This is a genomic window from Pseudomonas sp. R9.37 (genome assembly GCF_963878885.1).
In the GTDB taxonomy this organism is placed as follows: Bacteria; Pseudomonadota; Gammaproteobacteria; order Pseudomonadales; family Pseudomonadaceae; genus Aquipseudomonas.
On record NZ_CAWNZA010000004.1, the window covers coordinates 57672 to 173014 of the forward strand.

General features: G+C 60.4%; 99 protein-coding genes, 1 tRNA gene and 4 pseudogenes (2 of these 104 cut by a window edge). 51 read left to right on the plus strand and 53 right to left on the minus strand.

All coding sequences use genetic code 11. The features are described 5' to 3' along the window. Window positions 1-56, minus strand: the beginning of a protein-coding gene (locus AACU78_RS03300) for a hypothetical protein (RefSeq protein ID WP_106579818.1). The gene continues 142 nt to the left of window position 1, outside the view; 56 of the gene's 198 nt are visible here — the first part of the coding sequence; it begins with the start codon at window positions 54-56; its stop codon lies off the left edge, out of view. A gap of 353 nt (window positions 57-409) precedes the next feature. Between AACU78_RS03300 and AACU78_RS03305 the strand changes: the two genes are divergently transcribed. Further along, on the plus strand, window positions 410-793 hold the full coding sequence (locus tag AACU78_RS03305; protein ID WP_106579819.1) for a DUF1090 family protein: 384 nt from the start codon (window positions 410-412) through the stop codon (window positions 791-793). Window positions 794-1639: 846 nt separating this feature from the next. On the opposite strand, the gene AACU78_RS03310 is transcribed toward AACU78_RS03305, so the two are convergent. Both AACU78_RS03310 and AACU78_RS03315 read right to left on the minus strand, forming a co-directional pair. Next, window positions 1640-2119, minus strand: coding sequence for a hypothetical protein (locus AACU78_RS03310; RefSeq protein WP_106579820.1), 480 nt, complete (start codon window positions 2117-2119; stop codon window positions 1640-1642). 1040 nt (window positions 2120-3159) lie between these two features. Beyond that, window positions 3160-3651 carry a GNAT family N-acetyltransferase gene (locus AACU78_RS03315; RefSeq protein ID WP_106579821.1) on the minus strand — a complete coding sequence of 164 codons (492 nt, stop codon included), beginning with the start codon at window positions 3649-3651 and terminating at the stop codon, window positions 3160-3162. Window positions 3652-3940: 289 nt separating this feature from the next. Here AACU78_RS03315 and AACU78_RS03320 point away from each other — a divergent pair, with 289 nt between their 5' ends. Next, window positions 3941-4501 (plus strand): fasciclin domain-containing protein, encoded by a 561-nt coding sequence (locus tag AACU78_RS03320; protein ID WP_106579822.1) that lies wholly within the window; start codon window positions 3941-3943, stop codon window positions 4499-4501. Window positions 4502-4714: 213 nt separating this feature from the next. On the opposite strand, the gene AACU78_RS03325 is transcribed toward AACU78_RS03320, so the two are convergent. The 5 genes and pseudogenes from AACU78_RS03325 to AACU78_RS03345 all read right to left on the minus strand — a co-directional run. Beyond that, window positions 4715-5734, minus strand: a complete 1020-nt coding sequence (locus AACU78_RS03325; RefSeq protein ID WP_106579823.1) for an alpha/beta fold hydrolase — start codon at window positions 5732-5734, stop codon at window positions 4715-4717. A gap of 325 nt (window positions 5735-6059) precedes the next feature. Beyond that, window positions 6060-6542 carry a DUF2846 domain-containing protein gene (locus tag AACU78_RS03330; protein ID WP_106579824.1) on the minus strand — a complete coding sequence of 161 codons (483 nt, stop codon included), beginning with the start codon at window positions 6540-6542 and terminating at the stop codon, window positions 6060-6062. 614 nt (window positions 6543-7156) lie between these two features. Then, on the minus strand, window positions 7157-9064 hold the full coding sequence (locus AACU78_RS03335; RefSeq protein ID WP_146151462.1) for a hypothetical protein: 1908 nt from the start codon (window positions 9062-9064) through the stop codon (window positions 7157-7159). 563 nt (window positions 9065-9627) lie between these two features. Then, window positions 9628-9810 (minus strand): annotated as a pseudogene (locus tag AACU78_RS03340) (glycoside hydrolase family 19 protein); the annotation flags it as partial. A 391-nt stretch (window positions 9811-10201) separates the two neighbouring features. Continuing rightward, window positions 10202-10599, minus strand: a pseudogene (locus tag AACU78_RS03345) (tail fiber domain-containing protein); the annotation flags it as partial. 727 nt (window positions 10600-11326) lie between these two features. Here AACU78_RS03345 and AACU78_RS03350 point away from each other — a divergent pair. Then, window positions 11327-11530, plus strand: coding sequence for a hypothetical protein (locus AACU78_RS03350; protein ID WP_256587039.1), 204 nt, complete (start codon window positions 11327-11329; stop codon window positions 11528-11530). Between the two features lie 115 nt (window positions 11531-11645). Here the strand turns inward: AACU78_RS03350 and AACU78_RS03355 are convergent. Beyond that, a tRNA-Ser gene (locus AACU78_RS03355) sits at window positions 11646-11736 on the minus strand. Between the two features lie 152 nt (window positions 11737-11888). Between AACU78_RS03355 and AACU78_RS03360 the strand changes: the two genes are divergently transcribed. Next, window positions 11889-12560, plus strand: a complete 672-nt coding sequence (locus AACU78_RS03360) for a Bax inhibitor-1/YccA family protein (protein WP_106579826.1) — start codon at window positions 11889-11891, stop codon at window positions 12558-12560. Window positions 12561-12622: 62 nt separating this feature from the next. Here the strand turns inward: AACU78_RS03360 and murB are convergent, their stop codons facing one another. The 8 genes from murB to AACU78_RS03400 form a co-directional block, all read right to left on the minus strand. Beyond that, window positions 12623-13642, minus strand: coding sequence for a UDP-N-acetylmuramate dehydrogenase (murB, locus tag AACU78_RS03365; protein WP_106579827.1), 1020 nt, complete (start codon window positions 13640-13642; stop codon window positions 12623-12625). Continuing rightward, a complete protein-coding gene (locus tag AACU78_RS03370; protein ID WP_106579828.1) occupies window positions 13639-14103 on the minus strand; it encodes a low molecular weight protein-tyrosine-phosphatase in 465 nt (154 codons plus the stop codon). Before AACU78_RS03370 ends, murB begins: the two co-directional genes overlap by 4 nt. Beyond that, entirely contained in the window at window positions 14103-14867 is a 765-nt protein-coding gene (gene kdsB / locus AACU78_RS03375; protein ID WP_106579829.1) for a 3-deoxy-manno-octulosonate cytidylyltransferase, read from the minus strand. The genes AACU78_RS03370 and kdsB overlap by 1 nt, the downstream gene beginning before the upstream one ends. Beyond that, the gene (locus AACU78_RS03380) at window positions 14864-15049 is read right to left on the minus strand and encodes a Trm112 family protein (RefSeq protein WP_003174668.1); all 186 of its coding nucleotides are present in this window, start codon (window positions 15047-15049) and stop codon (window positions 14864-14866) included. Before AACU78_RS03380 ends, kdsB begins: the two co-directional genes overlap by 4 nt. A gap of 24 nt (window positions 15050-15073) precedes the next feature. Further along, complete coding sequence (gene lpxK, locus AACU78_RS03385; protein ID WP_106579830.1) at window positions 15074-16084, minus strand: tetraacyldisaccharide 4'-kinase; 1011 nt, start codon at window positions 16082-16084, stop codon at window positions 15074-15076. Further along, the gene (locus AACU78_RS03390) at window positions 16084-16512 is read right to left on the minus strand and encodes an ExbD/TolR family protein (protein WP_106579831.1); all 429 of its coding nucleotides are present in this window, start codon (window positions 16510-16512) and stop codon (window positions 16084-16086) included. The genes lpxK and AACU78_RS03390 overlap by 1 nt, the downstream gene beginning before the upstream one ends. Further along, complete coding sequence (locus AACU78_RS03395; protein ID WP_106579832.1) at window positions 16509-17144, minus strand: MotA/TolQ/ExbB proton channel family protein; 636 nt, start codon at window positions 17142-17144, stop codon at window positions 16509-16511. Before AACU78_RS03395 ends, AACU78_RS03390 begins: the two co-directional genes overlap by 4 nt. A gap of 109 nt (window positions 17145-17253) precedes the next feature. After that, complete coding sequence (locus AACU78_RS03400; protein WP_106579833.1) at window positions 17254-19479, minus strand: DNA internalization-related competence protein ComEC/Rec2; 2226 nt, start codon at window positions 19477-19479, stop codon at window positions 17254-17256. Between the two features lie 135 nt (window positions 19480-19614). Between AACU78_RS03400 and AACU78_RS03405 the strand changes: the two genes are divergently transcribed. Continuing rightward, entirely contained in the window at window positions 19615-20130 is a 516-nt protein-coding gene (locus AACU78_RS03405) for a DUF2062 domain-containing protein (RefSeq protein ID WP_106579834.1), read from the plus strand. A 7-nt stretch (window positions 20131-20137) separates the two neighbouring features. Here the strand turns inward: AACU78_RS03405 and AACU78_RS03410 are convergent, their stop codons facing one another. Continuing rightward, window positions 20138-21496 (minus strand): sensor histidine kinase, encoded by a 1359-nt coding sequence (locus AACU78_RS03410; RefSeq protein WP_106579835.1) that lies wholly within the window; start codon window positions 21494-21496, stop codon window positions 20138-20140. Further along, a complete protein-coding gene (locus tag AACU78_RS03415) occupies window positions 21483-22208 on the minus strand; it encodes a response regulator transcription factor (protein WP_106579836.1) in 726 nt (241 codons plus the stop codon). The genes AACU78_RS03410 and AACU78_RS03415 overlap by 14 nt, the downstream gene beginning before the upstream one ends. A 205-nt stretch (window positions 22209-22413) precedes the next feature. Between AACU78_RS03415 and AACU78_RS03420 the strand changes: the two are divergent. The 4 genes and pseudogenes from AACU78_RS03420 to AACU78_RS03435 all read left to right on the plus strand — a co-directional run bounded on the left by AACU78_RS03420 (window position 22414) and on the right by AACU78_RS03435 (window position 27161). Next, a pseudogene (locus tag AACU78_RS03420) lies at window positions 22414-25166 on the plus strand (response regulator). 92 nt (window positions 25167-25258) lie between these two features. Next, entirely contained in the window at window positions 25259-26248 is a 990-nt protein-coding gene (locus AACU78_RS03425) for a 2-hydroxyacid dehydrogenase (RefSeq protein WP_106579837.1), read from the plus strand. A gap of 71 nt (window positions 26249-26319) precedes the next feature. Next, entirely contained in the window at window positions 26320-26760 is a 441-nt protein-coding gene (locus tag AACU78_RS03430) for a hypothetical protein (RefSeq protein WP_106579838.1), read from the plus strand. Continuing rightward, window positions 26757-27161, plus strand: coding sequence for an META domain-containing protein (locus AACU78_RS03435; protein WP_106579839.1), 405 nt, complete (start codon window positions 26757-26759; stop codon window positions 27159-27161). The genes AACU78_RS03430 and AACU78_RS03435 overlap by 4 nt, the downstream gene beginning before the upstream one ends. A 116-nt stretch (window positions 27162-27277) precedes the next feature. On the opposite strand, the gene AACU78_RS03440 is transcribed toward AACU78_RS03435, so the two are convergent. Then, a complete protein-coding gene (locus AACU78_RS03440) occupies window positions 27278-27739 on the minus strand; it encodes a TlpA disulfide reductase family protein (protein ID WP_106579840.1) in 462 nt (153 codons plus the stop codon). 117 nt (window positions 27740-27856) lie between these two features. Between AACU78_RS03440 and arsC the strand changes: the two genes are divergently transcribed. Genes arsC through AACU78_RS03455 form a run of 3 tightly spaced genes read left to right on the plus strand, consistent with a single transcriptional unit; the run spans window position 27857 to window position 29224 of the window. Then, window positions 27857-28210 carry an arsenate reductase (glutaredoxin) gene (arsC, locus tag AACU78_RS03445; RefSeq protein WP_106579841.1) on the plus strand — a complete coding sequence of 118 codons (354 nt, stop codon included), beginning with the start codon at window positions 27857-27859 and terminating at the stop codon, window positions 28208-28210. Then, a complete protein-coding gene (gene wrbA / locus AACU78_RS03450; protein WP_106579842.1) occupies window positions 28207-28821 on the plus strand; it encodes an NAD(P)H:quinone oxidoreductase in 615 nt (204 codons plus the stop codon). Before arsC ends, wrbA begins: the two co-directional genes overlap by 4 nt. After that, window positions 28805-29224, plus strand: a complete 420-nt coding sequence (locus tag AACU78_RS03455) for a DUF2069 domain-containing protein (protein WP_106579843.1) — start codon at window positions 28805-28807, stop codon at window positions 29222-29224. Before wrbA ends, AACU78_RS03455 begins: the two co-directional genes overlap by 17 nt. Window positions 29225-29267: 43 nt before the next feature. Here the strand turns inward: AACU78_RS03455 and AACU78_RS03460 are convergent, their stop codons facing one another. Both AACU78_RS03460 and ttcA read right to left on the minus strand, forming a co-directional pair. Then, window positions 29268-29939: a DNA-3-methyladenine glycosylase I gene (locus tag AACU78_RS03460; protein WP_106579844.1), complete on the minus strand. Its 672-nt coding sequence runs from the start codon at window positions 29937-29939 to the stop codon at window positions 29268-29270. A 67-nt stretch (window positions 29940-30006) separates the two neighbouring features. Next, window positions 30007-30831 (minus strand): tRNA 2-thiocytidine(32) synthetase TtcA, encoded by an 825-nt coding sequence (ttcA, locus tag AACU78_RS03465; protein ID WP_106579845.1) that lies wholly within the window; start codon window positions 30829-30831, stop codon window positions 30007-30009. Window positions 30832-31192: 361 nt separating this feature from the next. On the opposite strand from ttcA, the gene AACU78_RS03470 reads away from it, so the two are divergent. Together AACU78_RS03470 and AACU78_RS03475 are read left to right on the plus strand one after the other, a co-directional pair. Further along, window positions 31193-31795: a Yip1 family protein gene (locus tag AACU78_RS03470; RefSeq protein WP_106579846.1), complete on the plus strand. Its 603-nt coding sequence runs from the start codon at window positions 31193-31195 to the stop codon at window positions 31793-31795. Window positions 31796-31923: 128 nt separating this feature from the next. Beyond that, entirely contained in the window at window positions 31924-32418 is a 495-nt protein-coding gene (locus AACU78_RS03475; protein ID WP_064454959.1) for a SprT family zinc-dependent metalloprotease, read from the plus strand. A 91-nt stretch (window positions 32419-32509) separates the two neighbouring features. On the opposite strand, the gene AACU78_RS03480 is transcribed toward AACU78_RS03475, so the two are convergent. Next, entirely contained in the window at window positions 32510-33691 is a 1182-nt protein-coding gene (locus tag AACU78_RS03480) for a CaiB/BaiF CoA transferase family protein (RefSeq protein ID WP_106579847.1), read from the minus strand. Window positions 33692-33848: 157 nt separating this feature from the next. Between AACU78_RS03480 and tusD the strand changes: the two genes are divergently transcribed. The 6 genes from tusD to AACU78_RS03510 all read left to right on the plus strand — a co-directional run bounded on the left by tusD (window position 33849) and on the right by AACU78_RS03510 (window position 37285). Further along, window positions 33849-34241 (plus strand): sulfurtransferase complex subunit TusD, encoded by a 393-nt coding sequence (tusD, locus tag AACU78_RS03485; protein ID WP_106579848.1) that lies wholly within the window; start codon window positions 33849-33851, stop codon window positions 34239-34241. A gap of 1 nt (window position 34242) precedes the next feature. Beyond that, window positions 34243-34593, plus strand: coding sequence for a sulfurtransferase complex subunit TusC (gene tusC, locus AACU78_RS03490; protein ID WP_106579849.1), 351 nt, complete (start codon window positions 34243-34245; stop codon window positions 34591-34593). Further along, entirely contained in the window at window positions 34593-34871 is a 279-nt protein-coding gene (tusB, locus tag AACU78_RS03495; protein ID WP_106579850.1) for a sulfurtransferase complex subunit TusB, read from the plus strand. The genes tusC and tusB overlap by 1 nt, the downstream gene beginning before the upstream one ends. After that, window positions 34868-35203 (plus strand): TusE/DsrC/DsvC family sulfur relay protein, encoded by a 336-nt coding sequence (locus AACU78_RS03500; protein WP_106579851.1) that lies wholly within the window; start codon window positions 34868-34870, stop codon window positions 35201-35203. Before tusB ends, AACU78_RS03500 begins: the two co-directional genes overlap by 4 nt. Further along, window positions 35200-36201, plus strand: coding sequence for a glycosyl transferase family protein (locus AACU78_RS03505; protein ID WP_106579852.1), 1002 nt, complete (start codon window positions 35200-35202; stop codon window positions 36199-36201). Before AACU78_RS03500 ends, AACU78_RS03505 begins: the two co-directional genes overlap by 4 nt. Window positions 36202-36289: 88 nt before the next feature. Beyond that, on the plus strand, window positions 36290-37285 hold the full coding sequence (locus tag AACU78_RS03510) for a glutathione S-transferase family protein (protein WP_106579853.1): 996 nt from the start codon (window positions 36290-36292) through the stop codon (window positions 37283-37285). 190 nt (window positions 37286-37475) lie between these two features. Here the strand turns inward: AACU78_RS03510 and cysG are convergent, their stop codons facing one another. The 6 genes from cysG to AACU78_RS03540 are packed head-to-tail and all read right to left on the minus strand — an operon-like array spanning window position 37476 to window position 44977. Beyond that, a complete protein-coding gene (cysG, locus tag AACU78_RS03515) occupies window positions 37476-38870 on the minus strand; it encodes a siroheme synthase CysG (RefSeq protein ID WP_106579854.1) in 1395 nt (464 codons plus the stop codon). Beyond that, a complete protein-coding gene (serS, locus tag AACU78_RS03520) occupies window positions 38871-40151 on the minus strand; it encodes a serine--tRNA ligase (RefSeq protein ID WP_106579855.1) in 1281 nt (426 codons plus the stop codon). A gap of 15 nt (window positions 40152-40166) precedes the next feature. Further along, complete coding sequence (crcB, locus tag AACU78_RS03525) at window positions 40167-40541, minus strand: fluoride efflux transporter CrcB (protein ID WP_034098661.1); 375 nt, start codon at window positions 40539-40541, stop codon at window positions 40167-40169. Beyond that, window positions 40541-41863, minus strand: coding sequence for a replication-associated recombination protein A (locus AACU78_RS03530; protein ID WP_106579856.1), 1323 nt, complete (start codon window positions 41861-41863; stop codon window positions 40541-40543). The genes crcB and AACU78_RS03530 overlap by 1 nt, the downstream gene beginning before the upstream one ends. A gap of 27 nt (window positions 41864-41890) precedes the next feature. Then, window positions 41891-42514: an outer membrane lipoprotein chaperone LolA gene (gene lolA / locus AACU78_RS03535; protein ID WP_106579857.1), complete on the minus strand. Its 624-nt coding sequence runs from the start codon at window positions 42512-42514 to the stop codon at window positions 41891-41893. A 54-nt stretch (window positions 42515-42568) separates the two neighbouring features. Then, a complete protein-coding gene (locus AACU78_RS03540; protein ID WP_106579858.1) occupies window positions 42569-44977 on the minus strand; it encodes a DNA translocase FtsK in 2409 nt (802 codons plus the stop codon). A gap of 498 nt (window positions 44978-45475) precedes the next feature. On the opposite strand from AACU78_RS03540, the gene aat reads away from it, so the two are divergent. The 3 genes from aat to infA all read left to right on the plus strand — a co-directional run bounded on the left by aat (window position 45476) and on the right by infA (window position 47239). Continuing rightward, window positions 45476-46156: a leucyl/phenylalanyl-tRNA--protein transferase gene (gene aat, locus AACU78_RS03545; protein ID WP_106579859.1), complete on the plus strand. Its 681-nt coding sequence runs from the start codon at window positions 45476-45478 to the stop codon at window positions 46154-46156. A 56-nt stretch (window positions 46157-46212) separates the two neighbouring features. Further along, window positions 46213-46920 carry an arginyltransferase gene (locus AACU78_RS03550; protein ID WP_106579860.1) on the plus strand — a complete coding sequence of 236 codons (708 nt, stop codon included), beginning with the start codon at window positions 46213-46215 and terminating at the stop codon, window positions 46918-46920. A 100-nt stretch (window positions 46921-47020) separates the two neighbouring features. After that, window positions 47021-47239, plus strand: coding sequence for a translation initiation factor IF-1 (gene infA / locus AACU78_RS03555; RefSeq protein WP_002553999.1), 219 nt, complete (start codon window positions 47021-47023; stop codon window positions 47237-47239). A gap of 238 nt (window positions 47240-47477) precedes the next feature. On the opposite strand, the gene clpA is transcribed toward infA, so the two are convergent. Next, on the minus strand, window positions 47478-49748 hold the full coding sequence (gene clpA, locus AACU78_RS03560; RefSeq protein WP_106579861.1) for an ATP-dependent Clp protease ATP-binding subunit ClpA: 2271 nt from the start codon (window positions 49746-49748) through the stop codon (window positions 47478-47480). A gap of 29 nt (window positions 49749-49777) precedes the next feature. Next, complete coding sequence (gene clpS, locus AACU78_RS03565) at window positions 49778-50146, minus strand: ATP-dependent Clp protease adapter ClpS (protein WP_005789091.1); 369 nt, start codon at window positions 50144-50146, stop codon at window positions 49778-49780. Between the two features lie 223 nt (window positions 50147-50369). On the opposite strand from clpS, the gene cspD reads away from it, so the two are divergent. Then, entirely contained in the window at window positions 50370-50681 is a 312-nt protein-coding gene (gene cspD / locus AACU78_RS03570; RefSeq protein WP_106579862.1) for a cold shock domain-containing protein CspD, read from the plus strand. Window positions 50682-50758: 77 nt separating this feature from the next. Here cspD and icd read toward each other — a convergent pair whose 3' ends face one another. Next, window positions 50759-52015, minus strand: coding sequence for an NADP-dependent isocitrate dehydrogenase (gene icd / locus AACU78_RS03575; RefSeq protein ID WP_106579863.1), 1257 nt, complete (start codon window positions 52013-52015; stop codon window positions 50759-50761). Between the two features lie 493 nt (window positions 52016-52508). Between icd and AACU78_RS03580 the strand changes: the two genes are divergently transcribed. The 23 genes and pseudogenes from AACU78_RS03580 to AACU78_RS03690 all read left to right on the plus strand — a co-directional run. Continuing rightward, window positions 52509-54734 carry an NADP-dependent isocitrate dehydrogenase gene (locus tag AACU78_RS03580; RefSeq protein WP_106579864.1) on the plus strand — a complete coding sequence of 742 codons (2226 nt, stop codon included), beginning with the start codon at window positions 52509-52511 and terminating at the stop codon, window positions 54732-54734. Between the two features lie 220 nt (window positions 54735-54954). Further along, window positions 54955-55401: an NUDIX hydrolase gene (locus AACU78_RS03585; protein ID WP_106579865.1), complete on the plus strand. Its 447-nt coding sequence runs from the start codon at window positions 54955-54957 to the stop codon at window positions 55399-55401. A gap of 59 nt (window positions 55402-55460) precedes the next feature. Continuing rightward, a complete protein-coding gene (gene mnmA, locus AACU78_RS03590) occupies window positions 55461-56585 on the plus strand; it encodes a tRNA 2-thiouridine(34) synthase MnmA (RefSeq protein WP_106579866.1) in 1125 nt (374 codons plus the stop codon). Beyond that, window positions 56582-57205 carry a high frequency lysogenization protein HflD gene (hflD, locus tag AACU78_RS03595; protein WP_046068637.1) on the plus strand — a complete coding sequence of 208 codons (624 nt, stop codon included), beginning with the start codon at window positions 56582-56584 and terminating at the stop codon, window positions 57203-57205. Before mnmA ends, hflD begins: the two co-directional genes overlap by 4 nt. A gap of 124 nt (window positions 57206-57329) precedes the next feature. Beyond that, window positions 57330-58700 carry an adenylosuccinate lyase gene (gene purB, locus AACU78_RS03600; protein ID WP_106579867.1) on the plus strand — a complete coding sequence of 457 codons (1371 nt, stop codon included), beginning with the start codon at window positions 57330-57332 and terminating at the stop codon, window positions 58698-58700. Between the two features lie 84 nt (window positions 58701-58784). Next, on the plus strand, window positions 58785-59951 hold the full coding sequence (locus tag AACU78_RS03605; protein ID WP_106579868.1) for a ribosomal protein uL16 3-hydroxylase: 1167 nt from the start codon (window positions 58785-58787) through the stop codon (window positions 59949-59951). Continuing rightward, window positions 59944-60366, plus strand: coding sequence for a GNAT family N-acetyltransferase (locus tag AACU78_RS03610; protein WP_106579869.1), 423 nt, complete (start codon window positions 59944-59946; stop codon window positions 60364-60366). The genes AACU78_RS03605 and AACU78_RS03610 overlap by 8 nt, the downstream gene beginning before the upstream one ends. Window positions 60367-60596: 230 nt before the next feature. Next, window positions 60597-61334: a secretin N-terminal domain-containing protein gene (locus AACU78_RS03615; RefSeq protein ID WP_106579870.1), complete on the plus strand. Its 738-nt coding sequence runs from the start codon at window positions 60597-60599 to the stop codon at window positions 61332-61334. 493 nt (window positions 61335-61827) lie between these two features. After that, window positions 61828-63153 carry an isocitrate lyase gene (gene aceA / locus AACU78_RS03620; protein WP_003219577.1) on the plus strand — a complete coding sequence of 442 codons (1326 nt, stop codon included), beginning with the start codon at window positions 61828-61830 and terminating at the stop codon, window positions 63151-63153. 656 nt (window positions 63154-63809) lie between these two features. Then, complete coding sequence (locus AACU78_RS03625) at window positions 63810-64223, plus strand: NADH-quinone oxidoreductase subunit A (RefSeq protein WP_003219575.1); 414 nt, start codon at window positions 63810-63812, stop codon at window positions 64221-64223. Between the two features lie 10 nt (window positions 64224-64233). Then, a complete protein-coding gene (locus AACU78_RS03630; protein WP_003174719.1) occupies window positions 64234-64908 on the plus strand; it encodes a NuoB/complex I 20 kDa subunit family protein in 675 nt (224 codons plus the stop codon). Window positions 64909-64980: 72 nt separating this feature from the next. Further along, window positions 64981-66765 carry an NADH-quinone oxidoreductase subunit C/D gene (nuoC, locus tag AACU78_RS03635; protein WP_106579871.1) on the plus strand — a complete coding sequence of 595 codons (1785 nt, stop codon included), beginning with the start codon at window positions 64981-64983 and terminating at the stop codon, window positions 66763-66765. Between the two features lie 2 nt (window positions 66766-66767). Beyond that, on the plus strand, window positions 66768-67265 hold the full coding sequence (gene nuoE, locus AACU78_RS03640) for an NADH-quinone oxidoreductase subunit NuoE (RefSeq protein WP_056861694.1): 498 nt from the start codon (window positions 66768-66770) through the stop codon (window positions 67263-67265). Continuing rightward, on the plus strand, window positions 67262-68620 hold the full coding sequence (gene nuoF, locus AACU78_RS03645) for an NADH-quinone oxidoreductase subunit NuoF (RefSeq protein WP_106579872.1): 1359 nt from the start codon (window positions 67262-67264) through the stop codon (window positions 68618-68620). The genes nuoE and nuoF overlap by 4 nt, the downstream gene beginning before the upstream one ends. A gap of 135 nt (window positions 68621-68755) precedes the next feature. Then, on the plus strand, window positions 68756-71470 hold the full coding sequence (gene nuoG, locus AACU78_RS03650) for an NADH-quinone oxidoreductase subunit NuoG (RefSeq protein ID WP_106579873.1): 2715 nt from the start codon (window positions 68756-68758) through the stop codon (window positions 71468-71470). Next, a complete protein-coding gene (nuoH, locus tag AACU78_RS03655) occupies window positions 71467-72474 on the plus strand; it encodes an NADH-quinone oxidoreductase subunit NuoH (protein ID WP_053256843.1) in 1008 nt (335 codons plus the stop codon). Before nuoG ends, nuoH begins: the two co-directional genes overlap by 4 nt. An 11-nt stretch (window positions 72475-72485) precedes the next feature. After that, the gene (gene nuoI / locus AACU78_RS03660) at window positions 72486-73034 is read left to right on the plus strand and encodes an NADH-quinone oxidoreductase subunit NuoI (protein WP_003174725.1); all 549 of its coding nucleotides are present in this window, start codon (window positions 72486-72488) and stop codon (window positions 73032-73034) included. Between the two features lie 9 nt (window positions 73035-73043). Further along, window positions 73044-73547, plus strand: a complete 504-nt coding sequence (gene nuoJ, locus AACU78_RS03665; protein ID WP_017137519.1) for an NADH-quinone oxidoreductase subunit J — start codon at window positions 73044-73046, stop codon at window positions 73545-73547. Window positions 73548-73549: 2 nt separating this feature from the next. Continuing rightward, the gene (gene nuoK, locus AACU78_RS03670; RefSeq protein WP_003219560.1) at window positions 73550-73858 is read left to right on the plus strand and encodes an NADH-quinone oxidoreductase subunit NuoK; all 309 of its coding nucleotides are present in this window, start codon (window positions 73550-73552) and stop codon (window positions 73856-73858) included. Then, the gene (gene nuoL, locus AACU78_RS03675) at window positions 73855-75708 is read left to right on the plus strand and encodes an NADH-quinone oxidoreductase subunit L (protein ID WP_106579874.1); all 1854 of its coding nucleotides are present in this window, start codon (window positions 73855-73857) and stop codon (window positions 75706-75708) included. Before nuoK ends, nuoL begins: the two co-directional genes overlap by 4 nt. A 49-nt stretch (window positions 75709-75757) precedes the next feature. After that, window positions 75758-77290 carry an NADH-quinone oxidoreductase subunit M gene (gene nuoM / locus AACU78_RS03680; RefSeq protein ID WP_106579875.1) on the plus strand — a complete coding sequence of 511 codons (1533 nt, stop codon included), beginning with the start codon at window positions 75758-75760 and terminating at the stop codon, window positions 77288-77290. Between the two features lie 7 nt (window positions 77291-77297). Continuing rightward, entirely contained in the window at window positions 77298-78761 is a 1464-nt protein-coding gene (nuoN, locus tag AACU78_RS03685; protein WP_106579876.1) for an NADH-quinone oxidoreductase subunit NuoN, read from the plus strand. Window positions 78762-79823: 1062 nt separating this feature from the next. Beyond that, window positions 79824-79941: pseudogene (locus AACU78_RS03690) on the plus strand (transcriptional regulator); the annotation flags it as partial. 40 nt (window positions 79942-79981) lie between these two features. Here the strand turns inward: AACU78_RS03690 and tagF are convergent. The 16 genes from tagF to AACU78_RS03770 all read right to left on the minus strand — a co-directional run bounded on the left by tagF (window position 79982) and on the right by AACU78_RS03770 (window position 102326). Continuing rightward, window positions 79982-80641: a type VI secretion system-associated protein TagF gene (tagF, locus tag AACU78_RS03695; protein ID WP_106579877.1), complete on the minus strand. Its 660-nt coding sequence runs from the start codon at window positions 80639-80641 to the stop codon at window positions 79982-79984. A gap of 9 nt (window positions 80642-80650) precedes the next feature. Further along, complete coding sequence (gene tssM, locus AACU78_RS03700; protein WP_106579878.1) at window positions 80651-84214, minus strand: type VI secretion system membrane subunit TssM; 3564 nt, start codon at window positions 84212-84214, stop codon at window positions 80651-80653. 2 nt (window positions 84215-84216) lie between these two features. Beyond that, a complete protein-coding gene (gene icmH, locus AACU78_RS03705) occupies window positions 84217-85503 on the minus strand; it encodes a type IVB secretion system protein IcmH/DotU (RefSeq protein WP_106579879.1) in 1287 nt (428 codons plus the stop codon). Window positions 85504-85518: 15 nt separating this feature from the next. Beyond that, on the minus strand, window positions 85519-86850 hold the full coding sequence (gene tssK, locus AACU78_RS03710; protein ID WP_106579880.1) for a type VI secretion system baseplate subunit TssK: 1332 nt from the start codon (window positions 86848-86850) through the stop codon (window positions 85519-85521). 92 nt (window positions 86851-86942) lie between these two features. Further along, window positions 86943-88367 carry a type VI secretion system-associated FHA domain protein TagH gene (gene tagH, locus AACU78_RS03715; protein ID WP_106579881.1) on the minus strand — a complete coding sequence of 475 codons (1425 nt, stop codon included), beginning with the start codon at window positions 88365-88367 and terminating at the stop codon, window positions 86943-86945. 18 nt (window positions 88368-88385) lie between these two features. Continuing rightward, window positions 88386-90347, minus strand: coding sequence for a type VI secretion system Vgr family protein (locus AACU78_RS03720; protein ID WP_106579882.1), 1962 nt, complete (start codon window positions 90345-90347; stop codon window positions 88386-88388). Between the two features lie 5 nt (window positions 90348-90352). Beyond that, window positions 90353-92986 (minus strand): type VI secretion system ATPase TssH, encoded by a 2634-nt coding sequence (tssH, locus tag AACU78_RS03725; protein WP_106579883.1) that lies wholly within the window; start codon window positions 92984-92986, stop codon window positions 90353-90355. Further along, window positions 92979-93992 (minus strand): type VI secretion system baseplate subunit TssG, encoded by a 1014-nt coding sequence (gene tssG, locus AACU78_RS03730; RefSeq protein WP_256587041.1) that lies wholly within the window; start codon window positions 93990-93992, stop codon window positions 92979-92981. Before tssG ends, tssH begins: the two co-directional genes overlap by 8 nt. Beyond that, window positions 93977-95854 (minus strand): type VI secretion system baseplate subunit TssF, encoded by a 1878-nt coding sequence (gene tssF / locus AACU78_RS03735; RefSeq protein ID WP_106579885.1) that lies wholly within the window; start codon window positions 95852-95854, stop codon window positions 93977-93979. The genes tssG and tssF overlap by 16 nt, the downstream gene beginning before the upstream one ends. After that, a complete protein-coding gene (tssE, locus tag AACU78_RS03740) occupies window positions 95851-96369 on the minus strand; it encodes a type VI secretion system baseplate subunit TssE (RefSeq protein ID WP_106579886.1) in 519 nt (172 codons plus the stop codon). The genes tssF and tssE overlap by 4 nt, the downstream gene beginning before the upstream one ends. A 243-nt stretch (window positions 96370-96612) precedes the next feature. After that, on the minus strand, window positions 96613-97095 hold the full coding sequence (locus AACU78_RS03745) for an Hcp family type VI secretion system effector (RefSeq protein ID WP_078743332.1): 483 nt from the start codon (window positions 97093-97095) through the stop codon (window positions 96613-96615). Between the two features lie 21 nt (window positions 97096-97116). After that, window positions 97117-98616, minus strand: a complete 1500-nt coding sequence (gene tssC, locus AACU78_RS03750) for a type VI secretion system contractile sheath large subunit (RefSeq protein WP_106579887.1) — start codon at window positions 98614-98616, stop codon at window positions 97117-97119. A 78-nt stretch (window positions 98617-98694) separates the two neighbouring features. Further along, a complete protein-coding gene (gene tssB, locus AACU78_RS03755) occupies window positions 98695-99195 on the minus strand; it encodes a type VI secretion system contractile sheath small subunit (RefSeq protein ID WP_106579888.1) in 501 nt (166 codons plus the stop codon). Between the two features lie 38 nt (window positions 99196-99233). After that, window positions 99234-100262, minus strand: coding sequence for a type VI secretion system protein TssA (gene tssA / locus AACU78_RS03760; protein ID WP_106579889.1), 1029 nt, complete (start codon window positions 100260-100262; stop codon window positions 99234-99236). A gap of 78 nt (window positions 100263-100340) precedes the next feature. After that, window positions 100341-101375, minus strand: a complete 1035-nt coding sequence (locus AACU78_RS03765) for a catalase family peroxidase (RefSeq protein WP_177410127.1) — start codon at window positions 101373-101375, stop codon at window positions 100341-100343. A gap of 51 nt (window positions 101376-101426) precedes the next feature. Beyond that, the gene (locus AACU78_RS03770) at window positions 101427-102326 is read right to left on the minus strand and encodes an anti-sigma factor family protein (RefSeq protein WP_250212335.1); all 900 of its coding nucleotides are present in this window, start codon (window positions 102324-102326) and stop codon (window positions 101427-101429) included. Window positions 102327-102833: 507 nt separating this feature from the next. Here AACU78_RS03770 and AACU78_RS03775 point away from each other — a divergent pair. Then, window positions 102834-103385, plus strand: a complete 552-nt coding sequence (locus AACU78_RS03775) for an RNA polymerase sigma factor (RefSeq protein WP_106579891.1) — start codon at window positions 102834-102836, stop codon at window positions 103383-103385. A gap of 41 nt (window positions 103386-103426) precedes the next feature. On the opposite strand, the gene AACU78_RS03780 is transcribed toward AACU78_RS03775, so the two are convergent. Then, on the minus strand, window positions 103427-104464 hold the full coding sequence (locus tag AACU78_RS03780; RefSeq protein ID WP_106579892.1) for an AraC family transcriptional regulator: 1038 nt from the start codon (window positions 104462-104464) through the stop codon (window positions 103427-103429). A 204-nt stretch (window positions 104465-104668) separates the two neighbouring features. Between AACU78_RS03780 and AACU78_RS03785 the strand changes: the two genes are divergently transcribed. Beyond that, window positions 104669-105610 carry a SphA family protein gene (locus tag AACU78_RS03785; protein ID WP_106579893.1) on the plus strand — a complete coding sequence of 314 codons (942 nt, stop codon included), beginning with the start codon at window positions 104669-104671 and terminating at the stop codon, window positions 105608-105610. A gap of 127 nt (window positions 105611-105737) precedes the next feature. Here AACU78_RS03785 and AACU78_RS03790 read toward each other — a convergent pair whose 3' ends face one another. Together AACU78_RS03790 and AACU78_RS03795 are read right to left on the minus strand one after the other, a co-directional pair. Next, complete coding sequence (locus AACU78_RS03790; protein WP_106579894.1) at window positions 105738-108371, minus strand: MGH1-like glycoside hydrolase domain-containing protein; 2634 nt, start codon at window positions 108369-108371, stop codon at window positions 105738-105740. Between the two features lie 147 nt (window positions 108372-108518). Then, window positions 108519-109928, minus strand: coding sequence for an OprD family outer membrane porin (locus AACU78_RS03795; protein WP_106579895.1), 1410 nt, complete (start codon window positions 109926-109928; stop codon window positions 108519-108521). Window positions 109929-110218: 290 nt separating this feature from the next. Here AACU78_RS03795 and hglS point away from each other — a divergent pair, with 290 nt between their 5' ends. Then, on the plus strand, window positions 110219-111595 hold the full coding sequence (gene hglS / locus AACU78_RS03800; protein ID WP_106579896.1) for a 2-oxoadipate dioxygenase/decarboxylase HglS: 1377 nt from the start codon (window positions 110219-110221) through the stop codon (window positions 111593-111595). Window positions 111596-111751: 156 nt separating this feature from the next. Here hglS and AACU78_RS03805 read toward each other — a convergent pair whose 3' ends face one another. Continuing rightward, window positions 111752-111976, minus strand: coding sequence for a DUF465 domain-containing protein (locus tag AACU78_RS03805; protein WP_106579897.1), 225 nt, complete (start codon window positions 111974-111976; stop codon window positions 111752-111754). Between the two features lie 175 nt (window positions 111977-112151). On the opposite strand from AACU78_RS03805, the gene tkt reads away from it, so the two are divergent. Next, entirely contained in the window at window positions 112152-114209 is a 2058-nt protein-coding gene (gene tkt / locus AACU78_RS03810; RefSeq protein WP_106579898.1) for a transketolase, read from the plus strand. 54 nt (window positions 114210-114263) lie between these two features. Here the strand turns inward: tkt and uvrA are convergent, their stop codons facing one another. Continuing rightward, window positions 114264-115343, minus strand: partial view of an excinuclease ABC subunit UvrA gene (gene uvrA / locus AACU78_RS03815; protein WP_106579899.1) — the final stretch only. Its footprint extends 1440 nt past the window's final position; the window shows 1080 of its 2520 coding nt (coding positions 1441-2520); its start codon lies beyond the right edge, outside the window; the stop codon is at window positions 114264-114266.

The window sequence follows — 115343 nt, forward strand, 5'->3', positions numbered from 1 at the left end:
CCACGCGTCACGGCTTGCTGGGAAAGGTTTCCTGGCGCCTTCTCATTGATTTCCATGTTGACTCTCCGCTTCGGCGCACGGGAAATGCGCACTTAAACTTGAGAGACGGCGCAGCATTCAGAGTGCAAAGCATTAGACGAATGGTGCCAATCAATGCTTGGCATTGAGGCTCTAAGCTTGGGATGTTTACTGCCGAACGCTGGCAGAAACGCAAAAAAACCTGATGGGCCGCCGGCGATGGCCGACGCACAACGTGAAACAACTCACATTTATGCAACGCCGATATTGAAGGTCAATAATTGACCAACCTATATTTCGCTCCACCCGAGCGCTCACCTCTATACGGATATTGTTCTGCGCCAGCTCGGGTCCCCACCTGAGCGCAGGCAATCAAACAGTGAGGTTTGCCATGCGTCTTTCCAAACTCGCGCCAACCGCCGCCCTGCTCAGCCTGTTTACCCTGCCCACCCACGCTGCCGACCTGAGCGCCCTGACGGGCGCCCTGTCATCTGCCTTGGGCGGCGCCAGCAACAGCAATAGCAACACCCTCAACACGAATAACGCCTCCTGCCAGCAACAGATCCGCGACCTGCAGGCCAACATAAACGCGGCCAATGCCAAGGGTGACAGCTTGCGCGCGACAGCCTTCCAGGCGGCGCTGACGCAAACCAACAAAAGCTGCAGTAATTCCAACTACAACGCTCAGGCACAAGTGGACACCCATCCTCAACGCCAGCAAAACATGAACAAGGCCGCGGATGCCATCAATGCCATCGGTGGTTTGTTCAAGTAAGAAGAAACAATCGGAGGCTCCGGCGTCGAGCGTCTTTAAGCCCAGAAATGCAGAAGCCCCGCCTGAACGGGGCTTCTGTGTGAATCAAGCAAGAGCCTTTCTCATGCGCTTTGAAACCGCAGCAAAAGCCTTACCGGGGCTACTTGCAGCTTTGCTAAACACTTGCGACTGATCAAGTTATCGAGCACTAATTAGCGCTGAACTGTGCTCCATCACCGTCTGGCGCTCTCACTTGCGCGATATTAGCGAGCGGCAGAACCACCCGAAGTTGAAGAATTACTTCTCGGACTTGAATGATAAGTGCAGCCCTCATCCAGCTGCACCTACAGCCGCAAGCGACCTTCTTTTTATAACGTGGCACTTGCATCGACTAAGCTTCGTAGCCTTCTACCACGAAGCGTGTGGCGAATGCTTCAGCACCTAAACACACAGGCTCTTGGGCGTTGATCTTCGCGGTTTTGATTAGACTCGAATCCACGACCTGCGCTGAGGCTTTTGGCCACGCAGTCGCTAGCCCGAACGCAGGCAGATGCAAGCTTTAAATTCAGGCAAATACGTCACGGGGCAGCCCACTGTAACAGCTGCATTCAATACTATTTTTACGAATGGTGAAGGCTGTAGGCCGGTGTAATCGGGACGTTTTTGAATCACCGTTCGAAGCGGGATTGTAGGGTTGCTGCGCTTAAGTGAGCAATATTAGGCATTTTTTCTGTGGTGCTGAATTTTGCTTTTTCAATCGACTGGGGACTTTTTAAATCAAGCGCTGCGAGCCTCAACGCTCATACTCGCGACTTCATTTGAATGGCTTCGTTTGAAGTGGCTTCGAGGCTGGCAGCGAATGTTGGGTTATTCGATTACAAGTAAGACATTGGATTGGCATAGAAGAGACGAGTTCTCTCCAGGGATCTCAATGGAGATGCTGTAGCCACCTGGCTCCAACGAAGACAAATCTGCGCTGAAGGAGAACCCTGACTTCAAGAGCTTCTGATTGTTGAATGCTTTTGCCACGTCCGGGCGATCAACAACAGTATGATCCTTGAATGCGACAGGATTGCCCTTATAACCGTTCAGGCGAAGTTTGATTTCCTTCGAAGCACTTTGGTTAACGCTATCGAAAGCCCAGCCGTTGAATTGTACAACGCTGCGCGGAACGTAAATACTTGCACCGGTCTTTCCGGCGATGTTGTCAATGGCGCATTTATCAGACGGGCTATAGGTGGTTTTGGCGGCTGCCGCGTTTTCCTTGCTTCCTTCCTTTTCATTGCATCCAGTCATTGTCGCTGAAGTTATAGCGAGAAAGCTCAGTGCCGCAATCATCTTGTACATGTTTATTCCTGAGGGGCGTCAATGTGTGTAGCGTTGATTTCTTCAATATATAAATGCTTGGCAGTGCAATCGGCGCAGCTCGAAAAATGCACGACTCATAAGTGGCACAGTCTTCGTCCTTGCTGCTAAAGACATCAACCTCAGCGGTGGGATTATGTAGCGGTTGGCAGCACAGTACAAGAGTGCGGGAACGGCCTGGTGGCCGTTCTCACACTTTTTCATGGAGCCGTTGGATGGGCGGGCACTGAGAGAGAACGCGTCTATCGGGTATGACCTGCGCAGGGTGGCAACGGGGTTTTCGCTCCCTCAAGGCCCCTTGCGTTCTTGATACACGGCATCGTGATAAACAGAATGCGGGGTGCCAATGCGATGGGTGTTCGAGAGTGATGATGACAAATCTATGTTTCCCTGGAATTCCCGGATGCTATTAATCATTCATTGATCACGTTTTATACACTGTTAGTAAAATGCGGGGTTGGAGACTTAGCCCACCCTCTCTATGACGTGCGGTGCACGCCCCAGCATTCAGCGCCAGTGACGCTGGCTCGATATGGGGGTTTTCCGAGGCAGATGGTGACGGTGAATGCACGCAGGGAACTGCTAGGTACAACGCCCAACGAGTCGACACGCCGCAGACGCCCCCGCCCAACCCAACTGACTCGACGGGGTGCGCCCCCCTAAACTAAATGGGCGAGCGCCGCTAAGGGAAAGTCAATTACTGAGCGTGTTTTACTCCCAATCAAGGTCCTTATAGGAAACCTTGTCCTGTTCAGGAAAGTCGGTTTTTTAATCTGTACGAATAGCACTTACTCATCGCTTCAAAATGGTTTGAGGCTTCGACCCGCCAAGTAAGTACTGCCTCGTTATGTAAAAGCTTACGTGCATCTTCGCCCTGAGGGCCGGCGAGACAAAATGTCTGCTCACCGTCAGGCTCCAGCCAGAGTTCATCATTCATTGAAAATTTTTTTGCGCTCTAAGTTGACTGGAATGTAGCGCTGTGAGGCTTACGCCGGTGAAAAAGTCTAGGCATGGCAATCGAGCTAGGACAGTAACTTTGCCATTTCAGACGTACCGGCCCAGCCGATTTGCTCATAAATAGGCCGTCCCATCCGGGTAGCATGCAGTACGGCAAATGTGATCTCTCGTCGAGAAAACTCCGCTTCAGCTGCCTGCATCAGCGCTGATGCCAAGCCTCGCCGCCGATATTGCGGCGCAACGTAGACGTTCAGCACATAACCTCGCTGGTCCGACGTAGGATGTGATGGGTGCGGCGGCCATTCGATGGACATCAGCCCAATACCGGCAACCGGCCGCCCGGCGTCAAGCAGCAAGAACCCAAAGTAGCGGCCATCACTTAAACGTTGCGCCAGCCATGGTCGAAAATGTTGGGTCATCACCTGTAACTTATCCAGATCGCCACCCGCGTCGAGGAACATGCTTTGCCGGTGCATGCAGATGGTTTCGAGATCATTGACCTCAAGCGTGCGGCAAGTCAGCCCTGAAAAATCGATACGTCCTTGTGCTGGGTTCATGACAGGGTCCCGGTGCGAATGAAGAATTATCATGAAGCCGAGCCGCCACGCCCGTAAAGAGACCGATGCAAAACACACGCTCTTGGCGAGGGTTGTATTGCAGCGGAAAAGATTCGTTCGGCATTCAAACCTTGAAGTCTTTGGCCATTAGCTGCTGCATCAGAAAGAACATGAGCGAACACGCGAGACGCTCACACAATTATTTTATGAACGGGTGCATCCACTTTGTTCGCTGGTTCGTAGATTCAATACCCTCACTCGGAGGGCATACGAGCCAAGGAGATACACCATGCACGCCTTTTACAAAAAAATTGCTGCAGCAGCCTGCTTCGCTATTCTCTCCGTAACCGCAACCGTCAGCTTCGCCGCCGACTCTGTGATGGTCGGAGGCGCAGCGATGTACCCGAGTAAAACCATCGTGGAAAACGCGGTCAATTCAAAGGACCACACGACGCTGGTTGCAGCCGTCAAGGCTGCCGGGTTGGTTGATACGCTCAATAGCAAAGGCCCATTCACCGTATTCGCACCGACAAACGAAGCCTTTGCCAAGCTGCCTGCAGGCACCGTCGATACGCTGGTCAAGCCTGAACACAAAGCCGACCTGACTAAAATCCTGACCTACCATGTCGTACCCGGCACTCACACATCGGCACAACTGATGGCCGACGCCAAAAAGAACGGCGGCACCGTTGTGTTGAAAACAGTTCAAGGTGAGTCGCTGAATATCAAGCTGCACGACGGCAAGCTCTGGGTGGTAGATGCCAAAGGCGGTAAGGCAAGTATCAGCATCGCAGACGTGATGCAGTCCAACGGCGTGATCCACGTTGTTGACTCGGTCTTGATGCCTTAAATGCTCCTCAAGCCCGGCAGACGCGCAGTTTGCCGGGTAGCGGGGTTTGCCAATAGCCGGTCACGGTCAGTTCAACGACGCGCGATGTGGCGAACGGCGATGATCATCGCATCCGAACCAAGAAACCCTTGGGCGAGCTCATCAGCCCCTTCTCTACCCGCCAAAACTTTCACGAGCCTTAGCAGGCGCACCGCAACATCAAAGTCTCGATACTCATCGTAAGTTTCTGCGATGAAGCCAGGTACTGATTGCCTCGACGAGTTCGGCCTTGCACTCCACCGGCAACCAATGCCCGCCAGATAAACTCGTTACGGTGAGGTCTGCGCAGGCGGCACGCATTGGCTCGCCCAACTGGTTACCCTTGATGGTATTCATCGGGTCATAGTCACCGTTTACAAACAGTACGGGCAAGGACAGGCGGCCGCCATTGGGCGCTCGATCGGCGTACTCGATGTTGGCGTCGTCGTTCAAATACCATGCGCAGGGCGCGCGAAAACCATGCTGCTCAAAACTGCGCACCAGTGCCGCGAAGTCCGTCTGCGGCCAAAGCGCGGGGTCGGGCTGGGTGGGCGGTGCTCGGTGTGCTTCACCAAACCGCCCTCCTTTGCTGGTGACTTGGGCGTTTGATGCGACTTTGGTGATGCTCGCAGGGTCGCCTCGTCGATAGATCGAAGCCAGTGATGCGGCTTTATCGGCATCAAGGTCAGCGACGGCGGACGCGAAGTGCGCGTTGTAATAGCGGTAGTAGTCCCATTGACCGTCTGGATACTCGTCTGCCGGATAGATCGTTCGGTCGACCAGCGGGACGAGCGTCGGCAGCGCATTCGTGGTGGGGAAGTACGGGACCGAAATCAGCACAACGCCGCGGCTGCGCTGGGGTTCATGGGCGACCAATTCACCCGCAACAACGCTGCCCCAATCGTGGCCCACCCAAATGGCGGGCATTCCACCGAGGTGGTCATGAAGCTCTGCCATGTCTGCCACGATGTTTTCAAGGGTATACGCGTGGGTGTCCGCCGGCACAGAAGAGCCGCCATAGCCGCGCATGTCGGGTGCAACGCAGTACCAGCCCTGGGCAGCGAACGCTTGCATCTGCGGGCGCCAGATCAGACTGAGCTGCGGCCAGCCGTGCAGGAACATCATCAATGGCCCCTCGGCAGGTCCCGACGTCACATAGTGGGTCGTATGACGGGGCGTGCTGAAGATGTGCGAGGTCAGCGTGGAAGTGGACACAGGATCTCCTGGTGCAACACCGGCGGATAGGAGCGAAGCGGCGGCGCCAGGTTGCGGCGCCTGTTCCAAGAGTAACGCCTTTATGTCATCACGGCGCATTGTTGCACTGTAGCCCGCCTCAAGCCCTTGGCATGGCTGCCTGGACGCCATTGGCCTTATATCGCACTCCAGACAGTGACCTCGCCCGGCGCTCACAAACTTTTCACAGTCAAGCGCCTATTGGTGAACCCAAGCTCCTGGTGAACATCCCTTTAAGCCCGCTGATCCCCATCGCGGGCTTTTCTTTGCGCGCAATTTGGCTGTTGGTATTGCGACCCGATGGGAACTAGAGCGCCTCAACCTTTCTACATTGAGAAATCTCGGGCAATGCCTGATCGGCAGAGACTTTATTGAGCTGCCAATGCAGCTTGACAGCGTTTGATTGGTTTACACGCACTCTGGCGCTGCTGGACGTGAGGCTGATATACGAGGCATCTGAACTTTTAACGTCGATGACAACGGCGGTGGTGTCGCCCTCAAGATCAGCATTCCCCAGAATTCCAGCTTTCCATTTCTGAGTGACCGTGTGCTCACCTGGCGTAACAGGTACGGCTACATAACCACCGTTCTCCAGAGACGCTACTGGCTTGCCATCCAAAGAAATCAAGGCAGACATTAAACCCATGTCGTAGTTACTGGGCCTGTAGACATAGATGACACCCCGTTGGGAACCCACGTTTTCAAGAGGGGTAAATGTTGGCCCTGTGATCGTGCAGGCGCTGAGTAGCCCGAACCGGACAAGTGCTGAGATCTTCCATACCCTAGTCATAACCGCTCCATTCGGATTCAGCGCTTGATGATCAACACTGCAAGACTGCTAATCAAACGGTTTGTGTTGATTTTGCACGCCCCCCACTCTCCCCCCAAATGTTGGCGGTAAACCATGAATGGTCAGCGAGGGCTTCAGTTCCTGCCTAGAATCGCCATGCGCTCGAAGATCAGCGACAACCCACAGCGTCGTGAACGCCGCGCGTCGAACAGCCGAGTGGCTGAGGTGCAACAGGTACGCCGGGCTGAGAGCGCTGAATTGACAGCTTGGAACAGATGCGCTGCATCAGCGAGAAGCGTCGGATGTCTTCGAATGGTTCTAAGTGGACACAGCTATGGGGAAGTGAGGAACAAGCGGCCAGAACTGATTCTGGCCTTTAGACTAATTGCCGTAGAAGTACCACATCAGTCGCCACTGTGACGACTCACCGAAGGTCAGCAGTATTGACACACCCGCATGCCGCTTGTCCATAGTGACCTTCAGTTAGACCATCTACTCATGGCAGCATAATACCTATCCACTTAGCTGGTGGGTGTAACTCTTTCAAGTTACCCCACATCACAGTCAACTCCTCCCGCACATGGATACTTAATAAATATGCGATAACCCTTACCTCAATGCATCTTCGTTCCCGATCTATGGTCCATTGTGCATCGGACCTCAAGCTGCATAAGGCGAATTTTTGTAGCTCCCACGGTCGGATCAAAGCGTAGCAGGCTCGAAAATCCAGTGCTGCTTCTCGCAGAGAGTGAGAACGTACCCTTACCGGCCTGTAGCGAAACTCTGCTTGATAATTCTTCAGAGAATGCAGTTACACCAGACGGAAGATAAAATAGCTGGGCCAAGTCTTGATGACCGATATCATATGAACCGTTCACTTCAATTTCAGAGCAATTCCTCATCAGCTCATCGTGACCTATAGAAATTATCAGCATTGGATCATTTTGCGAATCTATAAAAACACCGTCACCCCCCGAAGACAAAATATGTGAATTTTTGAATTCGACCAAGCCATTATCACTTGTTAGTCGAAAGATAGGAGGCGGTGTATTAGATCCAATAGGAACAGGCCTAGCATTTATGAGACGCGTATAAGAGGCACCCGCCTCCCTACTTATGTAAAACACCTTTTGCATGTTGAGGCCGGGGTGGAGATCGCTGCATTCAAAAGGCGCTCTATTGTCCAATCCATTCTGGAGACACTTGAATATAGACTCACGCACCACCATTGTTTTTTTGTAGAAATCGGCATGCGACATTATTGTAGTGCACAAGACCAACGCCATCAAAGCAATCAAAGAAACGGCGCCAGCCGAAAGCTGAAAGCATCTAGACTTTAGCTCTAACTTAAAATTCATCAACCCAAGCATCACAAGCCAAGGCCACAATATTGTAAGCCAAAAAAAATGAAATCTCCCGTAACCATAAACAAACACATCAATTGGCGCACTAATGAAATCAGGACGTAGATTCGCTCTTCCTGCTGATACAATCATTAGATATGAAATGCACACCCCATATAAGCACAGGTAAATAAAAGCAACCCTAAGAACTTTATTATTTCCCTTATTGAAAATAAAGTCAAAAAGTGAACGCGCAGCAAAAAAGGTAGCGATCACCATCATCATTACTGACAGCGTCAATGATAGCTTAGGGTATTGGCTAGGGAGCATAAGTGAACGTGCTACCTTGCCAAGCATGAAAAGCCAGAAATCAGGCTCCCATGGGTAGGCCAAAGGCGCGTCTGGTCGATGCGTTCCGTGCTGGATTGCTAAAATCACCCAAAGCTGTGCAAATACTGTTATAACAGTGGGCAACAACAAATATGCCGCGCACACCTTAATACGGTCGGACAATTTATTTTTTGCTATTACAAAAAAAATGACAAACCCGATAAAAATGGAAAGATTGGCAAATGCTCCACTTGTATATGAAAAACCAGACAGCAAAGCCATTACAGCAATAAGGCAACCAGACACCCATTTATCAAGTCGAGAGAGTGCGACACTGAGAATACCTAAAGAGCAGACTAATGGTAGAGCCTGATGGTAAGCCATATTTTGCCAACCCCAGTATGAATCTGGCTGGAGCATAAATATGGTAGTTGAGAATGCAATAGCTTTTACAGTTCGATTTTCGACCACTCGACCTAACAAATTCCACTGCATAAGTAGAATTGAACCTAAAACAAAAAACAACGATATTGCTTGGTAAGCAATACTATTTCCAGCAAGAACTCTAAATGCCAAGCTATCGAGAAATAGACCAACCGAATAATAGGTATCATTAGCCGGCTGACTTATATAGTCGAAATCCATGCGACCTGCACTGCCGGTTTCGTACTGTCGCATATCGTCCAGAAATGGAAGATCGATGCCAAACGAGAGCCAGCCCACTATGCTCATGAGAAAGCTTATGATGGGTAACGCCACAATTACCATGCATATCGCGCGACTTGCTAAGCGATAGAGCTTTTCCCTGTTAAATTTTTCAGCATTACCATAATTATATTCCTGACGCACAGTCTGTGATCCTTAATTCTATTCTACCGAACACTATATTTTTTTTGGATGCGCCGGCGATCATACACATCCTAATTCGATAGTCCACCATATGCCTTCTCACAGGTCTCTCCTGGGGCGTGGCTTTGATCAGCATGTCCTGCCAGATCTCCCGATCTCTTTTCAGCGCGCTTGAAGACGTGGGCAAACCAAGACGGCACGGGTGGCTGGCGCGCTTGAGGCGGCAGTGCAGGAATGGCTGCTGGCTTTAAGTGCTGTGAATCGAGTGGCAAGGCTATCTGCCGTTCGCTGCACGCTGATACGAGAAGCGCGCTCATTAGCAATATCAGCGGTGATTTGGCCATCTTGTACCGCCTGTCGATTGAGCGTTGATAAGACTGCTCAAGAGCCCGTGTAGACGCATCGTTGGCTGCTTTTGCCTGGGCGTCCGCATCGCGCGGCGTTCCATTCGGTCTCACATGTTGCGTCTGCCGTAGTTACGCCATGGTTGTAGGCGCCAAATAACGTCGCAAGTGCGAGTAGAAGCGCCGCAAAGTAGGAAAGGATCTGCATCCGCACAGAGATCATGAAAGCACGCCCGGTGCCTTTTCATACAGTGCCTTGCGGTCATCCTGGCAAGTGAGTCTACCGTTGATGCGCCGGGTGATCTTCGCGAAGTCTCCGGCATCAGCCAGAGTATTGAGTCCGCGTGTAGACCAGAACTATGCTGCTGATATTGCGGCGTATTTCGGCTGCTCCAGCAATTTTTTCTCCAGACAAAAAAAGCCTGCGCCTTGTCGGGCGAGACTCTTTCGATATACTCCGATTAATTATCGGAGCGAACAGGGATGGATCCCATGAAATACGGAATACTTCTCTTAGCCGTCCTTACTTTTAGCGGCTGTAAAACTTATAGCGGTGGCCAAGATGGCCCTGACATTAAGGCTGGCGGACTTCAGGTCAGTTGCAATGCAACCCCAGCCAATCAGCCCGGATGCTACACCCCGCCCCCCTCTTGGTGGACCAAGCTCCCTGACCATTTTTTCATTCGTGGTAGCGGCTTTTAAAGTTCGAAGCGCTGAGCTGATCCTTCCTCCAGGCGAAAAAAAACCGCTCAAGGCGGTATCGGCGTGCTTGTTTGCCGCGGTTGAGCGCTGCTTAGGCCTGTGCAGCCTTCAACGCAGCGAGCTCTGCGCGCAATTCTTTGACAGCTCCCATCAAGTCCGTGATCAATGCCATCGGTCGAGTTGCTGAACGCGGGGTTGGCCATCGTCGCCAACCCCATCTTTTTCGCCGGTAACGGCAAGCGTATTGATCCCTGCGCCTCGTGCGCGATCAGACCTTGATAAACGACGTCATCCCCTCTGAACACATCGCCAAACGCTTTGCGCTGGTAGGTGACGATCCGGTAAGCGTCGATACGCTCCAAGTAAGATGCCTCGGGCGCGTCCTTGATGTATTTCTTGAAGCGGTAGTCAGCGCCGAACAGTGTCATGGTGCCCACGTACGTTGCGCCGATACACGTCAACGTTTGAGCCGGTCAAGTTGAGGTTATAAGCGTTCGCCGTGTGAGCCCCGCCCGCACCCGATGTCACCGGCAAGGACTTGGACAAAGCTCGACTCAAATGGGCAAAACGGGAGGCCAAAGATAAACCGGGCGACCTGACGATCATGAAGGACATTTTTGAACGCTGTGATCGGGACGTCATCCCGAAAAGGGCAATCGGACTCAGACCAATACCTGGCAGAGCTCAAACAATTCAGGCGGACGTTCGATAGCGCGCCCATCGACTCGATCACGCCAGCCAACATCGCCGGCTATCGCGATGCCCGAACGGCCAAGGTTCGCGCCAACAGGGAAATCGCCCTTCTTTTGCATGTGTTCAATATAGCTCGCGAATGGGGACTTACCGAGCGAGAGAACCCCTGCCAAGGCGTTAGGAAGAATATAAGGAGCTGGCATGCGACTACTACGCACACGCAGTGGTCTGGGATGCGGTATACGGGATGGCGAGCCTGAACGGAAGGAAGCCATGGATCTGAGTTATTAACCGGCCAGCGGGCAGCTGATGTGATCATCATGCGCAGCGACGATACTGAGGGTGATTACTTTCTGGTCACGCAAGGGAAAACCGGGCTGGAGCTGAGGATCCTGATACGCACAGAACCGGGGGAAAACAGTCTTGGGAAATTAGTCAGGGAGATAACTGAACGGAATGTCGGCCATCCAGGTACCTGCTGATCAACAGGCATGCAAAACGGGTGACGAAAAGGATGTTGAGCTTGGCTCGACTGAAGGCGATCGACCAGGGCAACCCACTGCTTGCAGCCAAGATCGCCGGGGTTCAGTTTCGGGACATTCGCCCTGAAGCGCCGCCGGAAATCCTCGATATTGGGGATGCGAGCCCGCTGCTGGGGCATGGCAAGCAGGAAATCACGCAGAGGGTTTACAGGAGGGTCGGAGCGACCGCGAAGCCGTCAAAGTAAAAAAGTTATGAAACATTCCAATATTAGTTACGGAACACCTGCGGAAACCGGTGACAGAATCACCTTGCTCCAGAAACGCAAAAGCCCCGCTTTCGCGAGGCTTTTGTGTAAATCTTGGCGGGAAACCAGGGATTCGAACCCTGGGAACGCTATTAACGTTCGCCGGTTTTCAAGACCGGTGCATTCAACCACTCTGCCAATTTCCCTTTTGCATCACAGGATTATAGTAGCCCTTCCCGTGTCAGCGGGCGCCATAATACCCGAATGAAACACACTGTCAAACTCTCGGCATCGCTTGTTACAGAGCGTCTGTTATGATCTTTGCGACTGAACGTTTCAAAACTGAAGGAGTGTCGCCATGCGCGAACAGAATTACGCAGTGAATGGTAACGCGCAGGCTGAGCAGCTTGAAGTCAGCCGCGTGTTGCGCAATACGTACGGCTTGCTCGCCCTTACCCTCGCATTCAGCGGCGTAATGGCGTATGTAGCGCAGCAAATGCGCGTTGGCTACCCGAATATCTTTGTCGTATTGATCGGTTTCTACGGTCTGTTTTTCCTGACCAACAAGCTGCGTGACTCGGCCTGGGGTCTGGTGTCGGCGTTTGCCTTGACGGGTTTCATGGGCTTTATCCTCGGCCCGATCCTCAACCGCTACCTCGGCATGGCCGGCGGCGCGGAAGTAGTCAGCTCGGCGTTTGCCATGACGGCCCTGGTCTTCGGTGGTCTGTCGGCCTACGTGCTGATCAGCCGCAAGGACATGAGCTTCCTGGGCGGTTTCATCACCGCTGGCTTCTTCGTGTTGCTGGCAGCAGTGGTCGCAGGCATGTTCTTCCAGATCAGCGGCCTGCAGTTGGCTATCAGCGCAGGGTTTGTGCTGTTCTCCTCTGCTTGCATCCTGTTCCAGACCAGCGCCATCATCCACGGCGGTGAGCGCAACTACATCATGGCGACCATCAGCCTGTATGTATCGATCTACAACCTGTTCATCAGCCTGTTGCAGATCTTCGGCATCATGGGCCGTGATGACTGATTGCTAGCGCCATAAAAAATGCCCCGCATCGAAAGATGCGGGGCATTTTTGTTTCTAACGGTTCAATACCGATTAGGTTCCATTTCCAGCTCAACCTTGAAGCGTTCAGCAATGTCCTGCTGGATACGCAGCGCCAGGTCGGCAATATCGTGCCCTGTCGCCGCACCATAGTTGACCAGCACCAGTGCTTGCATCTTATGCACGCCCGCATCGCCATCACGAAAGCCCTTCCAGCCGGCCTTATCGATCAGCCAGCCGGCCGCGAGTTTCATCTGCCCGTCCGCCTGCGGGTAAGCCACCAGGTCCGGATACAGCGCCTGTAGCTCTGCGGCAAGCGCTTGAGACACCAGCGGGTTCTTGAAAAAGCTCCCGGCATTACCCAGCTCCGCCGGGTCCGGCAGTTTTTCGCGGCGGATGCTGCAGATTGCGCGGCTGACGTCGCTGGGCGTCGCCTCGGTGATCCCCTGCCCGGCCAGGCGCTGCTGCACCGGGCCGTAGTCGAGCTTCAGGTGACTGGTGCGACTCAAGGCAAAACGCACGCGCAGAATCAACCAGCGCCCGGTTTCGTGTTTGAACAGGCTGTCGCGGTAAGCGAAGTTGCACTCTTGCAGGCTGAAGTCGCGCAGCTCGCCCGTTTGGCGGTCCAGAGCAGTCAGGCCGGCAAACACATCCTTGATCTCTACACCATAGGCACCAATGTTCTGCATCGGCGCGGCACCGACAGTGCCGGGGATCAGGCTGAGGTTTTCCAGACCGCAGAAACCGTGCTCCAGGGTCCACAGTACAAACGGGTGCCACGCTTCGCCCGCTTCGGCCTCGACCACCACCTGCTGCCCATCATCCTGCAACACGCGAATGCCTTGGGTCGCCATGCGCAACACCAACGCTTGAATGTCCCGGGTCAGCAGTAAGTTGCTGCCGCCACCGATCACCAGCAGCGGCACTGCGTGCGCAGCCGCATAAGCCAGGGCCTCGCGGACATCGGCGTCACTATGGGCCTCGGCAAACAATTGGGCGCGTACGTCGATGCCAAAGCTGTTGAATGGCTTGAGCGATACCTGCGCAAGCACGTGCAAGGTCATAACCGCCCCTTCAATTCGATCACCAATAAATCACAGGCGCGCTCGATCAGGTCAAGAACCCGTTCAAAGCCTTGTTCACCTTCGTAGTAAGGGTCTGGCACCTCGTCCACTTCAGACTCAAAACGGCGCAGGAACAAGTCCAGCTCTGCTTTACCCTGCCCGGGGTGCAGCGCCTTGAGGTTGCGCAGGTTGCTGTGGTCCATGGCCAGAATCAGGTCATAACGCGCGAAGTCGGCACGCGAGACCTGTTGGGCACGCTGAGCCGACAGATCATACCCGCGCACCAACGCCGCACGCTGGCTACGCTGGTCCGGCGGGTTGCCGACATGCCATTCACCGGTGCCCGCAGACGCCACTTCGACCTGGCCTGCCAAGCCCGCTTCGCGCAGTTTATGGCGCAATACGCCCTCGGCGGTGGGCGAACGACAGATGTTGCCCAGGCAGACAAACAGAACCTCCATCAGGCCCCCAGCAGGCGACGGACGCGCTCAAGGTCTTCGTGGGTATCGACACCGGCCGGCGGTGCTTCCAGCGCGTCGCCTACATGGATACGCACGCCATGCCACAAGGCACGCAGTTGCTCCAGAGATTCGGTGTTTTCCAACCAGCACGGGCCCCAGCTGACAAAGTCATGCAGGAAACCTGCGCGATAGGCATAGATACCGATGTGGCGGCGGTAAGGCACGCCCTCCGGCAAGACGTCGCGGCGCTTGGCAAACGCATCGCGCGCCCAGGGCAGGGTCGAGCGGCTGAAGGTCAGCGCCAGTCCATTGATGTCGCTGACCACCTTGACCACGTTCGGGTTGAACAGGGTGTCGATGTCTTCAATAGGCTCGGCCAGGGTCGCCATGCGCGCTTCGCCATGGGCAGCCAGGTTGGCGGCGACCTGATCGATCACACTCGGCGGGATCAATGGCTCGTCGCCCTGCACGTTGACTACAATTGCATCCGCCGCCAAGCCGAGCTGTGTGGCGACTTCGGCCAGGCGGTCGGTGCCGGAATTGTGGTCTTCTCGGGTCAACACCGCTTCAGCGCCAAAACCTTTGCAGGCCTCGATGATGCGCGGGTCATCGGTGGCCACCACGACCCGTTCGGCGCTGCTTTTGCAGGCCTGCTCCCACACCAGCTGGATCATCGGCTTGTTGCCGATCAATTGCAGCGGCTTACCCGGCAAGCGGGTCGATGCGTAGCGCGAAGGAATGACAACGGTAAAGGCGGTGGTCATTTATCCAGACGCTCATCGGTGGTCAGGGTACGGGCTTCACTCTCCAGCATCACCGGGATGCCATCGCGGATCGGGTAAGCCAGGCCGGCGCCTTTGCTGATCAGCTCGGTTTTGTCGGCGCTTAGCTTGAGCGGGCCTTTGCAGATCGGGCAAGCGAGGATGTCGAGCAGTTTGGTGTCCATGAGCGTTTCCTGGGTAAAAGCGATTTAAGGCAAGAGTCGGGCGGGCAGCAAGCGCATCAGTTGCGTGTCGAACCAGGCGACAAACGCCGGTGACGGCAGCGCATCCACTGCAAGGTACCACCAGTCGGGACGGGCGAAGGCGCGGCACTTCACCGCGTCCTTTTCGGTCATGACCAGCGGCAATGCCGGCGTAAAATTCAAGACATCGGCGCTGTAGGGCGCGTGGTCGGCAAACGCATGCGGTATCGGCAGCCAGTGTAGCGTTTCAAGGGTAGTGAAGAAACGCTGCGGGTTGCCAATACCCGCGACCGCATGGACCTGCTGGCCCACCGGAAAATAATCGGCGGGCTGGCGCTCACCGGTTTTCAAATTGATCAGCGCCGTGGGTTGCAGACGGAAGGCGAAGCCATCCTCGCGATCGGACGCGGCACCGTTATAGAGCAGCGCATCGACACTCTGCAGACGCTCGACCGGCTCACGCAAGGGCCCGGCCGGCAAGCAACGGCGGTTGCCGAGGCCACGGGCGGCATCGATCAACACCAGTTCAAGGTCTCGGGCCAGGCGGTAATGCTGCAGGCCGTCGTCGGAAAGAATCAGGTCAAGGGGCTCGCTGGCCAGCAGCGCTTTCACCGCGCGACTGCGGTCTGGGTCAATCATCAGCGGGACGCCGCTGCGCTGCACGATCAGCAACGGCTCGTCACCGGCCACTTCAGGGCTTTGGCTCGCCTCGACCCGCCACGGCAACTGCGGCGGTTTGGCCCCGTAACCGCGACTGACCACCCCTACCCGCAAACCACTGCGCCGGCAGTGATCGATAAGCCACAGAATCAGCGGCGTTTTACCCGTGCCGCCCACAGTGATATTACCGACCACCACCACCGGTACCGGCGATTGATAGATCGCGCCCTCGCCCGCCAGAAAACGCGCACGTTTGCGCTGCACCACGCGGCGATACAAAGACTCCAGCGGCCGCAGCAGCGTGAGTGCCGGGTGGCCTTCGTACCAGGCCTTGAGCAAACGATCGGACATGGCCATCAGGGTTGGGCCGCCGCCTCTACGGTGGTCATGCGCAGATGGGTGAAGCCGAGCTTGCCGGCAGCATCCATCGCGGTGATCACGGCTTGGTGTTGGGTTTTGCCGTCTGCACTGATCGAAAGTGGCATGTTGGTATCGCCGCCGGATTCTTTCTGCAAGGCGTCCATCAGGCTGGTGAGGTCATTTTTCTCAAGCAATTGGTTATTCACCGAAAACACCCCGTCGGCGCTGATGGCAATATCCAATTGCTTGGCATCCTGGTCCTCGGCCGGCGAGCCGCTCACCGCTTCCGGCAAGTCGACACGCAGCTGGGTTTGCCGGGTGAACGTGGTGGTGACGACGAAGAACAGCAGCAGGATGAACACCACGTCAATCAGCGACGCGAGGTTGATATCAACGTTTTCCCGTTGCTTGCGGCGAAATTTCACACCCGGCCCTCGACGAAATCAACATCACGATCGCCCTGCACCACTTCCACCAGTTTGATCGCTTCCTGCTCCATACCGACGACGAGTTCATCGATGCGGCGTTGCAGGAAACGGTGGAAAAACACCGAAGGAATACCGACCATCAGGCCCGCAGCCGTGGTAATCAAGGCCTTGGAGATACCGCCTGCCAATACCGCGGCATTGGTGGTCATGCCTGAGCCCATGAACGAGCTGAAAATATCAATCATGCCCAGCACCGTACCCAGCAGGCCAAGCAATGGCGCCATGGCCGCGATGGTGCCGAGCGCATTGATATAGCGCTCCATCTCGTGGATGACCCGGGCGGCGGCTTCCTCAATGCACTCTTTCATGATCTCGCGACCATGTTTGGAGTTGGCAAGGCCGGCAGCTAGGATTTCACCCAGAGGGGAGTTGGCGCGCAATTCCTTGAGTTTGTCTTTATCCAGTTGCTTGTTTTTGATCCAGCCCCACACCTGCCCCAGCAAATGCTCGGGCGTGATGCGGCTGGCACGCAGGGTCCACAGGCGTTCGGCGACGATGCCGAGTGCGGCGATGGAGCTCAAGATGATCGGCAACATCATCCAGCCGCCGGATTTGACCAATTCCCACACAGTGAATGTCCCCTCGAAAAAGTGCGCCACTTTACCATATAGGTTCGTCAGCGGGGCTCGTCAGCCACCGGCCCGCCCGTCGCGGGCCTGGGCCCTGGGCGATGTTGGTTTAGGGTAACGCGTCACGCCAGAAGCGGCGTTGACTGCGAGCAACATCAGGTGGTTGAAAGGCGCCCAATTGCACCCGCACGGCGCCTTGCTCGGCGCTGTCGTACACGCGACTGCCCAACGCCTGATAACGCGCCAGCACTTGCGGGTGCGGATGACCGAACGCGTTGCCACGCCCCCGTGAGATCAGGACCGATTTGGGCGCAAGTTGTTCCAGCAAGGGCCAGGATGAAGAACTGCGACTGCCATGATGCGGCGCCTGCAGCCAATCGGTCCGTACCGCCAGGGGGGACGCGAGGAAGGCCCGTTCGGCAGCGCGGTCAATATCGCCGGTCAACAGCAGGCGTTCGCCGTTGGCGCTTACACCCAATACACAGGATTTCGGATTGCTGGTAGTGGCGCCAGGCCACTGCCACAGTTCAAACGCCACACCGTCCCACTCCCATTGCTCGCCACTGACACAGGGTTGGGCATCGAGCAATGCCGCCAAGCCTTGGGTTTCTCCTCCGATTACCCGCTGGACTGCAAGCCCTTGGGCAACTGCTGCCGCACCGCCCGCGTGGTCCGCGTGAGCATGGCTGATCACCAACAGGTCCAAGGTCTCGACCCCGAGCTTTTTCAACGCGGGCAGCACCACACGCGCGCCAAGATCAAACTCGCCGGAACGCGGCCCCGCATCGTAAAGCAAGGTGTGATGACGCGTGCGCAGGACCAGCGCCTGTCCCTGGCCGACATCCAACTGCACCACTTCAACCTGCCCAACAGGCACGGGCTGTCTGGGTGGAAAGACCGCCAGCAGCAGCATTGGCCAGCCCAGCAGCCGAAACGGCAGGCCTTGAGGCAGCAGCAACAACACCGCGCCCGCCAGGCTTACACACCAATACACCAGGGGCACCTCGGCCGGTATCCAGGCCGGCTGCTGGCTCGCCAGCAGCGTCAGGGCCCTGAAAAGCCCATCAAGTGCGCCGCCGGCCAGCCACAGCAAGCTTTCACCCACAAACGGAATCGCCAGCAGCGCAGTCCCCAGCAGCGCCAATGGCAATACCACCAGGCTGATCCATGGCACGGCAAACAGATTCGCCACTGGCGCGCTCAGGCTTACAGGCAAGCCCAGCACCAGCAGTAACGGAAATAAACCGATGGCAATCAACCACTGTGGACGCGTCCATGCATGCCACAGACTCCATGGACCCAAGCGCCCGCTGAAGGCCAGTACCAGTACCGCGACGGCCGCGAACGACAACCAGAACCCCGGCTGCAAACTCGCCAACGGTTCCAGCACCAGCACGGCGTCGAGCGCCAACAACAGTGGCCACCAGATCCCCAAATGCCGAAAGCGCAAACGCCACAGCAATACCAGGCCAACCATCACACAGGCCCGTTGTACCGGCACACCAGACCCAGCCAACAGGCCGTATCCCAGCGCGGCGGCAAAGGCCAGGCCACACGCCCATGGCAGCCACGGCAAGGCTCGAGGCCAACAGCCGTGGCGGGCGAGCCCGGCCACCAGGCCGTAGATCAACCCCGCCAGTAAGCCGATGTGCTGGCCGGAAATCACCAGCAGGTGCACGGTTCCGGTGTCCTGCAATACCTGCCAGTCGCTGGCAGCCAGCCCAGAGCCATCGCCCAATACCAACGCCGCCAAACCCGCCTCGCGCCCTTGGGCGTCCACCGCCGCCAAGCGTTGCCGGACAGCATCGCGCCAGGCATTGCGGGCTGGCGCCAGGCGCTGGCCGTCCTTGACCGATCCCGTGGCCCCGATACGTTGGGCCAGGAGCCAGGCTTCGTGGTCAAAACCGTGAAAGTTGAGCAGCCCCGTGGGCCGCTTCAACGTGATCGCCAGGCGCCAACGCTCACCGCTGTTGACTGGCGGGCCACCGTGCCAGGACACCCGAATGCGCTTGGGTAAGCGGGCTGTGCGTGACCGACTGTCGGTCAGTTCAAACCGTACGCCGGTGCTCGTCTGCTGCGCCAACCCGGTCACGCGGCCTTCTACCCAGCGCGTCTGGCCATCCAGCGCCGGCTTCAGACGGTCGTCCAACGCCCACTGCGCGCTCAGGCACGCCCAGCCCAATCCGAACAGGAAAAAGGCCACCGGGTAGGTGCGAAAAGGCAACAACATCAATGCAATCACCCAAATGGCCAGTAACCATCCGGTAGGCGGCAGTGCGGGCAAAAGTCGCAACGAAAGCAGGCCAAGTCCGAGCGCAAACATGCCGATTTTCATGAATCATCCTTTGCAAGTGATCCACTCAGTCTTAGTCGCTCGCCCAGCGCTGCCGATGATGTTTTGTCACAAAGTCTGAATTTTCTGTTTATAGAATGCGGGCATACTTGCCCCTCGAACTGACCTGGACCCCTTATGCCCCGGCGCTTATTCAAACGGTACATGCCCGATCCCACGAGTATCCGGGAACACAAGTCTTTACGATTTCTCGGCACGTTGCTGCATGACCCCAACCTCTGGCACCTGAACCGGCACTCCGTCGCGCGTGCCATGGCGGTGGGCCTGTTCGCGGCATTCATCCCGATTCCGCTGCAGATGTTGCTGGCCGCGATCCTGGCGATTGTGGTGCGCGGCAATATGCCTATCGCCGTCAGCCTGGTGTGGCTGACCAACCCGATCACCATGCCGGTGGTGTTTATCTGCACTTACCTGACCGGTGCCTGGCTGATGAACGTGCCGCCGCGCAGCCTGCCGGACAACCTCACCTGGGAGTGGATCAGCGGCCAGTTGAGCACGCTGTGGCAGCCATTCCTGTTGGGGTCGGTGGTCTTGGGGCTGGTGTTGGGCGCGTTGGCCTACTGCCTGACCATGGGCTATTGGCGTTGGTGGGTCGCGCACCAGTGGAAGAAGCGCAAGCAGCGTCGCGCGTGAAAAAAAGCTAACGCGCCAACAGACGCAAATGGACCCGCAGGCCTTGCCCGGTATTTTCCGCCCACAAACGCCCGCCCTGACGCTGTACGGCATTACGGGCGATGCTCAGGCCCAGGCCGAAACCGCCATCACCGGGCCGTGACCCTTCCAAGCGTGTGAAAGGCGCGAAAATTCGCTCCAGGTCACGCTCATCAATGCCGGCGCCCTGATCCTCCAGCCAGATATGCCAGTAATCAGCGTCTCGACAGCCATCAAGCTGCACCCGCCCGTGCGGGGGCGAATGCCGAATGGCGTTACGCAGGATATTTTCCAGGGCCTGAGCCAGCGCGTTCAGGTTGCCCTGTACCCAGCAGTCTGCGGGCAACCGGCAAGGTAAACGCGACGCCGGCCAGTCACTTTCAAAGCAGGCGTTTTCCCTCAGCATGTCCCACAGGGCCGGAAGTTGAATATCTTCATTGGGCAATGGCGTGCGTTCGCTGTCCAGCCAGGCCAGTTGCAGGCTGTCTTCCACCAGGCGCTGCATGGCATCGATTTCCCGGCCCAGGCGCTCACGCAACTGCGTCAAATCCTGTTCGCTGTCGCAGGCCACGCGCAAACGGCTCAACGGTGTGCGCAGCTCATGAGACATGTCCCGCAACAGTTGTTGCTGCAACACCACCGTGCCCTGCAAGCGCTCGGACATATGGTCAAAGGCCCGGCCCAGTTCACCCAGCTCGTCCTGACGGCTGGTAGCCTCGCGCGACATGCGCGTATTCAATTGATCGGCGCGCCAGGCATTGGCCTGCTCACGCAATTGATTGAGGGGCATGATCAAAAGCCGGTAAAGCCCAATACACAGCAACAGCGTAAACAGGCCTGGAATCACGCCATTGGTCACCACGCGCCAAAACAACTGGTAGCGCCCAGGCATGAAACGCTGGGGCAGTTCGATCACCAGTGAACCCGCACCTGGGTCGACTGGAAACGGGATTTTCATCCACGGCAGGCCTTTGACATGCCGGCTGACGGGCCACTCCAACCCGCGCAGAAAGGTCAGGCGCTGGCTTTCCTTGTCACTCAGTGGCGTGCTGCTCAAAGACTGCAAGTCGTTGCCGATCACACCGATCCACGTGGACTCACGCTTGGCCATAAGCGCTAACCAGGCATCCACGCCTGCCCTGCCCTGGGTATTCCAGGCCAGTTCGGCGCCCGCGGCATAACCCCGCAGAATCTCGCGCGACTCCTCGGCCACGTAGGCATTCTGCTCTTCCATGTAGCGGCCCCAGGACCAACTGAGCCAAATCATCAGCAAACAGAAAGCGATCAGCAGGCAGGCCAGTTTCCAGAATAACGAATGCTTGCCCGGCAACCGCTCAAAGCCCTTCATCATGGCCGCTCAGTACGTAACCCTTGCCCCATACCGTGCGCACTTCACACTCGCTGTAGCCGATGGCCTTGAGCTTGCGGCGAATCTGGCTGACGTGCATGTCCAGACTGCGGTCGTGGGGCGCATAACCGCGCTGCAACACATGCTGATAGAGGAAGGCTTTGCTGAGCACTTCGTCAGCATTGCGGTGCAGGGTTTCCAACAGACGGTATTCGCTGCGGGTCAGCCCGGCCCAGTGCGCCTGATAAAAGACATCGCACAGCTGGTCGTCAAAGCGCAGCGTGCGAGTGTCGTCGCGCACCGCCCGACGCGTGGGCAGCGGGCGCCGATCCAGGGCCACACGGCGCAAGATGGCTTCAATGCGCACCCGCAGCTCGATCATGCTGAACGGCTTGGGCAGATAGTCGTCCGCACCGAGGCGAAAGCCACTGATACGGTCGGCTTCTGCGCCCAGCGCCGACATCAGGATCACCGGGATCGCATGGCTCTGGCGCAGGTGGGTGAGGATCGACAACCCGTCCATCCCGGGCAGCAGGATATCCATCAACACCACGTCGAACGCCTGGTCGCGGGCCATTTGCAGACCTTGCTGGCCGTTCTGGCACCAGGTCACCTGGAAGCCACAGCGGCCCAGATGCTCATGCACATAAGCACCCAGCACGGGATCGTCTTCGATTGTCAGGATACTGGGTGAGCCAGCTGCGGGAGTCATTAGCGTCTGCAAGTCATTCTCAATCGCTGATTATTCAAGATTAACCGGCCCCAGGCAATCGCCACCCGGCTCTCAATGGCCCGAAGATTGCGGTATGTCATTAATTTGCGAGATTCCAGACCGCGCAAATGGCTACACTGCGCAGGTGGCGTGGGCCGGATGCCCGCGCAGATAATCGAAAACAATGTGGTAGCAGGAGAGTGGCGTGCTTAGAAGAATGGGGATAAAAGGCCGCGTACTGTTGCTGACCTTATTACCGACCAGCCTGATGGCCCTGTTGTTGGGGGGTTATTTCACCTGGATGCAGCTCTCGGAGTTGCAAACCCAATTGCTGCAGCGTGGCGAAATGATTGCCGAGCAGTTGGCGCCGCTGGTAGCCCCTGCCCTGAGTAGCAAGAACACCGACCTGCTGGAACGCATCGCCACCCAGTCGCTGGAACAACCCGACGTGCGTGCCGTGTCGTTTCTGGCGCCGGACCGCTCGCCCCTGGCGCACGCCGGCCCAACCATGCTCAACCAGCCGCCCGTCGGTAACAGCTCCCACCTGCTGCAGCGCACCGGCAATGACGCCACGCGCTACCTGCTGCCGGTATTTGGCCGCCACCGCAACCTCGCAGGCGAGCTGATCCCCGATGAAGCCGATCGTTTGCTGGGCTGGGTCGAGGTAGAGCTGTCGCACAATGGCATGTTGTTGCGCGGCTATCGCAGCCTGTTCGCCAGCTTGCTGTTGATCGCCATCGGCCTGATCTGCACCGCCGCGCTTGCGCTGCGGATCAGCCGCACGATCAACTCGCCGATTGGCCAGATCAAGCTGGCCGTGGCCCAACTCAAGGACGGCAACCTGGAAACCCGCTTGCCACCCTTGGGCAGCCAGGAACTGGACCAGTTGGCCTCGGGCATCAATCGCATGGCCGAAACCCTGCAAAATGCCCAGGAAGAGTTGCAGCACAGCATCGATCAGGCCACCGAAGACGTGCGCCAAACCTGGAAACCATTGAAATCCAGAACATCGAGCTGGACCTGGCGCGCAAAGAGGCCCTGGAGGCCAGCCGTATCAAGTCGGAGTTCCTGGCCAACATGAGCCATGAAATCCGCACCCCGCTCAATGGCATTCTCGGTTTCACTCACTTGTTGCAAAAAAGCGAACTGTCACCGCGCCAACTGGACTACCTGGGCACCATCGAAAAGTCCGCCGACAACCTGCTGGGCATCATCAACGAAATTCTCGACTTCTCGAAAATCGAGGCCGGCAAGCTGGTACTCGACAGCGTGCCTTTCAACCTGCGCGACTTGCTGCAAGACACCCTGACCATCCTCGCGCCCGCCGCCCATGCCAAGCAGTTGGAACTGGTCAGCCTGGTATACCGCGACACCCCGTTGGCGCTGGTCGGCGACCCGTTGCGACTCAAGCAGATCCTCACCAACCTGATCAGCAATGCGATCAAGTTCACCCGCGAAGGCACTATCGTGGCCCGCGCGATGGTCGAGGACGAACAGGAGGACAGCGTACAGCTGCGCATCAGTGTGCAAGACACCGGCATCGGCTTGTCCAACCAGGACGTGCGCGCACTGTTCCAGGCGTTCAGCCAGGCCGACAATTCCCTGTCACGGCAACCGGGCGGTACCGGCTTGGGCCTGGTGATCTCGAAACGACTGATCGAGCAGATGGGCGGTGAGATCGGTGTCGACAGCACGCCGGGAGAAGGCTCTGAATTCTGGATCAGCCTCAACCTGCCGAAAACCCGCGATGACGTCGACGACCTGCCCTCTGCACCACTGCTGGGGCGTCGCGTGGCGGTGCTGGAAAACCACGAGCTGGCGCGTCAGGCCCTGCAACACCAACTGGAAGATTGCGGCCTGGAAGTGACGCCGTTCAACACCCTGGAAAGCCTCACCAACGGCATCACCAGCGCGCATCAGACCGAGCAGGCCATCGACCTTGCCGTACTCGGCGTCACGGCCAATGATATTCCGCCCGAACGCCTCAACCAGCATTTGTGGGACCTGGAACACCTGGGCTGCAAAGTGCTGGTGCTGTGCCCGACCACCGAGCAGATGCTGTTCAACCAGTCGGTGCCCAACCCCAACAGCCAGTTGCAGGCCAAACCGGCCTGCACGCGCAAATTGCGCCGCGCACTGGCCGACCTGATCAACCCGCGCCCCTTGCGCAGCGAACCCGGCGAGCCGCTGTCCAGCCGCGCGCCGCGCGTGCTCTGCGTGGATGACAACCCGGCAAACCTGTTGCTGGTACAAACTCTGCTCGAAGACATGGGCGCCAAGGTGCAGGCGGTAGAAAGCGGCTATGCCGCCATTGACGCGGTGAAACAGGAAACATTCGACCTGGTGCTGATGGACGTACAAATGCCCGGCATGGACGGCCGCCAAAGCACCGAGGCTATCCGCCAATGGGAAAGCGAGCGCCACGGCACGCCGTTGCCGGTGGTAGCCCTCACCGCCCATGCCATGGCCAACGAAAAACGCGCGCTGCTGCAAAGCGGCATGGACGACTACCTGACCAAACCCATCAGCGAACGCCAACTGGCCCAAGTGGTGCTGAAGTGGACCGGCCTGGCCCTGCGCAACCAAGGCCCGGAACGCACCAACGACAGTTCGGGCACAGGCGTGAAACTGTTGGTACTGGACCATGAGGAAGGCCTGCGTCTGGCGGCCAACAAATCCGATCTGGCCGCCGACATGCTCGCCATGCTGCTGGCCTCTCTGGAAGCCGACCGCCTTGCGATCACCGTCGCCCGCGAAGCCAAAGACAACAATGCCCTGATCGAGCGCGTCCACCGGCTGCACGGCGCCACCCGTTACTGCGGTGTGCCGCAATTGCGCGCCGCCTGCCAACGCGCCGAGACCTTGCTCAAGCAGGACGACGCCAAGGCCATGGCGGCCCTGGATGAACTGGACATGGCGATTGCCCGCCTGGCCAGTGAGGCGCGCGTCAGCGCCTGAGTTTATTTATAAGCGCGGGCACTTGCGGCGCGGGTTTGCTCCTGTCTTCAAGGGTCTGCGCTTGCAACTCGCAACTTGCAGGGAGCTTTTTAATGCGCGTCATTCTTTTCAGCAGCCAGACCTACGACCGCGACAGCTTTCTTGGCGAGCCACTGCCGGCCGGCCTTGAGCTGCAATTTCAGCCTGCGCGGCTCAATCTCGACACCGTGGCCCTGGCCGAACACCACGAAGTGGTTTGCGCGTTTATCAATGACGACCTCAGCGCTCCGGTGCTGGAGCAACTGGCCGCAGGCGGCACGCGTCTGATTGCCCTGCGCTCGGCCGGTTACAACCATGTCGACCTGCCCGCCGCCCAGCGCCTGGGCCTGACCATCGTGCGGGTGCCGGCCTACTCGCCTCACGCGGTGGCCGAGCATGCCGTGGCGCTGATTCTTGCCCTTAACCGCCGCCTGCATCGCGCCTACAACCGCACCCGCGATGGCGATTTCAGCTTGCACGGGCTGACCGGTTTCGACCTGGTGGGCAAGACCGTCGGCGTGGTCGGCACCGGGCAGATCGGCGCCACGTTCGCCAAGATAATGGCCGGCTTCGGCTGCCAATTGCTGGCCTACGACCCTTTCCCCAACCCGCAGGTGCAGGCCCTCGGTGCACGTTACGTGAGCCTGCCCGAGCTGCTGGCGCACGCGCAGATCATCAGCCTGCATTGCCCGCTGACCGCCGACAGCAAACACCTGATCAACGCCCGCGCCCTGGCGCAGATGCAGCGCGGCGCAATGCTGATCAACACCGGCCGTGGAGGCCTGGTGGACACGCCGGCGCTGATCGAAGCCCTCAAGGACGGCCAACTCGGCTACCTCGGGCTGGATGTGTATGAAGAAGAGGCCCAGCTGTTTTTCGAAGACCGCTCCGACCTGCCGCTGCAAGACGACGTGCTCGCACGCCTGTTGACGTTCCCCAACGTGATCATCACCGCCCACCAGGCATTTCTCACCCGCGAGGCCCTGGCGGCCATCGCCAGCACCACGTTGGGCAATATTGCCGCGTGGGCCAAAGGCCAGCCGCAGAACCTGGTCGAAGGATGATCGGCGGTCACATACCAGGCTCATGATAGGCCGGCACCCGTGATAGGATGCCGCGCCTATTTGGAGGATCCATGGCCGAACACGATTTCCGCTTCAGCTTGCTGAGCCCGCAACACACCCTGATCGAATGCCGCGCCCTGGTGCCGGGCCGTTATCAAGTCACCGGCAACGGTGGTTCGATCAAACACGGCGACGTGCTGATCGTCACCCTGCGTGGCAGTAAAACCCTGTCGATGCGCCTGACCGTCGAAGGTGATGCGCGCTACTCCATTCGCCCGGCAGGCCAATGGGTCGCCATGGCCCAGGGGCCGAAATTCGGCGAGCTGGAAATTCATACCTGGAAGGTCAACTGCGACAGCTGCGACACCGTGCTGGAATTTGAATTCGCGGTAGAAACCAAACTGACCAAAGAGCCGCTGCAACCTGCCGCCAACGCGCGCATCAAGGCATTGGGCTGGGCCAGCGAAGGCGACAAGCATCGCTGCCCTAAATGCCAGCAGGCCGCGCAATGAAAGGCCCGCTGCTGCTCGCCGCCGTCGGCATAGGCCTGACCGGCTGCGCCGGCGATGCGGTGAAGCTCAAGCAGGATCACAGCTACGTGGTGGAATGGATTGGTGAGCGGCCGCTGATGGATTACGCGCACCTGACCGTCACCCTTGGCGCCGATGGTCGCGCCTACGGCAATGGCGGTTGCAACCACTGGTTTGCGCCGTACACCGTAGAGGGTGACAAGCTGAACTTCGGCAAGATCGGCAGCACGCGCAAACTCTGCGCCGAAGCCTTGATGGAGCAGGAGCACCGCTTCTTCCAGGCCCTGCAAGGCGTCGAGCGTTGGGACATCTCGCCGATCGAGCAGACGCGTTTCTGGCCGGCTGAAGGCAAGCCTATTCGGCTGTGGCTTGAAGAAGGCTGATCGACATCATTGCAAACGGGCTTTGCTGTGGAAGCTGGCCTGCCTGCGACAGCATCGACTCGGTATCACAGACGTACCGGGTCGCCCGCATCGCAGGCTAGCCGCCTCCCGCACAGTTAACCGCGTAGGGCTTTGAGTTTGGCGAGCACCCCTTGCGCCGTCTGCTCGCCCATCAACTGCTCGCGCACCTTGCCCTTGTCATCAATGATGTAGGTCACCGGCAACGCCTCGCTGCGCGGGATATCGAAAATCTCTTCCGGGTTCTGCGCCAGTACGGTGAACTTGATCCCCAGCTTCTCGCTGGCGGCCTTGAGTTCTTCACCCTGCACATTGTCAAAGTTGACCCCGAAAACCCCAACGTTCTGCCCTTTCAGCTGCTCGGCCAAGGCATTGAGTTCCGGGATCTCCGTGCGGCACGGGCCACACCATTCCGCCCAGTAGTTGACCACCACCCAGTGTTTGTCCAAGCGCTCTGACGCGACCTTGTTACCGTATTGGTCAACGCCGTAGTCGTTACCGCAGCCGCTGAGCAGCAGGGTTGTGATGATCGCCAATGCACCGATCAGTCGCCTTGTCATGGGGTAATCCTTCGCAAAAAAATGAACGTTGGCTGCGACCTATCGCCTCTTACGGTTTAAGGACAGGACGCTGCGCAGGTAGAATACCCGCCACCTTACGCAAGATGCGACCCGCACATGACCGATCTGACGCTTTATCACAACCCGCGCTGCTCGAAATCCCGCGGAGCGCTCGAACTGCTGGAAGCCCGCGGCCTCACGCCCACCGTCGTGCGCTACCTCGAAACCCCGCTGAACGCCGCGCAATTAAAGGCGCTGCTGGGCAAGCTGGGCATCAGCGCACGCCAATTGCTGCGCACCGGCGAAGACGAATACAAAGCCCTCAACCTGGCCGACGCCAGCCTCAGCGAAACGCAACTGATTGCCGCGATTGCCGAACACCCGAAGCTGATGGAACGTCCGATCCTGGAAACCGCCGATAAAGCCGTGATTGGCCGCCCGCCGGAAAACCTGCTGGAGTTGCTGCCGTGACCGCGCCGTATGTGCTGGTGTTGTATTACAGCCGCAATGGCTCGGTGAGCGAAATGGCCCGGCAAATTGCCCGCGGTATCGAGCAAGGCGGGATGGAAGCAAGATTGCGCACCGTGCCGGCGATCTCCACCGAGTGCGAAGCGGTGGCGCCGAGCATTCCCGACGAAGGTGCGCTGTATGCCAGCCTCGATGACCTGAAAAACTGCTCGGGCCTGGCCCTTGGCAGCCCGACCCGCTTTGGCAACATGGCCGCGCCGCTCAAGTATTTCCTCGACGGCACCAGCAACCTGTGGCTGACCGGCGCCCTCGTCGGCAAGCCAGCCGGCGTGTTCACTTCCACGGCCAGCCTGCACGGCGGGCAGGAAACCACGCTGATGTCGATGCTGCTGCCCTTGCTGCACCATGGCATGTTGATTACCGGCCTGCCCTACAGCGAACAAGCACTGCTCGACACCCAGGGCGGCGGCACGCCGTACGGCGCCAGCCATCACTCGGGGCCCGACGGCAAGCGCATGCTCGACCAACACGAAATCACCCTGTGCCGCGCCCTCGGCCTGCGCCTGGCCACCACCGCCATGTTGCTGGAGAACGGCCGTGGCCAGAAAGCCTAAGGTCCTGCCGCCCCAGGCGTGGCTGGAACCCCGGGTCAACGTCGCACGCGCGCTCAGCCTACTGGCGTTTTTTGGGCTAGTGGGTTTGCTGTGCGGGTATTACCTGTTCGTCGCCGACCTGCACGGCGCGCGCCCGTGGGTGATCCTGCTGATCGAATTGGTGCCGCTGCTGGTGCTGGCGCCCGGCATGCTGCTCGGCAGCGCACGCGGGCATTCGTGGATGTGCTTTGTGGTGAATTTGTATTTCATCAAGGGCGCGCTGGCGGCCTATGACCCGAACCGGCAGTGGTTCGGGGTGCTGGAAATGCTCGCGAGCCTGGCGGTGTTTTGTACCGCACTGTTATATGTGCGGTGGCGGCATCAGTTGAATCGGCGGCTGGCGGCAGATGTGCAGCCGGCCTGAAGACCGCTGTCGCAGGCAAGCCAGCGATAGCCTCACCTCGGTCTCAATGATTCACTGTGTAAGCCAGCATCATCGACAACTGACACATCGGCCGCCCACTCTCGGCGTGCCATTGGTTGAATGCGCCCTGCACCGTTGCCAGATCGCGCAGGCTGGTCGGTACTTTGTCGACGATCTTCTGCGCATTCAACGCCGCCACCACGTCATAGCTCGGTACAAACGTGTCCTTGCCCACCATGCGCAAAAAACGCGGCGCCGACAGCCCGCCCAACTGGTGGCCGTGCTTGCTCAGGTACTTCCACAAGCCGACGATATCGGTCACCGGCCAGTCCGCGACAAAGGCGCCGAAGCTGCCCTTTTCCTGCTCGATGTCCAAAATCATCTGCGCATTGCGCGGCACGCTCCTGAGCTTGCCCAGGTGACGAATGATGCGCGTGTCCTGCATCAGGCGCTCCAGGTGTTCGGCGCCCATCAGCACGACCTTTTCCGGGTCAAAGCCGAAAAACACCTGCTCGAACGCGGGCCACTTGCCATCCACCACACTGTGCTTGAGCCCGGCGCGAAATACCCGCAGCGCCAGGGTCGACAGGTAGCGATCGTCACTGATTTTGCGCAACTGTGCCGGGGTCTTGGGAACAGGCAGGTGGGCTTCCAACTCGGCCGCTGAACCAAAACGGTTCAGACAATATTCGTGCAGCCACTTGTAATCGCGCATGCCCTCTCCTGGCAATTGAATTGAAGACGGCGCCCGTGAGCGCCGTCTTTCAGAGCGTTGAAACGTGTCAGAGGTTCACAACATTGACGAAGCGCGACGCGGCGCTCTCATCGATTTTCAGGCTGGTGAAGTCGAACAGGTTGCGGTCGGCCAGCTGCGAGGGGATCACATTCTGCAAGCTGCGGAAGATGCTTTCAGTGCGGCCAGGGGTCTTGCGCTCCCAGTCCACGAGCATTTCCTTGACCACCTGGCGCTGCAGGTTTTCCTGGGAGCCGCACAGGTTGCACGGGATGATCGGGAATTGCTTGAAGTCGGAGTAGGCCTGGATGTCTTTCTCGTTGCAATACGCGAGCGGCCGGATCACCACGTTGCGGCCGTCATCGGCGCGCAGCTTGGGCGGCATGGCCTTGAGGGAGCCGTTGAAGAACATATTGAGGAAGAACGTCTCGACGATGTCGTCACGGTGGTGACCGAGGGCCATCTTGGTCGCGCCGATCTCATCGGCAAAGGTGTAGAGCGTGCCACGGCGCAGGCGCGAGCACAGCGAGCAGGTGGTCTTGCCTTCCGGGATCAACTCCTTGACCACCGAATAGGTGTCTTTTTCGACGATGTGGTACTCGATGCCCAGCGCTTTCAGGTAGGCGGGCAATACGTGCTCGGGGAAGCCGGGCTGTTTCTGGTCCATGTTGACAGCGACGATCTCGAACTTGATCGGCGCGACCTTTTGCAGGTGCAACAGCACGTCGAGCATGGTGTAGCTGTCTTTGCCGCCGGAGAGGCAGACCATGACCTTGTCGCCGTCCTCGATCATGTTGAAATCGGCGACCGCTTCACCGGCCAGGCGACGCAGGCGTTTTTGCAGTTTGTTCTGGTTGACCGTAAGAGTGCCCATGGCGCTTGGATCCGCTAGAGGTGTGTGACGAAAAGCCCGGCATTTTACCTTCATGACCGACCGAGTTCCAATGTGGGAGCTGGCTTGCCTGCGATGGCGCTGTGACACACACGTGTAACGGGCTGACCCATCGCTGGCGCAGGCAAGCCGGCTCCCACGGCGGACCTCGTCATTACTGACAGACCTCACCGCGATTAGCGCCCCTGTTTACAGCGCAATTTGCTCTAAAGCCCTACAGTTTTTCCGGTCATCACTTCCTATACTGCGACGTAAGGTCGCACAGTTATCCGGGACCTTTGAGGCCTTTGGCCCGTGGGCGCTCCGATGGGGGGCGATGGTAATAACGACAGGAGTGACTGGCATGATCCATCACGTCGTGGGGCTGTTTACCCATCCCGACCAGGAATGGCGGGAAATTCGTGGCGATAAGGAAGAAAGCATTGGCCACATGTACCTCACTCACACCCTGATTCTCGCGGCGATCCCCGCCGTATCGGCGTTTATCGGCACTACCCGGGTGGGCTGGGTCATCGGCAGCCGCGCGCCGGTGATGCTGACCCAGGAAAGCGCCCTGTGGATGACCCTGATGTCGTACGCGGCCATGCTCGGCGGCGTGGCGGTCATGGGCGCGTTCATTCATTGGATGGCCCGTACCTACGACGCCAGCCCCAGCATGGCGCGGTGCGTAGCATTTGCCACCTACACCGCGACCCCGCTGTTTATCGGTGGGCTGGCGGCGTTGTATCCGCATATGTGGCTGGGCATGGTCGTCGGTACGGCCGCCATCTGTTACACGGTGTACCTGCTGTATGTGGGGCTGCCCACGTTCATGAGCATCGACCCGGACGAGGGGTTCCTGTTTTCCAGCTCGGTGCTGGCGGTGGGCCTGGTGGTACTGGTGGCGATCATGGCGTTCACCGTGATCGTCTGGGGCTTGGGCGTAGGCCCGATCTACACCAACTGAGCGGCTGACCCCGCAGGCAAAGCCACCGCAAGGTGGCTTTGTGCGTCATGCATGACCATTCGGCGCCTGACAGATTCGGAAACACCTGTTTTTGCGGCATACTGGGCGCCTCTGGAGATATGGTCAGCATGCCCGAGCAACTCAATACCCGCGTCGAAGATTGTTTCCTGCAAGCAGAATCCTTTTTTAAACGAAGCTTCAAACGCCCCCAGGTCAGCCTCAAGCTGCGGGGCCAGAAGGCCGGTGTCGCGCATTTGCACGAGAACCTGCTGCGCTTCAACCCACAACTGTACCGTGAAAACAGCCAACATTTCCTGAAGCAGACCGTGGCCCATGAGGTTGCGCACCTGATCGCCCATCAATTGTTTGGCGAACGCATTCAGCCCCATGGCGAGGAATGGCAATTGATCATGCGCGGGGTATACGAACTGCCGCCGGATCGCTGCCACACCTATGCAATCAAGCGTCGGCAAGTCACGCGTTACATCTATCGCTGCCCATGTGCCGACAGTGATTTCCCGTTTTCAGCCCAGCGCCATGGGTTGGTGAACCAGGGCCGACGGTACTTGTGCAGGCGTTGCCGGCATACCTTGGTGTACACCGGGGAAACCCGGGTGGAGTGAGGGCCCCATCGCAGGTAAGCCAGCGCCCACCTGTTGACCGCGCCGCCGATCAAAGGTGGGAGCTGGCTGGCCCGTGAAAGCGGCCGAGCAGTCACCCAACCACCTTGGCCTGACGCAATGCTGCTATTCGTTGCGCACTGAGCCCCAGCTCAGCCAACACTTCATCTGAATGCGCCCCCACCGCCGCACCTGTGTGCCGAGGCTCTGGCAACCCCTCTGAAAACTTCAACGGGCAGGCGATTTGCGCCTGAGTCGAGCCATCGCCGCGTGGTACCTGGCTGATCAGCTTCCGCGCCTTCAACTGCGGATGCTCCACCGCTTCACTCAAACTCAATACAGGCTCCACACACGCATCCACCCCGGCAAACAGCTCGCACAACTGCTCAAAGCTGCGCTTTTCAAACTCGACCTGCAGCGCCAGCTTCAGGGCTTTTTGCTGTTCCGGCCTGGGCGACAGGCCTTGCGCTGCCAACTCCGATCGGCCCAACGCCTCGCACAGTTGCTGCATAAACGCAGGCTCCAGGCTGCCGACCGACATCCAGCGCCCGTCGCGCGTGCGGTAGTAATCATAAAAGCTGCCGCCGTTGAGCACCTGGGTCTCCCAATCCGGCTCGACCCCACAGGCCAGGTAACCCGCGCCGGCCATGGCGTTCAGGCTGAACGAACAGTCCGTCATGCTCACATCCAGGTGTTGGCCAACGCCGCTGTGCTGACGCGCTATCACCGCCGCCAGCAACCCCACCACCGCGTGCAGCGAACCACCGGCCACATCCGCCAATTGCACGCCCAGCGGCAGAGGTCCGCTGTCCTGGCGCCCGGTGTGGCTGGCAATGCCGGCCAGCGCCAGGTAATTGATATCGTGCCCGGCACGGTCCTTATAGGGCCCAGTCTGGCCGTAGCCGGTGATCGACACGTAGATCAACCTGGGGTTGATCGCATTGAGCGCCGCATAGCCCAGTCCCAAACGCTCCATGACGCCGGGGCGAAACTGCTCGAGGACGATGTCGTAGTCCTTGACCAGCTCACGCACGATCTCCAGCGCCTCGGCCTGCTTGAGGTCCAGCGCCAGGCTGCGCTTATTGCGATTGAGGTAGGCGTGGCTGGCCGACGTGCCGTGATCGTGCGGCGGCAGAACGCGCAACAGATCCACGCGTGTAGGCGATTCGATCCGCAGCACCTCGGCGCCCATGTCCGCGAGCATCAAGGATGCAAACGGGCCAGGTAGCAAGGTGGAAAAATCCAGCACTTTGAGGGACGCCAAGGGACCTGACATGGAGACTCCATTTCGGTTTCGAATGCCCACAGCGTAGGCAGGCTTGATCCTACCGGCAATCGTCAGAACGATCAGCGAGGGTGACCGTTTTGATCACGGCGGGCTTTTTCGCCGCGGCGGCTTTATCATTGGCCCACGTTTGCTTGCAGAGTGTTCCATGAAGTTCGCAATTGCGCTGTTTTCCGCCGCCCACGCGCCCTCCTCGCGCCGCGCCTTGCTGTTTGCCCAAGCGGCGATTGCCGGTGGGCATGAGATTGTGCGGCTGTTTTTTTATCAGGACGGCGTGTACAGCGCCTCCAGCAACATCGTCGCGCCCCAGGATGAGCAAGATATTGCCCGGCAATGGCGCGAGTTTGTCAGCGCGCACCAGTTGGACGGCGTGGTGTGCATTGCCGCCGCTTTGCGCCGTGGCGTGCTCAATGGCGAAGAAGCCACGCGCTACCAACGCAGCGCGGTAAACCTGGATGCGCCGTGGGCGTTGTCGGGCCTTGGGCAATTGCACGATGCCGCCCAGGCCGCCGACCGCCTGATCTGTTTTGGAGGGCCGTGACATGTCCAAATCCTTATTGGTCATCAGCCGCCAGGCGCCGTGGTCCGGGCCAAGCGCGCGCGAAGCCCTGGATATTGTGCTGGCCGGCGGTGCTTTCGACTTACCGATCGGCCTGCTGTTTATGGACGACGGCGTGTTTCAACTGGCGCCGCAGCAAAACGCCAAAGCCGTGCAGCAAAAGGACCTGAGCGCCAACCTGCAAGCGTTGGGCCTGTTTGGCATTGATGACGTGTTCGCCTGCGGCCACAGCCTGGCCGAACGCGGGCTCACAGCCCCTGCCAGCGCCCAGGCACTGGGCAACGACGCTATTGGCAAATTGATTGACCGTTACGACCAGGTGATTACCCTCTGATGTCGACTTTACATGTGGTGTCTCACTCACCGTTTACCGATAGCCGCCTCGCCAGTTGCCTGCGCGTATGCGGCAGTGCGGACGCGATTCTGCTGTGCGGCGACGGCGCCTACGGCCTGCACAACGCGGCGCTGCAAACCAGGGGCGTGAAGGTTTTTGTACTGGCTGAAGACATGCTGGCGCGCAATCTGCCGCTACCGGACTGGGCCGACAGCGTGGACTACCCGGGTTTCGTGCAGCTGTCCATCGACTACGACAAGGTCAACAGCTGGCTATGAACACCTTGACCGTAGGCGGACGCACCCTCGAATTGGACAAGGACGGCTACCTCGTCGACCTCAATGACTGGTCTGCAGAGGTCGCCAACGCGCTGGCCGCCGCCGAGCCCCTGGAATTGACCGCCGCCCATTGGGAAATCCTCGAACTGCTGCGCGGGTTCTATGAAGAGTTCCAGCTGTCCCCGGCCACGCGCCCACTGATCAAGTACACCGCCTTGAAGCTGGGACCGGAAAAGGGCAACAGCCTGCACCTCAACACACTGTTCAACGGCACTCCCGCCAAACTCGCCGCCAAGTTGGCGGGCCTGCCCAGGCCGACGAATTGCTTATGACCGACTTTGCCCCGCTGACCTTTGAAACCCCTGCCGAGCACCCGTTTGCGCAGTTCGTACGCATCCTGGGCAAAGGCAAGCGCGGCGCGCGCAACCTCACCCGTGAGGAAGCCCGTGAAGCCATGGGCATGCTGCTCGACGAAAAGGTCGAGGACACCCAGCTCGGCGCCTTCCTGATGTTGCTGCGCCACAAGGAAGAAAGCCCGGAAGAGCTCGCAGGTTTCACCCAAGCCGTGCGCGAACGCCTGAACGCGCCGGCGCTTAAGGTGGATGTCGACTGGCCAACCTACGCCGGTAAAAAACGCCATCTGCCGTGGCATTTACTGGCGGCCAAGTGCCTGGCGCAAAACGGGGTGCGCATCCTCATGCACGGCGGCGGTGCGCACACCGCCGGCCGGTTGTACACCGAGCAATTGCTGGACGGTTTACAGATCCCGTTGTGCCGCAACTGGCAGCAGGTCGAAACGGCGTTCGAGCACGGCAACCTGGCGTTTATTCCCCTCGGCGACTGGGCACCACAACTGCAACGCATGATTGACCTGCGCAACACCCTGGGCCTGCGCTCGCCGATCCACTCGCTGGCGCGCCTGCTCAACCCGCTGAATGCGCGCTGCGGCCTGCAAAGCATTTTCCATCCCGGTTACCAGGGCGTACACCGCGATGCCAGCGGCCTGCTTGGCGACAATGTGATCGTGGTCAAGGGCGATGGCGGCGAAGTCGAGATCAACCCGGACACAATCAGTCACCTGTACGGCACCACTGGCGGCCAAAGCTGGGATGAAGAATGGCCCGCCCTCTCCGCCCAACGCCACGTCAAACCTGCCAGCCTGGAACCTGAACACTTGAAAGCCGTGTGGCGTGGTGACGCTCAAGACAGTTACCCGCAACTGGCGCTGATCGCGACCATGGCCCTGGCCCTACGCGGCATCGGCCATCCGCGAGAGCAGGCGTTCGCATTGGCCCAGCAATACTGGGATGCGCGGGACACATCGATTTAATCGATCATTGCCCCGCAGTCTTTGCGCTTTTAGTTCGAACTCATCCCTTTAGACTGGCCTCCAACGCTTATTAGCCAAGGAGCCAGTCATGGGTTTGCTGATCGAAGGACACTGGAAAGACCAGTGGTACGAAAGTAGCGCAGACGGCGCTTTCCAGCGCGAGCAGGCACAGCGCCGCAATTGGGTAACCGCCGACGGTGAGCCCGGCCCGAGTGGCGAAGGTGGCTTCAAGGCCGAAGCCGGTCGCTACCACCTGTATGTGTCCCTCGCCTGCCCCTGGGCGCATCGCACCCTGATCCTGCGCAAGCTCAAGGGCCTGGAAAGCCTGATCGAGGTGTCCGTGGTCAGTTGGTTGATGCTGGAAAACGGCTGGACCTTCGACAAGGCCCACGGCTCTACCGGCGACAAGCTCGATGATTTTGCCTACATGCATCAGCGCTATACCGCCGACACCGCCGACTACACTGGCCGCGTGACCGTGCCGGTGTTGTGGGACAAGACGCTCAAGCGCATCGTCAGTAATGAATCGGCGGAGATCATCCGCATGTTCAACAGCGCGTTCAACCACCTGACCGGCAACACGCTGGACTTCTACCCCGAGGAGCTTCGCGAGGCGATTGACGCGCTGAACGAGCGCATCTACCCCGCGGTGAACAACGGCGTGTACCGCGCAGGCTTCGCCACCTCGCAAAAGGCTTATGAAAGCGCGTTTGACGATGTGTTTGCCGAGCTGGACCACCTGGAGCAGCACTTGGGTAAGCATCGCTATCTGGCCGGCGAATACCTGACCGAAGCCGACGTGCGGCTGTTCACCACGCTGATTCGCTTTGATGCGGTGTATTACAGCCACTTCAAATGCAACCTGCGGCGGATTGCCGATTATCCGAATTTGTCGAACTGGCTAAGGGAGATGTATCAGTGGCCAGGCGTGGCCGAGACGGTGGATTTTGCGCATATCAAGGGGCATTACTACGCGAGCCACCGGACCATCAATCCGACGGGGATTGTGCCGAAAGGGCCGTTGCACAATTTTGATGCTGGGCATGATCGCGAGCGGCTGAGCGGTAAGGCCGTCTGGAACTGACAACCCCTCTTCCGGTAGCGATTGGACTTTCGTGGCGAGCGGGCTTGCCCCGCGTTGGGCTGCGCAGCAGCCCCAGTAAAAACACCGCGTTCTGCCAGGCAAACCGCGGTGTCTGGCTTTAGGGCTGCTGCGCAGCCCAACGCGGGGCAAGCCCGCTCGCCACACTCAAATCACGCACTCAAGGGCGGTGTCACACCTGGGATTGTGCGCCTTCGAACCACTTCAGCTTTTCGCGCAACACCACCACTTCACCGACGATGACGAGTGTTGGCGCATGCACTTCATGCTCCGCCACCATGCGCGGCAAATCCGCCAGGGTGCCGGTGAAGACACGCTGGTTGGAGGTGGTGCCCTGCTGGATCAACGCCGCCGGCGTATCCGCCGAGCGACCATGCTTGATCAGCTGTTCACAGATAATCGGCAAGCCGATCAAGCCCATGTAAAACACCAAGGTCTGCGACGGGCCAACGAGGTCATGCCAAGGCAGGTCCGAGGTGCCGTTTTTCAAATGCCCGGTGATAAACCGCACCGACTGCGCATAGTCGCGATGGGTCAGCGGAATTCCGGCATACGCCGCGCAACCACTGGCCGCCGTGATACCCGGCACCACCTGAAACGGAATGCCATGGGCCGCCAACTCTTCGATCTCTTCGCCACCACGGCCAAAGATGAACGGATCGCCACCCTTGAGGCGCAGTACACGCTTGCCTTGCCTGGCCAGGTCCACCAATTGCTGGTTGATCTGGTCCTGCGGCACAGCATGATCGGCGCGACGTTTGCCCACGTAAACCCGTTCGGCATCACGACGGCACAGTTCGAGAATGGCCGGCGCCACCAAGCGGTCGTACAGCACCACGTCGGCTTGCTGCATCAGGCGCAAGGCGCGGAAGGTCAGCAGGTCCGGATCACCCGGGCCTGCACCCACCAAGTAAACTTCGCCCGGCGCATGTGGCGGTTTCCCGTTGACCTTTTCGATCAGCAGGCGCTCAGCCTCATCGCCCTGCCCGGCCAACTGGCGGTCGGCAATCGGGCCCTGGAAAACTTCTTCCCAGAACGCGCGACGCTGCTGCACATCCGGATACAAACCTTTGACCTGGGCACGAAAACGCGCCGCCAACCCGGCCAATTGGCCATAGGTGGACGGAATCCAGGTCTCCAGCTTGGCGCGGATCAGGCGCGCCAGTACCGGCGCATCGCCGCCACTGGACACTGCAATCACCAAGGGCGAACGGTCGACAATCGCCGGAAAGATCACGCTGCACAAGGCTGGCGCGTCCACCACGTTGACCGGCACGCAGCGACGCTTGGCATCACTGGACACTTGCGCGTTCAGTGGTTCGTCATCGGTCGCGGCGATGATCAGGGTGCAACCGTCGAGGTCGGGCTCCTGATAACCGCGCAAAATCAGTTCCCCGCCACTGCCCAGCACCAGTTCACGCAACTGGTCTTCGATCTGGGGAGCAACCACCCGCAACAACGCACCGGCGTCGGCCAGCAGCCGGGATTTGCGCAAGGCAATCTCCCCGCCACCGACGACCAACACACGACTGCCGCGCAGGTTATGAAACAGCGGCAGAAATTCCATTTAGCCGATGACCTCAACGCCGCCCATGTACGGCTTGAGCACTTCCGGCACGCGGATGGAGCCGTCGGCCTGCTGGTAGTTTTCCAGCACGGCTACGAGCGTACGGCCGACGGCCAGCCCCGAACCGTTGAGGGTGTGTACCAGCTCCGGCTTGCCGGTTTCCGGGTTGCGGAAACGCGCCTGCATGCGACGGGCCTGGAAATCACCGCAGTTGGAGCACGACGAAATCTCGCGGTATTTGTCCTGGCTCGGTACCCACACTTCGAGGTCGTAGGTTTTCACGGCACTGAAACCCATGTCGCCAGTGCACAGCGCCAAGACGCGGTACGGCAGCTCCAGCAGTTGCAGCACGCGTTCGGCATTGGCGGTCAGGCCTTCCAGGGCTTCCATCGAGGTCGACGGCTCTACAACCTGCACCATCTCGACTTTGTCGAACTGGTGCTGGCGAATCATGCCGCGCGTGTCACGCCCCGAAGCGCCGGCTTCACTGCGAAAGCACGGGCTGTGGGCCACAAACTTGATCGGCAGCTGCTTGGCATCGAGGATTTCGCCCGCGACGATGTTGGTCAGCGACACTTCGGCCGTCGGGATCAGGTACAGGTCGGCTTCGCCGTCGCGGCTGATCTTGAACAGGTCTTCTTCGAATTTTGGCAGCTGGCTGGTGCCCATCAGCGCTGGTGCCTGCACCAGGTACGGGGTGTAGGCTTCTTCGTAGCCGTGCTCGCCGGTGTGCAGGTTGATCATGAACTGCGCCAGGGCACGGTGCATGCGCGCGATCGGGCCGCGCAGCAAGGCAAAGCGTGCGCCGGACATTTTGGCGGCGGTTTCAAAATCCAGGCCACCGGTCAGCTCACCAAGCGCAACATGGTCCTTGATCTCGAAATCAAAGGCCTTAGGCGTGCCCCAGCGGCGCACCTCGACGTTGCCGTCTTCGTCTTCGCCAATCGGCACGGATTCGTGCGGCAGGTTGGGGATGCCCAGCAGGATCGAGTCCAGCTCGCTCTGAATGCCTTCCAGCTCGACTTTGCCGTCGGACAGCTCGGTGCCCATACGCTCGACGTCCGCCATCAGCGGCGCGATGTCTTCACCGCGCTGCTTGGCCTGACCGATGGATTTGGAGCGCGCATTGCGTTCAGCCTGCAGTGCTTCGGTGCGGGTCTGGACGGTCTTGCGCTGTTCTTCCAGCGCTTCGATGCGCGCAACATCCAAGGCAAAGCCACGGGATGCCAGGCGGTCCGCTACGTCCTGAAGGTTGCTACGTAACAGTTTGGAATCGAGCATGTCGGTCTCTCGTTATCAAAGTTTGGTCAAGGACAGGCCAGCCCAGGTGGCGAGCAGCCCGCCGAACACGCTGATGCCCAAGTAGCCGAAGGCGACCAGGGCTTGCCCGCTTTCCAGCAGGCGCAGCGTATCCAGTGAAAAGGATGAAAAGGTCGTCAGACCGCCTACAAAGCCGACGATCAAGCCGGCGCGAATCTCAATCGGCACTTCCGGGCGCAACAGGAACCAGCCGTACAACAGCCCGATGATCAAGCAGCCCACCAGGTTGACCGCCAGGGTCGCCGCATAAAAATGCTTGGGCCAGTTGGCGCTCACCCACGTACCGGTGGCGAAACGCAATAATGTACCAGCGATGCCGGCTACGGACACGGCAAGAATGGTCTTGAGCACTACTTTCTCCGCTGTTTGGGGCTGAGGCGATCGAGTTGGGCGAGGTGATTGAGCTTTTCACCAATCTTCAGCTCCAGCCCACGGGGCACCGGCTGGTAGAACGGCTGCGGCTCAAGCTCATCGGGAAAATAGTCTTCACCGGCGGCGTAGGCGTCCGGCTCGTCATGGGCATAGCGGTATTCGTCACCGTAGCCCAGTTGTTTCATCAGCTTGGTCGGGGCGTTGCGCAGGTGCAACGGCACCTCCAGCGAGCCGTGTTCGGCCGCGGCGCGCAGGGCCGACTTGAAGCCCATGTAAACGGCGTTGCTCTTGGGAGCGCAGGCCAAGTAAGTGATGGCCTGCGCCACCGCCAACTCGCCTTCCGGGCTGCCGAGGCGCTCCTGCACTTCCCAGGCGGCGAGGCACAGGCTCAGCGCGCGCGGGTCGGCATTGCCGATGTCTTCGCTGGCCATGCGCACCACACGGCGCGCCAGGTACAGCGGGTCGCAGCCGCCGTCGATCATGCGCGCAAACCAATACAGCGCGCCGTCGGGGTTGGAGCCGCGTACGGATTTGTGCAGCGCCGAGATCTGGTCGTAGAAGGCTTCGCCCCCCTTGTCGAAGCGCCGGCGAGTGTCGCCCAGGAGGCTCTGCAGGAGGTCGACGCCGATCTCGCTGTGGTCTTCGGCCAGATCCGACGCGTTCTCCAGCAGGTTGAGAAAGCGCCGACCGTCGCCATCGGCGGCGCTCATCAAAATCTTGAAGCCTTCGTCGCTGAGGCTGAGCTGGCGTTTGCCCAAGCCCTTGTCTTCGCTCAATGCACGCTGCAACAGCTTGCGCATCGCGGCTTCGTCCAGGCTCTTGAGCACATAGACCCGCGCCCGCGACAGCAGCGCGTTGTTGAGTTCAAACGATGGGTTTTCGGTGGTGGCGCCGATAAAAATCAGCGTGCCGTCTTCGACATACGGCAAAAACGCATCCTGCTGCGACTTGTTGAAGCGGTGCACCTCATCAACGAACAGGATGGTGCGCTTGCCGTATTGCCCGGCCTGCTGCTTGGCCACCTCAACCGCCTGACGGATCTCCTTGACCCCGGCCAACACCGCCGAAACCGTTTCGAAGTGCGCATCCGAGACCTTCGCCAGCAAGCGCGCCAGGGTGGTTTTACCCACGCCTGGCGGCCCCCAGAAAATCATCGAGTGCAGCGCACCCTGCTCCAGGGCTTCGCGCAATGGCTTGCCGCGAGCGAGCAGGTGTTCTTGCCCGACGTACTCGTCCAGGTTGGTCGAACGCAAACGCGCGGCCAAGGGTTGAGCAATCGGGTCACTTCGAAACAAATCCATGGGCAGCGCTTGAAACCTCTAAACAGTTTATTCCTGGATCACGTCGGCACCCTTGGGGATGACGAACTTGAACTTGGAAGCATCCACGACGCCGTTGGCCTTGACCGCGGAGAACAGGATATCGGTGCGCTGACCAACGCTGTCGATCAGGCGCATGTTGTTGATCACGCCATTGCCAAACGACAGTTGCAGGCTATCAAACAGCGTGTCCTTGGACTTGGGCTTGAGGGTGAACTCAATCACGTTGCTGGTTTGCTTGGAGGTGATATCAAAACTGTCGCTGATTTTCGACACATCGCCCGACAGCAGCAGCGCCGGGGTCTGGTTCAAACGCGGGTCGAGCTTTTTGATGGTCGCCTGCTCCAGGTCCGGGTCCCACAAGGTGACTTTCTGGCCGTCGGAGACGATGGTCTGCTCGTTCGGCGCGTCGGTTTTCCAGTAGAACAGGCCAGGGCGCTGTACGGCCATTTCACCGGCGGTTTCCTGCAACTGGGTGCCGCCACCATCCAGGGTCAGCTGGGAGAAGCGCGCCGTCAGGGTCTTGGATTTGTCCAACAGGTTGGTCAGGCTGGCCACGGAGGCCGGATCAGCGTGGGCCGAAACAGCAGTCAGGGCCAGGGCCGGCAACAACAGCATGCGGATAAGACGCATGGGAGTCCTCATTGAGTCGTTAAGGCGAGCCGCGTGCTACCACGCGGCACGAGATCAGTCGCGCATCTGCCCGGGGGCGATGACTTCGCGCGAGCCGTTGGTGTTCATTGCGGTCACGACGCCAGCGTTTTCCATGGCTTCGATCATGCGGGCGGCGCGGTTGTAGCCGATTTTCAGTTTGCGCTGCACCGCAGAGATCGAGGCACGGCGGCTCTCAAGCACGAACGCCACGGCTTCGTCGTACAGCGCGTCGGTTTCGGCGTCGTCGTCACCACCGCTGCTGCCACCGTCGAAGCCGCTGCCGGCCTCTTCGACACCGGCGAGGATGTCGTCGTTGTATTCCGGCGCGCCGCGCAGTTTCCAGGCTTCCACCACGCGGTGTACTTCGTCGTCGGAAACGAACGCGCCGTGAACCCGGATCGGCAGGCTGGTGCCGGGCGGCATGTAGAGCATGTCACCGTGACCCAACAGTTGCTCGGCGCCGCCCTGGTCGATGATGGTGCGCGAGTCGATCTTGCTGGAAACCTGGAACGCCATGCGCGTCGGGATGTTGGCCTTGATCAGACCCGTGATCACGTCCACCGATGGCCGCTGAGTCGCCAGGATCAAGTGAATACCGGCCGCCCGGGCTTTCTGGGCGATACGTGCGATCAGCTCTTCAACCTTCTTGCCGACGATCATCATCATGTCGGCAAACTCGTCGACCACGACCACGATGGTCGGCAGCTTGGTCAGCAGCGGCGCTTCGTCGTGGATATTTTCGCGCTTGTACAGTGGGTCGGTCAGCGGCGTGCCGGCGTCCTGGGCTTCCTTGACCTTGGCGTTGAAGCCCGACAGGTTTCGTACGCCCATCTTCGCCATCAGTTTGTAGCGGCGCTCCATCTCGGCCACGCTCCAGCGCAAGGCGTTGGCGGCGTCCTTCATGTCGGTGACCACCGGGCAGAGCAGGTGCGGAATGCCTTCGTAGATCGACAATTCCAACATCTTCGGGTCGATCATGATCAGCTTGGCGTCATCCGGGCCAGATTTGAACAGGATCGACAGGATCATCGCGTTCACGCCCACCGATTTACCGGAACCGGTGGTACCGGCTACCAGCAAGTGCGGCATTTTCGCCAGGTCGGTGATCACCGGCTTGCCGCCGATGTCATGGCCCAGGGCCAAGGTGACCGGCGATTTGAAGTTGTCGTATTCCGGCGTCGACAGCACTTCGGAGAAGCGCACGATCTGCCGGTCTTCATTGGGAATCTCGATGCCCACGGTGGTCTTGCCGGGGATCACTTCCACCACACGCACGCTGGTCACCGCCAGGGAGCGGGCCAAGTCTTTGGCCAGGTTGGAAATGCGGCTGACCTTGACGCCGGCGGCGGGCTGGATTTCGTAACGGGTAATAACCGGGCCCGGGTGGATCGAGTCGACGGAAACTTCGACGCCGAATTCCTTGAGTTTGATTTCCAGCAGATGGCCGACGGCCGCCAGGGACTCCGGGGAATAATTGAGTTGTTTCTTTTCAGCCGGGTCGAGAATCGAGATCGGCGGCAAAGTGCCTTCCACGGCGCTGTCGATAAACAACGGCGCCTGTTTCTCTTTCTGTACGCGATGGCTCGGCTCGGGAGCCTTGGGCGGCGCTGGGGCGATCACCGGCGGCACCTGCTTCTCGCGGTCCGACATGTGCTTGCTCAGGGCCTGCTCGCGCTCGATCAGGCGCTCCTTGACCTTGGCCTGTTCGCGTCGGTCCGGTGTGCTTGGGGCCACCACTTCGTTGACGCGGGTGTCCACCTCGCGCAGCTGCGCAACCATGCGTTTGCGATCAACGCGCGCCGACCACCAGCGGTTGGCCGCACCCTGGAACAATTCGAGCAGGTCGAGGGTGATCTTGCCGGTGACGTCCATCACCTTGAACCACGACAGGTCGGTGAACACCGTCAGGCCGAACAGGAACAGCGCGATGAACATCAAGGTGCTGCCCTGGATATTCAGGCTCTTGCGCGCCAGGTCGCCAAGGCTCTCGCCCAGCGCACCGCCCGCACCCGCCGGCAAACCGGTGGGCGCATGAAAGTGGATGTGCGCCAGGGCCGCACCGGACAGCACCAGAAACACCAGGCCGATCAAGCGCCAGGAGAACAGCCAGCCGCTCCACTGCCACGGCTCGTGGCGCTGGCGGAAGATCTGCCAGGTCTTGATCGCCAGCAACAACGGGAAGATGTACGCGAAGTAACCCAGCACCATGAACAGAATGTCGGCGCTGTAGGAACCGGCAGGTCCACCGAAGTTCTGCACGTCTTCGATTTTGCTGTTGTGGCTCCAGCCTGGATCGTCCTTGCCATAGGTCAGCAAGGCCATCATCAGGAACAGGCACAGGGCGCCGATGGCGATCAGCGCCCCTTCCTTGAGTCGGTAGTGCAGGTGCTGGCGCCAGGCCGGCACGACTGCTGCTTTAGGTGTTGCGGCGGATTTCTTCAAAACGGGTCTTTTCCTGCGCCTTTAGCGCGTCCATCTGTTGAATGACTGCACACTACCGCTCAATCCGAGCGGCTGAAAAATGAACGAACGTCGCTGAATCTACTTTTAACACTGGGTGATGAAAGGGTGAAATGGCGATAACGCCACAATGGCCGCATTGTACGGGTTTGCGCCCGCGATGCCACGCCCTTGCCCATCACCGAGCAGCATAGACAAATGAAGTGTCACAGCATGTTCAATTTGAGCATGCATTGTCTTTGCTGACAAAGGCTTATGAGCTGTTTTTAGCAATCCAGGCAAGCTTGGCAAATGGCCTGCATTGTCTGGACCCGATTACGACCGCGACTCGAGCACAGAGTTGCAGAAACACGCGCTCACGCTAATCCTCGCCGATACCCGATTCGGGCTGGCCCCACAGCGCTGTGTCGACAATAATCACCGTTGCTGCGGCTGGCGACCCGCCTGCCACTCCCCTCCCCTTCCGTAAGCCTGGATGCCATGCTGACCTGGTTACAACGCGACTCCCTGACTTTTCCGCCGCTGGCCAAGGCCATGCGCGAACCCAATGGCCTGCTTGCCGCCGGTGGCGACCTGTCGGCCGAACGCCTGATCCAGGCTTACCGGCATGGCTGCTTTCCATGGTTCTCGCAAGGGCAACCGATTCTTTGGTGGTCACCCGACCCGCGCACCGTGATATTCCCCGACGAACTGCATGTCTCGCGCAGCCTCGGCAAACTGCTGCGTCAGCAGCGTTACAGCGTGACGTTCGATCAGGACTTCGCTGCCGTCATCCAGGCGTGCGCCGCACCACGCAGCTACGCCGATGGCACCTGGATCACCGAGGGCATCCAGAACGCCTACCTGGAGCTGCACCAGCGCGGCTACGCACATTCGGTGGAAGTGTGGGATGGCGGCGAACTGGTTGGCGGTCTGTATGGGCTGGCGATGGGCCAACTGTTCTTTGGCGAGTCCATGTTCAGCCGTGCCGACAACGCGTCGAAATTCGGTTTCGCCACCTTGACCCGGCAGTTGCAGGCCTGGGGTTTTGTGCTGATCGACTGCCAGATGCCCAATGACCACTTGCACAGCCTTGGCGCGCGCGCCATACCGCGCAGTGATTTCGCGACCTTCCTGCGCAACCATTTGGACCAACCCAGCTCTGGACCGTGGGTTTCCTAGGCGACTTCCTCACACGTGGCTTACACTTATTTCAAAGCTTATCCCGAGGGTTGATCATGACCGAGCTGGCGCGCTTGAAGTTTTATGCCACTCAAGCCCACTCTTGCAGCTATCTGCCCGACGAGCAGGCCACCACGCTGTTCCTCGACCCCAGCCAGCCAATGGACGTGCACGTATACGCCGACCTGTCAGAGATGGGTTTTCGGCGCAGCGGCGATCACCTGTACCGCCCCCATTGCCAGAACTGCAATGCTTGCGTACCGGCACGCATCCCGGCTGCGCAGTTTTTGCCGGACCGTAATCAGAAACGCATCCTCAAGCGCAATGCCGACCTGACGGTGACTGCCACCAAGCCTCAGTACAGCGAAGAATATTTCGACCTCTACCAGCGCTACATCGAACAACGCCATGCCGACGGTGACATGTTCCCACCCAGTCGCGATCAGTTTTCGACGTTCCTGGTGCGTGACCTGCCGTTTTCTCGGTTCTATGAGTTTCGCCTGGACGGACGCCTGCTCGCGGTGGCCGTCACCGATCTGCTGCCTAACGGCCTGTCGGCGGTGTATACGTTCTACGAGCCAGGCGAAGAACGTCGCAGCCTGGGACGCTTTGCAATTTTGTGGCAAATCGGCGAAGCCTTGCGTCTGGAACTGGAGGCGGTGTACCTCGGTTACTGGATAAAAAACTGCAAAAAGATGAACTACAAGACCCAATATCGGCCCATTGAGCTACTTATTAATCAAAGATGGGTCACGCTTAACTAGAACCCCTTGGCTTAAACACCCTTTTTCGGGCACAATGCACGCCGCTTTTGCCTGGCGCAGTTGCACCGGGCCATTCACTGGATACCGAGGGCTTTACTGCATGTCGAAAGAAGACAGCTTCGAAATGGAAGGCACTGTCGTCGACACCCTGCCCAACACCATGTTTCGTGTGGAGTTGGAAAATGGGCACGTCGTAACCGCGCATATCTCCGGCAAGATGCGCAAGAACTACATTCGTATTCTTACCGGTGACAAGGTGCGCGTTGAGCTGACGCCCTATGACTTGAGCAAAGGGCGCATCACTTACCGCGCTCGTTAATCAAGTCAATACAAAACGCCCGGTTCTGCCGGGCGTTTTTGTGTGTGCGCTGTCTATCCAGACGCGCGAGATTAATAAGGGAGTTGGCTTACCGCCGATAGCGTAATCACAGTAAGCACGTCGCTGACTGATCTATCCGATCGCAGGCGAGCCAGCCCCACAATTAATCCCCAGCGTTTGAGACAGACAGCAAAAAGGCGCCCTTGGGCGCCTTTTTGCTTTGTTGCGGTCAGCGATATCAGGCCATTTCGGCCGTGGTTTCGAAATCGAAGGTCAGCTCGCCGTCCTTCAGATCGATATGCACCACGCCACCATGGTCGGAAAGCTCGCCGAACAGGATCTCTTCGGCCAGTGGCCGCTTGATCTTGTCCTGGATCAGACGTGCCATTGGGCGAGCGCCCATTGCCGCGTCGTAACCACCCTCCGCCAGCCAATTGCGTGCCGCGTCCGTTACATCCAGCTGCACGCGCTTGTCTTCCAACTGTGCTTGAAGCTCGGTAAGGAACTTGTCCACCACGCTTTTGATGACCTCATGGCTGAGGCGACCAAACTGGATAATGGTGTCCAGGCGGTTGCGGAACTCCGGCGTGAAGCTTTTCTTGATCACTTCCATCGCATCAGAGGAGTGATCCTGATGCGTAAAGCCGATCGAAGCCCGCGCGGCGGTTTCAGCACCGGCGTTGGTGGTCATGATCACGATCACGTTGCGGAAGTCTGCCTTGCGCCCGTTGTTATCAGTCAGGGTCCCGTGATCCATGACCTGCAGCAGCAGGTTGAAGACTTCCGGGTGGGCCTTCTCGATTTCATCGAGCAGCAACACACAATGCGGCTGCTTGGTGATCGCCTCGGTCAACAGACCGCCCTGGTCGAAACCGACGTAGCCCGGAGGCGCACCGATCAGGCGCGACACCGTGTGGCGCTCCATGTATTCGGACATGTCAAAGCGCACCAGCTCAATGCCCATGGCCTTGGCCAACTGCCGCGCCGCCTCGGTCTTGCCGACGCCGGTAGGGCCTGCGAACAGGAACGAACCGACCGGCTTGTCCGGCGACTTGAGGCCCGCACGCGACAGCTTGATCGCGGTAGACAGCGAGTCGATGGCCGCGTCCTGGCCGAACACGGTGAGCTTGAGGTCACGTTCCAGGTTACGCAGCAGTTCCTTGTCGGAGCTGGTCACGTGTTTTGGCGGAATCCGCGCGATCTTCGCCACGATGTCCTCAACCTGAGGCACATCGATGCGCTTCACGCGCTTCTCGACAGGTTGCAGGCGCTGGTAGGCACCCGCTTCGTCGATCACGTCGATGGCTTTATCCGGCATATGCCGGTCATTGATGTAGCGCGACGCCAGTTCAGCCGCTGCGCGAAGCGCCTCATCGGTGTACTCGATACCATGGTGGGCCTCGAAACGCCCCTTGAGCCCGCGCAGGATGCCGATAGTGTCTTCAACCGAAGGCTCGGACACGTCGACTTTCTGGAAGCGACGCGCCAAGGCACGGTCTTTCTCGAAGATCCCGCGAAATTCCTGGAACGTGGTCGAACCGATGCAACGGATATCACCCGACGACAGCAGCGGCTTGAGCAGGTTGGAGGCGTCCATCACCCCACCGGAAGCCGCACCGGCACCAATGATGGTGTGGATCTCATCGATGAACAGGATGGCTTGCGGGCGCTTTTTCAGCTCACCGAGCAGCGCCTTGAAGCGCTTCTCGAAGTCGCCACGGTACTTGGTCCCGGCGAGCAACGCGCCCAGGTCAAGGGAGTAGACGACACTGTTGGCCAGCAGGTCAGGCACCTGGTTATCGACAATTCGCTTGGCCAGGCCTTCAGCAATCGCAGTTTTACCCACGCCCGCCTCGCCCACCAGCAATGGGTTGTTTTTGCGACGACGCGCGAGGATCTGCGCTACGCGCTCAACTTCAAGCTCGCGGCCCACCAGCGGGTCGATCCGCCCCTGGCGCGCCAACTCGTTGAGGTTGCTGGCATAGGCATCCAGCGGGTTGCTTGAAGAAGAAGACTCACCGCCCTCGTCGTCCTGCATATCCTGCTCACCCTCGGAATGATCGCCGTGCCCTGGCACTTTGGAGATACCGTGGGCGATGTAGTTGACGACATCAATACGCGCAACGCTCTGCTGCTTGAGCAGGAACACTGCCTGGCTTTCCTGTTCGCTAAAGATAGCCACAAGCACATTGGCGCCTGTGACTTCACGCTTGCCGGAGCTCTGGACGTGGAATACCGCACGCTGCAAGACCCGCTGGAAGCCCAGGGTTGGCTGGGTTTCGCGGTCCTCGTCATGCACGGGGATCAGTGGCGTAGTGGAGTCGATAAACTCCTGCAGGTCATGCTTGAGTTTGTCGAGGTTGGCGCCGCACGCACGTAGAACGGTGGCGGCAGCTTCGTTATCCAAAAGTGCCAGCAGCAGGTGCTCGACGGTCATGAATTCATGACGCTTCGAACGGGCCTCCTTGAAGGCAAGATTGAGGGTGACTTCGAGCTCGCGGTTTAACATAGCTTCACCTCATACCCAAGTGGTCGGCGTTAACCGTCCTTCTCGATTTCACAGAGTAGCGGATGCTGGCTTTCCCTGGCGTACTGGTTGACCTGCATGGCCTTTGTCTCGGCGATGTCGCGGGTAAACACTCCACATACTGCCCGTCCTTCTGTGTGAACGGCCAGCATTACCTTGGTCGCCAACTCGCGGTTCAGGTTAAAAAACACCTCGAGTACTTCGACCACGAAATCCATCGGTGTGTAGTCATCATTGAACAAAACCACCTTGTACATCGGCGGCGCCTGTAAGGCAGGCTTCGCTTCCTGAACAGCAATGCCCGCAGAACCGTCGTCGTCATGTTCCTGATCCGGGCGATCCTGATTGAATGTTAGTCGAATCTGGCTGTTTGCATGCATGGAAAGAAAGGTTCGTCAGTGGTTCAAGTACAGTGATGGGGGCGACCTGTCAGAATTTCAACTCTGACCCAATGGTCGCCTTGACTATCGGCGAATCAGTGTTACAACCAATAGAGCCCACAGTGGGTAAAAAAGGTCCGCGCAGTCAACCTTATTTATTCGGGTTAGGACGGATAAACTGGATGATACTCCAGTGATGGAGTCTGGTGCAGAGGGATATGGTATGTCTGGCGTCAAGATCAATGGCAAGGTCAAATGGTTTAACAATGCCAAAGGCTACGGTTTCATAAATGCAGAAGGAAAACCCGAAGAAGATCTCTTTGCGCATTATTCAGCGATTACCATGGACGGGTACAAGACGCTGAAAGCGGGCCAAGCAGTGACATTTGAAACCATTCAGGGGCCCAAGGGACTGCACGCCGTTGCAATCTCGGCGGCTGAGGCGCAAACAGAGGCGCTGCCACCTGAAAAAATGCACGAAAAGAAGCTCAAGACAGATCAGCCCACTCAATCGAAAAAGAAGCAAACGGCCTGATCAGTTTTTTCAGCAAGTGCCTCAAAAAACCGGCCATTCCGAGACTTCAGAATGGCCGGTTTTTTATGGCGCGTAATTTACATATGCGAAATCAACGCATCACCAAAGCCCGATGACGACACCAGCGTCGCGCCGTCCATCAAGCGTTCGAAGTCATAGGTCACGGTCTTGACCGAAATCGCACCATTGGTGCCCTTGATGATCAAGTCGGCCGCTTCGGTCCAGCCCATATGGCGCAGCATCATTTCCGCCGACAGAATCAATGAGCCCGGGTTGACCTGATCCTTGCCCGCATACTTGGGCGCCGTGCCGTGGGTGGCCTCGAACATCGCCACGGTATCGGAAAGGTTGGCCCCCGGCGCAATACCAATCCCCCCTACTTCCGCCGCCAGGGCATCGGAAAGGTAGTCACCGTTCAGGTTGAGGGTCGCGATCACGTCATATTCGGCCGGACGCAGCAAAATTTGCTGAAGCATCGCATCGGCGATGGCGTCCTTGACCACCACGTCCTTGCCGGTTTTCGGGTTTTTGAACTGCATCCACGGCCCGCCGTCGAGCAACGTCGCGCCAAATTCTTCAGCGGCCACTTCGTAGGCCCACTCCTTGAAGGCGCCCTCGGTGAACTTCATGATGTTGCCTTTGTGCACGATGGTCAGCGAGTCACGGTCGTTATCCACCACATATTGCAGGGCCTTACGCGCCAGACGTTTGGTGCCCTCTTTGGAGACCGGCTTGACGCCAATCCCGCAGTCCTGGTCGAAGCGGATCTTGGTGACGCCCATTTCTTCCTTGAGAAACTTGATCACCTTGATGGCTTCCGGCGAGCCGGCCTTCCACTCGATGCCGGCGTAAATATCTTCGGAGTTCTCACGAAAGATCGTCATATCCACATCGCCAGGCTTCTTGACCGGGCTGGGCACCCCTTCAAACCAGCGCACCGGGCGCAGACACACATACAGGTCGAGTTGTTGACGCAGGGCCACGTTCAACGAACGAATGCCACCGCCGACCGGCGTGGTCAGGGGCCCTTTGATGGACACCACGTAATCCTTGACCGCATCCAGGGTTTCCTGGGGCAGCCAGGTGTCCTGATCGTAGACTTGAGTGGCTTTCTCGCCGGCGTAAACCTCCATCCAGGAGATTTTGCGCTTGCCGCCGTAAGCCTTTTCAACAGCGGCGTCGACCACCTTGATCATCACTGGGCTGATGTCGACGCCAATACCGTCGCCTTCTATATAAGGGATGATCGGTTGGTCAGGAACATTGAGAGAATGGTCTGCATTGACGGTGATTTTGTCGCCGACTGCCGGAACCTGAATCTTCTTGTATCCCATGCTGAACTCCATCTATGGATTGAACATCTGGCTGCGTTCGAGCCTACTCCAGATATAGGGCGACTGAAACCTCACGCCACGCTCATTTGCATCGAAAACAGCATATTTGGTCGCCTACAAGCCTGAAATCAAAGGCAAAATCGCCAATCTTGAGCACATCGTGCGACGCTCGCCGCGATTTGCGCCCTGCGACCTTTAGACCAATGGACGACACACCTTTTGTATGAAGGCTCGGCGTAAGCATAGCGACCTATGTATAATGCCGCCGCTGACCAAAGAGTCACGACGGTTGACCGCTCTAGACAGTAGCCCTCAGCCAGAAAGCAGGACTATTACCATAGTCCAAACGCTTGACGCTCGACTGATGCAAACCAACATCACCGCGAAGAAACCTCGACATTTCGCTCATGGATGACTTTGAACGAACGCGCTCCACCCGGCGCATCTCGAGTTTCTGCGCACGCTTTCAGCAAAGAAGAGAGTTAATCCGAATATGCCCACCCGCTCGAAGATCATCTACACCTTCACCGACGAAGCCCCAGCCCTCGCCACCTATTCATTGCTGCCTATCGTAGAGGCCTTCACCGCTTCCGCTGATATTGCCGTGGAAACCCGCGACATTTCCCTCGCCGCGCGCATCCTCGCAAGCTTCCCCGAGCAACTGGGCACCAAGGCTATCCCGGACCACCTCGCCGAACTGGGCGACCTGGCCGTTACGCCTGAAGCCAACATCATCAAGCTGCCTAACATCAGCGCCTCGACCCCGCAGCTGCAAGCTGCGATCAAGGAGCTGCAGGCCCAGGGCTACGCCCTGCCGGACTACCCGGAAACCGTAACCACCGACGCGGAAAAAGAAACCCGTGCACGTTACGACAAGGTCAAGGGCAGCGCCGTGAACCCGGTACTGCGCGAAGGCAACTCTGACCGCCGCGCGCCGCTGTCGGTCAAGAACTACGCACGCAAGCACCCGCACAAAATGGGCGCCTGGGCTGCAGACTCCAAGTCGCACGTTGCTCACATGAGCAACGGCGACTTCTACGGCAGCGAAAAAGCCGTACAGATCGAAGCCGCTGACGCGGTGAAGATCGAGCTGGTTGCCAAAGACGGCACCGCCACCGTGCTGAAAGAAAAGACTTCGGTACAAGCCGGCGAAATCATTGATACCGCCGTGCTGAGCAAAAAAGCCCTGCGCGCGTTCATCGCCGCCGAAATCGAAGATGCCAAGAAACAAGGCGTGCTGCTGTCGGTTCACCTCAAAGCCACCATGATGAAGGTCTCCGACCCGATCATGTTCGGCCAGATCGTTGCCGAGTTCTACAAAGACGCCCTGACCAAGCACGCTGCCGTGCTGGAACAGATCGGCTTCAACCTGAACAACGGCATCGGCGACCTGTACGCTCGCATCAAGGCCCTGCCTGCCGAGCAACAGGCGCAGATCGAAGCTGACATTCAGGCGGTCTACGCCGCTCGCCCTTCCCTGGCGATGGTCAACTCCGACAAAGGCATCACCAACCTGCACGTGCCGAGCGACGTCATCGTCGACGCCTCGATGCCGGCCATGATCCGTGACTCCGGCAAGATGTGGGGCACCGACGGCCAGCTGCACGACACCAAGGCGGTGATCCCGGATCGCTGCTACGCCACCATCTACCAAGCCGTCATCGAAGACTGCAAGGCCAATGGCGCTTTCGACCCAACCACCATGGGCAGCGTGCCAAACGTTGGCCTGATGGCGAAGAAAGCCGAAGAGTACGGCTCCCACGACAAGACTTTCCAGATCAAGGCTGACGGCGTTGTCCGCGTCACCGACAGCAAGGGCAACCTGCTGATGGAACAGGCTGTTGAAGCCGGCGACATCTTCCGCATGTGCCAGACCAAAGACGCGCCGATCCAGGACTGGGTCAAACTGGCCGTCAACCGTGCCCGCGCCAGCAACACCCCGGCGATTTTCTGGCTGGACCCACAGCGCGCGCACGACGGCGTGGTGGTTGAGAAAGTTCAGGCCTACCTGAAAGACCACAACACCGACGGCCTGGACATCCGCATCATGTCGCCGGTCGACGCGATGAAGTTCACCCTGGAGCGCACCCGCAAGGGCCTGGACACTATCTCGGTGACCGGCAACGTACTGCGCGACTACCTGACCGACCTGTTCCCGATCATGGAACTGGGCACCAGCGCCAAGATGCTGTCGATCGTGCCGCTGATGAACGGCGGTGGCCTGTTCGAAACCGGCGCCGGCGGTTCGGCTCCGAAACACGTGCAGCAGCTGGTTGAAGAGAACTTCCTGCGCTGGGATTCCCTGGGCGAGTTCCTGGCCCTGGCAGCGTCGCTTGAGCATTTGGGTGTCACTTACAACAACCCGAAAGCCCTGGTGCTGTCCAAGACCCTGGACCAGGCCACTGGCCAGTTCCTCGACAACAACAAGTCGCCATCGCGCAAAGTCGGTAACATCGACAACCGCGGCAGCCACTTCTACCTGGCGCTGTACTGGGCTCAAGCCCTGGCCGCCCAGACCGAAGACACTGCACTGCAAGCGCAGTTCGGCGAACTGGCCAAAACCCTGAGCGACAACGAGGCGACCATTGTTGCCGAGCTGAACGCCGTACAGGGCAAGCCAGTGGACATCGGCGGCTACTACGCGCCGAACCCAGAGCTGACCAGCAAAGCCATGCGCCCAAGCAACACCCTCAACGCGGCAATTGCCAAGTTGAAGTAAGGTTGTAAGGATGCAAAGAAGCCCCGGCCCCGTGCCGGGGTTTCTGTTTCTACCGTTCAACGCAAGAAACCGGATCACATGTGGGAGGGGGCTTGCCCCCGATAGCGATGGATCAGTCGAGCTATTGGTAACCGACACACCGTCGTCGGGGGCAAGCCCCCTCCCACACTGACCGCCATTGTGCCCAAACACCGCGTCATATCTTGAATCGAGGCCTCCCATGACCTGGCAACCCCACATCACCGTCGCCACCCTCGTCGAAGACAACGGCCGCTTCCTGATGGTCGAGGAACTCAAAGGCGGCCGCGCCGTGCTCAACCAGCCCGCCGGCCATCTGGAACCGAACGAAACCCTGACTGAAGCCGCCGTTCGCGAAACCCTCGAAGAAACCGGCTGGGACGTCGAGGCCACCGGCATTGTCGGGATCTACCTGTACACCGCGCCCAGCAATGGCGTGACCTACCAGCGCGTCTGCTTCACCGCCAAGGCGCTGAAACATCACCCGGACTATCAACTGGACGACGGCATCGTCCGCGCCCGCTGGCTGACCCGCGACGAGCTGATGGCCCTGCGCAAGGACTGGCGCAGCGAGTTGATCATCCGTTGCATCGATGATTATTTGAGCGGCCAGCGCCACAGTCTGGAACTGATCCGCCCTTCTCTTTAGCCTTGCGGACGCGAGCCTGCTAGAATCGCGTCCTTTTTAAAGACACCCGTTGAAATCCTATGCGTGATCCAGCCCCTTCTGACACACAAAAGAAGCGCGTCATCGTCGGTATGTCCGGCGGCGTGGATTCTTCCGTTTCCGCCGTTCTGCTCATGGAGCAGGGTTATGAGGTGGAAGGCCTGTTCATGAAGAACTGGGAAGAAGACGATGGAACGGAATATTGCACCGCCATGGACGACCTCGCGGACGCCCAGGCCGTGTGCGACAAGATCGGCATCAAGTTGCACACCGCCAATTTCGCCGCCGAGTACTGGGACAACGTGTTCGAGCACTTCCTGGCCGAATACAAGGCCGGCCGCACGCCGAACCCGGACATCCTGTGCAACCGCGAAATCAAGTTCAAGGCGTTCCTCGACTACGCCATGATCCTTGGCGCCGACCTGATCGCTACCGGCCACTACGTGCGCCGTCGCGACGTGGATGACCGCACCGAACTGCTCAAAGGCCTGGACCCGAACAAGGACCAGAGTTACTTCCTGCACGCCGTCGGCGGCGAACAGATCGCCAAGACTCTGTTCCCGGTGGGCGAGCTGGAAAAACCCGAAGTGCGCAAGATCGCCGAGAAACACGGCCTGGCCACCGCCAAGAAAAAGGACTCCACCGGCATCTGCTTTATCGGCGAGCGCCGCTTCAGCGACTTCCTCAAGCAGTACCTGCCGGCACAACCGGGCGACATCAAAACCACCGAAGGTGATGTCATCGGCCGCCACCACGGCCTGATGTACCACACCATCGGCCAGCGCCAGGGCCTGGGCATCGGCGGCTTGAAAGACGCAGGTGAAGAACCGTGGTACGTGCTGGTCAAGGACCTGGAAAACAATGTGCTGATCGTTGGCCAGGGCAATGAACACCCGCTGCTGTTCTCGGGTGCGCTGCTGGCCTCGGAGATCTATTGGGTCAACCCGATCGACCTGAGCACGCCGCGCCGCCTGACCGCCAAGGTGCGCTATCGCCAGAGCGACCAGCCTTGCACCCTGGAAAAGACTGCCAGTGGCTATCGCGCCACGTTCGATGACCCGCAACGCGCGGTCACGCCTGGCCAGTCCGTGGTGTTTTATGACGGCGAAATTTGCCTGGGGGGCGGTGTGATTGAAGTTGCCGAACCCTGGAGCAACCCGGCATGAGCCCGACCCAGGAGCAATTGACTGCACTCGGCGGGGTTTTCCTCGCTGCGGTACTGGTCGACAAGATCGCCAAGACCGGCCAGGTCACCGAGGCAGGCCTGACCTGCATGCTTGGCAGCCTGCTGATCCGCGACCCCAAGGACACCCTGGAAGTCTATGGTGGCGACGACCTGGCGCTGCGCGAAGGCTATCGCGCGCTGATCGGCGCGCTGGAGCGCGACCCGAGCACCTTGCAGCGCGAACCCCTGCGCTACGCCCTGTCGATGCTCGGCCTTGAGCGCCAATTGGCCAAGCGTGACGACATGCTCGAGACCATCGGCAAGCGCCTGCCACAGATCCAATCCCAGGTCGAGCACTTTGGCCCGGCCCACGAAAACGTGATCGCAGCCTGCGGTGCGCTGTACCAGGACACCTTGAGCACCTTGCGCCAACGCATCCAGGTGCACGGCGACATGCGTAACCTGCAGCAACCGAACAACGCCTCGAAAATCCGCGCCCTGCTCCTGGCCGGTATCCGTTCGGCACGGTTGTGGCGCCAGTTGGGTGGTCATCGCTGGCAGTTGGTGATCAGCCGACGCAAATTGCTCAAAGAGCTTTACCCGTTGATGCGCAACGAATAAGTCGCAGCAACCAGGATTTTTATCGCCTCACGCGTAATACGCCGGTCAGTTGGCAACGGACCGGCGGATTTTTTCATGTATGATACGCGCCCCATTTCGTTGCCCGACTGTCCGAGAACACCCCATGCAGCTTTCTTCGCTCACTGCGGTTTCCCCTGTTGACGGCCGCTACGCCGGCAAAACCCAGGCCCTGCGCCCTATTTTCAGCGAATACGGCTTGATCCGTGCTCGTGTTCTGGTTGAAGTGCGCTGGCTCCAGCGCCTGGCCGCTCACCCTGGCATCAGCGAAGTGCCGGCGTTCTCCGCCGAAGCCAACGCGGTGCTGAACGCCCTGGCGGAAAACTTCGCTCTGGAGCACGCCGAGCGTGTGAAAGAGATCGAGCGCACCACCAACCACGACGTTAAAGCCATCGAATACCTGCTCAAAGAGCAAGCGGCCAAGCTGCCGGAACTGGCCAGGGTCAGCGAGTTCATCCACTTTGCCTGCACCAGCGAGGACATCAACAACCTGTCCCACGCCCTGATGCTGCGCGAAGGCCGTGATGACGTGATGCTGCCGCTGATGCGCCAGACCGCCAACGCCATCCGCGAACTGGCGATCCGTTTTGCCGACGTGCCGATGCTGTCGCGCACCCACGGTCAGCCGGCTTCGCCGACCACGCTGGGTAAAGAACTGGCCAACGTGGTGTACCGCCTGGAGCGTCAGATCGCTCAAGTCGCCGCCGTACCGCTGCTGGGCAAAATCAACGGCGCCGTGGGCAACTACAACGCCCACCTCTCTGCCTACCCGGAAATCGACTGGGAAGAAAATGCCCGCGCGTTCATCGAAGACGAGCTGGGCCTGGGTTTCAACCCGTACACCACGCAGATCGAACCGCACGACTACATTGCCGAACTGTTCGACGCGATTGCGCGCTTCAATACCATCCTGATCGACTTCGACCGCGATATCTGGGGCTACATCTCCCTGGGCTACTTCAAGCAGCGCACCATTGCCGGTGAAATCGGTTCCTCGACCATGCCGCACAAGGTCAACCCGATCGACTTCGAAAACTCCGAAGGCAACCTCGGCATCGCCAACGCCCTGTTCCAGCACCTGGCCAGCAAGTTGCCGATCTCCCGCTGGCAGCGCGACCTGACCGACTCCACCGTACTGCGCAACCTCGGCGTGGGCTTCGCCCACAGCGTGATCGCGTACGAAGCCAGCCTCAAGGGCATCAGCAAGCTTGAGCTCAACGAGCAGAAAATCGCCGCTGACCTGGACGCGTGCTGGGAAGTGTTGGCCGAGCCGATCCAGACGGTGATGCGTCGCTACAACATCGAAAACCCTTACGAGAAGCTCAAAGAATTGACGCGCGGCAAGGGCATCAGCCCCGAGGCGCTGCAAACTTTCATCGATGGCCTGGATATGCCAGCCGCCGCCAAGGCCGAGCTGAAACTGCTCACCCCGGCCAACTACATCGGCAACGCGGTGGCCCAAGCCAAGCGCATCTGATTCGCGCAAGGTCTCTTGAGACGCCCGGCCGCGCCGGGCGTTTTTATTCCTGTCTTAAAAGTGCTTTTTTTCAATAGGTTACACATGAATCCTGATATTCCTCTTCAACTTCTGGGCGGCATTACGGCACGCGAATTCCTGCGCGACTACTGGCAGAAAAAACCGTTGCTTATCCGTCAGGCCATCCCTGATTTCGAAAGCCCGATCGACGCCGACGAACTGGCCGGCTTAGCCCTGGAAGAAGAAGTTGAATCGCGCCTGGTGATCGAACACGGCGAGCGTCCGTGGGAACTGCGTCGCGGCCCATTCGCCGAAGACGCCTTCAGCACCCTGCCCGAGCGTGAGTGGACCCTGCTGGTGCAGGCCGTCGATCAGTTCGTGCCGGAAGTCGCCGAGTTGCTGGAGCACTTCCGCTTCCTGCCAAGCTGGCGCATCGACGATGTGATGATCAGCTTTGCCGCACCTGGCGGCAGCGTTGGCCCGCACTTCGATAACTACGACGTGTTCCTGCTGCAAGCCCAAGGCAAGCGCAACTGGAAAATCGGCCAGATGTGCAATTCCGAAAGCCCGCTGCTGCAGCATGCCGACCTGCGCATCCTCGCCGAGTTCGAACAAAGCGAAGAATGGGTGCTGGAACCGGGTGACATGCTCTACCTGCCGCCGCGCCTGGCGCACTTCGGTATCGCCGAAGATGACTGCATGACCTATTCGGTTGGCTTTCGCGCGCCAAGTGCCGCTGAAGTGCTGACCCACTTTACCGACTTCCTCAGCCAATACCTGACAGACGAGGAGCGTTACACCGACGCCGACGCTCAGCCGGTAAGCGACCCGCACCAGATCCAGGGTGACGCGCTGGACCGCCTGAAGAGCCTGCTGGCCGAGCACATGAGCGACGAACGCATGCTGCTGACCTGGTTTGGCCAGTTCATGACCGAGCCGCGCTACCCTGAACTGGTGGCGGGCGAAGAATTGGGCGAAGAGGACTTCGTCAACAGCCTGGAAGGCGGCGCGATCCTGGTGCGCAACCCCAGCGCGCGCATGGCGTGGTCGGAAGTCGATGACGATGTACTGCTGTTCGCCAGCGGCCAGAGCCGTTACCTGCCCGGCAAACTGCGCGAGCTGTTGAAGCTGGTGTGCTCGGCCGACGCCCTGCACAGCGAAAACCTCGGCGAGTGGCTCGCGGACGAAGACGGTCGCGACCTGCTGTGCGAATTGGTCAAGCAAGGAAGCCTGGGATTTGCCGATGAATAAGATTCACGTAAGTGTCGCGGACTGGCAAAAGGATATCGCTGAGATACGGCGCATTCGTGAAGCGGTGTTTATCGCTGAACAATCGGTTCCACCGGAACTTGAGTGGGACGCGGACGACGCCGACGCCGTGCATTTTCTGGCGTTCGAAGGCGATTTTCCGATTGGCACTGCGCGCCTGCTGCCCAGCGGCGAGATCGGGCGCGTATCGGTGCTCAAGGACTGGCGCGGCCTGAAGGTTGGCGACAAGCTGATGGAAGCCGTGATTGGCATGGCCGAGAAGCGTGGCCAGACCAAACAGTTCCTCAGCGCGCAGGTGTATGCGGCGCCGTTTTATGAGCGGCTGGGGTTCAAGATTGTCAGCGATGAGTTTCTTGAAGTCGGGATTCCGCATGTGGATATGGTGCGCGGGGGCTGATCCAAAACCCAGTCGCTCCCTTCGCGAGCAAGCCCGCTCCCACACTTGACCAAGTAGATCCTTTGGAATGCGGCCGAATGTGGGAGCGGGCTTGCTCGCGAAGACAATTTCAGCAACACCCAAAAATGCCCTGCCATGCCAGGGCATTTTGCCGTCTACGATTCAACTTGCGACGCGCCAGGCCGACAAACTGGCACTATCACGCTAAATGACTCGCAGAGATAACGGACATGTCCCTACGCACCCTGCTCACCGCCCTCCTCCTGACCGCCAGCGTCTCAGCCGTGGCCGACACCGCAGTCGTCAACCTGAACAATCGCACCAGCGCCGACCTGCTGCCGGTGGCGCAGAACTTCATCGGCAAGGACGGCACCGTCAGCGCCTACGGCAACCAGCTCATCGTTAAAGCCGACCCTGGCAAGATCGAAGACCTGCGCGCGCTGCTCGCGCAGCTGGACACACCCGCCAAACGCCTGCTGATTACCGTCGACACTAATGAAAACAACCAGCAAAACACCGGTGACAGCCAAACGCGCATCATCAGCTACGGCACTGCCAGCCGCGACGGCGGCATTCAGCAGATTCAGGCCAGTGAGGGCGTGCCCGCGCTGATCCAGGTTGGCCAGAGCGTACCGTTGACCACTACTCAGCCCGACGCCTATGGCCGCCCGCAAAACCAGACCCAGTATCGCAACGTCACCCAAGGCTTTTACGTCACCGCCAGCGTCACCGGCGAGACCGTGCACCTGGCCATCAGTACCAACCGTGACCGCATGAGCCAGGAACGTCCCGATGTAGTGAACGTTCAAAGTACCGACACAACTGTCAGCGGCAAGTTGGGCGAGTGGATCCCCCTGGCCGGCATCAACCGAGAGACCCAGGCCGACAAATCCTCTACAACCCGCAAATACTCTACTCAAGGCCGTGATGACCTGACTTTACGGGTCAAGGTCGACACCTTGAACTAAGGCACCAAAAACTGACTGATGAGTCGCCTTAGACTAAAGATGTAGTGCTTTAAAAAAAGCACTACAAAACATTTGACGATCCAAAAAAGCCTGTGCATGATGGCCTCGCTCCCGCTAATCAGGGGCCCTGGCAAGGGCCTTCGGATCGCCGCTCTAAGCTACCCACCTGAGCCGATTCGTGTCTGTACCGCCCACAAGGTGTGTTTGACGAGGTTGCGACTGGAACGAAGTTGTCCCGAGGGACGGAAGCTAACCAGGTAACCCGGCTACACACTGACGAATCGTACCAAGGCCCACGATGCCCGAAGACCGTTCACAGTTCGCCCTTACCTGCTCAATTCCCCCTTGAGCCACTCGTTCATCCCGTCGCCCTCCCCGCCAAACCCGGCTTGACCGCCAAGCTTCTGGTCAGCGAGCAGCCATCACCACGCACTGAGTACGTGGCTGGCAAATGGAATTTTCCACCTAGACCTATGCGACGAGGTTTTTCCCCATGGCACTGACACGCGAACAGCAAATTGCAGCCCTTGAAAAAGACTGGGCTGAAAACCCACGCTGGAAAGGCGTAACCCGCGCTTATTCCGCTGCTGACGTCGTCCGCCTGCGTGGCTCGGTTCAACCTGAGCACACCTTTGCAAAACTCGGCGCCGAGAAGCTGTGGAAGCTGGTCACCCAGGGTGCCAAGCCGTCCTTCCGTCCCGAAAAAGATTTCGTCAACTGCATGGGCGCCCTCACTGGCGGCCAGGCAGTCCAACAGGTGAAAGCCGGTATCCAGGCGATCTACCTGTCCGGCTGGCAAGTGGCAGCGGACAACAACTCCGCTGAATCCATGTACCCCGACCAATCGCTGTACCCGGTGGACTCGGTACCCACCGTGGTCAAGCGCATCAACAACTCGTTCCGCCGCGCCGACCAGATCCAGTGGAAAGCCGGTAAAGGCCCGGGTGACGAAGGCTACATCGATTACTTCGCCCCGATCGTGGCGGACGCTGAAGCCGGTTTCGGCGGCGTACTCAACGCCTACGAGCTGATGAAGAGCATGATCGAGGCTGGCGCTGCCGGCGTGCACTTCGAAGACCAGTTGGCATCTGTGAAGAAATGCGGCCACATGGGCGGCAAGGTATTGGTTCCGACTCAGGAAGCCGTACAAAAGCTGACTGCCGCTCGTTTGGCTGCTGACGTTGCTGGCACCCCGACCATCATCCTGGCCCGTACCGACGCTAACGCCGCCGACCTGCTGACGTCCGATTGCGACCCGTACGACCAGCCATTCGTAACCGGCGAACGGACTCAGGAAGGCTTCTATAAAGTGCGCGCCGGTCTCGACCAGGCGATCGCCCGTGGCCTGGCCTACGCGCCGTACGCCGACCTGATCTGGTGCGAAACCGCCAAGCCGGACCTGGACGAAGCTCGCCGCTTTGCCGAAGCGATCAAGAAGGAATACCCGGACCAACTGCTGTCCTACAACTGCTCGCCTTCTTTCAACTGGAAGAAGAACCTGGACGACGCGACCATCGCCAAGTTCCAGCGCGAGCTGTCCGCCATGGGTTACAAGCACCAGTTCATCACCCTGGCCGGCATTCACAACATGTGGCACAGCATGTTCAACCTGGCGCACGACTACGCCCGCAACGACATGACCGCCTACGTGAAGCTGCAGGAACAGGAATTCGCTGACGCCGCCAAGGGCTACACCTTTGTGGCGCACCAGCAGGAAGTGGGCACCGGCTACTTCGACGACATGACCACCGTGATCCAGGGCGGCACCTCGTCCGTGACCGCGTTGACCGGCTCGACAGAAGAAGAGCAGTTCCACTAAGTAGCGAGTACACGGCCAGTGCGGCCCCATGGAAGACCTAACCGCATTGCCGCACAACAATCACGCCCCGACTGGTTCGGGGCGTTTTTTTGCTCGGGAAAAACTCCCTGAGACACAGGAGATTAAAAATGTGGCAGCAGGCTTGCTCGCGAATGCGACCTGTCAGTCTAGGAAGCGCTGACTGACCCACGGTATTCGCGAGCAAGCCCGCTCCCACAAGGCAATGCACGCCATCTGAAGGTTTTGCGCAAAACATTGATCCAGAGCGGTGTTTACCCGAATCAAATCAGTTAAAAGATCCCCACCAGCAACTAAGCACCCATCAAGCAAGTAACGGCAACTTCCCCCGCCACACGAGAAACATTCGCTTAAACCCTGCGCAAACAATATTCATTATCATTTAGCGCATGAAAACTTCGTTACCCGTTAAACAAAACAGAATTGATTAAATGCCCGCTAATCCCCGCCCCACAAGGGCTACAGCCCCAAAGAGGTGCACTATGTGCTTATTCCATCGAATAATTTCGCTATCGGAATTTTACTTGCCCGGTGTTTAGCCATAAAATCACCGCGATTGATTGCAGTGCGACATATCGTCACTGCATCGTTACTTTTTCGAGCTCAGAGACCTTTGCTCTCTGTTAAGGATTTCCAGCATGACCGAAGCGACAGGACTCATGGCCCACAACTGGGGCTTTGCCATTTTCCTCCTCGGTGTTGTCGGCCTTTGCGCCTTCATGCTTGGTGTCTCCAGCCTCCTCGGGTCAAAAGCCTGGGGCCGCAGCAAAAATGAACCGTTCGAGTCCGGCATGCTGCCTACAGGTGGCGCCCGCTTGCGGCTCTCAGCCAAATTCTATCTGGTCGCGATGCTGTTCGTGATCTTCGATATCGAAGCCCTCTTTCTCTTTGCCTGGTCTGTGTCCGTCCGCGAAAGCGGCTGGACCGGATTCGTCGAAGCCCTCGTTTTCATAGCAATTCTGTTGGCAGGCCTTGTCTACCTATTTCGAGTGGGCGCCCTTGACTGGGCTCCGGAAGCTCGTCGCAAGCGGCAAGCGAAGCTGAAACAATGAGGCTTTGGCGATGCAATACAATCTCACCAGGATCGACCCGGATGCTCCTAACGAGCAGTACCCAATCGGCGAACGCGAAACCGTTTCCGACCCGTTAGAAGACCAAGTCCACAAAAACATCTACATGGGCAAGCTCGAAGACGTGCTGAGTGGCGCGGTCAACTGGGGACGTAAGAACTCCCTGTGGCCGTACAACTTCGGCCTTTCGTGCTGCTACGTGGAAATGACCACCGCCTTCACGGCGCCCCACGACATCGCGCGCTTTGGCGCCGAAGTTATCCGGGCATCACCGCGCCAGGCGGATTTCATGGTTATCGCCGGAACCTGCTTTATCAAGATGGCGCCGATCATTCAGCGTCTCTACGAGCAAATGCTCGAACCAAAGTGGGTTATCTCCATGGGTTCGTGCGCCAACTCCGGTGGCATGTACGACATCTACTCCGTCGTTCAAGGGGTGGACAAGTTCCTGCCCGTGGACGTCTACGTGCCTGGCTGCCCGCCCCGCCCTGAAGCATTTCTGCAAGGTTTGATGCTGTTGCAGGAATCGATTGGCAAGGAGCGTCGCCCACTTTCCTGGGTCGTCGGCGATCAAGGCGTATACCGCGCCGAGATGCCTTCGCAAAAGGAACAGCGCCGCGAACAGCGAATCGCAGTCACCAACCTGCGTAGCCCTGACGAAGTCTGATCCAGCACCGCTTCTTTTATAGAACGAAACCCTGGCTTCATTCTTTACGTTGACCGAAAGCGATAAAAAACCATGACTACAGGCAGTGCTCGACGCATCCCGCCTTATAAGGCAGACGACCAGGATGTGGTCGTCGAACTCAATAACCGTTTTGGCCCTGACGCCTTTACCGCCCAGGCCACACGCACCGGTATGCCGGTGCTGTGGGTGGCGCGCGCCAAGCTCGTCGAAGTCCTCACCTTCCTGCGCAACCTGCCCAAGCCATACGTCATGCTCTATGACTTGCATGGTGTGGACGAGCGTCTGCGCACCAAGCGCCAGGGGCTGCCGAGCGGCGCCGATTTCACCGTGTTCTATCACCTGATGTCGCTGGAGCGTAACAGCGACGTGATGATCAAGGTCGCGCTGTCCGAAAGCGACCTGAGCATTCCGACCATCACCGGCATCTGGCCGAACGCCAGCTGGTATGAGCGCGAAGTCTGGGACATGTTCGGCATCGACTTCCCGGGCCACCCGCACTTGACGCGCATCATGATGCCGCCTACCTGGGAAGGTCACCCGCTGCGCAAGGACTACCCTGCGCGCGCCACCGAATTCGATCCGTTCAGCCTGACGCTCGCCAAGCAACAGCTTGAAGAAGAGGCTGCACGCTTCCGTCCGGAAGACTGGGGCATGAAGCGCTCCGGCACCAACGAGGACTACATGTTCCTCAACCTGGGCCCGAACCACCCTTCGGCGCACGGTGCCTTCCGTATCATCCTGCAACTGGACGGCGAAGAAATCGTCGACTGCGTGCCGGACATCGGCTACCACCACCGTGGTGCCGAGAAGATGGCCGAGCGCCAGTCCTGGCACAGCTTCATTCCGTACACCGACCGTATCGACTACCTCGGCGGCGTGATGAACAACCTGCCGTACGTGCTCTCGGTCGAGAAGCTGGCCGGCATCAAAGTGCCGGACCGCGTCGACACCATCCGCATCATGATGGCCGAGTTCTTCCGGATCACCAGCCACCTGCTGTTCCTGGGTACCTACATCCAGGACGTTGGCGCCATGACCCCGGTGTTCTTCACCTTCACCGACCGTCAGCGCGCCTACAAGGTGATCGAAGCCATCACCGGTTTCCGTCTGCACCCGGCCTGGTACCGCATCGGCGGTGTGGCGCACGACCTGCCGAACGGCTGGGAGCGCCTGGTCAAGGAATTCATCGACTGGATGCCCAAGCGTCTGGACGAGTACCAAAAGGCTGCGCTGGACAACAGCATCCTCAAAGGCCGCACCATCGGCGTGGCGCAATACAACACCAAAGAAGCCCTGGAATGGGGCGTCACCGGTGCTGGCCTGCGCTCGACGGGTTGCGACTTCGACCTGCGTAAAGCACGCCCGTACTCCGGCTACGAGAACTTCGAATTCGAAGTGCCGCTGGCGGCCAACGGCGATGCCTACGACCGCTGCATCGTGCGCGTCGAAGAAATGCGCCAGAGCCTGAAGATCATCGAGCAGTGCATGCGCAACATGCCGGCAGGTCCGTACAAGGCGGATCACCCGCTGACCACGCCGCCGCCGAAAGAACGCACGCTGCAGCACATCGAAACCCTGATCACGCACTTCCTGCAAGTTTCGTGGGGCCCGGTCATGCCGGCCAACGAATCCTTCCAGATGATTGAAGCGACCAAGGGTATCAACAGTTATTACCTGACGAGCGATGGCGGCACCATGAGCTACCGCACCCGGATTCGTACCCCAAGCTTTGCGCACTTGCAGCAGATCCCTTCGGTGATCAAAGGCGAGATGGTCGCGGACTTGATTGCGTACCTGGGTAGTATCGATTTCGTTATGGCCGACGTGGACCGCTAAGCATGAACAGCACGCTTATCCAGACAGACCGTTTCACCTTGAGTGAAACCGAGCGCTCGGCCATCGAGCACGAGCTGCATCACTACGAAGACCCGCGCGCGGCGTCGATCGAAGCCTTGAAGATCGTCCAGAAGGAGCGTGGCTGGGTGCCCGACGGCGCCCTCTACGCGATCGGCGAGATCCTCGGCATCCCGGCCAGCGACGTTGAAGGTGTGGCCACGTTCTACAGCCAGATCTTCCGTCAGCCGGTGGGCCGCCACATCATTCGCGTGTGCGACAGCATGGTCTGCTACATCGGTGGCCACGAGTCCGTGGTCAGCGAGATCCAGAACAAACTGGGCATCGGCCTGGGCCAGACCACTGCGGACGGGCGCTTCACGCTGCTGCCGGTGTGCTGCCTGGGCAACTGCGACAAGGCGCCGGCGTTGATGATCGACGACGACACATTCGGTGACGTGCAGCCTGCTGGCGTGACCCAATTGCTTGAGGGCTACCCATGACCCTTACATCTTTCGGCCCGGCCAACCTGATCAAGCGTTCGGCCGAGACTCACCCGCTGACCTGGCGCCTGCGTGACGACGGCGAGCCGGTATGGCTCGACGAATACCAGGCCAAGAACGGTTACGCGGCTGCGCGCAAAGCCTTCGCCGACATGGCTCAGGACGACATCGTCCAGACCGTGAAAGACGCCGGCCTTAAAGGTCGCGGCGGTGCAGGCTTCCCCACGGGCGTGAAGTGGGGCCTGATGCCCAAAGACGAATCCATCAACATCCGCTACCTGCTGTGCAACGCGGATGAAATGGAGCCCAACACCTGGAAAGACCGCATGCTGATGGAGCAACTGCCCCATCTGCTGATCGAAGGCATGCTGATCAGCGCCCGTGCGCTGAAAACCTACCGTGGCTACATCTTCCTGCGTGGCGAATACACCACCGCCGCCAAGCACCTCACCCGTGCCGTGGAAGAAGCCAAGGCAGCGGGCCTTCTGGGCAAGAACATCTTGGGCTCCGGTTTTGACTTCGAACTGTTCGTGCACACCGGCGCCGGGCGTTACATCTGCGGTGAAGAAACCGCACTGATCAACTCCCTCGAAGGCCGCCGCGCCAACCCGCGCTCCAAGCCGCCCTTCCCTGCCGCCGTAGGCGTGTGGGGCAAGCCGACCTGCGTAAACAACGTCGAGACCCTGTGCAACGTGCCGGCGATCATCGCCGACGGCGTGGACTGGTACAAATCGTTGGCCCGCGAAGGCAGCGAAGACATGGGCACCAAGCTCATGGGCTTCTCCGGCAAGGTCAAGAACCCTGGCCTGTGGGAGCTGCCATTCGGCGTGACCGCACGCGAGCTGTTCGAGGACTACGCCGGCGGCATGCGCGACGGCTACACCTTGAAAGCCTGGCAGCCAGGCGGCGCCGGCACCGGTTTCCTGCTGCCCGAGCACCTGGACGCACAAATGTATGCCGGCGGCATCGGCAAGGTCGGCACCCGTATGGGGACCGGCTTGGCGATGGCGGTGGACAACACCGTGAACATGGTCTCGCTGCTGCGCAACATGGAGCAGTTCTTCTCCCGCGAATCCTGCGGTTTCTGCACCCCGTGCCGTGACGGTTTGCCCTGGAGCGTGAAGCTCTTGATGGCGATCGAGAAAGGCGAAGGCCAGCCAGGCGACATCGAGACCCTGCTGGGTCTGGTCGGTTTCCTCGGCCCAGGCAAGACCTTCTGTGCTCACGCACCGGGCGCCGTGGAACCATTGGGCAGCGCAATCAAATACTTCCGCTCTGAATTCGAGGCTGGCATCGCACCCGCGCGCGCCGGCGATCTGAATCAGGTGGTCACACCGACCATGGTTGGTGCGTAACGCTTAAAAAGGCGAGGGGCCCGTGCGCTTCGCCTTCTCATGTGCTGACGCCTTTAAGGCTGTGTAGATGCACATGAATAACAAGATTCCATTAGCCACGCCCGCTGACAACGGGCCAACGAAGAACTTTGAACCATGGCCACTATCCACGTAGACGGCAAAGCGCTCGAAGTCGATGGGGCAGACAACCTGTTACAGGCATGTCTGTCACTAGGCCTCGACATCCCTTATTTCTGCTGGCACCCAGCCCTTGGTAGCGTTGGTGCCTGTCGCCAGTGCGCGGTCAAGCAGTACACCGACGAGAACGACACCCGTGGTCGTATCGTCATGTCCTGCATGACGCCAGCCACCGACAACACCTGGATCTCCATCGAAGATGAAGAATCCAAGGCGTTCCGCGCCAGCATTGTCGAATGGCTGATGACCAACCACCCCCACGACTGCCCGGTCTGTGAGGAAGGCGGTCACTGCCACCTGCAAGACATGACGGTGATGACCGGCCACAACGAGCGCCGTTATCGCTTCACCAAGCGTACCCACCAGAACCAGGACCTCGGCCCGTTCATTTCCCACGAAATGAACCGCTGCATCGCCTGCTACCGTTGCGTGCGCTTCTATAAAGACTACGCCGGCGGCACCGACCTGGGCGTATTCGGCGCCCACGACAACGTGTACTTCGGTCGCGTTGAAGACGGCGTGCTCGAAAGCGAGTTCTCCGGCAACCTCACCGAGGTCTGCCCGACCGGTGTGTTCACCGACAAGACTCACTCCGAGCGCTACAACCGCAAGTGGGACATGCAGTTCTCGCCGAGCATCTGCCATGGCTGCTCCAGCGGTTGCAACATCTCCCCGGGCGAGCGTTACGGCGAACTGCGTCGCATCGAAAACCGCTTCAACGGTTCGGTCAACCAGTACTTCCTGTGCGACCGTGGCCGTTTCGGCTATGGCTACGTCAACCGCGAAGACCGCCCACGTCAGCCACTGCTGGCCGGTGGCGCCAAGCTGAGCCTGGACGACGCGCTGGATAAAGCCGCCGAGCTGCTGCGCGGTCGCAACATCGTCGGTATCGGTTCGCCCCGCGCCAGCCTCGAAAGCAACTACGCGTTGCGCGAGCTGGTCGGCGCCGAACACTTCTACTCGGGTATCGAAGCCGCTGAGCTGGAGCGCATTCGTCTGGTCCTGCAAGTGCTGAACGACAGCCCGCTGCCGGTTCCGAACATGCGTGACATCGAAGACCACGACGCGATCTTCGTGCTTGGTGAAGACCTGACCCAGACCGCCGCGCGTATCGCGCTGTCGCTGCGTCAGTCGGTCAAAGGCAAGGCCGAAGACATGGCCGACGCCATGCGCGTTCAGCCCTGGCTCGACGCTGCGGTGAAAAACATCGGTCAGCACGCGCTGAACCCACTGTTTATTGCTAGCCTGGCTGAAACCAAGCTCGACGACATCGCCGAAGAATGCGTCCACGCCGCACCGGACGACCTGGCCCGCATCGGTTTCGCCGTGGCTCACGCCCTCGACGCCAGCGCGCCTGCCGTCGAAGGCCTGGACACCGAAGCCGGTGAACTGGCCCAGCGTATCGCCGACGCCCTGCTGGCCGCCAAGCGTCCATTGATCATTGCCGGCACCTCGCTGGGTTCCAAAGCACTGATCGAAGCGGCTGCCAACATCGCCAAAGCCTTGAAGCTGCGCGACAAAAACGGTTCCATCAGCCTGGTCGTGCCGGAAGCCAACAGCCTCGGCCTGGCCATGCTCGGCGGTGAATCCCTTGACGCGGCCCTGCAAGCCGTGACCGACGGCAAAGCCGACGCCATCGTGGTACTGGAAAACGACCTGTACACCCGCACGGATTCGGCCAAGGTCGACGCCGCGCTGGATGCGGCCAAAGTGCTGATCGTTGCCGACCACCAGAAGACCGCTACCAGCGATCGCGCCGACCTGGTACTGCCAGCCGCCACCTTCGCCGAAGGCGACGGTACGCTGGTCAGCCAGGAAGGCCGCGCCCAGCGCTTCTTCCAGGTGTTCGATCCGAAGTACATGGACGCCAGCATCCTGGTTCACGAAGGCTGGCGCTGGCTGCATGCCCTGCGCGCGACCCTGCTGAACCAGCCGATCGACTGGACCCAGCTCGACCACGTCACCGCAGCGGCCGCCGCAAGCGCCCCGCAGCTGGCACGTATCGTTGATGCTGCACCGTCTGCCTCGTTCCGCATCAAGGGCTTGAAACTGGCCCGTGAACCGCTGCGTTACTCCGGCCGTACCGCCATGCGCGCCGACATCAGCGTGCACGAACCGCGTACCCCGCAAGACCCCGACACCGCGTTCGCCTTCTCCATGGAAGGTTACTCGGGTTCGGTCGAGCCACGTCAGCAGGTGCCGTTTGCCTGGTCGCCGGGCTGGAACTCGCCACAGGCCTGGAACAAGTTCCAGGACGAAGTCGGTGGTCACATCCGCGCAGGCGACCCGGGCACACGCCTGATCGAAATCACCGGTGATTCGCTGAACTGGTTCGCTGCCGTACCGCGCCCGTTCAACCCGGCCCAGGGCACCTGGCAGGTTGTGCCGTTCTTCCACCTGTTCGGCAGCGAAGAGACCTCTTCCAAAGCCGCGCCGGTTCAAGAGCGCATCCCGGCCGCTTACGTGTCCGTGGCCAAGTCCGAAGCCGACCGCCTGGGCGTCAACGACGGTGCCCTGCTCAGCCTGAACGTCGACGGCAAGACTCTGCGTCTGCCGCTGCGCATCAATGACGAATTGGGCGCGGGTCTGGTTGCACTGCCAAAAGGCCTCGCCGGTATTCCGCCTGCGATCTTTGGCAAAACCGTTGACGGTCTGCAGGAGGCAGCGCAATGACCTGGTTCACCCCTGAAGTGATCGACGTGATCATCTCGGTCGTCAAGGCCATCGTGATCCTGTTGGCCGTGGTCGTTGCGGGCGCCCTGCTCAGCTTCGTCGAACGTCGCCTGCTGGGCTGGTGGCAGGACCGTTACGGTCCTAACCGCGTCGGCCCATTCGGCATGTTCCAGATCGCTGCCGACATGCTCAAAATGTTCTTCAAGGAAGACTGGACCCCGCCGTTTGCCGACAAGGTGATCTTCACCCTGGCACCGGTCGTGGCCATGAGCGCCTTGCTGATCGCCTTCGCCGTTATCCCGATCACCCCGACCTGGGGCGTGGCGGACCTGAACATCGGCTTGCTGTTCTTCTTCGCCATGGCCGGTCTGTCGGTCTACGCGGTGCTGTTCGCCGGTTGGTCGAGCAACAACAAGTTCGCCCTGCTGGGCAGCTTGCGGGCTTCGGCCCAGACCGTGTCCTACGAAGTGTTCATGGGCCTGGCGCTGATGGGCATCGTGGTGCAGGTCGGCTCGTTCAACATGCGCGACATCGTCGAGTACCAGGCGCAGAACCTGTGGTTCATCATTCCGCAGTTCTTTGGCTTCTGTACCTTCTTCATCGCTGGCGTCGCCGTGACTCACCGTCACCCGTTCGACCAGCCGGAAGCGGAACAGGAACTGGCCGACGGTTACCACATTGAATACGCCGGCATGAAGTGGGGCATGTTCTTCGTCGGTGAATACATCGGCATCATCTTGATCTCGGCATTGCTGGTCACGCTGTTCTTCGGCGGCTGGCACGGCCCGTTCAACATCCTGCCGCAACTGGCGTTCTTCTGGTTCTTCTTGAAGACGGCGTTCTTCATCATGCTGTTCATCCTGCTGCGCGCTTCTATTCCGCGCCCACGCTATGACCAGGTGATGGATTTCAGCTGGAGATTCTGCCTGCCGCTGACCCTGATCAATTTGCTGGTGACGGCTGCTGTTGTGTTGTTGAACACGCCAGCCGGCGCGGTTCAGTGAGGATTTGACCCATGTTCAAATATATTGGCGACATCGTTAAGGGTACCGGTACCCAGTTGCGAAGCCTGGTGATGGTTTTCGGTCACGGCTTTCGCAAACGCGACACCTTGCAATACCCGGAAGAAGCGGTGTACCTGCCGCCGCGCTATCGCGGCCGTATCGTGCTGACCCGCGACCCCGATGGCGAAGAACGTTGCGTAGCCTGCAACCTGTGCGCCGTGGCGTGCCCGGTAGGTTGCATCTCCCTGCAGAAAGCTGAAACCGAAGACGGTCGCTGGTACCCGGACTTCTTCCGCATCAACTTCTCGCGCTGCATTTTCTGCGGCCTCTGCGAGGAAGCTTGCCCGACCACCGCGATCCAGCTGACACCGGATTTCGAGATGGCCGAGTTCAAACGTCAGGACCTGGTGTACGAGAAAGAAGATCTGCTGATCTCTGGTCCCGGTAAAAACCCTGATTACAACTTCTATCGTGTTGCAGGTATGGCCGTTGCCGGTAAGCCGAAGGGCGCCGCACAAAACGAAGCCGAGCCGATCAACGTGAAGAGCTTGCTGCCTTAAGGAAGAAAGATGGAATTCGCTTTCTATTTCGCGTCGGGTATTGCAGTGGTGTCCACGCTTCGCGTGATCACCAACACCAACCCCGTGCACGCCCTGCTCTACCTGATCATTTCGCTGATCGCCGTGGCCATGACCTTCTTCAGCCTCGGCGCACCGTTTGCCGGTGTCCTGGAAGTGATCGCCTACGCCGGCGCCATCATGGTGCTGTTCGTGTTTGTGGTGATGATGCTCAACCTGGGGCCGGCTTCGGTCGCCCAGGAACGCGTCTGGCTCAAGCCCGGCATCTGGCTCGGCCCGGTAATCCTCGCAGCGTTGCTGCTGGGTGAACTGCTGTATGTCTTGTTCGCTCACCAGAGCGGCCAGGCCATCGGCCACACCACCGTAGATGCCAAAGCCGTGGGCGTCAGCCTGTTCGGCCCGTACCTGCTGGTGGTCGAACTGGCTTCGATGCTGCTGCTCGCTGCAGCCATCACCGCCTTCCACTTGGGCCGCAACGAAGCCAAGGAGCAATGACGATGCCTGCTATCCCCTTGGAGCATGGTCTGGCGGTCGCCGGCATCCTGTTCTGCCTTGGCCTGGTCGGCCTGATGGTTCGCCGTAACATTTTGTTCGTGTTGATGAGCCTGGAAATCATGATGAACGCTGCGGCACTGGCCTTCATCGTGGCAGGTAGCCGTTGGGGCCAGCCGGATGGACAAGTGATGTTCATTCTGGTGATCAGCCTGGCAGCCGCCGAGGCCAGTATTGGCCTGGCGATCCTGCTGCAACTGTATCGTCGCTTCCACACGCTTGATATCGACGCTGCCAGTGAGATGCGCGGATGAACATGATCTTTCTGACTTTCGTATTTCCCCTGATCGGTTTCCTGCTGCTGTCGTTCTCCCGTGGACGCTGGTCGGAAAACCTGTCTGCCCTGATCGGTGTGGGTTCCATTGGCCTGTCGGCGATTGTCGCTGCCTACGTCATCTGGCAATTCAACGTGGCACCGCCCGAAGGCGGCCACTACACCCTGGTGCTGTGGCAGTGGATGTCGGTGGACGGCTTCAAGCCCAACTTCGCCCTCTACGTCGACGGCCTGTCGATCACCATGCTCGGCGTGGTGGTCGGTGTGGGCTTCCTCATCCACCTGTTCGCGTCCTGGTACATGCGCGGTGAAGCGGGCTACTCGCGCTTCTTCTCGTACACCAACCTGTTTATCGCCAGCATGCTGTTTCTGGTGCTGGGCGATAACCTGTTGTTCCTGTACTTCGGCTGGGAAGGCGTGGGCCTGTGCTCGTACCTGTTGATCGGTTTCTACTACAGCAACCGCAACAACGGTAACGCGGCACTCAAGGCGTTCATCGTTACCCGCATCGGCGACGTGTTCATGGCCATCGGCCTGTTCATCCTGTTCCAACAAGTGGGCACGTTGAACATCCAGGAACTGCTGGTGCTGGCGCCGCAGAAATTCCAGGTCGGTGACTTCTGGATCACCCTGGCGACCCTGATGCTGCTGGGCGGCGCGGTCGGTAAATCTGCGCAACTGCCACTGCAAACCTGGCTGGCGGATGCGATGGCTGGCCCTACTCCCGTTTCCGCACTGATTCACGCGGCAACCATGGTAACCGCCGGTGTCTACCTGATCGCGCGTACCCATGGCCTGTTCACCCTGGCGCCGGAAATCCTGCACCTGGTGGGCCTGGTCGGCGGCGTGACGCTGGTACTGGCCGGCTTTGCCGCGCTGGTGCAGACCGACATCAAGCGTATCCTCGCCTACTCGACCATGAGCCAGATCGGCTACATGTTCCTGGCCCTGGGCGTCGGCGCCTGGGACGCGGCGATCTTCCACCTGATGACCCACGCCTTCTTCAAGGCGCTGCTGTTCCTTGCCTCCGGTGCGGTAATCGTTGCCTGCCACCACGAGCAGAACATCTTCAAGATGGGTGGCCTGTGGAAGAAACTGCCGTTGGCCTACGCCAGCTTCATCGTCGGCGGTGCCGCTCTGGCGGCCCTGCCGTTGGTGACCGCAGGTTTCTACTCCAAAGACGAAATCCTCTGGGAAGCCTTTGCCAGCGGTAACCAGAACCTGCTGTACGCAGGCCTGGTGGGTGCCTTCATGACCTCGCTGTACACCTTCCGCCTGATCTTCATCACCTTCCACGGTGAAGCCAAGACCGAAGCACACGCAGGCCACGGCATCTCCCACTGGTTGCCACTGTCGGTGCTGATCATCCTGTCGACCTTCATCGGCGCCATGATCACCCCACCACTGGCCGGCGTACTGCCGCAAAGCGCTGGCCATGCCGGCGGCGCTGCCAAGCACAGCCTGGAAATCGCCTCGGGCGCCATCGCCATCGCCGGTATCCTGCTGGCGGCACTGCTGTTCCTGGGCAAGCGTCGCTTCGTGACGGCGGTTGCCAACAGCGGCATTGGCCGTTTCCTGTCGGCCTGGTGGTTCGCCGCCTGGGGCTTCGATTGGATCTACGACAAGCTGTTCGTCAAGCCATACCTTGCTATCAGCCACATTCTGCGCAAAGACCCGCTCGACCAGACCATCGGTTTGATCCCGCGTGCTGCCAAGGCCGGTCACACCGCCCTGAGCCGCAGCGAGACTGGCCAGCTGCGTTGGTATGCAGCTTCCATGGCCGTCGGTGCCGTGCTGGTGATCGGCGCCATCGTTGTGGTAGCGGTCTGACTATGAACATTGCGTACTTTGCGAACTTGCGAAAGGAAACGAGCCCGTCATGATTCTGCCCTGGCTAATCCTGATCCCCTTTATCGGCGGCCTGCTCTGCTGGATGGGTGAACGCTTCGGCGCCACCCTCCCCCGCTGGATTGCGTTGCTGACCATGTCCCTGGAACTCGCACTCGGCCTTTGGCTGTGGGCGCATGGCGACTATTCATTTGCTCCGGCACCGGGCGTCGATCCCACCTTCGCGCTTGAATTCAAGCACGTGTGGATCCAGCGCTTCGGCATCAACGTGCACCTGGCCCTCGACGGCCTGTCGCTGTTGATGATCCTGCTGACCGGCCTGCTGGGTATCCTCTCGGTACTCTGCTCCTGGAAAGAGATTCAGCGTCACGTGGGCTTCTTCCACCTGAACCTGATGTGGATTCTGGGCGGCGTTGTCGGCGTGTTCCTGGCGCTGGACCTGTTCATGTTCTTCTTCTTCTGGGAAATGATGCTGGTGCCGATGTACTTCCTCATCGCGCTCTGGGGTCACAGTTCTTCGGACGGCAAGAAAACCCGGATCTACGCGGCGACCAAGTTCTTCATCTTCACCCAGGCTTCCGGCCTGATCATGTTGGTGGCGATCCTGGGTCTGGTACTGGTCAACTTCAACAACACCGGCGTGATTACCTTCAACTACGCCGACCTGTTGAAAACCAAGATGTCGCTGACCACCGAGTACATCCTGATGCTGGGCTTCTTCATCGCGTTCGCGGTGAAGCTGCCGGTGGTGCCGTTCCACTCCTGGTTGCCTGACGCTCACGCCCAGGCGCCGACCGCAGGTTCCGTGGACCTGGCCGGTATTCTGCTGAAAACCGCTGCGTACGGCCTGCTGCGTTTCGCCCTGCCGCTGTTCCCGAATGCCTCGGCCGAGTTTGCGCCGATCGCCATGACCCTGGGTCTGATCGGGATCTTCTACGGTGCGTTCCTGGCCTTTGCGCAAACCGACATCAAGCGTCTGATTGCCTTCTCGTCCGTTTCCCACATGGGTTTCGTACTGATCGGCATCTACTCCGGCAGCCAACTGGCGCTGCAAGGCGCTGTGATCCAGATGTTGGCCCACGGTGTTTCGGCCGCTGCCCTGTTTATCCTGAGTGGTCAGCTGTACGAGCGCCTGCACACCCGTGACATGCGTGAAATGGGGGGCGTGTGGTCGCGCATCGCCTACCTGCCGGCGATCAGCCTGTTCTTTGCCGCCGCGTCCCTGGGCTTGCCGGGCACCGGTAACTTCATCGGAGAGTTCCTGATCCTGATGGGTTCGTTCGTGCACACGCCGTGGATCAGCGCCATCGCTACCTCCGGCCTGGTATTCGGTTCGGTCTACTCGCTGATCATGATCCACCGTGCGTACTTCGGTCCGGCCAAGTCCGACACCGTCCTGCACGGGATGGATGCTCGCGAACTGATCATGGTGCTCGGCCTTGCGGTGCTGCTGATCTACATCGGCGTGTACCCGCAACCGTTCCTGGACACTTCTGCCGCGACGATGCATGGCGTGCAGCAGTGGTTCGGCACCGCCTTCACTCAACTCGCTTCGGCACGGTAAGAGCGCTATGGAATTCACGATCCAACACTTTATCGCGCTTGCGCCGCTGCTGATCACCAGCCTCACCATTGTGGTGGTGATGCTGGCGATCGCCTGGCGCCGCAATCACTCGCAAACGTTTCTGCTGTCCTGTGCCGGTTTGAACCTGGCCCTGCTGTCGATCATCCCGGCCCTCAAGGTCGCGCCACTGGCGGTCACCCCGCTGATGATGATCGATGACTTCGCGCTGCTGTACATCGCGTTGATCCTGGTCGCCACCCTGGCCTGCGTCACCCTCGCCCACGCCTACCTCGGCGAAGGCGGCACGGGCTACCCGGGCAACAAGGAAGAGCTGTACCTGCTGATTCTGCTGGCTGCGGCCGGTGGCATCGTGCTGGTCAGCGCTCAGCACCTGGCCGGCTTGTTCATCGGCCTGGAACTGCTGTCGATCCCGACTTACGGCCTGGTGGCCTACGCCTTCTTCAACAAACGCTCCCTGGAAGCCGGCATCAAGTACATGGTGCTGTCGGCCGCCGGTTCCGCGTTCCTGTTGTTCGGTATGGCCCTGCTTTATGCAGAAGCCGGCAGCCTGAGCTTCACCGGTATCGGTCACGCCCTGGCCACCACCAGCATGCCTGCGCCGATTGCCCAACTGGGTCTGGCAATGATGCTGATCGGCCTGGCGTTCAAGCTGTCCTTGGTGCCTTTCCACCTGTGGACCCCGGACGTGTACGAAGGCGCCCCGGCGCCGGTGGCTGCGTTCCTGGCCACGGCCTCCAAGGTTGCGGTGTTTGCGGTGATGGTGCGTCTGTTCCAGATCTCGCCTGCTGCCAACACCGGCGTGCTGAGCAACGTGCTGACCGTGATCGCCATTGCGTCGATCCTGTTCGGTAACCTGCTGGCATTGACGCAGAACAACCTCAAGCGTCTGCTCGGTTATTCGTCCATCGCCCACTTCGGCTACCTGCTGATCGCCCTGGTGGCGAGCAAAGGCCTGGCCGTGGAAGCCATGGGCGTGTACCTGGTCACTTACGTGATCACCAGCCTAGGCGCGTTCGGCGTGATCACGCTGATGTCCTCGCCGTTCAAAGGCCGTGACGCCGACGCCCTGTACGAATACCGCGGCCTGTTCTGGCGCCGTCCGTACCTGACCGCCGTGCTCACGGTGATGATGCTGTCGCTGGCCGGTATCCCGCTGACCGCAGGCTTTATCGGTAAGTTCTACATCGTTGCTACGGGTGTTGAAGCTCACGAATGGTGGTTGGTTGCGTCCCTGGTACTGGGCAGCGCCATCGGCGTGTTCTACTACCTGCGCGTGATGGTCACCCTGTACTTGATCGAGCCAAACCTGCGCCGTGTGGACGCCGAGCTGCACTGGGAACAGAAAGCCGGTGGCGTGATGCTGCTGGCGATCGCCCTGCTCGCCTTCTTCCTGGGTGTGTACCCACAACCGTTGCTCACCCTGGTGCAGCACGCGGTACTGGGCGTTTGATCGCTTAGGTCTATGCAGTAAACAGAACGGCGCCTTCGGGCGCCGTTTTGCGTTTTGGGGGAATGTGTTGGGCGAGGTGTCTGGAGTTCTTGGTACATGTCCTTTATTTGGGTTAGGGCTGGTATGGGTTCCGCCCTTACGGCGGGTCACTTTGGAAAAGCCCCAAAGTAACCAAAGGGCTCTTGCCCCACCACTCGGCACCTCGCTCACGCTTCGGTGTGCCCTCACTCCGGCTTGAATCCGTGGGCCGCCGTGACGGGCCATCCATGGCCCAACACGGCTAACCCGGCGTCCTGCCGGGTTACCCACGGATTCAAGCCTGCGTTCGGCCAGCGTGGTTTAACGGGGCGCCTAAGATCAAAGTCAAAAGCAGATCAAGATCAAAAGCAGAGCACGGCGGCCTGGTAGCCGACCTGAGTGGTTAGATCAAAAGCGAAGGCGAGGCGGCCTGACAGCCGGCCTGATCCCGAGAGCTGAACTCAATCAAAGGTGGGAGCTGGCTTGCCTGCGATGGCATCAACTCGGTGTACCTGATGTACCGAGTTGCCTGCATCGCAGGCAAGCCAGCTCCCACAGAAAAACAGAGCACAGCCGTCTGGCGGCTGAAACCAGTTGGAGTGGTTAGATCAAAAGCACAGCCAAGGTGGCCTGGCAGCCGACCTGATTCTGGAGGCTGAACTCAATCAAAGGTGGGAGCTGGCTTGCCTGCGATGGCATCAACTCGGTGTACCTGATGTACCGAGTGGCCTGCATCGCAGGCAAGCCAGCTCCCACAGAAAACAGAGCACAGCCGTCTGGCGGCTGTACCCAGTTGGAGTGGTTAGATCAAAAGCACAGCCAAGGCGGCCTGGCAGCCGAACTGATGCTGGAAGCTGAACTCAATCAAAGGTGGGAGCTGGCTTGCCTGCGATGGCATCAACTCGGTATACCTGATGTACCGAGTTGCCTGCATCGCAGGCAAGCCAGCTCCCACATTTGGATTTCAGTACATCAGGTAGATGGGCTTTTGCCCTGCTGTTACTTCTATCTCCCCAAGTCGGCTACTAGGCCGCTGTGCTCTTGCGCCCCCTAGTGAACTGGGAGCAAGGCCCGAGCCAGGCCGAATGCCCAGGCCACTGCCTTGATTCGGCTGGTGGCATTGTTTCCGGAAACAGTGGCGCAGCCCGCTGCGCTAAGCTGATAAATCAAGCCCCGACAGGTTCGGGGCTATTGGCAGGTGTCTAGCGGCCGCCGAGCATCTCGGCAAAGGTCTCGCTGCCCGGCAACCCCTCGCCCACCCACACCGACGGCGCCACGCGCGGTGAGCCCTCAGTCCAGAACAGCGAGTGGCCCGCGAGGGCCAACGGGTCAATCCACGCACTCAGTTGCGGCATGCCATCGCCGATACGCTGCGGGTCGGACAGGTCCAGCCAGCGTGGAGCAGCAACAACCGTGCTGGCATGACGCGCTGGCGCCCAGCGCCCGGGTGACGGCATCGCCACCATGGCCTCATCGAACACTTCGAGGGAAAACGTCTCGCTCAATGCCGACAACGCCAGCCGCTCCAACCGGCCATACCACCGCGCATCCTGCTCAAGACGCATCAACAACGGCGCATCGTCCCCGGCGCAGGCGAGGGTCAACGGAAAATAACGCCCCACCCTGTCCACGCTCGGGATCATCACGCCCGCCCAGCCTTGCTCACCGCACACGCCCGCCGCCAGCGCAAAGCGCCAGATCGGGCTGCACAGATAGGCCTCCAGCCACTGTGCCCCCAGGCGCTCCCGACTGCATTGCAAACCGCCCTGCAACCACGCATCCCAACGGTTCAAGAACACGGCAGGCAACCGGCGACTGACAAAATCCCCATGGCTGACGACCTTGCCGAAAAATCCATTCATGGCTGATCCCTAAAAGCTGCCGGGGCAATGGAAAGACTCCAGGCCATCACGGCGGAACGGGTTGATCACACTGCTGGCGCGCAACAGGTACACCACCCGATGGCCCTCCACAGTGAACGTCAGTTGCAGCTGCTCGCCCTGGGCGCTGACCACGGCCTTGTCCATCATCCGCAGCCAACCCCAAGGGCCATCGCTGCGCAAGGGGCTGACCAACGCGGGGGTGGCGTCCAGACGCACCAGGCCGCCGGATTTGCCGCTGGGTAACGACAGGCTGGTGAAGTCGGCCACACTGCCCGCGTCGTACACCACCGGCTGTCCATCGATGTCCAGATTGACCTTGGTCAGCCCAGGGTCGGCACTCAGGGTTTTCAGGTCAAAGCGCATCGATGGCTGACGTGCGCCGGCCACGAAAAACATATCCCGCAGTTTGGCGCCACGCTGGAACTGGTTAAGCACATCCTGGGAGATATTCAGCGGCGTCACACCGCTGGAGCGCCAGCGCCATGGGTTGCCGCTCATGTCGACATAGGCCGCAAGGTTCTTGCTGAAAAAGTCGTCCATCAAGCCGCCCGGACCGAAGAACTTGCCGAAGTCATCGGCAGTGGCATCGCGACCAGAACTGCGCACCAGCGGGTAACGTCCGTCAATCGCAGCCCGGCAGAACGGTGCGCCGGAGGCCTCCCACAGCGCATTCAGCCGCGCCTTTTCATTGCCCAGCGTCAACGCCGTACCGCCCGATTCCACATCCCGCAGCAGCGCCGACAGCGGCGCTGGCTGGGTATCGCCGGAGCGCTTCAGGCGCGCCAGCACTTCGTTGGACGGTGCCGGCGCGGCGCTGCGACGGGCCGCGTCAGCACTGTCGAAAAACTGCCCGGCGTCCTTCAAGGAGGCCAGTACCTCATCCAGCGGTTGCGGCCCGGTGCCCGTGCCCACCAGGCGATGCAACGCTGCGAAATGCTGGTCCACCGGGTTGGCCTGGGCATCCACGGGCGCCGCGGGGCTGTCGCCGCCCAAGGCCGATTGCAACCTCTGGGTGGCGGCGGCGATTTTGTCACGCACGCGTTGGTCGGTGTCTTGGCTGGTTGCCGAGGTCAGGGCACCGTCCAGGGTGGTCTCCCTGGACACGGCCTGCAGCAAGGCCCGCAACGGTGAATCACTGGCAGCCAGCACCGTGGTCACCAGCGAGGCCTGGCCCAGGCTGGTCAACGGCGACAGGTGCACATCGGCAAGAAACGTATCCCACTGGCGAATGTAGTCGGCGTAATACAGCTCCAGCACCGCTGCCTGCATCGCCGGGTTGCCACCGGCGATCTGCGCCGACTCCTGGCGGTCCAGCACCCAGCTGTCCTTGGCCATGTCAGTCACGGCCTGTGGCGTTTTGTCGGTCAGCTCACGGTATCCGGCGAGGCGGTACACGCCACTGACCCCACGGGACAGCGGCTCGCCACTGGCACGCGTAAACAGCGACGACACGTCCCGCCCCACCGCACTGTTGACGCTCAACTCCGGCAAATGCTGCTGTTCGACAAGGCGCTTGACCCGGTTATAGATGCGCTGAGACAACGGCATGCTGGCCAGCGCCAGGCGCACTTTGGCGATCAACGCGCTGTCCAGTGGCACCGGCTCGGCCTCATCGTCGGCCTCCAACAACGCCGACACATGGTCCGACAACTGCTGCAGTTGCGCCGGTGTCGCCTGGGGCAGCTCACGGCGCCAATCCACATCGACCCACGCCTGCACCGACGCGGCGTCGAAGTATTGCCGCTCGCCAAGCATCAAGTAGGCGCGCAGGGTTTCGTACAAAAACTCCTGATTGCTCGCGTCGCCACGGCGCAGGGCGTTTTCCATATTGGCGACGATGTGCGGCATAAGCGTGCTGCGCAGCAGGCGGCGATACAGGGTCACCGCACCAGCGCCGAGTTTGTTGCCCTGATACAGGCCCATGCGGCTGAGCAACGGCACGCTGTTATCGCCATCGCTATAGCCGCTGGGCAATGCGCGTGCGGCATTGAGCAAGGGCAACGTCACCAGCACATCGCCTTCAGTGGGCAGCGCCTTGGCCAACTGCGCGACCTGGGCGGCGGCACTCGACGCGTCGGCGATCAGTTGCAGGTTGCGGTTGTAACTGATGGTCATCGCCGCCAGCAGCAGCACGAACACGGCTGCTGCGGCCATCCGCCCAGCCCTTGCGAGCAGTTGACGCCGGCGTTGCTCTTGATGATTGACCCCGGCCAGTCCGGCTTCCTTGAAGATCACCTCGCGCAACAAACGGGTAATGAAGTAACTGCGCCCACTGGCGACATTCGGCGCCAGGGCCTTGCGGCCCAGGCCGAACGAGGCAGCCAGCGAGGTCAGCACCCGGTCAATCGGGCTGCCTTCCTGGGTGCCGCTGGTGAAATACACGCCGCGCAACAGCGCGGGCTCCTGATAACGGTTGGCTTCAAACACGGTGTTGAGAAAGCGTGTCAGGCCATCGCCAAGGCTGGCGAACTGCTGCGGGAAACTGTAGAGCAAGGCGCGGCGCGACAGGTCGCGCTCTTGCTGCAAGCGTTCCAGCACACGCCGTTGCAACTGGCGCTCCAGTGCATCGAACTCGCTTGGGAAAGACGCCAAGCCGCTGTCCGGCTGCGCCGGTTGTGGCAGCGCGAATGTCACACCCCACACCTGCGCACGCTCATCGCGGCCAAAGGTCTCGAAAAACTCCGAAAACCCGGCCAGCAAGTCGCACTTGGTGATGATCACATACACCGGGAACCGCAGGCCCAAACGCTCATACAGCTCGGTGATGCGCGTGCGGATCGCCACGGCCTGGGCCTGGCGCTGGGCGTCGGTCTGTTGCAGCAAATCGCTGACACTCAAGGCCACGATCACACCGTTGACCGGGCGCTGGCGGCGGTATTTTTTCAGCAGGTCAAGAAAGCCGCCCCACGCCGCCTTGTCGACTTCGCTGTAGCTGTCCTGAGTGGTGTAGCGCCCGGCGGTATCCAGCAGCACCGCCTCATCGGTGAACCACCAATCGCAATGGCGCGTGCCGCCAACGCCGCCGATGGCGCCGGAGCCCATCGCCTCACGCAGCGGGAACTGCAGGCCGGAATGGGTCAGCGCAGTGGTTTTGCCACTGCCCGGGGCGCCGACGAACATGTACCACGGCAGCTGATACAGGTACTGCCCGCTCATCTTCCAGCCGGGGTTGGCCTTGCGCAGCACCGCCATGGCCGAACGCATGCGCTCGCCCAGTTCGGCCACTTCGGCCTGGGTTTCACGCACACCGGGCGCCACCACCGGCGCCTCGGCCACACCCGCCATCAAGCCACGGTTGGCGCGCCACGCCCGCCACAGGCGCCAGGCAAAATAGCCGGCCCATATCAGCACAAACAGCGCGATCAAGGCCCAACGCCGTGACTCCGGCTCCAGCGGTTCGCTGCCGTTGAACGCCAGCAACGGGCCTTCATACCACACCAGCAACGACAGCAACGCCACGCCGATCAGCGACAGCAACCACGGCTTGAGCAGCCACAGGATGAAGCGCTCCATCGGGGACCATAACAACGAAAAAAGCGTAGAGAAGTTCATGGCTATTGCGCCTGGGAAGGGATCAACACAGTGATATCGACGCGACGGTTGCGCGCGCGATTCGCCGCTGAATCGTTGGGGACCAGCGGCTCGGTTTCGCCCCGGCCTTCGCTGCGGTAACGCTCGGCCGGCCCGGCGCGCTGGGCGAGCAAACGGGCCACGGTCTTGGCGCGGGCCTGGGACAAGTCGAAGTTGGAGCCCAGCCGCGACGTCGCCGATGGCCGTACGTTGTCGGTATGCCCGACCACCACCACAGCCCCCGGCACGGTGGCCAGGGCATCGCCGATGCGCGCCAGCAAGCCGTCGAAGTTGCTCGACACCTCGGCGCTGCCCGAAGCAAACACGCCGTCGCCACGCAAGGTGATCACTGAGCGGTCGGCGCTGTCCTTGACCGCCACCAGGCCCTGGGCCACTTCGGGTGCGAGAAAACCGGCCAGGCGCACCGGGGCCGGTGTCGCCGGCACCGCCACCTTGAGCGGCGAGGCCACACGAATCGATCCCAGTTGCGCAAACACCGGGTCGGAGGCACGGTTGAGCAACCAGCTATACGTGAGCTGCACACTCAGCAACAGCACCGCCGCCACCGACGCCATGACCCACACCGGCACCCGACGCAGCATCGACGCTTGCGGTGCTTGTGCGCCGCGCCAGCGTGGCGACAGTTCCTGCTCCTGATTGCCGCGCTGCTGGTTGATCAACTGCAGCAGGCGCTCGCGCAGCAGACCCAATTGATCCAGGCCGCGATCCAGCACCCGATAACGCCCTTCCAGGCCCAACGCCAGGCACAGATACATCAACTCCAGCACGTCGATGTGGGTGCGCAGGTCCTGGCTCAGGCGCTGCAGGATTATGAAGAACTTCTCGCCGCCCCACGCCTCGTTATGAAAAGTCACCAGCAGGCTGCGGCTGCCCCACACACCCGCGCCCCAGGGGGTGCTGGCGATAGTTTCGTCCACCAGCGTGCACAGCGCGTAGCGCGCGGCGGCCACGGTTTCCACATCGACCTGGCTGGCGCGCGCCTGGGCTTCAAAGGCCTGCACCGCCTGGATCAAGCGCTGGCGCAAGCTCTCCATGTCCGGCATTGCCGTCATCGTGCGCAGCGGCACCACCAGGTCGAGCAACGGGTTGGCTGCGCGCACCAGCGGATTGAGCCCCTGTCCATGAACCACCAGCGCGGCACGCGGCACATCGGCCGTCGGCAGCACCGGCGGCGTGGCCCGACGCCCGCCTGGCGTGGGAATCAGCAAGGTGCGGTCCGGGTCTTGGCCGCCTTCAAAAGTGTCGTTCACGTCAGTCACCTTGCCTTAGTTGCGGATGGCCCAGAACTGCAGGTCCAGCCCCGGAAAAACCCCGGCGATGTGCATGGCAAAGCCGGCCGACTGGCTCAGCAATTGCCAATATTCACTGCTGCGATCGAGTTCGAAATAGGTAAAGCCGGCATGAAACGGCAACTGCCGTGGCGCCACCGGCAAGGGGCGCAAACCAATACCGGGCAATTGCAGGTTGACCAGGTCGCGGATCTTCTCTACCGAGCCGATCTTGACCTGCGGCGGAAAGCCGTTGCGCACGCTTTCAGCGGACATCTGCGCCTGCACCGCCAGAATAAACGTGGCCGAGCGCAGCAACTCCTGGTCCGGCAGCACGGCCACGCGAATGCCGTATTGGCGCTCCTCCAACGGGATCGCGATGGCGCGTACATCCATCACCGCCGACAATGCGCGGCGCAGGTCGAGCATCACCGGGGCGAAGGTTTCCGCCAGCGCGCCGTGGCGGTACACCGGGTACGCGGCCGCGCGTTTATCGTCACGGGTAAAGGTCGCCAACTCACCGGCCAGGGCCGCGAGATCGCGGTACAGCTGCTCAGGGTGCAAACCGGTCATGGCCGACAAATGCCGCACCAGCGGCAGGCTGCGGTTGAGCACCTGCAACAGCAGGAAATCGGCGATTTCCGCCGCGCCGCTGCCATCCGGCCGGGTCAGGCGCGAGGCCAGCGCCTCAACTCGTTGCTGCAGCAGACCGAGCAGCTCATCGACAAACGCACGCAAGCGCTCGGCGGCGCGAATGTCCAGGCACGGTGGACAGTACTCGCGGTCGAGCACCACGCTTTTATCCGCGCGTTTTTCCACCACATGGGCAATGCCGAGCACCGTGTAGGCATCGGCCACATCGCCTTCAAACGCCAGGCGCAAGCGCAGTTTGCCGATGCTCATCAGCGCGCTGCTGTCCAGGCCATTGCTGTCCCAGGCTTCGTATTCACTGCTGCGGTGGCGCGCGAAATTTTCAAAGCTTGGGTTGTCGTCAACCTCCGCCACACCGGGGCGCAGGCTCGGCAAAGCCAGCACAACCTTGAGGTCACGGGCGTCGTCGGGGATCTCCAGCGGCAGCGGCATGGCATCGTCAAACGGCAGGCCCACCGGCGTGCCGTCGGGCAATATGCCGCTGTAGGCGAGCAGCGACAGCTTGCCCATGGCCAACTGTTGCGGGTCGATTTGCACGTTGGAAAAGCCCCAGCCGTAAGCACGCAAGCTGGCCACGCGGGCTTCCAACTGGGCCTGCAAAAAACGGTCATGTTGCTGCAGGTGCTGAGGCTGCAGCAACATGCCTTCGGACCAGACTACTTTGTTATTCCAGGACATAAATTCTTCTCTCAACTTAACCAGGGGTCTTGCGGCGAGCGGGCTTGCTGTGGCGAGCGGGCTTGCCCCGCGTTGGGCTGCGCAGCAGCCCCCTACTGCCTCATCCGCGCCACCTGTTCCTCATAAGCCTTGGAAAACAGCTCCCCAAACAGCCGCTGCAAATCCTCGTCAGCATCCCGCGCCAGGTCTTCGTAGCGCTCCACCAGGCGATCCCACAAACGCGCCTTGCGCCGCGCCGGCATCCATTTGTCGAGCGCGCCGTGGGTGGTGCGGCGCTGCTCGACCCGCGCCGGGTCAAAGCGCTGCACCACGGCGCCAAGGGCTGCACGCATGCCGGCGATCACCGCCAGCTCATGGGCCTTGAGGTCGTCGAAAGACGCATTGAGTGCCTTGACCGGGCGCATATAGGCCGGCGAATCACCGTTAAGCATCTGGGTCAGGGCGCTGTCGGCGTCGGGAAAGAACTTCAGCGGGTTGTTGGAATAGGCGCCGATCATGGTCATGTCGATATGACTTTCACGCTTGGTCAGCGCGCGGGCCATGAGCACATCCATGGTGCCGCCGGTGGCGGCGCGCAGCATTTCGCCGACCAGTTGGGCAAGTTCGGTGGGCGCACGGGCGGTGTGCAGGTCGGGCAAACCCAGGCCCGTCAGCAGCGCCTGCAGCACCGCGCTGTCACGGGTGGGCGCGGTCACTGTGGGAGTGGGCTTGCTCGCGAAGGTCTCAGGGGCGCTGAGTTTTTCCTGGATCACCTCGTTATCGTTCACCTCTATCGCGGGCAAGCCGGCTGCCACATTTGAATCGCGAGCGACCGTGGGTTCGGTGGACAGGCCAAAGAGCGGGTCGTAATCATCCGGGATCACTGGCGGCTCGGCCTGCCACAGCGGCTTGTTGAACGCCTGCATCTGAGGCGCCACATGGTCGCTTTCGGTGCCGCGAAAAACCGGGGTCAGCGAGGGATTCAAACCCAGCGGGTCCGACAGCGGCATCGCCCCATCGAATAACGAATGGCCTTCCAGAATCCGCGCGCCTGCCAGGTCGTCGTGCAGCACCACCGGCACCACCACCTGCGGGTCGCGCAACAGCGGTGGCGGCACCTCCAACGGTGGCAACGGCGCAGCGACCGGGGCCGGTGGCGGCACAAACAGCGGCGGCAGGATGCGCGTCGCCAAAGCATCGTCTTCGAGCACCGGCGCCGCGGGTTGCCCCAGGCGCACTTCCAGGCTGTAATCGCCAATCACCAGACGATCACCCGCCTCCAGCAACCGCTCCCGGCCATTGCCCAGCGGCCGCTCATTGACCAGGCTGGGGTTGCTGCCGGTGTCGGTCAGGTAAAACTGCTCACCACGCTGCTCGACGCGCGCGTGTACGCGCGAGATGTATTTGCCCGGATCGTCCAGGGTCAGGTCATTGTCCGGCCCACGCCCGATAGAACCACCGACCTCGGTAAAGCGGCAGATCACCTCGCCGGGCATCGGTTGGTCACGGTAGCTTTTAACCAGCAGGATCAGGTTCATAACGGGCTCCACAAAGGGTTATTTGCCATCGTCGGCCTCCTTGGGCGGCAGCGGCACGCCGGCAGGTCCGGTGGCCGCGGTCAGGGCCAGGGCGGTCGCCGCCGACGCGGCTTCGGGCAGCGGCAAGGGGATGATCGAGGCGAGGATCATCGCCGGGGTCAGGGTGAGGAAGGTCGAGCCGACTTTCAGCGTGATGGTGGCGCCGGCTTCGATCACCACGTTGGCACCGCCCTTGATGTACATGTCCAGGCCCGCAGTGACGCCGGTCTTCAGGCCGCCGTTGATGATCATGTTGGCGCCGGCGGCCATCGACACATCGCCGCTGGCCTTCTCATTGCGATGGCCACCGACCGCCGAGTGCCGGTCGCCGCCGACTTTCTCGCGCAGGTCCTGATCGACCCTGGAATGGCGGTCACCACCGACCCAGTCCAGAGAATCCTTGAGCACGCGCTGGTCGAGGTTTTTCTGCGCGTGCAGGAACACCTGCTCCGCGCCCTTTTTGTCTTCAAAGCGCAGCTCGTTGTAACCACCGCCGCCCTTGGACGAGTTGCTCTTGAGGGTGGAGCGCGTGGCGTTTTCCGGCAGCGCATACGGCGGCATGGTGTCGGCGTTGTAGACACTGCCGGTCACCAGTGGCTGGTCGGGATCACCCTCAAGAAAACTCACCACCACTTCCTGGCCGATGCGCGGCGTATACAGGCTGCCCCAGCGCTTGCCGGCCCAGCCCTGGGCCACGCGAATCCAGCACGAGCTGTTTTCATCGCGCTTGCCCTCGCGGTCCCAGTGGAACTGCACCTTGATGCGCCCGTATTTATCGGTCCAGATTTCCTCGCCCTGCTTGCCCACCACCAGGGCAGTCTGCGGGCCGTGCATCAGCGGCTTGCGCGTTACACAGGGCGCACGGAACTGCTGCTGGCGCGACAGCGCGACGAACTCGCAGCTCAACACCGGCGCAGGGTCGGCCGGCGGCGTCGGTTCGTAGGTGTCGGACGACAACGCGTAACGCGCCTCCAGCAGCAGGAACTGTGCGTTCTGCTCGCTGCGCGGGTGCTCGGTCAAGGTCATCAGCGCGCCGGGAAACAGCCCGCGCGCACGGGTGGCGCCCGTGACGCGCTGGGTGCCGGTGTGAAGCGACTCAATCAGGGTGCGCGCGTAGGTTTCGCCGTTTTTGCGCTCGGTGTATTTGCCCGGGTAGTCGTATCGCTCATGGCGCGCCTGCGGGTAACTGCCGGCCAGGGTCGATTTGGCCAACAGGTTGGCGCTGGGCTTTTCGAAGTCGAAATCCTGCAAGGTATAGCCGCCCGGCTCCACATCGCCGCCCATGCGCCAGTCGTAGATCACTTCGCTTTCGCGCATGGCGTGGTCTTCGGCGGGCATGAACCGCACCTGGGCATAACCCGGCGCCGGCGAGTGCGCGCCGTAGGCGTCGGCCAGCACCAGCGTGTGGCGCCCGGCAGCACTCTTGAAGTAGTAGTAGATGCCCTCCTGCTCCATCAGGCGGCTGACAAAGTTGAAATCGCTCTCGCGGTATTGCACGCAGTAAGTCAGCGCCTTGTAGCTGCCACTCAGGCCCGAGGTGTCGACATCGGCGATGCTGTAGGGCGCGAACACCTGCTTGAGGATGTCCGGCACGCTCAATTCCTGGAAGATCCGGCAGTCGCTGGCCAGCGTCAGGAACCACAGCCATGGCCGCAGCACCGCCTTGTAGGTGGAGTAGCGGCCCTGGCGCGTGCTGAACGAAAAGTGGCTGACATGCCCACTGAAGTAACGGCTGCCGCCCTTGGGCAAGTCCACCGCCACGCTCATCTGGGTGGCCAGCAGGTCGTCGATATTCAGGTCGGCGCGCTCGCTGTACAGCTCCAGGTGGTACTCACTGAGCCGGGACAACCCCTCCGTCGCCTGCATGCGCCGAAACAGCAGCACATCGGCGCCGAGGGTGCTGGTGACCTGGATCTCGCGATGAATCTGAGTCGTTGCCATAGGGGTTACCTCGCAGCCTCGCTGAACGCGTAGGCAAACTCGCCGCCTTCGACACTCACCCGCACATGAGTGGCCGGTGTGCCCTGCAACAAGCGATTGAGGAATTCGGTACTGATTGCCGGCAGCATCGCGTTGGTGAGGATGGCGTCGATCATCCGCCCACCGCTTTCCAGCTCGGTGCAGCGGCTGGCAATCAGCTGCATGACCTCCTCGCTCCAGGTGAACGGGATGTTGTGGTTATCGGCGATGCGCTTCTGGATGCGCCCCAGTTGCAGGCCGATGATGCTGCCGAGCATGGCGTCGCTCAGCGGGTAATACGGGATCACCACCAGGCGCCCGAGCAAGGCCGGCGGGAACACTTCCAGCAGCGGTTCACGCAAGGCCTTGGCGATGACATCCGGCGAGGGCATAGTTTGCGGGTGACGGCACAGGCGGCTGATCAACGGCGTGCCGGCGTTGGTGGTCAGCAGGATCAAGGTGTTCTTGAAATCGATGATCCGACCTTCGCCGTCTTCCATCCAACCCTTGTCGAACACCTGGAAAAACAGCTCATGCACATCCGGGTGAGCCTTCTCCACTTCGTCCAGCAGCACCACGCTGTAAGGCTTGCGCCGCACCGCCTCGGTCAAGACGCCGCCCTCGCCGTACCCCACGTAACCCGGCGGCGCACCCTTGAGCGTGGAAACGGTATGCGCCTCCTGGTATTCGCTCATGTTGATGGTGATCACGTTCTGTTCGCCGCCATACAGCAACTCGGCCAAGGCCAGGGCGGTCTCGGTCTTGCCCACCCCGGACGTGCCCGCAAGCATGAACACGCCGACCGGTTTGCCCGGGTTATCCAGGCCCGCGCGGGAGGTCTGGATGCGCCGCGCGATCATTTCCAGTGCATGGTCCTGGCCGATGATGCGCTGGCCCAGGCGCTCGGCCAGACGCAGTACGTTGTCGATTTCATTCTTGACCATGCGCCCCACCGGAATGCCGGTCCAGTCCTGCACCACCGAGGCCACCGCCTGCTCATCGACGCTGATCAGCACCAGCGGGTGTTCGCCCTGCTGCGCCGTCAGCTCGTCCTGCAACTGATGCAGTTCCGCCAGGCCCGCCTCGCGCTCGGTTGCGTCCGCAAGCTGGCGGCGCAGCCGTTGAATCTGCTCGACCAGCGCCAGCTCGTTGTCCCAGCGCCCTTCCACCTCGTCCAGGCACTCACGTTCGCTGGCGAGTTGGGCGTCGACCGAGGCGCGGCGGCTGGTTGTGTCCACGCCAATTGCGGTTTCACGCTCGATGATCTCCAGCTCGGTTTCCAGAGACTCGATGCGCCGACGGCGGTCATCCACCTGCGCGGGAGTGGCGTGCAGGCTGATGGCGACGCGCGCGCAGGCGGTGTCAATCAGGCTGACGGCTTTGTCCGGCAACTGGCGCGCCGGGATGTAACGGTTGGACAGGCGCACCGCCGCCGCCAATGCCGAATCGAGGATGTGCACCTGATGGTGGTTCTGCATGGTCTGCGCGATGCCGCGCAGCATCAGCAACGCGCGGGCCTCGTCCGGTTCATCGACCTGCACGGTCTGGAAACGCCGGGTCAGCGCCGGGTCTTTTTCGATGTGTTTTTTGTACTCGGCAAAGGTCGTCGCGCCGATGGTGCGCAGCGTGCCACGCGCCAGCGCCGGCTTGAGCAAGTTGGCCGCATCGCCGGTGCCGGCAGCGCCGCCCGCGCCGACCAGCGTGTGGGTTTCGTCGATAAACAGCACCACCGGTTTGACGCTGGCCTGCACTTCATCGATCACCGAACGCAGGCGCTGTTCGAACTCGCCTTTCATGCTGGCCCCGGCTTGCAACAGGCCCACATCCAGGGCGAGCAGTTGCACGTCTTTGAGGCTCGGCGGCACATCACCGCGAGCAATGCGCTGGGCAAACCCTTCAACCACGGCGGTTTTGCCGACGCCCGCCTCGCCCACCAGGATCGGGTTGTTCTGGCGCCGCCGCATCAATATGTCGATCACCTGGCGGATCTCTTCGTCGCGCCCGACGATGGGGTCCATCGTGTTGCCGCGCGCTTGTTCCGTGAGGTCGACGGTAAAGCGCTTCAAGGCTTCCTGCTTGGCAGGCGCGACTGCGCCGATGTCTTCGCCGGGCAACTGATAGCCATCGCTGGCGGTCATCTGCGCCTCGGGCGAGGCGTTGAGCAACGCGGCGAACCGTTCGCTCAAGTCATCGATGCCGACCTTGTTGAACTCGCGGGACACACCGTACAAACCGTTGCGCAGGCTCGGGGTTTTCAGCAGCGCCAGCAGCAAGTGGCCGGAACGCACCTGGGATTCACCGAGCATCAAGGTGGCGTAGACCCACGCGCGTTCAACGGCTTCTTCGACCTGCGACGACAAGTCGGTGACCGACGTTGACCCCCGTGGCAAGCGGTCAAGCGCCGCGGTCAGGTCACGTGCCAATACGGCAGGGTCGATGCCGTAGTGACGAACCAGGCGCAGCAGGTCCGAGTCGCTCAATTGCAGGATCTGCTGCAACCAGTGCACCAGCTCCACGTAGGGGTTGCCGCGCAGCTTGCAGAACACCGTACTGCTTTCGATCGCCCGGTAGCACAGGCTGTTGAGTTTGCCGAAAAGCGCGACGCGACTGATGTCAGCCATGGGCAGGTCCTTGAGAAGAGATGCGAGGGTTGATCAGCAACTGCCGATCATCGTGTTCGGGGGTTTGGCTGCTCAGCCAACTGGTCCAGCCCAAAGGCGCGGAACCGAGGCGCAGGCCGGGTACTTGGTCTTTCTTGACGATCAGGTTGACGTCCCAATCCATGGCCAGGCCGACGTATTGGCGCACCCAGTCCTGCACGCGTTGCAGGCTGTCGCCGCCGGGTAACAGGCGGCGGGTCTGGGCCAGGTCCAGAGGGCCGATCAGCAGGCGGAATTTGTGCTGGGTGTTCCAGACCTTTTTACCCATCACGGTGGTCTGGCCGAGTACGGCAGCGTCGGGGCCGCTGCGCAGTGCACACAGGCCATCGGCGGGCAGCGTCATCCAGTGGCCGACAAATTGCTCGACCCGTACCGGCACGCCGAGGTAGTCGCTGAGCAATGCCGCCAAGCCTTCGGCATTGCGCGTCTGCGGGCCCAGGCGCCCGGCAAAATGCAGCTTGGCCACGTCCGGCACGGCATTGCGGTTGAGCAGCGACGGCTGGCCGATGCCGATCAACGAACCCAGGTACTGGGCAAAGCGATCCGCCCCCGGCCGGTCCAGGCTGACCGCCGGCTGCGCGCTGGCCCAGGCGCGGTAAAACAGGCTGATCATGCGGTGATGGAACACATCGCAGAACGCGGCCAGCGTTGGGTCATTGAGGTTGCGCTGGCGGTCGCGAATGTACTCGGTCAGATGAATCGGCAGCGGGCCATTGGCGCCCATCAGGCCGAAAAAATTCAGCAGCAGTTTCGGCGTAACGCCAGGCTTGAGTGCCGCGATCATCGCCGGCTCGAACGCCAGCGACGGTTGCTGGCCGAACCGCACCGCCTCATCCGCCGGGCGCGCGGCGTGGCCGATCCGCGGCAATTGCGGGTGGGCGCACTCCAATTGGCGCAGCGCAGCATAGAAATCAAAACGCCCCGGGTGCGCTTCAAGGGCACTGAGCAGGGTCAGAGGATCTCGCATCTGCCCACCCGCGCCGGCCACTGCATGATCACGCCACGCGCGGTGCTTTTGATGACGGTTTCGGTGAACGAATTGAGCGACACGTACTTGGCAAAAAACTGCTCCAGCACCGAACCCAATACAAACACGCCGGCGCCTTCAAAGGCCGACTCGTCCAGGGTCACGCACACCTGCAACCCCCGGCCATACGTGATCGGCCCCGGCAATGGCAGGCGCCGCACAATGCTGTCGGCGGTGACTGAGCGCAGGCCTTCGATCTGTTTGTGCGCGGCCTCATCGTCAACGCGGCAATACAGGCGCAGCAGGTCGCGCAAAGCGATGGCGCCCTGCTCCTTGTCCTGATCGAGCAGCGACAAATAGTTGAGGGACAAGTGGCTGACCAGCCGCCACGCCGTCTCGCCTTCGGCAAACGATGGCGCCGGGACCGTCGGCCCTGCCACGCAGCGCACCGACTGCACCGGCGCGCCGGATTCGACGGTGAAGTCGGTGCGGCCGCTGCCCACCGGCATGCTCAGCACCAGGTCGCGGTTGCTGCACAGGGTGTCGATGCCCAGTTGGCGCAGATCACTGCGGTGCGGCGCCTCTTGGGCGTCGACCAGCGACAGGAACAGTTCGCTGCCGATGTAACTGGAGCGCGGCCCTTGCCGTCGCTGTTGCTCGGACAGTACACGCGCGTCGCGGCGCAGCTGATAAAACGCGTTCGGTGGCGTGCGGGCGTGCAAGTCGTCGGCGCGATAAAACGACTCGAAGGTCTGGCTGGCCTCGGCGCCGCTGCCATAGCCGGTGACGCTTTCGATCTGGTAAATCTCGTAATCCATCGGCCGCGTGCGGTCGGGAATCACGTGATATTCCGATTGCTGGTCCGACAGGTGCACACGCTCGGTGCGCATCGGGAACAGGTTGATGGCCGGCGTGCAATACAGGCCGAAGTTGGCGGCGCTGAGGCTTTGTTCCAGCACCGGGTCGAGCTTCTTGAACAGCACGATCACGTCCAGTTGCTCGGCAGTGCAGCGACTCACACTGTTCGCCAGCCCCGCCACTTCGGCAAACATGAACCTCTGCGGCATGGCGAAGTATTCCTGCAGCAGTCGATAGCCCTGGAATGAACGCGGGCCGCTGGGCAGCAAGGCTTCGCTGTCGCTATAACCGACGCTTCGAATCGCGCTTTTGGGCAGGAACTGGTGCCAGTCCACGTGTTCCTGCACTGGCATCACCAACACACCGGCGGCCTGCGCCAGCAGTTGTTCGAGGATGCGCGAGGGCATGGCTTCGCCGCCGCGAATGTGCAATGGCAGGCTGTCCAGGGCCAGGTCGCTGAAGGTCAGGCCGGCGCCGACGCGCAAGCGCAGACGCAGCGCCGCCTTGACGCCGCCCAGGCGTGACAGGTCGATGCCGGCCACGTGTGCGCCGCAGGCAAAGTAGCGTGCCTGGACCAACTCCACCGGCCACAGGGTTACGTCATGGGCCGTGCGAAACTCGCAAGCGGTCTGGTCGCCCTTGCCTAACTGGCTGTGCAACGCGGTATCGCGCGGCACCTTGAAACCTGCAGCCAGGCTGCCTTCGCTCATGTCCGGTTGCAGCTGCACCACGGCCATCGACGGGGTGGGCGCCAGGTATTGCGGGTAAACCAGTTCCAGCAGGTGATTGGTGAAGCGTGGAAACTCGGCGTCGATCTTCAGCTGCACCCGCGCCGCAAGAAAACTGAAACCCTCCAGCAGCCGCTCCACGTACGGGTCGGCACAGGCGTAGGTCTCCAGCCCCAGGCGACCGGCCACCTTGGGGTAGTCACGGGCAAATTCGCCGCCGACTTCGCGTAGGTGAGCCAGTTCACGTTCGTAATAGCGCAGCAGTTTGGCGTTCACCGCACGTCCCTTGTCTCGATATCAAAGACCCTCGCCTCACCTGCTTCCAGGTCGAGTTCGGTCTTCAGGTACAGGCGCTCGGGCAACGGTTGGCCCCAGAGTTCGCCATGAATTTCAAAGGCCATCTGGTTGGGACTGGCCGTCACGCCCGAGGGCGCCACCGGCACCACGCGCACGCTGTCGCGTAAAATCCGCGGTTCGAAATCCCAGATCGCCTGGCGGATGCGCCGCCCCAGCGCTTCTCGGTCCAAACCGGCGGCGGTCTTGCCGGCAAGATCCGGCAGACCAAAATTGACCACTGACTGCACTGCCAGCGGGTGCGCGCTCAGGTCACGAAAACTGCCCAGGCTGGTGCTGTTGAGCAGCCATCCCAAGTCCCGCAACACCGCCTTGCGCAAGCCGCGCATGGACAGCACGCGCTTGTCGCGCGGCTCCACGGCGTGCTCGGTGTCGTCATCGCTCAGGCGATCGAGCAAGGACGGCTGCAAGCGTTCGCGACTGGTGAGTTCAGCCATGGTTCTCAATCTCCATTACCGCTGTGGTATGCAGGCTTGTCGTGGCGAGCGGGCGTGCCCCGCGTTGGGGCGCTAAGCGGCCCTGAAACCTGCCGCCGCGGGCATCCGCATCCGGTAGAAACGCGGTGTGTGTGATGGGGCTGCTTCGCGGCCCAACGCGGGGCAAGCCCGCTCGCCACAGCAAGCCCGCGCACCACAGGAAACCCTCCACCCAACAATCCGGCTCGCCACAGAGGGCCGGCGTCAGATTTTCTGGTTCTTCTCCAGGTCCCACTTCTTCGGCGTGCCGGTGATCACGGTGTCGCCGGTGAAGGAGTCGTACTCGTAGCTGATGGTGGTGAAGTTGATCGAGAAGGTTTCGCTGGGGCGCTCGCCGTTGCTGCTGGCGGAGTAGGAGCTGATGATGGCTTCGCCGAGGATCAGCTTGAGGAACACTTGCTGTTTCTTGTCCGGGCCGCCGGTCTGGATGAAGTGGATTTCGGCATCGCCCAGGCTTTTACCGCACACCGCCTGCATGAACAGGTCGGCCGACGCGAGGTCGGTGGCCTTGGTCATGGAGATTTCCGAGAACGACGGGTTGCTGGTGTCACGGTCGGTGCCGCCGCCGCTGATGGAAATCGCGCGGCCCACGCCCATCTGGATCGCGTCGATGGTGATCCAGTCCTTATGCGCGTCGACGGTGGAAGTGCCCTTGATTTGGGTGCCTTTGAAGTTAAGCAGGATCATGGTGGTTACCTTTCAGGTTGATCAGTTGGATTTGGTGGACGGCAGCTTGGAGACCAGGCGCAGGGACACGGTCAAGCCTTCGAGTTGGTAGTGCGGGCGCAGGAAAAACTTGGCGCCGTAGTAACCGGGGTTGCCCTCGATTTCTTCCACCACTACTTCGGCGCCGGCCAGCGGTTTACGGGCTTTGTCGGCGTCGGTGGCGGTGGCCGGGTTGTGTTCGACGTAACGGCCGATCCAGTTGTTGAGCCACACCTGCATGTCGTCGCGCTCTTTGAACGAGCCGATCTTGTCGCGCACGATGCACTTCAAGTAGTGAGCGAAACGGCACGTGGCGAACAGGTACGGCAGGCGCGCGGCCAGGTTGGCATTGGCGGTGGCGTCGGGGTCGTCGTACTCGGCAGGCTTGTGCATCGACTGCGCGCCGATGAACGCGGCGAGGTCGCTGTTTTTCTTGTGCACCAGCGGCATGAAGCCGTTTTTTGCCAGTTCCGCTTCGCGGCGGTCGCTGATGGCGATTTCAGTTGGGCAGGTCATGTCCACGCCGCCGTCGTCGGTTGGAAAGGTGTGCACCGGCAGCCCCTCCACCACACCACCGGACTCGATGCCGCGAATCTGCGAGCACCAGCCGTAGTGTTTGAACGAGCGGTTGATGTTCACCGCCATTGCGTAAGCGGCGTTGGCCCAGGTGAAATCCTTGGCGCCGGCCGCGTCGGTGGTTTCTTCGAAATCGAACGCTTCGACCGGGTTGGTTTTGGCACCGTAGGGCGCGCGGGACAGAAAGCGCGGCATGGCCAGGCCGACGTAACGCGAGTCTTCACTGGCGCGAAAGCTGCGCCAGGCGGCGTGTTCCGGGGTCTGGAAGATCTTGGTCAGGTCACGCGGGTTGGCCAGTTCCTGCCACGACTCCATCAGCATCACGCTGGGGTCGGCAGCCGTGATCAGCGGGCAGTGAGCGGCGGCGCTGACGCGGGCCATCTGGGTCAGCAGTTCCACGTCCGGCGCACTGTTGTTGAAGTAGTAATCCGCGACAAAGGCGCCATACGGCTCGCCGCCGAACTGGCCATATTCTTCTTCGTACAACTTCTTGAAGATCGGGCTCTGGTCCCAGGCCACACCCTTGAACTTGCGCAGGGTTTTGTGCACTTCGTTCTTGGAGATGTTCATCACCCGGATCTTCAGGGTTTCGTCAGTCTCGGTGTTGTTGACCAGGTAGTGCAGGCCACGCCAGGCGCTTTCCACGCCCTGGAATTCCTCGTGGTGCAGGATGTGATTGACCTGTTCGGTGAGCTTCTGGTCGAGGGCGGCGATCAAGCCCTCGATGGTGCCCAGCACGTCGTGGGGCATCAGTTGCGTGCCTTGCAGCGCTTGCTCGGCCAGGGTGCGCACGGCGGTTTCCACCGCTTCCTTGGCCTTGTCGGTCTTGGGCTTGAACTCTTTTTGCAGCAGGCTTGCGAAGTCGCCAGCGTCGAATTCCGTGGCCGGGGCAAGTTGCCCTGGCTGTTCCGATTGCGGGGTGGACATGACGGTATCCTCAAATTTTGGGCAAAGCGTCCCCGTACCGGGGCAAACGAGGCGCCGGCGCAGGTAACGGTTATTCAGTTATTCGGGCTGCTTGGGCGCACTGCTCAAGGCTTGCATCACACTCGGATCGCTGAGCAGCTTGGCCAGCAATTCCTCTGCGCCGACTTTGCCGTCCATGTAGGTCAGCAGGTTCGACAGCTGGCTGCGCGCGGTGAGCAACTGGTTCAGGCTCGGCACCTTGCTGGCGATGGCAGCCGGGGTGAAGTCGTCCATCGATTCAAACGTGATTTCCACCGGCAGGTTGCCTTCACCGGTCAGGGTGTTGGGCACCTGGAACGCCACGCGCGGCTTCATGGACTTGAGACGATCGTCAAAATTGTCGATGTCGACTTCCAGGAACTTGCGCTCGGCCACCGGCGGCAACGGCTCGGCCGGCTTGCCGGAGAGGTCCGAAAACACCCCCATGACAAAGGGCAACTGCACGGTTTTTTCCGCGCCGTAGATCTCCACGTCGTATTCGATCTGAACGCGCGGCGCACGGTTGCGGGCGATGAACTTCTGACTGCTTTCTTTGGCCACAGGAAAAGCTCCGGTGAGTGGGGTTGATACAAAAAGGCTCAGGTGTCGCTGTTGCGAATACCGCTGACCAGCGCCAGTTGCGCGAGGCCATCGGGTGCGAGGTCTTGCAGCAATTCCATGAAATTCTTGTCGATGAGGTTCTTCGCCCGCTGCAGTAAAAACGGCACCGGGCTGGCGGGCTCGAAAGTCTGGAAATACGTGCACAGACGGTCGATGGTCTGGCGTGCGTCTTCACGGCTGTTGATTTCTGCGCGCAGTGCCTGCGGGGCGACGGCCACGGCGGCGGCTGTAACGCCAGCCGGCATCGCCTCGGCTGGCGCGGCACCTGGCAAGTGGCGGCGGATCACGTCACCGGCGCGGCGCAGGAGTGTGGCCAGCCCGCTGAGGTCGATGGCGCGGCCGACGCCGACCTTCTCCGTCAACAACTGTTCGATCTGCACACTGAGCGTCAACGCCTGTGCCAGCGCGTTGTCAGTGGCGTTGAGTTCGACGGGGTCGGCTTCGGCAAACGCGCCTTCGATCATCGCCAGGCTGACGCTCTCGCCCTCCTCGCCGCTCGCCAGTTCGACCTGGCGCAAGCTGACCGCGCCCACGCCACGGGCGCTGACCAGCGGCGCATCGAGCACGTCGCGCAACACACCGGCAGGCTCGCACAGGAACGCGAGAATATTGATGCGCAGCAACGGGTCGTTGTCGTCATCGGGGTCGAGCTGCGGGTGCAAGCCCTGCCAGCAGTTTTCCAGCAAGGCATGGATCAGCCCAAGGCCAGCAGCCAGGCCGGGAATGCCGTGCAGGTTGAGTTGAGCGCGGGTCAGCCAGATCGCCAGGCGCAGGTCGCGGCTGCGCTCCATCAATGGCAGCGCCAACAGCATCACCCGTTTCCAGCTTGGCTCGATGGCCTGGGTGATGGTGTCGCCATACTGCACCTCGGGTTTGCCGAGGGCTTCTTCTTCAAGCTCAAGGAACTGGGGGTCGTATTCGAAGTTCTGGCCACAGCCGTCGGCTTCGCCCAAAGGCTGGGCCAGTGCGGTGAAATCCAGTGGTTGAGCGTCGGTGGACAGGCCCATCGTACTTCCCTCGTTCAAGTTGTTCTGGGGATAGAACAAGCGAGGGAAATGATTTATTCCGCAGCGTGGGAAAAATTCTTAGTGGGCGCTCTGTTCGTTGATGCGCCGGCGGTGAGATTCCGCGTAAGCCGCCTGGCGTGCCAACAGCAACGGGTCGTCCGACGGCCCGATACCCGCTGGCAATTGGAGGGGGTTGAAGTCCGCATCGCGGCAGGCGCCCTCCACCTGGGACTGCTGGCTGTCGATGACCAGCACGCCGGCGTCGATCTGGCGGCGCCCCTCGGGCCAGCGCACGGTGGCGTCGGTGGTCACATCGCCGGGTTCGGCCAGGGTAATCATCAGGTGCCAGCGTACGGGGCCTTGCTCCAGTTGCGTGGCGAAGCCGAAGGCGAGGAAATCCGGGTCGCTGGACTCAGCGGCTGTCATTGGTTTGTAAGGCGTCTCTGGCACCATGCTCCAGCGCACGAAGTGCACCTGGCCCTGGGCGCTCGTCATGCGGAAGGCATTGACGCTGTAATAGGCGGTGTTGTCGAACCCGGATGAGCCAGGATGGGCCGCAAGCCACGTCTCGAACGGACGCATTTCTGGGTGAGCGCTTTTGAAGGCCTGCATCTTTTTCGGATCGGGCCCGGTGCCGCCGTATTCAGGGATCGAGGCGCGCAACTGCTCGTACAGACCCTCGGGCGTATTCACGGGGAACACCGGCACGGAATTCATCGCCATGTACCAGGTCTCGCCGTCATCCCCGGCCAGGCGCAGCGCCATGCTGCGGATCATGCCGTGCGCGTCGGCTTGCGCCGGGTCGCCGCCGGCTGCCGACAACCGGCCGATCAGCGGCACCATGCCAGGTTGTAACAAGGACGCGCGTGAGATCTCTAGAGCATTACCGGTGCTTTCAAAATGGCCGCTGATGCATTGGCCCTTGGCATGGTTACGACGAAAGCCCTGATGGGCACCACCGGCAACAGCTTCCATCTCATCGACGATTTTCGCGGCCGTGGGTGACGGGGAATGGAAAGAAGGCAACAGCCAGGCGCCGAGGCCTGCAAATACTACGGCAGCGAGGGCAAGACGCAGGCGATGGCTATTTTTCAGCAGAGATGGTTTTTTCATCAAGCTATCTGGGATCACGACATTGAGGACCAATGCCCGACCCCAGCATGGTCATTTCTGGATGGAGGCGATCCACATCGGTGCAGGCACGTCAGCAAACAGCGGGGCGGCACTTCGGTCGGCGACAAGTCGGGCAATGGCGTTAAGGTCTACACCTTGTTCGGGCTCGCCAATCAGCGCGTAGCCCAGTTCAGACTGGCGCCAGGTTACTACGTTCATCTGCGCAACGCTTTGCTGAGCGATGGACTGGTCCGGCTTGGGCTCTTTCATCACACACAACGCAACCGGCGCGCCATTGGCCGGCAGGTACACGAGCTGAATCAACGCCTTGTTGTTGAAGCGCAGGCGCTGCACACGCTTGAAGGTCAGGCCCGCGGAACTCAGGTCTGGAACGCGCAGGGCCAGGCCGTCGATATCGCGGATATCGGCCAGGGTCTTGGTCACCACATCCGTCGGCTGGGCGCCGTAGGCAACGGTTTCGCGGGTATAGAGATGCTGGTAGGCCGCAGCTTGTTGCACCCACGGCGACGTCTGGGCAACCGTCGGTGCAGCCGCGTCAATGCCAGGCTTGAGCGCGCCGTTGAACGCACCAACCTGAAGCACCAGCGCATAGCACGCTGCACCAGCAACGAACGTCAACGCCGGCCAGGCAAATTTAGGTTGGAGGAACGCGAACAGACGAGAAAAACCGCGGTCTGTCTTCTCGGCAGCGGGATGCGCAGCGGTGGTTTTGGTCTCCCCGGCCGCCGAATGCTGAGCTGCCAGCGCGGCAATACTGAGCTTGAGGCTCTCCGGAACAGGCGGCACATTCTGGCGGGCAAACGCTTCCTCGTAAGGCAGGCAGGAAGCCATCAACCGAGAGACTCGCTGAGCCAGGTCCGGCGAAGCTTCTATGAGCCGCTCAAGCTCCTGGTTCTGTTGCGACGAAAGCTCGCCGTCAACATAAGCCATTAGCAAGGCATCATCCGCTACCATGGGGTTATCTCTCCGTTGTCCTGATCAATTTCTGCTGTGTGATTCTCGACCTTGTGGGTCGAAGCGGCGAGTCAGCGGGTAGCAACAAGCCATCATATTGACATCAACTTTGCCGTTGCAACAGGTCAAAAAAACTTTAGAGCAATCGGCAAATACTCTGTGACACGTACAAATACTTTAAGAGAACACCCTGGAATTGAAAATATTCCCAGGGCCGAATAAATCTTATATGTTTCACCATGTGTCGGGGTAGTTTTCCTGACACGATTGTCAGAATTATTGGCCTAGTACCTGCATAAGCTGTCAATAACCTTTCAATGCCTGTCGAATTGACACATTTTGTTTACGGCTTGATACAATTCACCGTCACCCCAAGGACCCTCAGCACCGCAAAAAGGACGCCGCGACACAGGCATCCGCTACGGTATCGACCTCGTAGCCTGACCTCAGCATTTTAGGCATCAAGAAATAAAAAGAGGAAATATGTCGATCACCGGTGCTGACTTACCCGCACTGCTTCCAGAACTGCTGCCGCGCCTTTGGGCGTTCGCGCTGCGCATTTCCGGTGACAAGCACGATGCCGAAGACCTGGTTCAGCTCGCCTGTGTCCGCGCGCTGGAACGCTCTCATCAGTTGCAGCCCGATACGTCGGTGCTGAGCTGGATGTTTTCGATTGTCCATTCCACCTGGATCAACGAGCTGCGCTCGCGCAAGGTGCGCAGCCGTTCGCGCATGGACTGGAACGATGAATTCCTGGAAACCGTCAGCGACCCGGAGGCGCCCAATCCGGAATCCGACCTGATGCACCGGCAGATTATCGAAGCGGTCCACAAGCTTCCCGAAGGCCAGCGCGAAGTCATGCTGCTGGTGGGTGTGGAGCGCTTCAGCTACAAGGAAGCCGCCGAGATGCTCGACCTGCCGATCGGCACCATCATGAGCCGGTTGTCGCGTGCGCGTCAGGCGATCGGCGCGCTTTTTGATTCGCCAAAAAGCAAACCTTTGCGCGCTCGGCCAGAAAACTCGTCGGCGTCCTGAAACCGCTCTAAACCGGCATCCTGACGGGACTACCCGACGGACTACGCCGCCCCACCGCCCTCCCCGCGAAACGCACTGGGGCTTACCCCCGTCCAGCGTTTGAAGGCTCGCCGAAAACTGCGCACATCGCTGTAGCCGACCGCCTCGGTGATACGTTCGATAGACAGCCCCGGATTCCCCAGCAACCCCATCGTACGCGCGCGTCGCACTTGCTCAAGCAAGGCCTCGAAGGTCAGCCCGTGTTCGGTCAGGCGCCTGCGCAGGGTGCGGCCACTCATGTTCAGGTCACTGGCGACCTTCTCCAATTGGCTGGCGTGCAAGTCCCGCGAAATTGCGCGCTCCACGGCCTGGATCAGGTCCATCTTCTGGTGCAGTTGGGCGCTTTCCAGCTCGAGTAACGCCAGGGCCTGGCGCAACGCCAACGGATGGTGATTGGGCAAGCGCACGTCCAGCCAATGAGGCGCCAACACCATTCGGTTGTGCAGGCAGCCAAAACGCACATCGGCCCCGAACAGGCGTTGATATTGAGCAGCATAAGGGGGCGCAGCGTGCACGAACTCCACCCGTTGCGGCATGAAATCAGCGCCGACCAAGGCGCGGCCGTAGACCATCAGGCTGGCAAAGAACTCCTCGGCAGCAAACACCTGCACTGGCGCAAACGGCAGCAGGCATTCGACCTCGACGCACACTTCATCAGCGCTTTCATGGGTACGGGTGGTGGCGATGCCACCGGAGGTGTGCTGATGCCGCTCGCCAATGGCAAAGGCATCGCGCAGGGTCTTGCACAGGGAAATCACATGGCCGAGCAAGCCGAGGGTGCCCAGCACATTCTGATGGCCCACCCACAAACCCAAGCCCTGATCGGGTAACACCTTGAGTGCGCGCTGGATCATCGCCGCGGCCTGACGGTAGGAGATGCGTTGGGCGGGGTCATCCAGGTCGGCCAGGGCAAACCCCAGTCCACGGCAGAGGTCTTCGGCATTCGCGCCCCTCTGCGTCACCACCTGCCCGAGGGTTTGCAACAGGAACGGCGACACCAGCGCCAGTTCGAACTGCGGGTCAACGGCTTTCCTTTGCATGGCTCACGGGTTCCTGACTGAGTACTTCAGTACTTGTTTTAGAAACATCCTGTTAATCATAGGCGCTTGCAAGTGCCGCTGCATCCTGAGTGAAACCTGTCCGGCAAAGTCCCCCTATCTGGCCGCCAAAACCCTGCCCTGCCGGGCGTTGAGGGCTTATTTCTAATGGCCAGCCGTGCCCTAACAATAATAATGAGGCCAGACATGAACCCCACCCGTGCGCTTCACCCGCTGCAAGTCGCGCTGTTGAGCCTGCTCAGCCTGCCGGCGCTGGCCACCGAAGGCGGCGTCGACAATATCGGTCCGGGCACCGATGGTTTCTACATCCTGCCGCTGGACGTGAACAACCTGCCGGACCACATGTTCGCGTTCAACCTGTATTACAACCACTACGAGGCCCGCACACTGGACATCAGTTCGCTGGGTGGCAAAGTGTCCGAGGTGCGCATCAAGTCGGACGCCATTATTCCGCGCCTGGATTACCTGAGCCCGGTGCGCGTGTTCGGCGGGCGCCTGGGCGGCTACATTGCCCAGCCGTACCTCAAGCAACAGGTGTCACTGTTCGGTATGTCGGACACGCGCGAAAGCATGGGCGACACCACCCTGGCGCCGATCATCCTGTGGGACATGGGCAAGCACCTGACCCTGGCTGCCGCACTGGAAATCACCCTGCCCACCGGCGAATACGACGCCGCGCGCCTGGCCAATACCAGCAACAACTTCTACACCTACAAGCCGCTGGTATCGGCGACCTGGCTGCCCAACCCGCGCACGGAGCTGTCGATCAAGACGACCTACAGTTTCAACGAAGAGAACCACGACACGGATTACCGCTCCGGGCAGATTTTTCACTTCGATTATTCGGCCAGCTACAAGGTCACCGACAACCTGAGCCTTGGGGTCAACGGCTATTTCCTCAAGCAGACCACCGACGATAAGCAGTACGGGCGCACCGTGGTGAATATCTACGGCGAAGATGTGAATGACGGCGTACGTGGGCAGGTGTTTGCCATAGGTCCGGCGGTGTATTTCACCTTCCTCCAATACGCCAGCGCAGAGGTGCGCTGGGCCAAGGAGTTTGATGTGAAAAACCGGCCGGAAGGCGACATGCTGTGGGCCAAGCTGACGATTCCGTTTGCCTTGTGAGGCATTCGGGTCGTGGGCAAATCCGCTTTTTAAGCAGGGAGCACCTAAGATCACTCGCCCAGCCGGGGCGGCCTGAGCCTCCAATCGTGGCCCGAGACGCCCCGTGCCCCCTGCCATGGAGCGTGCCCTAACGAGGCTGCAACAGCAGCGCCACCAACGCACTCCAGCCAGTTTGATGCGAGGCGCCCAGACCGCGCCCGGTCTCCCCGTGAAAATACTCATGGAACAGCACCAGGTCGCGACTGGCCGGGTCCGCTTCCAGCTGCGCATACCCCGCCATCGACGGACGCAGCCCGTCCTCATCCCTCAGGAACAATCGCGTCAGACGCTGACTGAGGCCGTCTGCAACTTCTTCAAGGGACGCCAGATAACCACTCCCGGTCGGGTACTCCACCGAGAAGTTATCCGCGTAGTAGCGATGAAACTCGCGCAACGACTCGATCAGCATGTAGTTCACCGGCATCCACAAGGGCCCGCGCCAGTTCGAATTGCCGCCGTACAACCGTGAGTCCGACTCGCCCGGCTGGTAGCGCGCGCACAAGGTGTCGCCATTCATCTTCAGCGCCAGTGGCTCTTGGGCAAACGCCTTGGACAAGGACCTCACACCAAAGCCTGACAGAAACTCCTGGTCATCCAGCATGCGGCGCAACAAATCCTTGGTCCGTTCGCCACGCAACAGCGCCAGCAACAGGCGATTGCCCTGCCCCGGCTCGTTCCAGCGCGACACCAACTTGGCCAAGTCCGGCCGGTGATGCATGAACCCCAGCAGCCGCTCACGCAAGCCTTCCAGGCCTTCATGTTCGCGCTGCTCCAGCACCAGCACGGCAAACAATGGCATCAGGCCGACGATGGAACGCAAGCGCACCGGCTCGTTCTGGCCGTCGGGGCGGTGCAGCACATCGTAGAAGAACAGGTCCTGCTCATCCCACAGCCCTTCGGCGCTGTCGTCGACGCGGTTGATGGCGCCGGCGATGTACAGGAAATGCTCGAAAAACTTCACCGCAATATCGACGTACACGACATTGCGCTTTGCCAGCTCCAGCCCGATCCGCATCAGGTCCAGCGCGTAGGCCGCGACCCACGCCGTGCCGTCGGCCTGATCCAGCTGGTAACCCGGCGGCAAGGTCGCCGAGCGGTCGAACAAGGCAATGTTGTCCAGGCCCAGGAACCCGCCCTGGAACAGGTTGCGGCCCTCGGCGTCCTTGCGATTGACCCACCAGGAAAAATTCAGCAGCAGCTTGTGGAAAATCCGCTCCAGAAAATCCATGTCGCCGACACCCGTCAACGCCTTGTCCTGCTGATACACCCGCCAACTGGCCCAGGCATGCACCGGCGGGTTGGCATCGTCAAAACGCCATTCATACGCCGGCAGTTGGCCGTTGGGATGCATGAAGCGGTCCTTCACCAACAGCAACAATTGCTGCTTGGCATACCCGGGATCAATCAGCGCAATCGCCACCGCCTGAAAGCCCTGGTCCCAGGAGGCGTACCACGGGTATTCCCAGGTGTCGGGCATGGAGAGGATGTCGAAGTTGGACAGGTGCCGCCAATGGGTATTACGGATGTGCAGGCGCTCGGGCGGTGGCGCCGGCTGGGCAGGGTCGCCGTCGAGCCACTGGTTCACGTCGAAATAGTAGAGCTGTTTGGACCACAGCAGACCCGCCAGGGCCTGGCGCTGCACATTGCGCGCATCCTCCTCGCTGATGCCGTGTTGCAAGGCCGCGTAGAACTGATCGGCCTCCTCGCGGCGCTGTTCGAACAGCTTGCGCGCGTTGATCTGCGGCGCATCGGTGGGCGCAAACCGCAGGTACAGGCTTTTACTTTCAAGGCCCGCCAGTTCGAGGATGAAACGCGCGGCGACCTTGGTGCCCGCATCGCGGCGAATCGCCGACTGCACGCCATCGACCACGTAATCGTTGATGCCATCCTTGAACGGCCCGGGTGCCGGTTGCCCGTCCAGGCGCTGATAGTTGCTCTCGTTTTCACAGAACAACCACTCCACCCCGTCCTGGCCCCAGGCGCTGAGGTGGCGATCGGAAAGTTCATGATGACGGGCCAGTACCTGTTCGCCGTCCAGGCGCAACTGCGGCTTGGGCGCATCCAGGGTCCAGCTCCAGTCATTGCGCGCCCACACCTGGGGCAACACCTGCAGGCGCGTCGGCTGGTCCGAGCGGTTATGCACGGTGACGCGCATGAAAATATCGTCGGGCTGATGCTTGGCGTATTCGACGCTGACATCGCAGTAGCGGTTGTCTTCGAACACGCCCGTGTCGAGGATTTCGTACTCGGCATCCGCAAGCCCACGGCGCGCGTTCTCGGTGGTCAGGTCGGCGTAGGGGAAGGCCGCATGCGGGTATTTGTAGAGCATGCGCATGTAGGCATGACTGGGTACGCCGTCGACGAAAAAGTACAGTTCCTTGACGTCTTCACCGTGGTTGCCCTCGGCGTTATTCAAGCCGAACAACCGCTCCTTGAGGATCGTGTCGCGCTCGTTCCACAGCGCCAGGCCCAGGCACCAGCGTTGCGCCTTGTCGCTGAAACCGGCCAGGCCATCTTCGCCCCAGCGATAGGCGCGGCTGCGCGCGTGGTCATGCGGGAAGTAGGCCCAGGCATCGCCGTCTGCGCTGTAGTCTTCGCGCACCGTGCCCCATTGGCGTTCACTCAAGTACGGGCCCCACTCGCGCCAACGCTCGGCCTCTGGCGTCGCCAGGCGTTGGCCCTCAATCGTTTCAAGGATGTTGGTTACGGGTGTGGCCGTCATTGGGTCCTCCATCACTGACACAGTGACGGGCAGTGTAGAACCCATCCACGCTCGGATGCACATGAAGTCTCATCCACCCCGGCAAAAAAAAGAGGCCGCTGATCAGGCGGCCTCGGTTTTTTCAACGCGGTAAACGTGCGAGCGTGCTTAGAAGATCGCGTAGGTGTAGTTGAAGATCAGGCGGGTTTGATCCTGATCCGCGGTGCCGGTGTTGTGACCGTGATAAGTACCGGTCCGGAAGGTAGTGCCGAAGCCTTTGAGCGGGCCTGCCTGCACGACGTAATCCAGGCGGAAGTCGGTTTCATTTTCTTTCTGGTCAGGGCCGCCGGCGACTTTGGACTTGATGTCCGTACCGTCCAGGTAAGCCACGGAAGCTTTCAGGCCGGGTACGTAGGCCTTGAAGTCATACGAGTACTGACCAAAGTTGACTTGCTCGCCCGCACGGGAGAACTGGCCAACCACGGCGTCGGTGAACAGGTAGAAGTCGCTGCCGCCCGCGCCTTGTTGCTGAGGGTCGGCGAGGCTGCCCTGGTTGACCCAGACGAAGCCGCCGTCGTCGCTCACGCCGATGTGGCCGAGCATCAGGCTGCTGCCGCCCAGTTGGTAGGTGAACGCGGCGCTGTAGGTTTTGTTGTCCACCTCGCCAGCATGCTTGGCGTAGCCACCGTTGTTGTTGAACGCGTAGCCGCTTTCGCCATTCTTGCCGTCGCTGGTGCTGTCGAAGTAGCGCAGGTCAGTCTTGAACGATTGGTCATTGCCCAACGGCAACACGTGGACCAGGCCGAAATAGTTCTGTTTGTAGAAGTCTTGCAGGTTGGCGTAGTAGTACTGCAGCGTCAGGTTTTTCGCGATGGCGTTGTCGGACGAGCCGAACGGTTTGTAGTCCACACCACCGAACTTGAAGCTGTCGCTGTCGCGCGTACCGCCAGCCACACTCAGGCCCGTGGAGTTACTGGACGCACGGCCTTCGGCCTTGTTCAGCTCACCGCCGGTGAAGGTTACGTTCGGAATGTCGCTGGAGGTGAGGATGCCGCCGTCAAAGGTCTGTGGCGCAACACGGCTGTCGTTGGAGACCAGAATAGGCAGCACCGGGGCCAAACCACCGCCGACGTGCAACTCGGTCTGGGAAATACGGAATTTCACGTTGCCGGCGGCGCGACCGAAACTGTCGGCCGGTTCGGTGCCGTTGTTCTTGGTCGGGAAGAAGCTGTTGCCGTTCCCCGCCAGCCCTGGGCCTGCGGCGTGACCGTCGCCACCATCAAGACGCAAGGCGCCGAACGCCATGACGTCGAAACCGACACCAAGGGTGCCTTGGGTGTAGCCGGATTTGTAGTCAAAGCGCAGCAATGTCGCAGCTTCGCGCAGATCGTTGCTGGTCCCCGAGCGGTTGTCTGCGCTGTAGTACATGGTCCGCGAACTGATGGCGGCGTGGCTGTCTTCAAGAAAGCCACTGTGACCTGTGCCCGTGCCCAGAGAACCGAGCCCGAAGTCATCAGCGCAGGCGTGTTGCGCGAGCAATGCAGCGGTGATGGATAACGCCAGTGTAGAAATTTTCATGTGTGACGGCCCCTAAACATTTTTTTATGTGCGTTGTGTGCAAAACGGCGTTTTCATCCCTACAAACGTGACGATTGTTTCATGAGGACCGGGGCGCACCTCGTGAAGAATTTGTTAGAAAAGTGCCGGTGAAAATGAAATTTCGTCGTCAGCGTTTTTTGTCATATTCACGTCATCTCATTCATTTGCAGAATGAAGTCCAGAGGATTCTTCGTTTGCAACAGTGGCTCAAGCTCAACAAAATCCAGCGATAGGCCAAGTTCACGCCCCTAGCCATCAGGAATTTTTCTATGCCAACCACCGCACATGTCAGCCCCGACGACATCCGTAAAGGCTTTTCCAAAGCCATGTCCGACATGTACCGAGATGAAGTTCCGCTGTACGGGGCGCTGATGGCGCTGGTGGCCGAGACCAATACCCGGGTGTTGGCCAGTGATTCTGGGCTTTCCCGGCAGTTGCAGCGCACGGGTGAAATCGAGCGTCTGGACATGGAACGTCACGGCGCCATTCGCCTGGGCACAGCCATGGAACTGGCAACCATCCGCCGCCTGTTTGCCGTGATGGGCATGCAACCGGTGGGTTATTACGACCTGACGCCCGCTGGCGTGCCGGTGCATTCCACTGCCTTTCGCGCCGTGCATGAACGCTCACTGCAAGCCAGCCCGTTCCGTGTATTTACCTCACTGCTGCGCTTGGAACTGATTGAAAACCTTGAGCTGCGCGCCTTTGCCGAAAACGCCCTGGCCCAACGCAACATCTTCACCCCTGGCGCCTTGGCGTTGATTGAGCAAGCGGAACGCGACGGCGGCCTCAACGCCGACGACGCCGAGGCATTTATCCGCCAAGCCCTGGAAACCTTTCGCTGGCACCACACCGCCACCGTCACCGGCGCGCAATACCAGCAACTGAGCGACCAGCATCGCCTGATCGCCGACGTGGTCGCGTTCAAGGGCCCGCACATTAATCACCTGACCCCGCGCACCCTCGACATCGACCAGGTGCAGGCCGCCATGCCCGGCAAAGGCATCACCCCCAAGGCCGTGATCGAAGGGCCGCCGCGTCGCCACTGCCCGATCCTGCTACGCCAGACCAGCTTCAAGGCGCTGGACGAGCCGATCGCCTTCACCGACGCGAAGGGCAGCCACAGCGCGCGCTTCGGCGAAATCGAACAACGCGGCGTCGCGCTGACGCCCAAAGGCCGCGCCCTGTACGACCAGCTGCTGAACGCTGCGCGTGACGAACTGGGCGCCTTCCCGAACGAGGCCAACGCCGCGCGTTACGTGCAGTTGATGGAGCAGCACTTCAAGGCATTCCCCGATAACCACACCCAGATGCGCGAGCAAGGGCTGGCGTACTTTCGCTATTTCGTGACCAAGCAAGGCCTGGCGGCGCGCGGCCAAGCCAATCAACCGGGCACACTCCAGGCGCGCGTTGCTGCCGGCCATGTGGACGTGGAACCGCTGGTGTATGAGGATTTTCTGCCGGTGAGTGCGGCGGGGATCTTTCAGTCCAATCTTGGGGATGCGGCGCAGAGTCACTATGCGGCGAATTCGAACCAGGCCGAATTCGAGAAAGCACTGGGCTGCCGAACGATTGATGAGCTGAAGCTGTACAGCGAGACGCAACAGCGCTCGATGGATGAATGCATCCAGGCGCTGCAGGTATGAAATGAGAGTGCCCACCCGGCTCACCAGCGCAATCCTTGCGCCGCAACAGTCCCCAGAGCCGGGTGGGCGGTGCGCATGATAGACAGTGAAAAGCGCTCTGTCCCTCAGACAATTCTGAACAAATATGTCCGCGCCCTGTAGGAGCGCGGACTGCAACTACACCAATTGCTGCACAATCTTGTCTTTGACCAAAAGGCGCTTCTTCTTCAGTTTTTCCAGTTCTTCGTCAGCCCCGCCTGAAGACTCGAAAGCCAGCACCTCCTTGTCGGCGGCGTCGTATTGCTCGAGCAGCGTGTTCAAACGGTCATCGCCCCTCCTGCGTTCGTGAACGACTTCCTTGGTCAAACCCAGATCCTGATACAGGTCGTGTTTCACTGGCATGGAGTACCTCCGCAAGTTGATCAATGGCCTACGCGTTTGAAGCTAGCCCATTGCGGGGGGTCTTGTCATGTCCCGGGTCATTACATCCCCGTTCGTCGTAATGCGGGCGATGCGATCAAACCTTTGCCACGCCCTGCCCTCCACTGTAGATCGCCACCCGAGGGAGAACGGTTTCATGAATCACGCTGCCACTGCTGTCGACACCCAATGCATCAACACGATTCGCACCCTGGCCATGGACGCCGTGCAGAAGGCCAACTCCGGCCACCCCGGCACGCCGATGGGCCTGGCGCCAGTGGGCTACACGTTGTGGAGCCGCTTCCTGCGTTATCACCCGCAGCATCCCGACTGGCCTAACCGCGACCGTTTTGTGTTGTCAGTGGGGCACGCGTCGATGCTGCTGTATTCGCTGCTGCACCTGGCCGGTGTGGTGGAGATCGATGCTCAAGGCAAACGCTCCGGCCAGCCGGCAATCAGCCTGGACGATATCAAGCAGTTCCGGCAGATGAGTTCCAAGACCCCGGGCCATCCCGAGTACCGCATGACCACCGGCGTTGAAACCACCACCGGCCCCCTTGGCCAGGGTTGCGCCAACAGTGTCGGCATGGCCATGGCCGAGCGTTGGCTGGGCCAGCGTTTCAACCGCGATGGCACCGTGCTGTTCGATTACAGCGTCTACACCCTGTGCGGCGACGGCGACATGATGGAAGGCATCAGCAGCGAAGCGGCCTCGATTGCCGGGCACCTGAAGCTGGACAACCTGTGCTGGATCTACGACAACAACACCATCAGCATCGAGGGCCATACCGAACTGGCGTTCAGTGAAGATGTGATCAAGCGCTTCCAGGCCTACGGCTGGCACACCCTGCACGTCACCGATGCCAACGACTTGCAAGCCTTGAGCAGCGCCCTGGAAACGTTCAAGGCCAACACCGGCGCACCGACCCTCATTGTGGTCGACAGCGTGATCGGCTACGGCTCACCACACAAACACAACACCGCCGCCGCCCATGGCGAACCGCTGGGCGCTGATGAGATCCGGCTGACCAAGGCGGCCTACGGCTGGCCCGAGGATTCCAGCTTCCTGGTGCCCGACGAGGTCCGCACCGTGCTGCGCGATGCGCTGCTTGAGCGCAGCCAGCCGCAGTATGAAGAATGGACCCGCCACTTGTCGCAGCTGGAACAGTACGAACCGGAACTGGCGGATGAACTGCGCCGCATGCGCGCGGGCGAAATGCCCGAGCACTGGCAGGATGAACTGCCCAGCTTCGACACCGACGCCAAAGGCGTCGCCAGCCGTGCAGCCGGTGGCGAGGTATTGAATGCCTTTGCCCAACAGATTCCGTGGCTGCTTGGCGGCTCTGCAGACTTGTCGCCCTCGACCAAGACCAACCTGACCTTTGATGGCGCCGGGCGTTTCAGTGCCGATGATTACAGCGGGCGCAACCTGCACTTCGGCATCCGTGAGCACGCCATGGGCGCGATTGCCAACGGCATGGCGCTGTCGTACCTGCGACCCTACACCTCGACCTTCCTGGTGTTCAGCGACTACATGAAACCGCCGATCCGCCTGGCGGCGATCATGGAATTGCCGGTGGTGTTTGTGTTTACCCATGACTCCATTGGCGTCGGCGAAGATGGGCCGACGCACCAGCCCATCGAGCACCTGACACAACTGCGCGCAACGCCAGGGCTGCTGACCCTGCGACCCGGCGACGCCAATGAAACCCTGGAACTGTGGAAGGTCGCGCTGGCGCAGACCCATCGGCCAAGTTGCGTGGTGCTGTCGCGTCAAGCGCTGCCGACCCTGGATCGTACGAAATACGCGCCGGCGTCCGGTGCGGCCAAGGGCGCTTATGTCCTGGCGGGCGCGGACAACCCTGAAGTCCTGCTGTTGGCGACGGGCAGTGAAGTCAGCCTGGCGGTTGCGGCTTATGAGCAGTTGAAAAGCGAAGGCATTGCCGTGCAAGTGGTGTCGATGCCCAGCTGGGAACTGTTTGAAGAACAGGACCAGGCGTACCGCGACAGCGTGTTGCCACCGGCGGTGAAAGCCCGGGTCGTCGTGGAACAAGCCGGCCCGCTGGGGTGGGACCGTTACGTCGGGCAGACCGGCGCAAAAGTGGTGATGAGCACCTTTGGCGCCTCGGCGCCGTTGGCCAAGTTGCAGGAAAAGTTTGGGTTTACCACAGAGAATGTGGTGAAGCTGGCGAAGGAACAGCTGGCTAAATCCTGATAAAAAAATGCGCAAGCGGGCTGGCCCGCTTGCGCATTTCGACCTGATGGGCAGTTAAGTCAGTTCTCGTACCAGAAACGGCGCAGTGCGGCTGACCTTGCTTTTGGCCACCTTCTGCGGCGTGCCACTGGCTACCACCTTGCCGCCCTGCGTGCCGGCCCCCGGCCCGATATCGATCACCCAGTCACTCTGCGCCACGACGCGCATCTCGTGCTCTACCACCACCACCGTGTGCCCCGCCTCGACCAGATGATTCAGCTGGCTGAGTAAGCGGTCCACATCACGTGGGTGTAACCCGGTGGTGGGCTCGTCCAAGACATACAGCGTGGCGCCTCGCGCATTGCGTTGCAGCTCGGTCGCCAGCTTGATGCGCTGCGCCTCACCGCCGGACAGCTCGGTGGCCGGCTGGCCCAAGCGCAAATACCCCAGGCCAATATCGCGCAACACCTGCAACGAGCGCAGCACCCCAGGCTGCTCGGCAAACACCTCCACCGCCTGCTCCACCGTCAGCCCCAGCACTTGAGCAATGCTCAACCCCTGCCATTTGATCGCCAGGGTCTCAGGGTTGTAACGCGCACCGTGACAAGTCGGGCACGGCGCATACACGCTCGGCATGAACAGCAACTCGACACTCACAAACCCCTCTCCCTCGCAATTGGGGCAGCGGCCCTTGGCGACGTTGAAGGAGAACTGCCCGGCGTCATAGTGGCGCTTCTTCGCCGCCGGTGTGGCGGCGAACAGTTTGCGCACGTTGTCGAACAGCCCGGTGTAGGTCGCAAGGTTGGAGCGCGGCGTTCGGCCGATGGGTTTCTGGTCTACCTGCACCAGGCGCCGGATCGACTCCAGACCCGCACTGATACGCCCGCCGCTAGTTTGCGGGGTGTCGTCTTCCAGGCTGGGTTCTTCGTCGGCTTCCACCACACGGCCCAACCCCGCGCCCACCAGTTCCAGCAGCGCCTGGCTGACCAGGCTGGATTTGCCCGAGCCCGAAATACCCGTCACCGCCGTAAAGCACCCCAGTGGGAAGTCCACGCTCAGGTCATTGAGGTTGTTGCGCGTCACGCCTTCGAGCTTCAACCAACCGGTGGGCTCACGGCGCGACTGGCTCGGCGGGCGCCGCTCGGCAAACAGATA

What these genes read in the sequence shown, in the direction of transcription:
- AACU78_RS03530 (WP_106579856.1), bottom strand. Translation starts at nt 41,863, where the DNA reads ATGGATTTGTTTCGAAGTGACCCGATTGCTCAACCCTTGGCCGCGCGT.
- tssE (WP_106579886.1), bottom strand. Translation starts at nt 96,369, where the DNA reads ATGGCTGAACTCACCAGTCGCGAACGCTTGCAGCCGTCCTTGCTCGAT.
- AACU78_RS03330 (WP_106579824.1), bottom strand. Translation starts at nt 6,542, where the DNA reads ATGACTAGGGTATGGAAGATCTCAGCACTTGTCCGGTTCGGGCTACTC.
- AACU78_RS03580 (WP_106579864.1), top strand. Translation starts at nt 52,509, where the DNA reads ATGCCCACCCGCTCGAAGATCATCTACACCTTCACCGACGAAGCCCCA.
- AACU78_RS03310 (WP_106579820.1), bottom strand. Translation starts at nt 2,119, where the DNA reads ATGTACAAGATGATTGCGGCACTGAGCTTTCTCGCTATAACTTCAGCG.
- AACU78_RS03380 (WP_003174668.1), bottom strand. Translation starts at nt 15,049, where the DNA reads ATGGACACCAAACTGCTCGACATCCTCGCTTGCCCGATCTGCAAAGGC.
- tusC (WP_106579849.1), top strand. Translation starts at nt 34,243, where the DNA reads ATGTCCAAATCCTTATTGGTCATCAGCCGCCAGGCGCCGTGGTCCGGG.
- nuoC (WP_106579871.1), top strand. Translation starts at nt 64,981, where the DNA reads ATGACTACAGGCAGTGCTCGACGCATCCCGCCTTATAAGGCAGACGAC.
- purB (WP_106579867.1), top strand. Translation starts at nt 57,330, where the DNA reads ATGCAGCTTTCTTCGCTCACTGCGGTTTCCCCTGTTGACGGCCGCTAC.
- cspD (WP_106579862.1), top strand. Translation starts at nt 50,370, where the DNA reads ATGTCTGGCGTCAAGATCAATGGCAAGGTCAAATGGTTTAACAATGCC.
- AACU78_RS03480 (WP_106579847.1), bottom strand. Translation starts at nt 33,691, where the DNA reads ATGTCAGGTCCCTTGGCGTCCCTCAAAGTGCTGGATTTTTCCACCTTG.
- AACU78_RS03770 (WP_250212335.1), bottom strand. Translation starts at nt 102,326, where the DNA reads ATGGCTTATGTTGACGGCGAGCTTTCGTCGCAACAGAACCAGGAGCTT.
- aceA (WP_003219577.1), top strand. Translation starts at nt 61,828, where the DNA reads ATGGCACTGACACGCGAACAGCAAATTGCAGCCCTTGAAAAAGACTGG.
- kdsB (WP_106579829.1), bottom strand. Translation starts at nt 14,867, where the DNA reads ATGACCACCGCCTTTACCGTTGTCATTCCTTCGCGCTACGCATCGACC.
- aat (WP_106579859.1), top strand. Translation starts at nt 45,476, where the DNA reads ATGCTGACCTGGTTACAACGCGACTCCCTGACTTTTCCGCCGCTGGCC.
- AACU78_RS03470 (WP_106579846.1), top strand. Translation starts at nt 31,193, where the DNA reads ATGATCCATCACGTCGTGGGGCTGTTTACCCATCCCGACCAGGAATGG.
- infA (WP_002553999.1), top strand. Translation starts at nt 47,021, where the DNA reads ATGTCGAAAGAAGACAGCTTCGAAATGGAAGGCACTGTCGTCGACACC.
- AACU78_RS03305 (WP_106579819.1), top strand. Translation starts at nt 410, where the DNA reads ATGCGTCTTTCCAAACTCGCGCCAACCGCCGCCCTGCTCAGCCTGTTT.
- icd (WP_106579863.1), bottom strand. Translation starts at nt 52,015, where the DNA reads ATGGGATACAAGAAGATTCAGGTTCCGGCAGTCGGCGACAAAATCACC.
- AACU78_RS03745 (WP_078743332.1), bottom strand. Translation starts at nt 97,095, where the DNA reads ATGATCCTGCTTAACTTCAAAGGCACCCAAATCAAGGGCACTTCCACC.
- tssG (WP_256587041.1), bottom strand. Translation starts at nt 93,992, where the DNA reads ATGCGAGATCCTCTGACCCTGCTCAGTGCCCTTGAAGCGCACCCGGGG.
- hflD (WP_046068637.1), top strand. Translation starts at nt 56,582, where the DNA reads ATGAGCCCGACCCAGGAGCAATTGACTGCACTCGGCGGGGTTTTCCTC.
- AACU78_RS03625 (WP_003219575.1), top strand. Translation starts at nt 63,810, where the DNA reads ATGACCGAAGCGACAGGACTCATGGCCCACAACTGGGGCTTTGCCATT.
- ttcA (WP_106579845.1), bottom strand. Translation starts at nt 30,831, where the DNA reads ATGGGCACTCTTACGGTCAACCAGAACAAACTGCAAAAACGCCTGCGT.
- AACU78_RS03315 (WP_106579821.1), bottom strand. Translation starts at nt 3,651, where the DNA reads ATGAACCCAGCACAAGGACGTATCGATTTTTCAGGGCTGACTTGCCGC.
- AACU78_RS03400 (WP_106579833.1), bottom strand. Translation starts at nt 19,479, where the DNA reads ATGAAAATCGGCATGTTTGCGCTCGGACTTGGCCTGCTTTCGTTGCGA.
- nuoF (WP_106579872.1), top strand. Translation starts at nt 67,262, where the DNA reads ATGACCCTTACATCTTTCGGCCCGGCCAACCTGATCAAGCGTTCGGCC.
- AACU78_RS03585 (WP_106579865.1), top strand. Translation starts at nt 54,955, where the DNA reads ATGACCTGGCAACCCCACATCACCGTCGCCACCCTCGTCGAAGACAAC.
- serS (WP_106579855.1), bottom strand. Translation starts at nt 40,151, where the DNA reads ATGCTCGATTCCAAACTGTTACGTAGCAACCTTCAGGACGTAGCGGAC.
- nuoH (WP_053256843.1), top strand. Translation starts at nt 71,467, where the DNA reads ATGACCTGGTTCACCCCTGAAGTGATCGACGTGATCATCTCGGTCGTC.
- AACU78_RS03360 (WP_106579826.1), top strand. Translation starts at nt 11,889, where the DNA reads ATGCGCGAACAGAATTACGCAGTGAATGGTAACGCGCAGGCTGAGCAG.
- AACU78_RS03550 (WP_106579860.1), top strand. Translation starts at nt 46,213, where the DNA reads ATGACCGAGCTGGCGCGCTTGAAGTTTTATGCCACTCAAGCCCACTCT.
- AACU78_RS03410 (WP_106579835.1), bottom strand. Translation starts at nt 21,496, where the DNA reads ATGAAGGGCTTTGAGCGGTTGCCGGGCAAGCATTCGTTATTCTGGAAA.
- AACU78_RS03795 (WP_106579895.1), bottom strand. Translation starts at nt 109,928, where the DNA reads ATGAAAATTTCTACACTGGCGTTATCCATCACCGCTGCATTGCTCGCG.
- AACU78_RS03505 (WP_106579852.1), top strand. Translation starts at nt 35,200, where the DNA reads ATGACCGACTTTGCCCCGCTGACCTTTGAAACCCCTGCCGAGCACCCG.
- nuoE (WP_056861694.1), top strand. Translation starts at nt 66,768, where the DNA reads ATGAACAGCACGCTTATCCAGACAGACCGTTTCACCTTGAGTGAAACC.
- AACU78_RS03405 (WP_106579834.1), top strand. Translation starts at nt 19,615, where the DNA reads ATGCCCCGGCGCTTATTCAAACGGTACATGCCCGATCCCACGAGTATC.
- AACU78_RS03780 (WP_106579892.1), bottom strand. Translation starts at nt 104,464, where the DNA reads ATGCAAAGGAAAGCCGTTGACCCGCAGTTCGAACTGGCGCTGGTGTCG.
- AACU78_RS03440 (WP_106579840.1), bottom strand. Translation starts at nt 27,739, where the DNA reads ATGACAAGGCGACTGATCGGTGCATTGGCGATCATCACAACCCTGCTG.
- AACU78_RS03615 (WP_106579870.1), top strand. Translation starts at nt 60,597, where the DNA reads ATGTCCCTACGCACCCTGCTCACCGCCCTCCTCCTGACCGCCAGCGTC.
- nuoM (WP_106579875.1), top strand. Translation starts at nt 75,758, where the DNA reads ATGATTCTGCCCTGGCTAATCCTGATCCCCTTTATCGGCGGCCTGCTC.
- AACU78_RS03605 (WP_106579868.1), top strand. Translation starts at nt 58,785, where the DNA reads ATGAATCCTGATATTCCTCTTCAACTTCTGGGCGGCATTACGGCACGC.
- AACU78_RS03425 (WP_106579837.1), top strand. Translation starts at nt 25,259, where the DNA reads ATGCGCGTCATTCTTTTCAGCAGCCAGACCTACGACCGCGACAGCTTT.
- nuoL (WP_106579874.1), top strand. Translation starts at nt 73,855, where the DNA reads ATGAACATGATCTTTCTGACTTTCGTATTTCCCCTGATCGGTTTCCTG.
- AACU78_RS03790 (WP_106579894.1), bottom strand. Translation starts at nt 108,371, where the DNA reads ATGACGGCCACACCCGTAACCAACATCCTTGAAACGATTGAGGGCCAA.
- hglS (WP_106579896.1), top strand. Translation starts at nt 110,219, where the DNA reads ATGCCAACCACCGCACATGTCAGCCCCGACGACATCCGTAAAGGCTTT.
- tusD (WP_106579848.1), top strand. Translation starts at nt 33,849, where the DNA reads ATGAAGTTCGCAATTGCGCTGTTTTCCGCCGCCCACGCGCCCTCCTCG.
- AACU78_RS03500 (WP_106579851.1), top strand. Translation starts at nt 34,868, where the DNA reads ATGAACACCTTGACCGTAGGCGGACGCACCCTCGAATTGGACAAGGAC.
- tkt (WP_106579898.1), top strand. Translation starts at nt 112,152, where the DNA reads ATGAATCACGCTGCCACTGCTGTCGACACCCAATGCATCAACACGATT.
- tssA (WP_106579889.1), bottom strand. Translation starts at nt 100,262, where the DNA reads ATGGGCCTGTCCACCGACGCTCAACCACTGGATTTCACCGCACTGGCC.
- murB (WP_106579827.1), bottom strand. Translation starts at nt 13,642, where the DNA reads ATGACCTTGCACGTGCTTGCGCAGGTATCGCTCAAGCCATTCAACAGC.
- tagF (WP_106579877.1), bottom strand. Translation starts at nt 80,641, where the DNA reads ATGAATGGATTTTTCGGCAAGGTCGTCAGCCATGGGGATTTTGTCAGT.
- tssM (WP_106579878.1), bottom strand. Translation starts at nt 84,214, where the DNA reads ATGAACTTCTCTACGCTTTTTTCGTTGTTATGGTCCCCGATGGAGCGC.
- tssK (WP_106579880.1), bottom strand. Translation starts at nt 86,850, where the DNA reads ATGTCCTGGAATAACAAAGTAGTCTGGTCCGAAGGCATGTTGCTGCAG.
- AACU78_RS03460 (WP_106579844.1), bottom strand. Translation starts at nt 29,939, where the DNA reads ATGCGCGATTACAAGTGGCTGCACGAATATTGTCTGAACCGTTTTGGT.
- AACU78_RS03785 (WP_106579893.1), top strand. Translation starts at nt 104,669, where the DNA reads ATGAACCCCACCCGTGCGCTTCACCCGCTGCAAGTCGCGCTGTTGAGC.
- AACU78_RS03435 (WP_106579839.1), top strand. Translation starts at nt 26,757, where the DNA reads ATGAAAGGCCCGCTGCTGCTCGCCGCCGTCGGCATAGGCCTGACCGGC.
- nuoN (WP_106579876.1), top strand. Translation starts at nt 77,298, where the DNA reads ATGGAATTCACGATCCAACACTTTATCGCGCTTGCGCCGCTGCTGATC.
- AACU78_RS03475 (WP_064454959.1), top strand. Translation starts at nt 31,924, where the DNA reads ATGCCCGAGCAACTCAATACCCGCGTCGAAGATTGTTTCCTGCAAGCA.
- nuoK (WP_003219560.1), top strand. Translation starts at nt 73,550, where the DNA reads ATGCCTGCTATCCCCTTGGAGCATGGTCTGGCGGTCGCCGGCATCCTG.
- AACU78_RS03415 (WP_106579836.1), bottom strand. Translation starts at nt 22,208, where the DNA reads ATGACTCCCGCAGCTGGCTCACCCAGTATCCTGACAATCGAAGACGAT.
- AACU78_RS03610 (WP_106579869.1), top strand. Translation starts at nt 59,944, where the DNA reads ATGAATAAGATTCACGTAAGTGTCGCGGACTGGCAAAAGGATATCGCT.
- cysG (WP_106579854.1), bottom strand. Translation starts at nt 38,870, where the DNA reads ATGGAATTTCTGCCGCTGTTTCATAACCTGCGCGGCAGTCGTGTGTTG.
- tssC (WP_106579887.1), bottom strand. Translation starts at nt 98,616, where the DNA reads ATGTCCACCCCGCAATCGGAACAGCCAGGGCAACTTGCCCCGGCCACG.
- tusB (WP_106579850.1), top strand. Translation starts at nt 34,593, where the DNA reads ATGTCGACTTTACATGTGGTGTCTCACTCACCGTTTACCGATAGCCGC.
- lolA (WP_106579857.1), bottom strand. Translation starts at nt 42,514, where the DNA reads ATGCGTCTTATCCGCATGCTGTTGTTGCCGGCCCTGGCCCTGACTGCT.
- AACU78_RS03630 (WP_003174719.1), top strand. Translation starts at nt 64,234, where the DNA reads ATGCAATACAATCTCACCAGGATCGACCCGGATGCTCCTAACGAGCAG.
- AACU78_RS03775 (WP_106579891.1), top strand. Translation starts at nt 102,834, where the DNA reads ATGTCGATCACCGGTGCTGACTTACCCGCACTGCTTCCAGAACTGCTG.
- nuoG (WP_106579873.1), top strand. Translation starts at nt 68,756, where the DNA reads ATGGCCACTATCCACGTAGACGGCAAAGCGCTCGAAGTCGATGGGGCA.
- tagH (WP_106579881.1), bottom strand. Translation starts at nt 88,367, where the DNA reads ATGAACCTGATCCTGCTGGTTAAAAGCTACCGTGACCAACCGATGCCC.
- nuoI (WP_003174725.1), top strand. Translation starts at nt 72,486, where the DNA reads ATGTTCAAATATATTGGCGACATCGTTAAGGGTACCGGTACCCAGTTG.
- AACU78_RS03805 (WP_106579897.1), bottom strand. Translation starts at nt 111,976, where the DNA reads ATGCCAGTGAAACACGACCTGTATCAGGATCTGGGTTTGACCAAGGAA.
- AACU78_RS03765 (WP_177410127.1), bottom strand. Translation starts at nt 101,375, where the DNA reads ATGAAAAAACCATCTCTGCTGAAAAATAGCCATCGCCTGCGTCTTGCC.
- arsC (WP_106579841.1), top strand. Translation starts at nt 27,857, where the DNA reads ATGACCGATCTGACGCTTTATCACAACCCGCGCTGCTCGAAATCCCGC.
- lpxK (WP_106579830.1), bottom strand. Translation starts at nt 16,084, where the DNA reads ATGGCCATGTCCGATCGTTTGCTCAAGGCCTGGTACGAAGGCCACCCG.
- nuoJ (WP_017137519.1), top strand. Translation starts at nt 73,044, where the DNA reads ATGGAATTCGCTTTCTATTTCGCGTCGGGTATTGCAGTGGTGTCCACG.
- clpS (WP_005789091.1), bottom strand. Translation starts at nt 50,146, where the DNA reads ATGCATGCAAACAGCCAGATTCGACTAACATTCAATCAGGATCGCCCG.
- AACU78_RS03430 (WP_106579838.1), top strand. Translation starts at nt 26,320, where the DNA reads ATGGCCGAACACGATTTCCGCTTCAGCTTGCTGAGCCCGCAACACACC.
- AACU78_RS03370 (WP_106579828.1), bottom strand. Translation starts at nt 14,103, where the DNA reads ATGGAGGTTCTGTTTGTCTGCCTGGGCAACATCTGTCGTTCGCCCACC.
- AACU78_RS03510 (WP_106579853.1), top strand. Translation starts at nt 36,290, where the DNA reads ATGGGTTTGCTGATCGAAGGACACTGGAAAGACCAGTGGTACGAAAGT.
- AACU78_RS03720 (WP_106579882.1), bottom strand. Translation starts at nt 90,347, where the DNA reads ATGGCAACGACTCAGATTCATCGCGAGATCCAGGTCACCAGCACCCTC.
- clpA (WP_106579861.1), bottom strand. Translation starts at nt 49,748, where the DNA reads ATGTTAAACCGCGAGCTCGAAGTCACCCTCAATCTTGCCTTCAAGGAG.
- tssH (WP_106579883.1), bottom strand. Translation starts at nt 92,986, where the DNA reads ATGGCTGACATCAGTCGCGTCGCGCTTTTCGGCAAACTCAACAGCCTG.
- AACU78_RS03320 (WP_106579822.1), top strand. Translation starts at nt 3,941, where the DNA reads ATGCACGCCTTTTACAAAAAAATTGCTGCAGCAGCCTGCTTCGCTATT.
- mnmA (WP_106579866.1), top strand. Translation starts at nt 55,461, where the DNA reads ATGCGTGATCCAGCCCCTTCTGACACACAAAAGAAGCGCGTCATCGTC.